Source organism: Peribacillus sp. TH14 (genome assembly GCF_016651145.1).
In the GTDB taxonomy this organism is placed as follows: domain Bacteria; phylum Bacillota; class Bacilli; order Bacillales; family DSM-1321; genus Peribacillus; species Peribacillus butanolivorans.
This window is the reverse complement of sequence record NZ_JAEKEK010000001.1, coordinates 1441006-1556348: the sequence shown is the minus strand read 5'-3', so window position 1 is coordinate 1556348 and position 115343 is coordinate 1441006. Positions and strand designations below refer to the sequence as shown.

The window sequence follows — 115343 nt, the reverse complement described above, 5'->3', positions numbered from 1 at the left end:
GAGATAATTCCAAGGTTCGCGTTATATCCACTGTTAATAATGAGTCCTGCTTCGGCTTTCTTCCAATTGACAAGAGCTTGTTCTACTTGCTCGTAAAGAGGATGATTGCCAATAATTAAACGTGAAGCCGTTGCTCCTGCACCATATGTATGTACTGCATCTACCATAGCCTTTTTCAGCCGCTCATCCCCTGCATATCCTAAATAGTTATTAGAAGCTAGATTCAGCATCCTGCACCCGTTGATCATAAGCCATGGCTGCTCGGCGAATTCCGTTGAAACGAGTTCACGTTTTTGCGATATCTCTTCTAAATAAGCCAGTTCTTTCTTAATTTTTTCTTCCCAACAAGGTAATTGTTTTTCACTGTGCATAGCCATTCTCCTTTTTATATGTTAACTAAAAATAATATAGGTTAACATATAAAACATTCTAATCATGACTCAATGAAACTGTCAAGCTTTGAAAAGGAACATGATAATAAATTGATTATCCATTAATCTAGGAGAAATCAAGGGGCGAAAAAAGACACTTATCATAAGCATGCTGTTGGTTATTTGAACCAATTCGAGGAGCGTGAAACTAACATAATAATAGGTTAATGAGAAGGAGACAGTGGCTTTGTTAAGCTAATGTATAAAAGAGCTTAGTGAAAATTAGTGCCTTTGTATGTATTAATCTTGTTCATTGAAGATAATCTAACTTCCAACGTAGTCTTTTTGTTAAACCTTCAAATCTTTGAAGGATTAAATGGAATTCCATGTTACTATAGAGCAGTGAAATTAACCTATTTCTTTTCACATTAACCATTACATAAAGGAAGGTAATTAAATATGAAAAAGATTTCTTTAGATGTTTTCTTTATATTAATAGGAGCTTTTATTTTCGCTTTGGCAATAAATCTTTTCGTTATTCCCAATGAACTTGGTGAGGGAGGAGTCACGGGGATAACCATCATTTTGTTTTATCTTTTTGAATGGTCACCAGGGCTGTTAAGTTTGATTATTAACGCTTTCCTGCTCATTGTCGGTTATAAATATTTGTCGAAAATAACAACGGTTTATACAATCATAGCCGTTGCATTTAATTCACTTTTCCTCCATTTAACCGAAAGTTGGAGTATATCTTCAGATGAATTGGTCGTCAATGCGATATTTGGCGGTGTTTTTGCCGGTGCAGGTATTGGCATAATCATTCGAGTTGGAGGCACGACTGCCGGTACAACGATCTTAGCCCGAATTACGAATAAGTATTTGGGATGGAGCTTAAGCTATGGACTTCTGTTTTTCGATTTAATCGTTGCGTTCTCATCTTATTTTATTATTGGTGCAGAAGGTCTAATGCTTACTATCCTTATGCTTTATATTGGAACAAAAACGATGGAATTCATCATTGAGGGATTGAACCCAAAAAAAGCGATTACCATCATTTCAAAAGAAGCGGACCAGATTGCAAAACAAGTAACCGTTTTGATGGATAGAGGGGTGACTGTTTTTAGTGGTCATGGATACTATACAAAAGAATCCAAAGAAATCCTATATATTGTTATTAGTAAGCAAGAGGTACTCAAATTAAAGAGAATTGTACAGTCTACTGATAGAAGTGCTTTTATAGCCATACATGATGTTCGTGATGTATTTGGGGAAGGATTCTTAGATATTTCGAAGTCTTAAAACCATATTGAGGAGCCAATGAGGTTCCTTTTAATGGGGAATCCTATATAGTATTTTTGAAACATTTGATATTTGGAACTAAAGAAATAATTGCAAAGAGCCTAAATAGGCTTTTTTTATTTTTCCAAAAAGAGAAAAATCTGTAAAATAAGAATAATTTGTTATATTATGTAAGTAAGAATCCAAACACCCTGAGGAGTGCAGCCATTAAATATGGAGGTGTGTCCAATATGATCCTTTTAAAAGTGGATGACAGAAAGTTTGGGAAAAGCAATATCAAGTACAGCATAGTTGATAAGGAAACGAATGAACTGATTATTAGTGGTGTGTTTGAAGAATTTGGACAAGCAAGTGATAAATATTATGAACTAAAGGATGAGTATGGTTCATCCAATGTGAAGATGATATTGAAGTGAATAGAGGGGAGCCTTTGGGTTTCCCTATTTAAAACTTATTTAGAATAAATGTCCATTACGATAATTTTTATAATCAAATAAAGGAATAATCTTAGGTTTGTGAATCATATAATTAAGTAGACAAGGCTTATATCCTACTTGTTGTTTACAAAAAAATACAAATTAATTGTAAAGTATGGAATTTAGTGGTAATATAAAGCGCATAAATGAAAACGTTTACAGTATTCCTGTAAGGAGGTGATGTATAAAAGGTTGGATAGAATAATAATATAGTAGATTTAGAAGTGTATATTTTTTTATCATTTTATGCAAACGTTTTCTTGAATTTGCATAAGATCTTATGAAAAAGGGAGAGTTGGTAGGCATGAAACTTCAAAAATGGTACGGGGGAATCTTTTCTGTTTTATTAATTTTTAGTGTGATTTTGGCTGGATGCTCTTCTTCTACAGGTGGAGACAGTGACTCTAAAGACAAAGATAAAGTGACGCTGGATATCTTTCAATTCAAAGTAGAGTTTAAGCAGCAATTTGAGAATTTGGCAAAACAATATGAAAAAGAAAATCCAAATGTAAAAATCAAGATATCAACAGTGGGTGGTGGAAATGATTATAAATCAGCCATTACTGCAAAGTTTGCTTCAGGTGAGGAGCCAGCAGTTTTTAACATTGGCGGACCAATAGATGTTGAACAATATAAAGATAGATTATTAGATTTAAAGGATACAAAGGCTGCAGCTGCTGCGCTTGATGGCACATTGGATGGCGTGGAAGAGGCCGGGCACGTTCTAGGGCTTCCATTTAACCAAGAAGGATACGGCTTGATTTATAACAAACGAATTTTTGAAGAAGCCGGAGTTAAACCTGAAGAAATTACTAGTTATTCAGCATTAGAGGCTGCGGTTAAAAAACTGGATTCACAGAAAGATAAATTGAAAATCGAGGCGGTTTTCGCTTATCCGGTTAAAGAGAAGTGGGTAACAGGAAACCACTTATCAAATGTCTTTTTAGCACCTGAATTTGATGGGAATGTATTAACTGCGAGCAAGTCACCAACCGTTAAATTTACGGATGGAGACAAGTTTAAGCAACTGGTCGATATTCAAAATAAATATTCCGTTCAGCCGACGGCAAGTCTAGATTATTCACAACAAGTGGAAGAGTTGTTCTCGCTTGAAAAGGTTGCAATCATTCAGCAAGGAAACTGGGTGTATAACACAGTGTACGATATGGATCCTGAGTTAGCCGAAAACGGTATTGGTATTATCCCGATTCCGAATGGGGATACAGCTGCGGGGATGCCAGTTGGGGTTCCAAACTATTGGGCAGTGAACAAAAAATCAGATGAAAAAGTTCAGGAAGAAGCGAAGAAATTCCTCGACTGGATGTATACATCTGATGAAGGAAAAAAAGCTGTTTTGGAGGATTTTAAATTCATTCCAGCTTATGAAGGGTATGACGTAGAAAAAATTGCCGATCCACTTTCAAAAGAAATTTATAAATATTCACAAGATGGAAAGACGACTGGCTGGGTTTTTAATGGATATCCAGTTGGTTGGAATGATGACCTAGGTGCAAGTGTCCAAAAATACGTAACCGGTAAACTAACATGGGATGAACTTGTGCAACAAAATATTGAAAATTGGGAGAAAATTCACAGTAAATAAGTATTCCGTAAATGGGAAACAACCAATCGCCGTCGAAAGCTGTGTCGATTGGTTGTTCCTTGTTACAAGAAAGTTGTTAGAGGGAAAGTTCGGTTACTAGATATTCTTCGATTTTCGATTCGAAATTAAAACTCATTTTCTACTAATATATCTTTCATAAGGAGGTCGGTTTCATTGAGAAATCGGGATGCCGCATATTGGCTGTTTTTGACACCTGTTCTGGCTGCACTCATTTTGGTGGTGATTGTGCCACTCATTTACGGATTTTATTATTCATTTACGAATTGGAACGGTCTTGGAACTCCGGACTTTATAGGGCTTAAAAATTATATAGACCTGTTTACGGATAGAGGGTTTCTGGATACATTTTGGTTCACCATTAAATTTTCAGTAGCAGCTATTGTGGTAATTAATATTATCGGCTTGAGTTTAGCGCTTATCGTGACGTCGAAAATTAAATCAAGCAACCTACTTCGGACAGTTTTCTTTATGCCAAATTTGATCGGTGGCTTGATTCTCGGTTTTATTTGGCAGTTTATTTTTATTAAAGTATTCGGCGCAATTGGTGATTTGACAGGGATTGAAGCTTTTAATGGCTGGTTGTCAACGACAGAAACCGGTTTTTGGGGATTAATCATTTTAACGTCTTGGCAAATGGCTGGTTATATCATGATCATTTATATTGCTTATTTACAAGCGGTTCCTGAAGAACTGATCGAGGCGGCTAAAATTGATGGGGCCAACAGCTTTCAACGTTTTCACCATATTACTTTTCCGCTTGTAGCACCGGCTTTTACTGTTAGTTTGTTCTTAACGCTTTCCCACTCCTTTAAAATTTATGATCAAAACCTTTCTTTGACTAATGGAGCGCCTTATAACTCAACTGAAATGGTTGCGATGAACATTGTTAAATCCGCTTTTACCGAAAATGATATGGCATATGCGCAGGCAAAGGCCGTTATCTTCTTCGTAATTGTGGCAGCAGTTTCTCTAACACAAGTGTATATCAATAAGAAAAGGGAGGTTGAGCTGTAATGAGAAAAAAATGGAAGCTATGGCTGGTTGGATTCATCGGTTTCATCTTGGCATTATTGTGGCTCGCTCCGTTTTATTTAATGATTGTCAATGCTTTTAAAATGAAACGTGATATTTTTGCCGACACGCTGGGGTTGCCTAAAACTTGGACATTCGAAAACTTTACTCAAGCTTTCGAACAATTGGATTTCCTTCGGACTTTATTTAATTCTTTATTGATATCGGGTGTCAGCGTAGTAATAATTATTATCTTTTCAGCAATGGCGGCTTATGCGCTTTCACGAAACAAAAGTAAAGTCAGTTCTTTGCTCTTCTTCGTGTTTGTGGCAGCCATGTTGATTCCATTTCAATCTGTGATGATACCGCTTGTTGCCCAATTCGGACAGCTTGGGATGTTGAACAAGGCTGGGTTGATTTTCATGTATTTAGGCTTTGGCAGCAGTCTCTCGATATTCTTGTATCACGGTACTTTAAAAGGGATTCCTACCTCGCTTGACGAAGCTGCGAAAATAGATGGAGCGAACAGGTTTCAAGTATTTTGGTATATCATTTTTCCTTTATTAAAACCTATGTCGATTACAGTTGGAATCTTAAATGTTATTTGGATTTGGAACGACTACCTGTTGCCATCCCTTGTTATTGGAGGCGCTGGCTCGGAGACAATCCCGCTTAAATTATTCTTCTTTTTCGGACAGTATACGAAACAATGGCATCTAGCCTTGGCTGGGCTTACTTTATCCATTATTCCAGTCATTATCGCGTATTTTTTTGCTCAGAGGCAAATTATCAAAGGAATTGCGGATGGAGCCGTTAAATAAGTATTTAAATATAGGGAATATTAAGCCATGTGCGGTGAACGGGAAGTGGTGTTGAATATGTCTGTTACGATAAAGGACGTTGCCAAAAAAGCGAATGTCGCTCCATCAACGGTATCGCGTGTTATCCATAACAGCCCAGCAATCAGTGAAAAGACAAAGCGTAAGGTACGTAAGGTATTAAAGGAAATGGGCTATCATATGAATGAAAATGCCCGGAATTTGGTCACGAAATCCACCAAGGCCATTGGAATCGTCATGAAAAATTCAGCCAGAGAATCGCTTTACAATCCTTTTTTTCCAGAGGTTATCCGTGGAATCGGGGATTTTTGCAATAAAGAGGGATACAGTCTTTCTCTAACGACCGGTGAAACCGAGGATGCTATTTTTGAAGACGTCGTGAAAATGGTTCAGGGTAGACGAGTGGACGGTATGATTGTTTTGTATTCGAAAAAGGATGATAAAGTGGTGCCCTATTTATTAAAGCAGGGCTTTCCATTTGTTTTGATTGGGAAACCAAGTACGAACATGAGCGGAATCACCTTCATTGATAACGATAATGTTCAAGCAGCCAGGGAATTATCGGAGTTTGTAATCAATCTTGGTCATCAGAGAATCGCTTTTTTAGGGGGGAGCCCTGAGTTTGAAGTGATTCAAGCCCGTTTAAGAGGGTTTCAACAAGCTATGGAACAGGCCGAATTAAATGTGCCAAAGGAATATATCAAGCTGATCCCTTTAAATCGAGCAGATGGAATAAAGGCAATCAAGGAATTACTAAATCTACCGGAAGCTCCAACCGCTTTTATGGTAATGGATCTTTTATTGGGAGTACTTTTACTAGGGGTGTTGGCGGAAAAGAATTTAAAAGTACCTGAGCAAGTTAGCGTCGTCTGTTTTAATCATTCAGAGTTTATTGAATTTTTAAGTACGCCACTTACAACAGTCGATATTCATACGTATCAATTAGGCTTTGAAGCGGCAAAATGTGTGTTTGATTTAATTGCAAATCCCGAAATGATGGAAAAAAGTATCAGGATTCCAACTAAAATCATAAAGCGAGAGTCGCATTTTGTTGTTAAAAAGGAAAATAAATGAAAAGTGTAGAAATGTTTTTCCAATTAAAGCTTGATTTTTGCTAACATAAATTTACAATAAAGATTATCACTAACAATTTTTTGAAATTCATACTTTTCGAAATGCCAAGTATGTTCTTATAATCGACTGAGTTTTTATTATTTCAAACGCAAACGTTTGCGTTCGAAATTAAGAGGTAGTAGTTAAACATATAGAGCAAGTTGCCGACAAATTAATGTGGAGGAGATTGTTCATGAGAGTTCTAGTATGGAATGAGTATCGCCATGAAAAAGAAAAACCTGATGTTGCTGAAATTTATCCGGATGGAATCCATGGTGCGATTGCTGGCTTTTTACAAAGCGAACAGGTCGAGGTGAAGACGGCTACACTCGAGGAAGAAGAGCATGGTTTAACTGAAGAGATACTGATGAAAACCGATGTACTTCTCTGGTGGGGACATGTCGCACATGAAGAAGTTCATGATGAAATTGTCACACGGGTTCATAAGCGGGTACTCGAGGGAATGGGTCTTATCGTCCTCCATTCTGGACATTTCTCAAAAATCTTTAAACAATTAATGGGCACGACTTGCGATTTGAAATGGCGGGTAGCGGATGAAAAGGAGCGGCTTTGGGTTGTTGATTCAAGTCACCCAATCGTTGAGGGAATCGGAGAATATATAGAACTTGAAAAGGAAGAGATGTACGGGGAACATTTTGATATCCCTACGCCGGACCAACTATTATTTATCAGCTGGTTTGAAGGTGGGGAGGTATTCAGAAGCGGTTGTACGTATCAGCGTGGTAAAGGTAAGATTTTTTATTTCCGGCCAGGTCATGAAACATATCCGACATACCATAATCCGCAAATACAACGGGTGATTAAGAATGCAGTTGAGTGGGTCAAGCCGGAAGTTAACAATAAATCGGTATATGGAAAAGCCGAACCGTTGGAAACTATCTCAATAAAGAGATGAAGTGAAGGAGAGAGTAGAATGGGCAGAGTGAAAGTAGGCGTCATTGGATGCGGCAGTATTGCAAAAAACAGGCATTTTCCAGAATACGAAGCGATCCAGGAAACAGAGATAATTGCCGTTTGTGATATTGTGCAAGACCGGGCGAATACAGCAGCACAAAGGTATAAGGCACAAGCATATACTGATTATATAGAACTTTTGAAGAATGAGGAGATTGAGGCTATCAGTGTATGTACCCCTAATTACTTGCACGCCCGAATCACAATTGCTGCCTTGGAAGCAGGTAAGCATGTTCTTTGTGAAAAACCAATGGCAACTTCTTTAAATGACGCAGAAAAAATGAATGAAGCAGCTTCAAAAAGCGGCAAAATATTAATGATTGGTCATAATCAGCGTTTTGTCCCCTCTCATCAAAAAGCGAAACAGCTTATTGATAGTGGTGAGATAGGGAGGGTCTACAGCTTCCGAACGGCTTTTGGACATTCCGGACCAGAGAATTGGGCCGTGGACGGACGGAACAGTTGGTTTTTTAAAAAAGATCAGGCAGTTATCGGTGCTATGGGCGATTTAGGCGTTCATAAAGCTGATTTATTGCGTTATATCCTGGGAGAGGAATTTGTTGAAGTAGGAGCATTTGTAGAAACGACTGCCAAGAAAAATACAGATGTTGATGACAGTGCTGCCTGTATTCTGCGAACGGAGAGCGGAATTATTGGTACTCTCACAGCCAGCTGGTCGTATGCGAAAGAAGACAATGCGACGGTCATTTATGCGGAAAAAGCCGTATTACGTCTTGAAGACGATCCTAAATACTCACTGATTATTCATCATGATAATGGTAAGACGGAAACCATTGAATTAGGTAGCATCCAGACAAATGACTCTGAAGGACAGCATGATTCTGAAGTAATCAGCCACTTTGTAAAATGTGTGGTAAACAATGAGGTGCCTCTCGTCTCAGGAGTTGAAGGATTAAAATCATTAAAAGTCATTCTTGGCGCGATGGAATCGAATGCATCCAGAAAAATCATCCGCTTATAAAGGGGTTAATAGTCATCATGTACAAATTAAAAATGGGAATAATCGGTGCTGGTGGAATTGCTCAACAAAGGCATATCCCAGCTTTTCAAAAATTTCAAGACAAGGTAGTTTTATACGCAATTCAGGATATAGATGAACTGAAGGCGAGAGATGTGGCACGTGAATATCATATCGAAAAGGTCTTTACCAATTATGAAGAAATGTTCGCGGAAGTGGATGCAGTTACGATTGCCACGCCAAACAAGTTTCATGCGGAAATTTCTATCGCCGCGCTGCAAGCGGGTGTACATGTGTTGTGCGAAAAGCCTATGGCGATTACAACCGAGGAATGTAAAGCAATAACCGAGGCTGCAAACTTATCGGGGAAGGTACTATCTATCGCTTACCATTACCGCTTTATGAAGGAAGCTCAGGCTGCGAAGAAAATGATCCAGGCCGGTGAAATTGGTGAGCCGTATGTAGCGCGTGTACAGGCAATCCGACGTCGGAAAGTTCCTGGGTGGGGAGTTTTTACGAGTAAGGAATTGCAGGGTGGAGGAAGCGTTATTGATTACGGCTGCCATTTACTTGATTTGGCCTTATGGCTGATGGATGACCCGGAGCCGATTGAAATTGTAGGTTCGACATATAATTATGTCAGTAAGGGTGTCGATCAGGTCAATCTATGGGGCAATTTCGATGCCTCTGTATTTGAAGTAGATGATCATGCTACCGCGTATATCAAATTTGCCAACGGTGCATCTTTATTATTCGAAACATCATGGGCCGCGAATATCCGTGAAGAAGCAACAGTCTTGAGTTTATCCGGAACGCAGGGCGGACTGGATGTGTTCCCCTTAATTTTGAATCAGGCAAAGCACGGCATGCTATTAAATAGTGAGGCGGTATGGATGCCTGGAGAGGATACACCCGATCTCCAACAGGCAGAGAATTTTATTGATAGCTGCCTCGGAATTGCCGAACCATTGGTAAAACCATCGGAAGCCATGAAAGTTTCGAAGATAATTGAAGCCATTTATCAAAGCTCAGCAAGTGGAAAGGTTATGAGTATCAATTAATGAAAAGGTGGGGTGGGGCTAGTGAAGTTAGGGATTTTTACAGTGCTATTCGCACAAAAATCATTCGAGGATATGCTTGATTATGTGGCAGCCTCCGGTTTAAAATCAGTTGAAATCGGTACAGGCGGGTATCCAGGTAATGTCCACTGTCCGTTAGATGAACTGTTGGAAAGTGAAGAAAAGCGCAAAAAATACTTGGAAGCTGTTCAAACAAGAGGCCTAACTATCAGTGCATTCAGCTGCCATGGCAATCCCATCTCTCCAGATAAATCATTTGCCAAAGAAAGTGATGAAACGCTTATAAAAACAATCAAGCTTGCGTCCTTATTGAATGTCCCAATCGTCAATACATTTTCCGGTACGGCGGGTGACCACGAAGGAGCTAAATATCCAAACTGGCCTGTTGCGCCATGGCCGAATGAGTATACAGATGTTTTGAAATGGCAATGGGAAGAAAAGTTGATTCCTTATTGGAAAAAAACTGCAGCAATTGCTGATGAACACAATATTAAAATCGGACTCGAACTGCACGGAGGCTTTCTCGTTCACACACCTTACACTTTGCTAAAACTACGGAAAGCTACATCGGACGCAATCGGCGCTAACCTTGACCCAAGCCATCTTTGGTGGCAGGGGATCGAACCGGTGGGAGCCATCAAAATCCTTGGGAAAGCGGGAGCAATCTACCACTTCCATGCAAAAGACACATACTTGGATCAGGATAACATCAATATGTATGGCCTTACCGATATGCAGCCATATGGAAACATCCAAACCCGTGCCTGGAACTTTCGCTCAGTGGGCTGCGGCCACAGTCTTCAAGAGTGGTCCGACATCATGAGTGCACTTCGCACATATGGCTATGACTATGTCGTTAGCATTGAACATGAAGACCCGTTAATGTCAGTTGAAGAAGGTTTTCAACGTGCAGTAACCAATTTGAAAACTGTCCTCATCAACGAAAGCCCAACTGATTTATGGTGGGTGTAATTTATAGCCGATAACGAGCAGCCTATCGCAGGTTGCTTTTTATTTTGGAATTTACGAGTAAATAATCGAAACTCACGAGTAAAATAGTCAATTTCACGAGTAAAAGGGCAAAATTCGCGAGTAAAGTTAAGTCTATGTTGAAAAGTCTAGGACAGATTGAATTAAAAAAGAATGCCCCCGAACTCAGGGGCATCCTTTTGAGTCATCTCTGCCTAGGCGTATAATCCAACTCGGTAAACAGTTCCCTCAATTCATCCTTCGTTAGGTCGCGCCATTGTCCGAGGGCTAACCCATCCAAATGGATATTCATGATCCGAATTCGATGTAAATCGCGGACCTCATAGCCTAGCGCTGAGCACATACGGCGGATTTGTCTGTTCAATCCTTGCATTAATGTAATGTTAAACGTATATTTGTTCAACTGTTTGATCTTGCAAGGGAGTGTCTTCGTACCTAAAATCTCCACGCCGGATGCCATATCTTGTATGAAAGAAGAGGTAAGCGGCTTATCCACAGTTACGATGTATTCCTTTTCATGCTTATTCTCTGCACGCAGAATTTCATTCACGATATCACCATCATTTGTAAGCAGGATGAGGCCGCTTGAGTCTTTGTCAAGACGTCCAATATGAAAAACCCTTAGTGGATGATTAACAAAATCAACAATATTTCCTTTAATGTGTTTTTCTGTCGTACTCGTAATGCCTATTGGCTTATTCAGCGCAATATAGACATTTTGCTGTTCTACCTTTATGGGGTTACCATCAACCCGAACATCATCGCCTGGTTCAGCCTGACTGCCAAGCTCAGCAACAGATCCGTTAATCGTTACGCGGCCTTCGGCTATCCATTTATCCGCGCCTCGTCTCGAAGTAATCCCGGACTCACTAATATATTTATTGATCCTCAACTAAAGCACACCTTTACATTCAGATTTTCTTCTTTAAAGGATAACGTAAATCATGATAGATAGACAAGAGGGAAAGGCAAGAAAGCGTTCATGGATGCAAATTACCGAATGACTTTTACATGGACTTCGCGACAGCTTGAAGGTCCTTTTTCTTTTTACTCGTCAAGTAGACGCCAGTGAAGACAAGTAGCCCCCCAAGGATTTGGACGCTAGTAATCGTTTGTCCTAAAATCAGGCTTAGAATGGCGGTAAAGACGGCAATCAGATTAAGATAAATTCCAGCCTGGCTGGCATTGATATGACGAAGCGAAATATTCCAGAAAATAAAGGAACCTACGGATGGGAAGATTCCAATATATAAAAGACCTGTGATTGCTGGGCCACTTAAATCAAAGTTCAGTCCAGAGCCAATGGCAAATGGAGCAACGAGAATCAAACCGAGAAATACAGAAACGGCTGTGGCTGAAATAATCGGAATGCTTTTCAGCTTTTTCCCGATTATTGAATAGAAGGTCCAAACGAGAATAGCCAGAATCATCAATAGGTCGCCTTTATTATAAGTGAGATGGAAAATTTCCAGGAGATGTCCTTTTGTTAAGACTAATAATACGCCGAATAATGAAATGATAAGGCCTAGTACATGATGGATTGAAATTTTCTCCTTTAACAGCAATGCAGAAAAAAGAACGATTAATGCAGGATTAATTGAATTGACAAGAGCAGCATTCATGGATGTTGTATAGGTCAGAGCCCAATAAAGGAAAAAATTATAACTGATGATGCCGAGTAAACCCATTGATAAAAGTACTTTCCAGGCTTTCCATACACTCTTCCAATTTGGTTTTTCAATCCAATGGGCTAGTGGGAATAATAAGAAAACGGCAATTAGCCAGCGGGTAAATGTTAGTTGGATTGGGGAAAGTTCAGTCACAACGTATTTGCCAAATATATAATTGCCGGCCCAAAACAGATTGGCCAAGATGAGAAATAAGAGAATATAGGATTTTTTCATAAGGTAGCCTCTTTTCTAATTGAAGGAATATTCACTAAATATATCAAAGTAGAAAAATGTAAGCAATCTACAAAAGGAAGCAATTTAATAGATCCTATGGATCAGCCATTTTAGCAGGATAATTGAGGACGGATCTAAAGGGCTCATTATATAGAAGAAAAGAACACTTCCATAACCGAAAATCACAAAGCTACATTGGTGTTACTGCGACGAATATCGTCCAATATTTTCGTGAAATTAGAAATCCTCTAACAGCAGTTATGGGGTTTGATACCCTTGAAAAGGGAGAATACCGCCCTGATACATCTCGATGTAATCGATCATGAAATTCAGGATTATACAAAAGCTCGTCTTGAATATGTTGGTTTTAATCAAGGATTCAGAAGGAAAAGGCTCTGGATTCTTTTTTTTGTGCAAAAATTACTATTCGCATAATTTTAGGGTTAATTAGCAAGATTATTCATAAAGTTGGCATGATTCTTCAAGAAATTCGCTTAATTTATTGATTTGATAGCATATTTTGTAAGCAGTCTATGTACATCTAGCATTCGAAATGGGAAGGTGGCCGCCTATATTACTCATTTCTATGGAGAAAAGCATTCTTTCAGCGTCGAACAAGACTCCCGTATGATTTTTCCTGTTGCCTTAATAAAGTGTATCCATCGATTTTCAATTTAAAGACAGTGTAGCTCATGGTGAGTTACAGGTTGATGCTCTCTATTTAAATAAATTATTATGTAATTTCCCAATAACTTTAAAATATTCTTATATTGGAGGAATTGGGGGGGGGGATTTAAAAAATATTTACAATTAGTGAGTCTATGGTACTATGAAGATAAATAATTTATATATCTTTAAGCACTTTGAATATATAAAGTCATGTTTATTGAAGGTGAATAAAAAGGAAATAAGGTTATCAGCTATGTCCTCTTTAAACGCTGAAAAAGAAGAGGGTAGTATTTTATTGTTTGATAATGCCAAAAAGATCCAAATTATGACCAACCAATAAAACAGATAAGATGGAAGGGGTAATAAAATTATATTACCTCTTTTTTGATGAATAGGCCGAAGTGAAAGCTTTTGATGAAATAAATATTAAATTGGGGTTTTTGGACTTATATATATGGGACACTTCTTCTATTTGGTACCGATTTTTCGACAATCTCATTATACGGAAGAACGAGGTGGTTTCATCTTTTATTAAATCCAATGGTTCTTACGTATAATCCTACAGCCAACTTATTGCGCACTAATTGTGTGGGTACGAAGTTGATTAAGTAAATTTAAATTATTAAGGGGTTTTTATGAACAAAGCTGTTGTCTTTAGAAATGTTACGAAGCGTTATAAAATGTATAAAAATAATTCTGAAAAGTTTTTGGATTTGATTTTGCCCAAAGGGTATGGGGAAGATTTTTTTGCTGTACAGAACATTAATTTTGTGGCAGAAAAGGGCGATGTGATTGGTATTATTGGTGTAAATGGAGCCGGGAAGTCGACTTTATCCAATTTAATTACGGGTGTTGTTCCTCCTAGTGAGGGAAGTGTCGAAATTAAAGGGGAAGCGTCTTTGATTGCCATTGCATCGGGGTTAAATAATCAATTGACAGGTCGGAATAATATTGAGCTGAAATGTTTAATGTTAGGGTTCAACAAAAAGGAAATAGAGGAATTGATGCCTGAGATTATTGAATTTGCGGAGCTTGGGAAGTTTATTGATCAGCCGGTGAAGAAATACTCAAGTGGTATGAAATCGAGGTTAGGGTTTGCCATTTCTGTAAATATCGATCCTGATGTTTTGGTCATTGATGAAGCTCTTTCTGTTGGGGATCAGACTTTTGCCGAAAAGTGCTTGAATAAAATTAATAGTTTTCAAGAAAGAGGGAAGACGATCTTTTTTATCAGTCATTCAATTGGTCAGGTGAAAAAATTCTGTAAAAAGGCGATATGGATGGAGGCAGGAGAGATAAAGGCGTATGGGCCAATCGAAGAAGTAGCTCCCGCTTATGAGAAGTTTTTAAAAGATTACAAAGAATTGTCTCCTGAAGCACAAAAGAACTTTAAGCAAATGATTATGGAAAAGAGAAGCAAGCTTAATACAGCTATCGATGACAATGACGGGATGATTACGAGAACAGATGTTTATAAGAAACAAATGAAAAGAAAAGCGCAGGGAAAAAGAAAAAGACTTATAGCCAGTGCCTTTTTAGCGATAGGAATAATAGCGGCGGCTCTTCTTTTTTCACAATCGGAGAGACTTTTGGCCATTATCCAGAAAGAACAAAATGGTCAGGACCTTAAAATTGCAGAAAAGCCGGATAAACATGTAGGTTCTAGTACGGATGCACCAATCCCAGAAGAAAAGGACATTCGATATGTGAATGTTAATGCAGGATTTGTTAGAGATAATCCGGATTTGTTGAAAAGTGAAAAAATAAGTATGATAATTTTTGGAGATTATTATATTATCGAAGAAATTCAAAAAGATCCAGTGGAAGATTTTAATTGGTTGAAAATTATGAAGAACGAGCAGGCTGTTTGGGTAAGTGAACAGATTCTGTCAAAGGATGTTAATACGATTGAAGAAGAGCAGTTATTTGAGAATATTAGTGATATGTTTCAAGTAGATAACCTTGAACAATTATTATCGTTCATTGGGCAAAGTAAAGAGGAAAGTAACGCCACTGAATTAAATGAAATTGTGAAGTTTGCCTATACCGATGATGAACACATAAAAGGGATAAGTATAGATACTAATCACCAAAGTAGGTCTATTGAAGAAATGATTGAATTGTTTGGTACTCCAAGTATACAGCTTGTGCACAAGGCGATTCTATATCATGGTGAAAAATATGATGCTATTTTCTATTTTAATGATAGGGGATTGCTGCGGGAAATATTGATTAAATAGGGGGTTCAGCCAAACAGATTATCTGTAAAGTGGAGGTGATGCATATGCTGGAAAAAGGACAACTTCAATAAGTGGGGAAGCCTGTCCAAAGCGAGATTTAATGCATACATAAATTATTAGGAGTAGTAATTCATAAATGAAAAGTTTATTGAGGTTCTATGTTTCTAACCATATTTGTTAGAAACATAGAACCTTTTTTATTATTTTTTTCCTTTGTCTTTTAAATCCTATTTAAGCGAAAATCGCGCTGATTTCGGCAATTTCATCCATGGTTAATTCCACTTCTAATGCTTTTAAGTTGCGTGTGACCTGTTCTGGTTTTTTCGCTCCAGGAATTAGGACATCTATCGAGTGCCGAGTTAAATACCAAGCTAGTACCACATCAGCAACATCGGCATTTCTTCTGTTTGCTATCTCTCGGACTTCTTCTACTTTTTGCAGGTTGCTAACAAAGGCTTGTCCTTGGAAAAGTGGACTTTTTGCACGGTCATCCTCAAATGTCGAATCTTGAGAATATTTGCCACCGAGCAGACCGGAAGCAAGCGGGAAATAAGGTATAAAGGAAATATGATTTTCAGCTGTATAGGGCAGTAAATCTTGCTCTGCTTCCCGTCTGAATAGGTTGTACTCGGATTGCAGGACATCGATATAGCCGTCTTTATTCGCTTCCTTTAATTGCTCAAAGGAAAAATTTGAGACGCCGATTGCCTTGATTTTACCTGCATCTTTCAATTCCTTTAAGGCACCGACCGCTTCATCCTTTGGTGTATCTTCATCAGGGAAATGAATGTAAAACAAGTCGATATAATCGGTTTGGAGTCTTTTTAAACTAGATTCTACTGCGTTTTTCAGAAAAGCAGGAGAGTTATCTAATACGACTTTCCCATCGACAAATTTATGCGCCCCTTTTGTAGCAAGGACTACATCCTCGCGTTTGCGGGTCTTTTTAAGAATTTCACCGATAATTTCTTCTGAACGCTCTGGACCGTAAATGAAAGCTGTATCCCAAAAGTTAATTCCCTCATCAAGAGCTGTTATTAAGACATCTTTTCCTGTATCCTCGCTTAGATTAGGAAAAAGGTTATGTCCGCCAATGGCATTCGTGCCAAGACCAATCGGATTCACATATAGATCTGTTTTACCAATTCGCGTTTGCTTCGACATATTACTAATCATCTCCTTTAGCATTATCATAACAAAAAGTGGCAGGTAAATACCAAAATAAAGAAATGTGAGCAGAGTGGGAACTGTTAAAAACACTATCGTGCAAAAAAGCAGATGATTTGTACAAAATCATCTGCTTTCCTATTATAAGGTTGCGCTTTCCAATTCCTCAGATTGGGCTGCTTGTCCGATCTGACTGAGTAGAAGGCCACTGGCAATTCCGACAAGAGCTGGGATGATCCATTCCATTCCGTATGAAGAAAGAGGAAGGGCATCACTAAACGTTTGTACGGGCCCTATTGGTAAGCCGAATGCGTTTAATCCATCTATTAGAGCAAAAACGCCGGTGAAGATCATTGCACTCCGATATACTTTTTTCGGGTTTTTAAAATGACGGCTGAAGAACGTTAAAACTATCAGGACAATTGTTAATGGGTAAGCCATCACAAGGAATGGTACCGATACTTTTAAAATTTGATTCAGACCCATGTTTGAAAGAATGAAGCCGACAAGTGTTACAATCAGAATTAAGGTTTTGTAGTTGGCCTTGGGAATAAGATTTGAAAAATACTGTCCGCAGGCAGTTGTCAAACCGACGACGGTCGTGAAACAAGCTAAGGTGAAAATAACGCCTAATAGAATCTTACCGCCTGTTCCAAGTAAAAGGGTGGATGCGACAGTCAGGATCTCTGTTCCGTTTTCAAATGAACCATCTGCTGCCATACGCGCTCCCATTACACCTAAGGAGATATAAACTAAAGAAAGCAATAAGCCGGCGATGAGGCCTGCTTTTAATGTATATCTCGTCAATTGTTTCCGATCTGAAATCCCTCTTTGCTGTATCGAAGTCAGGATAACTATCCCGAAAGCAAGGGCAGCTAAAGCATCCATCGTGTTATAGCCTTCGATAAAACCTTTTGAAAATGCTCCTGTTGCATACGCATCAGTTGGAGCTTGGAATGGAGCATCAAGCTTTACAAATCCAACGACACAGAGAATGACCATGGCCAAAAGCAGGGTAGGTGTAATCCAGCGTCCCATAAAAGTTTCCATTTTTTCAGGATTCAAAGAAATGACATAAACAATGGTAAAGAATACGGCCGTGAATAAGAATAGAAATAGGGATTGATTCATCGAGTCGCCAAGGTACGGTTTGAATCCCATTTCGTAGGCAACGTTCGCATTCCGTGGAATCGCAAGAAACGGTCCGATGCTCAAATAGATGACGACCATGAACAGTGTACTGAATATAGGATGCACACGCGCTCCGATTGTTTGCGCCCCACCTTTAACAAGTGAAACGGCGAGGAGTACTAAAATTGGAAGGCCGACACCGGTGGCGACAAAACCTGCAATGGCGGGCCAGAAGGAAGTCCCGGAAGAAGCTCCTAAAAATGGAGGGAAAATAAGGTTTCCAGCTCCGAAAAACATCGAGAAAAGCATAAGGCCGATAAATAATGTGTCTGTTTTTTTCATGATGATTTCTCCTTTTTTAAAAATGATAGTACCCGCCGACTGGCCCAAAAAGGCTATTAAAAGTGTTATTTTGCAAATAAAAAACTCGCCCCTAATAATCAGGGACGAGTTTGTGCTCGCGTTACCACCCATATTCCGCGCTTCATAGAAGCTACGGCACTCAGTCAACGTACGAATTCATACGTGATCCATTGTAACGGCGGAAAGCCCGTCAAAGCCTACTTCATTTTCAGCTTTGCATCTCAGAGATGATTTTCGGATAGGCCTTGGACATCGACTTCCACCATACGTCGACTCTCTGTAGAACAGGGTTCTTATCTTACTCTTTCTCTTCATAGATTTTATAATATAAAGATAATTTAGCAAATTCTAAGTATTAAGTCAACATAATTTGACAGTACAAATCATTCAATTTTTATTATTCAAGAGCAGGAGATTAGTCCCCTATAATCGATCCTTCCTTTATTTGGAGATACTATTTGTGAAAAGAATCGGATATAACTCCCTATTATCTTTCTAACCGCATCTATATTATAATAGAAGACAGAACACTAAAGGAGACAACATTATGTCTGAAAATAAAAAGTTAAGCCTGGCGGATGCAGTCAAACAAAAATTGGCACAAAAGCAAGCGGGCTCAAGTCAAGATAAACTGGAAACCGGCGTTGTGAAAAAAACGAAACAGCTAAAAAGCCAGTTAACTAAAAAGCCAAATAATCAACGTAAGCGTACAGGGGTATAATCCCAATTTGTCAAAGGACAATTACTGTTCGGTGCTTATCAGAGAGCAGTTACCTTTCATGAATAAAGGTACTGCTTTTTTTATATGAACTTTCAAATAGAAATTTATTATTATTAGGGAGAAGATTGTACTTTCGCTTTTAGGAAGTATTCAAGTGAAAAATATTTTTGTTTTCACCACTTATAGGTAGTTTACGGGCGGGATTTCTGGTAATTTAATGGTATAAGAATTGTTCCCTCCTACCTTTTCGGATATTGGTAAAACTAAATAAAACATATTTTTACAAAAGTGGAAATCACTTCTCAAGTCTTATATTAAATTCATTACAATTCTATTTGTTTCTGTTTTAAAATTGTAAGAGTCATGAAATGTTGTTACCATATTGTTTTGTTAAAATAATATTTTAAAGGTTTATAAATAATTTTCTTAACTAAAGGAACCTATAAATCTCTTTTCATAGACAAAGTCTTGAGAAAAGTTATTATTCGATTTTCATAAAGACTCCATATCGATGATTATCCTTTAATTGAAAATATGAAATATATCGGGGGAATAAAGATGGATGAACGACTGATTGGAAAAAAATACTATGAAACAATGATTGAGGATACACGCAAGCACCCAATTCAAACATTAGGTGAAATGTTTCTCGTGGAACAAAAAAAGGAAAGAGCGGATTTGACTGCAGTTCGGTTTGCTCAAGGAGAAGTATACTTCCAGCATCATGACTATGAAGCAGCCATTTTTAAGTGGGAAAACATAGAAGGTGAACTTGGTTCATGGGCGAAAAAGAATATTGCTGATGCTTATTTTGAACTAGAGATGTATTCGACCGCTGAGGATATATATAAATCCGTCAGTACGGATGAAGCGGTATTGAAAACGGAAGTCCTTCTACAGCTGTTCTCTCTTTACATAGTAGAATCAAGAAATGATTTGGCATCTAAAGTTGTTAAGGAAGCAGTCGATTTTCAACCTGATTACCCAAATGTCACCGCAATTGCACGCTCCTTTTTTGAAGAACAAAAGGATTGGAACAGTGCTGTAGTTTTAGCCGCGAATGAAAGTATCCGTACGGAATCAATGATTTGGTTTGATGTGCTGAAAACGTATATCCAGCAAGGTGTTGCTCAATCGATGGCTCCGGATTATTTCTCAAATGTTCTCGAGGCGTTATACAACCTTGATCAGGATCGCTTTGAAAAAATGACGGTTGCACTTTGGAAAAATTATAAATATACAGATTCCTACTTTGAATGGCTTAGAGTCATTAATAATTTGATAGATGGCATCGAATTACATCCAGGTGATGTATGGGATGAGCTTTCTGTCTATTACCGGGATGCTTATGCCGGTTTGCTTGAAGGAACACACTTAATCAAAGATTTGAGTCCTGTTGTGCCGAGATTGTTGGAAAATTGGTTGAAAATCGCGGATGGAGAGCTTTCGTTATTTGCAGCGGCTTCCGTTCTGTCATGGAATGAAATTTTCCCTGATACAATTAATGCACTGGTTGTTCAGGATGCAGAAAGTCTGTTAGCAAAATCGCCTAAATTGGGAGGCGGATTGGAAGCGGGCGAAAAACTGTTCAATTCCATTATTCAGTGGGCTGAAGAGAATAACTTAACAGTTGGCAATAAACTGAAATGGATGGTAGACGGACTTAAGGATACCGAAAATTTCAATCTTCTTCTTGTCGGAAGCACAGGCAATGGCAAAACATCCTTTATTCAGTCGCTTGCTGGAGAGAGTATTGCTGCCGAGGACCATTCGTCCCTTGTCAGTGTCAAAGATGGAGATAATCTGGAAATCTATGAAATTACAGATACAGATCACAAAGTCGTTGGTGAGTTAACTGAATTGGATGAAACACGCCGTCAGCGCGGAACCATTGTCGACGTGACCCTTATTAGTGACTACCTAAAAAATAATCGCCTGCGTTTACTTGATACACCAGGGTTCAATGGGGAAAAAAGTGTAGACTCTGATTTCCAAGGGTATTTACAGGGCAGCGATGGATTGATGTTTGTTCTCGATGCACGAGCGCCTTTCACCGGTAGTGAACGAGATTTGTTATTGGAAATTCAAATGATGGCACCGAAACTTCCGATTCATTTCTTACTAAATAAGATGGATACGATTTACAGTGACCAAGTGGCAGTCCGGATGGAAGATGAAACATGGGATAAAGTGAATGCGTATTTCCCGAACGCAAAAGTATTTGCGTTCTCCAAACTTTATGACAGCAAACAGCAGTTACAGGACCTTTCATCCTTCCTTGATTCGAATTATCAAGCTGATAATTGGAAGGAAAGAAGATCTGAGAAGATTCTTGCATTCATTCGCAAAACGTTATCTTACCTGCTAGAAAAACGGGCAGCTAATGAGCGGAAATGCGAGCACTCAATTTCTTGGAATGAGCAGATGGAAGTCAAATTGAATGGAGCCGTCAATCAACTGGCAGATTTGGAAAAAGAAAAAAGTGAAAATATCATAAGGTCGTATCGTTCAATTAAAGAAGAAGTGAAAAAACAGCTTTCTTCAAGAATCCCTGAATTACTAAGAGAATGTTCTAAATCATTAACGGAAAGTAGCGATTTCAGCCAAGTTCATATACAGTTGAACGATGAAATGAATGAGCAGATTCAGGCATATATTTCAGACAAGATTATGCCGCAATATTACCGTTCTCTTCAAGACTGGATTGCTACATCTCAGTTGGAATTTACACAAATTCAACAGTTTATGGATGAGATGAGCACAGGGTTCAATGAATTGTACAAAGAAGAGCGAATTACACTTGCGGGAGACTTTAGAGTTTTGGATGATTGGCGCCGTGATGCGGATCGGATGACAAGCAGTATCCGCATTGAAGACGTTAATATTTTACTACGCCGGACCCCATCGCAATTGCTGCTTAAAGGGGCAGGGAAGTTGTTTGGAGCGATTCCGCAAAATAAAGCTAATATGTACAACCGGTATAAGAAGTACCTAGAAAGTGAAGACTACCAGGATGTTGCAGAGATGATCAGTGACCGTTTCCTTACACAATTCGGATTGTTTGAAAAATCTTTGGATAGAGATATCTCACTTTTCTATCGCAGTTCATTTGCCTTACTTCAAAAAACGATAGAACAAACACAGACTGAAATCAAAGATCATCAGGCAGCACTGGAGCATATGAGAGAAAATCCGGAAGTATACCGTGACCCGATTACTCTATTTGAAGTGAAACTACGTCAGTTAGAAAGACTTGAAAAGATCGAGAAAAAGCGTCTGGCTAAGCTACAAAGAAAATAAGTGTAATAAGAAACATTTTAAATATTCAAAAATCTATTGACTTTACGACTATATCCCTATAAAGTGGTAATTACGAAAAACGTAACACATTATATTCTCTTATCAAGAGTGGCGGAGGGACTGGCCCTAAGATGCCCAGCAACCGTTCCATTAGGAATTGGTGCTAAATCCTGCAAAACAGAAATGTTTTGACAGATAAGAGAGGGACAAGTCTGCAAATCAGCTGATTAAACCTCTCTATTCTAGAGAGGTTTTTATTTTGGGATTTACACCAACCTAATTGATAAGATTAATGAGTGAAAAGAAGGGGGAACTAAAATGAGGAAGTCAATTTTTAAAAGGGTTTTCGTTTCGGTCATAGCTTCGGCTTTGCTTTTAACGGGCTGCTCTTCAGGACAAAGTTCAACAGAATCAAAGAAGGATGAAAAAGTATCTTTTAAAAATGTTCCAGAACGATTTGCAAAAGGGGAAGGTGCCAAAATCAAAGTCATTCGTAAGATTGGCGGAGATGATCATACGGCTCAATATTTAGCTGGAGCGAAGGAAGAAGGAGAAGCATTAGGTTTTCAAGTGGATACGTATACAGCAAATGGCGATACGGCTAAATTCCATGATGCAATCGCCCAGGCTTTACAAGAAGATTATGACGGCTATATTATCTCCCATGGTGATGATGCAGCAACAGTGAATGACGTTCAAAAGTTGGTTGATGCAGGAAAGAGCGTTGTTACATTCGACTCTATTAGCGACTTATCTAAAATTGACGGTGTGACCTTAACTTCACAGGATGATGAAGCATTGGCAACTCTGGCTTTTGATAAATTGATAGAAGAACAAAAAGGTGAAGCAGCGATCGCATACCTTTGGGTAGATGGTTTCCCACCAATGGTGAGAAGAAATGCGGTGTATCAGGGAAAATTAAAAGAAAATCCTGGGATTAAAGAAGTCGAAAGATTCGGAGTAGCATCTGCAGATACTTCGGTTCAGACACAAAATGCGGTAGCCGCAATGTTGAATAAATATCCCAAAGGCAAACTAGATGCGATTTTCGCAACATGGGATGCATTCGCAATTGGAGCGGCTCGTGCGATTAAAGAAGCTGGCCGCGATGAAGTGAAGATATACGGAATCGACGTATCTAATGCTGATCTTCAAGAGATTCAAGCGAAAGGCAGCTCTTGGTCTTACACGGCAGCTGTCGATCCGAAATTGATTGGTGCAGTGAATATGAGGATTTTGGCAAAAAAATTAGCGGGTGAAGAAACACCGCAAACATATGACTTAGAAGCTTCACTTATTTCACAAGAGCAGATTCAAGCTTCAAAAGAAGCGGTCAACATGGCCAACTTGTCCGGTATTGTCGAAGGATGGGGAGTATCAACGGAATTTGAAGAAGAATGGATGAAAGTATTGAAAGATCATTATAAAAAGTAAAAAACAGAGTCATTAGACACTCTCTTTCTAGTGAAGAGAGTGTCTGTTTAATAGGGGGAATGGGCATGAGCACACAACTAGAAATGAAAAAGATATCGATTGGATTTCCGGGAGTAAAGGCGCTTAGTGAAGTTGATTTTTCAGTACAATCAGGGACAGCCCATGCAGTGGTCGGCGCAAACGGAGCAGGGAAATCTACGCTAATGAAGGTCTTATCGGGCGCTCATGCCCATTATACAGGTGAAATTTTTCTGGATGGAAAGAAGCAGGATATCCGTTCACCGAAGGCTGCACAGGAACAAGGTATTCAAATTGTTTATCAGGAAGTAGATACGGCACTCATTCCTTATTTAACTGTTGGGGAAAATGTAATGTTGAATGATACGGTGCAAAACATGGGCAAAAAACAGATGGTCCATTGGAAAGAGTTGCATAGAAAAGCCACTTATATCCTGGCAGAGATGAAAATTGGTGTCTCTTCGAAAAAGCTGGTGAGAGATCTTACCTTGGCTGAAAAACAGATGGTTCTGATTGCAAGAGCAGTCTCGACGGAATGCAAATTCCTGATCCTCGACGAACCAACTGCTCCGTTAAGTTATACGGAGACGTCAGAACTATTTCGAATTGTAAATGAATTAAAGCAAAGAGGCGTTGGCATCATTTTTATTTCCCATCGTCTTCCAGAGATTTTTGAAATTTGTGAAGAAATTACGATTATGAGGAATGGGAAAAGTGTTGCATGTCGAGAAGTAGCGGATATTACCCAAAACGAAGTGGTCGAGGGAATGCTTGGGAAAACAATGGATGAACAGTTCCCTGTTGTAAATGCTGCGATTGGTGAAGTTGTTCTGGAAGTGAAGGGACTGTCAGATGCCGAAAAAGTTAAAAATGTTAGCCTTCATCTAAAAGCAGGAGAGATTGTTGGTTTGGCAGGATTGGTTGGAGCAGGGAAAACAGAGCTGTGTAAAACCCTATTCGGTCATACTGCTATCACAACAGGGGAAGTCGTGATGAATGGTAGAAAGCTTTCATTGAAAACACCGTATCATGCAGTAAAAAGTGGTCTAGCACTTGTACCGGAAGAACGCAGGAAAGAAGGCATTCTTGTTCAGGAATCAGTTGCAACGAACTTGACTGCAGCAAGTGTCGGAAAATTCAGCAAGATATTCAGCTTTGTAGATCGTAAGGCGGAAAAGAAAAAAGCGAAGGAAATTATTACGAGTCTTGGTATTAAAACCCCTTCAGAGGAAGCTAAGGTTGAAAACTTGTCAGGTGGTAATCAACAAAAGGTCGCTATCGGAAAGTGGCTGATTGCTGATGCAGATGTATACATATTTGATGAACCTACAAAAGGCGTCGATGTAGGGGCCAAGAAGGACATATTCGAATTGATTGCCCAACTTGCCAGAAATGGGAAGGCAATTATATATGCATCATCTGAGTTGTCTGAAATCATCGGTATTACTAATCGAACTTATGTGTTATATGGTGGAAAGACAGTCATCGAATTAGAGACAAGCAAAACCAATGAAGAAGAACTACTATTCTACTCAACAGGAGGCAAATAGGATGAGTACACCGATTCCTGTTCTCACACAGACAACAAAAGCGAAGAAAAAAGTAGACTTATTCGACTTTTTCTATAAATACGGCACAATCTTGACGATTATCATTTTGGTTGGGATATTTGCCGTTTCAAATCCATCTTTCATTCAAGCTAATAATCTAATTAACATTCTGCGTTCTATTTCAATCGTGACCATTATTGCGATTGGAATTACGATATCCTTAACTGTGGATGGTTTTGACCTATCCGTTGGTTCTGTAGCATCATTGGCTAATGCGATCGTCATTTCGATGTTTGTTTGGTTTTCGCAGGATACCCTGATTGCCATATTAGCTGCAATCGGTGCGTCGCTTGTAGTAGGAGCATTAAATTCATTCATGATTGTAAAATTGAGAATTCCTGACATGCTTATGACATTAGCGACCATGTTCATCATCCAAGGGATTGCTCTTACCTATACAAAAGGAGCAACGGTTTCACAAAATATGGTCATGCCTGATGGAACGTTCGCTGAAGGACTGATCAGCCCATTTTTCGCTAAGATTGGACAGGTCCCTTGGATTATTCTGATCATGGCAGTCATTGTGATAGCTACCCATATCTTTTTGACTTATACCAAGCACGGTCGTTATATGTACATTATTGGGGGAAATAAGGAAGCTGCCAGACTTTCTGGAATTTCGGTAAATAAATACAAAGTACTGGCCTATCTCCTTTCGGCTCTCTTTGCCGCAATCGGGGGAATTGTCCTTGCTTCCCGTGTCATGACATCCGAAATCAATTCCGGGTCTCCTTACTTAATGGATGCTGTTGCAGCAGCATTTATTGGTTCATCCGTTCTAGGAGCAGGGAAACCGAATGCCTTCGGAACCTTCATCGGTGCAGTCCTGATTGGAATCCTTCAAAACGGACTGATTATGATGTCTGTCCCATACTACGCGATGGACATCGTTAAAGGAACCGTACTTGCCCTAGCGCTAGCGGTTACCTATTATAAGCAAAAACACTAGACTTATGTGTGAATGACACCTTATTTTTCATCGTAAAGTAATCCGCAAAACGTTAAATATACCAGAATCGTTACCTATTGAATGCAACAGTTCTGGTATATTTTTATTTTGGATTATGCATTTCCAAAACTAATACCATCATAATTTTCTTCCTGTAAAACTCCAAACACTCTGATCGTGATGTACCCCATGTGTTAAATCACTTTCTTTCGAAGATGCTTTTTTCATCCTCGTTCTTTTAAAAAATAGAAACTTGATATTTCAGGTTCTGTTTAATTATTCTCCTATTTAAAGTTTTGGATTTCCTCGTTGCCTTTGAATTTGTTATCTGCCAATATGCCGATTTCTTCAATATGCTTTCGGGCTGTTTCATCGCCTAATTTATATATGATGGCGTACAGCTTTTTCATAGCTTCATCGTATTTATCATTTGCCCGGTCATGATGATAGAGAAGATAAGGTACATGAGAACGAGCGTATGACTCCAAGTCATCTGTTCGATGTTCCTCTAGGCATTGCTTTAATTCTGCTAGTTCTTCATCTGTAGCGTGTATAGTAAAGCTTGGATTTTCCTCAAGTTTTTTTCCTAGTACATCGCCGCTGACCAAATCCACATGATAGGTCTGTTTTTCCTGCATCATTTTTTCATCACCCTTTCAAGCGTTTATCTATGATGTACCACTATTTGTAAAAATATAATCATAAAAGTGAACATTCTCCATAATAAATCGATAGAGATAAAGATGTCAGATATTTCTTGTAAAATCGGGTAAGATAGATTTATAGAATAATATGGAAGTGTATGTGTATTCAGTAAAAGTGAGGAGTGACTTTTTGAAGAGATTACTCATATTTATTTTAATGATGGCATTAATTGTTTCAGGCTGTACAACCAGGAATTACGATTCCAACATGGAGCTAGGAAAAAGTCAGGTGGAAGAGGAAAATTATTTAGAGGCCCATGAGGCATTTGAATTAGCGTATAAAGAAGACCAAACAGGGGAGACGAAAGAGTTAATGGAACTTTGCGTCCTTTTGGCAGATGGAATGAAGAAATACGAGGAACAAGATTTTGAGGCGGCTCAAGTGTTTTTTGAAGAAGCTGCTGCATATAAGGCAAATTATGAGAAAGGTAAACTCATGGTACAAAAGGCAATTGGAATGTCCTCAGAAACTGGAGAAGCCAGTGCTGAGCCAGTTGAAGACACTGAGGCAGAGCAATCGAGGGATGAGTCTGAAAACCCAGTTACCGAGTCAGAAGAAGAGGATGAGCCAGTGGAGGCCCCCGCCACATCGAAGCTAGCTGATAAAGGAAATCACGAGAGTAACAAGGATTTAGATAAGACATTGACGAAAGCTCAGGCGGAAAATCTGGTGAAAGACTACGCTGACATGGAAAACTATCCTCAGCTTCAAATTCAATATGATCGTGAAGATGAAAAGGGAGATTACATATTCCAAGTGTTTGAAATGGCCAATGACAGTAAGGGAAGTGGGCATAAGGCTACTTGGGGTTGGTATGGCGTGAATAAGAAGACAAAAGAAGTCTATGAGCTTATGTAAGAAATAGAATGGATGAAAAAGGTGCCTTGTTATTTGAGGCATCTTTTTTCGTAATGGGGGGTAAGAAATCTCAGAGCTATTAACCAGTCAATATTGTTCTTTTTTCGGTCATATCTAAATTAATTTTATCTTTTTTGTAAAAAGTTTGCCGTATTCTTTATTTCTTAAGAATTTTTTAATAATTACTGTTTATGATGGAGCCAAGTAAAGGACTTTCATAGGAGGGATAAAGGATGGAGAATTATAATGGGGATGAGCAAGTTCGGGTGAAAGCTGAACCGAAAAAGGGAAAGTCGCTTTGGTTAACTAGTCTTGTTTCTGGAACTGTTGCTTCTATAGTTACATCTTCTGTGTTTGTATTTGGCGGAGATTTTATAGATGCAGAGAAAAATACAGTGACCGAATCATCACAAACTGCAGGGGCAGAACAAACCGAGAGCGTGGAAAAGAATAAGAGTATAAATACAGAAAAGTTATCGACAAGCACAGATTCAAATGAAAGAGCAGATATGGTTGAATCAGCTTCAAAATCGATTGTAGGTGTCGTAAATTTACAAGAGATGCAAAATCAGAACCCATTCCAGCAGCAAAGCACGGAGAGCGAAACTGTTGAGAGCGGCACGGGGTCAGGAGTTATTTATAAAAAAGATAATGGTAAGGCCTATATCATCACGAATAATCATGTTATTGAAGGAGCTAAGGAAGTAGAAATTTCATTGTATGATGGACAAAAGGCAACTGCAACAGTTGTTGGTGCAGATGCTTTAACAGACCTAGCGGTTTTGACGATTGATGCCTCGGTAGCACCAGAGGGAATTAATTTTGGGGATTCAGATAGAATGCGTCCAGGTGAAGAAGTTTTGGCCATTGGTAACCCTCTCGGACTTGATTTCTCACGTTCGGTTACGCAAGGAATTGTAAGTGCAACTGGGCGTTCTATATCAGTCGATACATCTGACGGAGAGTGGGAACTTGATGTCCTTCAAACAGATGCGGCAATTAATCCTGGCAACAGTGGAGGTGCATTAATCAATACTGCTGGTGAAGTAATAGGCATAAACAGTTTGAAAATTTCTGAAAGCGGTGTGGAAGGCTTAGGTTTCGCTATACCAAGTAATGACGTAATACCGATTGTAACGGAACTGATTGAAAATGGAAAAATCACGCGGCCATATTTAGGGGTCAGCTTGGCGAACACAGAAGAACTTCCACAGTATTATCTTCAAAATGTCCCTGAGGCTGCAAAGTCAGGAGTAATGGTAACGGGTATAGAAACTGGATCGGCTGCTGCAAATGGTGGACTTAAGCAACAGGATATCATTGTAGAGATTGATGGAACGAAAATTAGTACCTCTGCTGAATTAAGGAAACATCTATACACAGATAAGAAAATTGGCGACAAAGTAAAAGTTAAAGTGTATCGAGGTAATGAAGAGAAAACCTTAACGATTACGTTACAAAATTCATAAAAAAAGAGAAATGACTCCTGAGCAATTGGCAGGAGTCATTTTTATAGCTAATGAGTCGATAAAATATTTGGGTAAATAATAAAAAATAAATGATAGTATAAAAATGGATATTATCGGAAAAATAGGTAGTGTATTTTAACTATTTGGTTTATTTTCCATATAGTCTTGAATACCTAAAAGTGAGTTGTAATCACTTTAATTTGTCAAGGTTTTCATTGTGAATATATTGAAAATTATAAAAAGTTTGACAAATTTGTGAAATGTCATAAAATAGAAAGAAAGGGGATGAAATAATGGAAGCTAATCAGAAGATGTTAGATGCAGTGAAGTGGGTATCAGGCACAGGTTGTGTAATCGGAATTATTATTTTTGCTTTAAGTTTATTTGTAAGCGATTACAATAAGGATTATATTTTAACTGCTGTTGGAATGGCCATTACATTAAGCGCAGCTGCCATTTTCCTAGTTGGTATATTTTTTGTCCTGACAGAAGAAATGGTGATGAACACACATAAGGGTGAAAGAGTTGTACCGGAAACAACTAAAATCATAAAAATAAATTCAAAAGTTAAAACAAAAAGAAGTACCGAATTCAGTAACTAAAGCAATTAATAGAGGGTAATAAACGTTTGTATAGATGGCCTTCTTATCATCAGATTCACAAACATGCATGAACATAACTAGTTGTTCGCTACTTGCAGGAATGAAGCTTCTATAAGGACTATCATTCCTGTTCTGAAAGAAAGGTCATATATATCAACACCAAGAGCCACGGCTGTAAGAACCATGGAGAATATGAACCCCATTACATGTCCACGTGGAAATAACTGTTTCATACTCAAATTTCCTTTCAGGTAGATGAAGCTACATCCGGAATGCTAGTGAAGAATCAGCTGTCGGTACGATAGTGAAGTTGTATTCTGGAACTGGGAACAGAGAGTAGACCACTCTAGAGAACGCGTATTCAAAGAATCGCTTGAAATATTTCTTGGGCATGGCAGTAGGTTGTACACGATTTAAGCGTAACCAACTAGTAAACAAGTGCTCCAACAATGAAAGCATATTCAATGATCCAAATCCAGTTGATTTAGAATATGTGTACATACAACATAGCTTGGCCATCCACACCAAACTCACTACATTCCTGAATGAAAAGTTCTAACTCTACATTCTGAACTCTGAACTATACCACGAAAAATGGACACTTTAAAAAGGTCCATTTTTCGTGGTTTTCTATGTGCATATAATAAAAGAAACAAAAGGGATGCAGTTGTCAAAATTGGATATTTAAGTAGTGAGTTTCCTTTATTCGTAGGTGGAGGAATTCCAGAAAAGTGAATGGACTAATGCGCTTGAAGTAACATGTGGGGAAACGGCCTGCCCCCTGGTCACTTTATAAATTTTGAGGTGTGAAAGGATATCCTTTTTCATGCCCCATTCATAATTACAAAACACAAATAGCCTGCTCCCGCAAAAATAGGAGGACAGGACTAAACAGCAGTTTAGGAAAAGTAATACTGACAGGGCAATAAGTATTGCGAGAAGACGGAACCTGATTACCAATCATATATTATTATTGTTCTTAAATAAGATTAACCCGATTATAGAGTACAAGCCCCCATTTTCCTTTCCCCTATTTTAACCAAGCCTATTAGAATGGCTAAATGTGCCACAGCAAATGTCCTAGAAAGGCATTCAAGTAGGCATCATAAAGGATCAAAATGTTCATTTCACACTCTTTGTTTCCTTATATATATATATATATAAGGGCAAGTGTTGTACGACAAGTGTAATGAAGCAGGGAACACAACATCATATACAATGCCGTTACCGAGTCCATGGTCGAGTGAGAAAAATTCGTTTTTAATCCTGGATACCATCAACATCCAATAACGATTCCATTGATAGCTATCTTCTTAACAGGAGAGGTAATAAAATTCTGAATATTCGGTAATTTAAATCAGGTCTTGAGTAATGTACGAGGAAGAATATAATGTGAAAATTCATTATATTAAAGTAACATTATATGGAAAATAAACCGGGGATACTTGCAAATCCTCACTAACTAAGCGAATTCTCCGTAAGTAAGATATTAAACATTTATTATATTTCATTTCATAAAGATTTTCGAACATTTCAGTTCAGTTACCATCTTCTTACTGCTCTTTCATGAACTTTATGTGACAGATGTCACTTTGTATTGTCTTTTTATACACTTGGGATTAATATTGGTATGTCGGGGTTTGTGAACATGGTAACACTTTGTCCGAATAATTACCAATAGGAATTTTATTATGTAAGAAAGGGGTAGTACTATGAAAATAAAATGGGCTTTATTAACTATACTTTTTACTATTGCCACTGTGCTAACCGGTTGCGATAACCCATTAATGGTCTTGGACCCTAAAGGGCCAGTAGCTGCAACACAAGCAGATGTTATTATGATTTCGATATGGACAATGGCCTTTGTCGTTCTTGTCGTTATTGTACTGTATATCTTCATGATAATGAAATATCGTGCTTCCAAACAGCGTGATGATTATGAACCACCTCATATTGAAGGAAGTAAGGTTCTTGAAATAATTTGGGTTGCGATCCCAATTTTAATCGTCGCTTTCCTATCAGTTGTTACTGTTAAAACAACAAATGAAGTTGAGGCAACACCTAAAGGATACCAAGAGCAAGAACCGTTAGTTATTTATGCTTCATCTTCTAACTGGAAGTGGCATTTTAGTTATCCGGAAGAAGATATCGAAACAGTTAACTATCTGTTTTTACCGACTAACCGACCAATTGAATTTAAACTTTATTCATTCGGACCAATCTCTAGTTTCTGGATTCCACAACTTGGAGGACAAAAATACGCGATGTCGGACATGGTTAACACGTTGCACTTAGCAGCTGATGTACCAGGAGAGTATATGGGTCGAAATTCAAACTTCAGTGGTTCAGGTTTTGCTCAGCAAACGTTCAACGTTAATGTACTGTCTGCAAAAGAATACGATAAGTGGGTAGATGAAATTAAAGCTACTGCTAAACCGCTTACTGAGGAAAAATTCAATAAATTATTAGAACCTGGTCATGTGGGACAATCCACTTACACTGGAACTCACTTAGAGTTTTCTCCAGCTCCTGAAGGGGAACATGCTGGTCATGACCACGGATCTTCTGATACTGAAGAAAATGATTCCAAAGATTCACACGAGGAACATTCAGAACACAGCAACATGAATCATGATCACTAAGAATTAATTTCGTTCGATAAAACAACTAGGTTTACAAGATAAGGAATATTTTCCTGAAAGGAGTCACAAAAGTATGGATTACTTTGATCGATTTGCCGTACCTCATCCAAGTCCTGCAATTTATGCATCCATGGTTGCCATTGGCTTAACCATGATTGCGGTTGTTGCCGGAATTACCTATTTTAAAAAATGGGGTTACTTATGGCGTGAGTGGTTAACAACGGTTGACCATAAACGTATTGGTATCATGTACATCTTGTCAGCACTACTTATGCTTTTCCGTGGTGGCGCCGATGCTATCATGATGCGTGCTCAAACGGCTGTGCCTGATAACGGTTTGTTGGATGGACAGCATTATAATGAAATATTTACAACACACGGGGTCGTCATGATTCTGTTCATGGCTATGCCATTTATCATTGGGTTAATGAACATTGTTACACCATTACAAATTGGAGCGCGTGACGTAGCATTCCCACGTCTAAACGCAGTAAGCTTCTGGTTATTCTTCATGGGGGCAATGCTATTTAACATCTCTTTCGTAGTCGGTGGTTCTCCTGATGCAGGTTGGACATCTTACTTCCCGCTGGCAAGTAACGATTTCAGTGAATCAGTAGGTTCGAACTATTACGCGATTGCAATTCAAATAGCTGGTATCGGTACATTACTGACTGGTATCAACTTTATCGTAACCATCTTGAAAATGAGAGCACCTGGTATGAACTTAATGAAAATGCCAATGTTCACATGGTCTATCTTGATCACAAACTTCATTATCGTTTTCGCTTTCCCTGTATTGACAGTGGCACTTGCGTTGATGACAATGGATCGTCTATTCGGAACTCAATTCTTTACGATGGCCAATGGCGGTAGCGATATGCTTTGGGCAAACTTGTTCTGGGTTTGGGGACATCCTGAAGTTTATATAGTTATTCTTCCGGCATTCGGTATTTACAGTGAAATCATTTCAACTTTTGCACGTCGTAACCTGTACGGATATAATTCGATGGTTATCTCTATGGTAGCTATTTCTACTCTATCTTTCGTTGTATGGGCTCACCATTTCTATACAATGGGTCACGGTGCAATGGTTAATGGTATCTTCTCGATTACCACGATGGCAATTGCCGTTCCGACCGGTGTTAAGATTTTCAACTGGTTGTTCACGCTTTGGAAAGGTAAAATCGTTTTTACTGTTCCAATGTTATACTCTCTAGCTTTCATTCCGATTTTCACGCTCGGTGGGGTAACAGGGGTTATGCTTGCCATGGCAAGTGCTGACTACCAATACCATAATACAATGTTCTTAGTAGCTCACTTCCACTACGTTTTAATCCCTGGTACTGTATTTGCCGTACTTGCTGGTTTCACGTACTGGTGGCCAAAAATGTTTGGTTTCATGTTGAGCGAAAAAATTGGGAAATGGTCGTTCTGGTTCATTACAATCAGCTTTAATGTAACATTCTTCCCGATGTTCATCACTGGTTTGGATGGGCAAGCACGTCGTATGTATACGTACTCTGAATCAACAGGCTATGGTCCATTGAATATGCTCTCTTTCGTTGGAGCGATTGGCTTAGCAATAGGGTTCGCGCTTATTGTGTACAACATCTATTGGAGTACTCGTTATGCATCAAGAAATATTTCAAACGATCCATGGGATGCACGTTCTCTAGAGTGGGCTACTCATACACCAATACCAGAATATAACTTTGCAATTGTGCCTACAGTTGATTCTACAGAAGCATTCTGGGATTCTAAGAAAAAGGGCTTTAAATTATTTGGCGGTAAAGTAGAAAAGATTCATATGCCAAATAACAGTGGCGTGCCGTTTATCATGAGCTGTATCTTCTTCGTTTGGGGCTTTGCAATGGTATTCAGCATGTGGATCATTGCAATCATCGCAACACTTGGTATCTTTGCTTGTATGGCTCACCGTTCATTCGAAAAAGATCACGGACGTTATATCTCCGTTGAAGAGATTGAAGAAACTGAAAATAAATTGCGAGGTGCTAAGTAATGAAAATAGATAACTCGCTGCCACTAGAATATAGCACGGAAGAAAATCGCTTAAAGATTTTTGGGTTCTGGATTTTCCTAGGAGCAGAAATAGCTCTTTTCGCTACACTGTTCGCCACTTATTTTGTATTAGTTAACGGTACTGGAAATGGTCCAACAGGGGAACACCTTTTTAAAGTACCAACCCTAATGCTTCAAACAATTTTTCTTTTAACTAGTAGTTTTACCATTGGACTTGGAATCAATGCAATGAGACTTGGTAGTAAGAAAGCGATGCTTAGTTTCTTCGTTATTACTCTAATTCTTGGTTTAGGCTTTTTGGGAGTCGAAATCTATGAATTCGTGGAGTATGTACATGAAGGAGCAACGATTCAAACAAGTGCTTTCTTATCTAGTTTGTTTACGTTACTAGGTACGCATGGAGCTCACGTTACACTTGGTTTATTCTGGGGAACATTCATCATTCTGCAGGTTAAAAAACGCGGTCTGATTCCAGAAACAGCAAACAAAGCTTTCATCTTTTCTCTTTACTGGCATTTCTTAGACGTTGTCTGGATTTTCATCTTCAGTTTCGTCTACCTGAAAGGAATGATGTAATATGAAACAATTATTCCCACGGGGCCAAGTTATGGGATTTGCCTTTTCACTAATCCTGACTTTGGTTGCACTATCAGTTATAGTGTTTGATCTCTCACTTAAAATGGCAATGATCATCCTACTTGTTACAGCCTTCATGCAAGCAGCACTTCAATTGGTAATGTTCATGCATGCAGGAGAGTCTGAGGATAAAGCATCGATTTACACAAACGTTTATTACGGATTGTTTGTTGCATTGGTTACAATTTTCGGTACAATGCTAACAATGATTTGGGGATATCAATAATCCATTCCTACAAAACTGGGCGTCTTGATGACGCCCAGTTTTTTTGTATTTAATTATAGTAAGTTTTGGAATTTATATATCATTATATTCACTTCATCATAGAAATTTGTATTGTTATGAAGGATGAAGATGAACCAAATAAGTTTAGTATAACCATTTCAGAATGTTTTATTTACAGGGAATGGTAGAAAATATGGGTAAGAAGATAGGAGCTAGATTCGTTATACACAAGAATTCCTTGAAAATTCGAGGAATCTTCAAAAAAAAACATCTTTTTTCATAATAATTTAAATAATAAATGTTGAGTTTTTACCCTGATCATTGCTCATTATTTCTAGGACGAGATAGCGGCCCCTTTATTGGGTCTTTTACTGTTTGATCGGATTATCGACGGGCTTACCTTAGATTCATTTGGAGGAGAGGGTAATGGTAATGCCTTTAATGATTCTTCCGGGTTTTGAAGAGAATAATAATCATCCTTTTATATAAAAAAGAAAGCAACAAGCCGTTAAAATAATTTAGTGGCTTCTATAATTTCCTTAATTTCTACTATACTGTGTACGTTTTAGACTGGTTAAGCATTAATCTACGTCTTCGTATCTTTAGTGCCCTTCTTCAAGAACCCGTTTGTTTAAGTACAACGTTTCACAATAAGTGAAACGTTAATAGAACGGTCACATCTTCAAAGAAATACTGTCCGCCCCCTTTGATATAATAAGGGATATAATAATTAATTTAGAACTTAGCGGAGATGATGAAATATGACATTGCCTGTTTTGATTTTAACAATTCTCATAAGCTTGGTTAAGCTATTAGTTACCTGTCTTCCAACCGATGCAGTGAATTGGATTATAAGCAAATTTAAACTGCATTCAGAACTTAGTGACGCGAATTGCATCGTAACCTTTGACGGAAAACGCTTGGAAGGTGAAGATAAAATTCAAGTTATTAATTATTTTAATGAAGCTAAATTTTTGAAAAAAATCATATATTTCCAGGGAACGAGCAATTGTTTTTACATCCAGAAAACAGTGGGACCCCATTAGTCATTGATACTAAAAGAGGCAAAAAGGATGTTAGGTTACTTGTGTACATTTACAACGACCACGTGGATGTAGTCAAACAGTACAAGAAGAAGTTAGTTGCGTATAGTTTGCTTTCCGATAGCCTGCAAGAACGTTCTATGCCAGTAATAAGGGATTTTGTTTAAAAGGAACATAAAAAAAGACGGTCTTTAAAAAGACTGTCTTTTTTCTAAAATTATTTATTGTGTAATCCATTTTTTTATTCGATGGTAAAAGTTATAGTTAATAAAGCCCTGTTCATTTAGGGACCTTTCTTTCCTTCTTTATTGAAAATACTAAATTACTAGTTATTCAGATTGAGTGTAAAAGCGTTCACAAACTGACGTCTTTATATTAGTATCATATGGAAAAAATAATTAAAAGTGGGGGGATTGAAATCGAGGGGTTCTTCGAATAGAAAAAATTCAAAAAAATGCATTAGGATAATAAAACAATAGAAGTACATAAATAAAACAGTATTGAAAAGGGTTAATTTGTTTATTAGTATAAGTGCATGTAAAAAGTAATTTAGGTAAATTACATCTGAAAAGGTAATAAAAAAAGCAGGTTTCTAAAACGAAGCCTGCTTTTTTATGCTTTCCATTGTTTTTCCACTTGATGAAGGGCTTGTTGTAAAATTTCTTCTTGATTAGTACCTGGTTTAGTAAGGACGTTAGTTTGATAAGATTTTCCTTGGAAATCAACTGTTACTGTAACTTTTACCATTATGCATCTTTCCTTTCTTAATTCAGTATTAAATGGGAGTATTGTACGTACTTCTTTTATTCCCAAAGATGAATATTTTTCAAACATTTCGAAAGCAACGAATGTGAAGATTTAATATTCATAATTATCTGATATTTAAAAAGAAATGTCAACACTTTTTGGGGCCAGACCCCATTTCCCGAGATTTTGTATGTGCATAAAGATTGTTGTATCAGTGTTAAAGGCTTGTTGTGTAGGGGTCAGACCCTATTTCCCAAATAAAAACAACCTGGCTAGTTTGCATAACAGCCAGGTTGTTTTAGAAAATTTATTATTCAAATTTTGGTTAAGATAATTCCGATTAAGGCTGCAAATACGCCGGCAATTTGATAGGATTTTAGTTTTTCTTTGAATAAATAACATCCAGCAAATACGACCACTAAACAGTTTAGGCTGACGACAGGGAAAATGATGCTTGCGATGCCGGTATTCAACGCAAAGAAATAACATCCATAGGCTATGATGCTTAAAAAACCTACTAAGGAACCAATTTTAACTTCTTGTAGCTTGATTTTTTCATTCTTAAAGGCCAAAGCCGAAAGAAGATAAAGAGTTCCGCCCCCATACATTGATACTAGAATATCAAGGGAGTTTAAATGAAGACGTGTTGATGTCGTCATTAAGATGCCGAGCACACCAAAAGATAAAATGGAAAATAAAGTGTGCATAATCCAAGGTAAATATTGATGATTACCTTTAGCATTAGGTGTATACTGAATGACTAAGGTAGCGAGAAGCATGCAGGCTATTCCACTCCACTGCAAGGAAGAAATATGTTCGTGAAAAATTAATGCTGCACAGAGAATGGGGAATATTGCATTCGCTGCAATTAGTGGAGATGTCAAACTTGCCGGACCTTTTTCAAAGGCGCTTGCCATCTGGATATTTCCATTAGCGTTCAGTACACCAATTGCTGCACCCAGCATGATAGAAAGCAAGTTCAGGTTCAAACCATCCACAAGTACTCCATAAATTATGGACAAAATAAAAGCTACAAAATAAAAGAAAAATTGGATATGTACCTTTGAGTAACCCTTTCCGCTACTCCATTTAAAAATGCTGTTATTGATTCCGAAACACAAACTGGTGATGAGTGCTGCAAAGATCCACATTGCTTTAATCTCTTCCTTCATGTAGGATAAACTTCTTCTACATTTTAAGCTGAATACATGTAGGAATCAAACTAAATTAAAAAAGTATGATTGACAGATTAGATATTTTTTTCTATATTTACTATGACAATTTTAAAATATTTCCCGAAAAACGGGAGAGGTTCATAGCATCACCCTCTTAAAAAAACTATGGCTTTGATATTTTTCGCGAATCAACCATATCTTTGAGGAGATATGGTTTTTGTTATATAGAGGCCCACTTTATGAATCTCCCTGTGAAACGTGGAAGAGGAGGACTTTTTATGTCTGGAAGAAAAGAAGAAGAATTAAAAAAAGATATCACATTACTTGGGAATCAAGGCACAAAATATACATTCGACTATGCGCCTGAAATTTTGGAGTCGTTCGATAACAAGCATCCGAACCGGGATTACTTTGTCAAGTTCAATTGTCCGGAGTTTACTAGCCTATGTCCAATTACTGGCCAGCCGGACTTTGCAACCATTTACATTAGCTATATTCCTAGTGTGAAGATGGTCGAAAGCAAGTCTTTGAAGCTTTATTTGTTCAGCTTCCGCAACCATGGTGATTTCCACGAAGATTGCATGAACATCATCATGAACGATTTAATCGAGTTGATGGATCCGAAATATATTGAAGTCTGGGGCAAGTTCACACCTAGGGGCGGAATTTCTATTGATCCATACACAAACTACGGGAAACCAGGGACGAAGTTTGAGGAAATGGCGAATTTCCGCTTGATGAATCACGACTTGTATCCGGAAACTGTAGATAATCGCTAAACATTAGAGGAGCCTCTTATGCGGTTGGAGCCCCTCTGGTCATTTTTCAAAAATGACTGTTACGAAGCCTATTGTCTGGCAGACGCAATGTACCTATCACCGAATGCAGAAGAAGAGGATCTTCATTCTGTAATCAAAGATCATTAAGAATGGTGCTCTTAGGCAGTTATCGCCAGTTACTAGGTTAGGGAAAAGTACAGAAAAACACAGCTACACAGGATGAATCCTATCGAGGGATTCACTGATTCTAAGATATTTAATTTAACCCGTCAAAACAGAATCTAGGTATTTTGTTTTGACGTTTTTTTTGTAAATGAACCGTATAAAATGTGAAAAGTGCTACAAAGAAGAGTGATTATTATACGTTTTTCTGCATCCTCATTCAATAATTTTATCGACTTTGTCTTTATTGAAAACACAAATGTCCTTGTGCAAAGGAATTATCTCTTGATTGTTTTGTCAAAACACGTAATAATAGGGAGAGTTGATTTTGACAGAATATTTTTAAAAATAGGGGATGTCGGGATGAAAGTTGCGAAGTTTGGCGGGAGTTCACTTGCGTCAGGTGAACAGTTAAAAAAAGTATTCGAAATTGTGGTTTCTGATCCAGAGAGGAAGATTGTTGTTGTTTCGGCTCCAGGGAAACGCAATTCCGATGATATAAAGGTGACGGATTTATTGATTGAAGTTGCCGAACAGCAACTGCGCGGTGAGAATGGCCAGCTCTTGATAGAAGATGTGGTCACTCGGTATGCGAGTATTGCTAAAGAATTAGATATTTCAGAGGATGTCATTAAAGAGATTCGTGAAGATTTGCACACGTTGTTACGTGCAGATCAAAATAATCCGAAGCGTTATATGGATGCTTTAAAGGCAAGCGGTGAAGATAATAATGCGAAGCTGGTTGCGGCTTATTTTCAAAGCCGTGGGGTAGAGGCGCAGTATATGGATCCGAAGAAAGCTGGCTTGATTGTAAAGGATGAAGATGGATACACTAAAGTGCTGCCCGAATCATATGAGCGGTTATATGCTCTACGTGATGAGCCGGGAATTGTAGTATTCCCAGGGTTCTTCGGTTACACGTTAGATGGCGATGTTTTAACGTTCTCAAGGAGTGGTTCGGATATTACGGGTTCGATTCTTGCCAATGGGGTTAAGGCCGAATTGTATGAGAATTTTACAGATGTGGATGCCGTTTTCGCTGTGAATCCAAACGTGGTTTCCAATCCAAAGGGGATCCGAGAGTTAACGTATCGCGAAATGCGTGAGCTTTCTTATGCTGGTTTCTCGGTGTTCCATGACGAGGCTTTAATTCCTGCATTTCGTGCCGGAATTCCTGTTCATATCCAAAACACGAATAACCCAGCGGCTCAGGGGACGCGTATTGTGAGCACACGCGATAATACGAATGGCCCGGTTATTGGGATTGCGAGTGACAAAGGGTTTTGCAGTATTTACATTAGTAAATACTTGATGAACCGTGAAGTCGGATTTGGACGCAAACTGCTTCATATCCTTGAAGATTACGGGGTTTCATATGAGCATATTCCATCCGGTATTGATGATGTGACGCTTATACTAAGGCAGGATCAAATGACAGAGGAAGCTGAGAAGAAGATCGTTTCGCGCATTAAGCAGGAGCTTCATGCTGATGAAGTGATTGTGGAACATAACCTTGCGTTAATTATGGTTGTCGGGGAAGGAATGCGTCATAATGTGGGTACAACGGCAAGAGCATCAAAAGCGCTGGCTGAAGCTAAGGTCAACATCGAAATGATCAACCAAGGCTCTTCTGAGGTGAGCATGATGTTCGGTGTAAAAGGTCATAGTGAAGAGACGGCAATTCAGGCTTTATATCACGAGTTTTTTTGAGAATGAGATTTTAGAAACCTCCTTGAAAAGGAGGTTTTTTACTGTAAATCAAAAATCTCGCCAGGTAAAAGACGCGCTGAGAGTTCAGCGCGTCTACTTTAATTCAATACCCATTTATCCTTCAAAAATAAAATCCTAGATACAGCAAAGAATAAAGCAATTGAGACAATGAGGCTACTGGCTGTAAGGAAGATGTTTTGATAATCAATCACGCCATAAATCAATTCTTTAAAGAGAGCAAAAATATTGAAAATTGGAATCAAGAAGTGTTTGGTTGTTAATTCATGTAAGCCTGTTCCGCCTAAGAATAGTGCAGGCATAATGACGAGCATTGTTATCGGTGATATATAGTTTTGGGATTCCTTGACGGTCTTGGATATAATGCTAGCTGACATTTGCAAAGCCCCCATGAACATTGAAAATAATACCGTAATCAATAGGGCAGTAGGGAGGATCATCCATAGGTCGTTACCGAAATCAAATCCTTTTCTAAGTTCTTCCGTTAGAAAAATGAGCTCCAAGGTGACTACTAGAATAGAGACAATTCCTGCAAGCGCCCCGATGGATGAAATTGTAAGCCATTTGGCTACAAGGATTTTCCCACGGCTGACGGGAGTCATTAGCAGGGCTTCCATCGTTTTGCGGTCTTTTTCTCCTGCAAATAAGTCAGAGGCAAGCGGGTAGGCCCCAGTGCTGATGGCCATCGTGATAATCATCGGTAAAAAGATTGAAAGAATGCTCAGTGACGCCCCGTTATCGGTATCAAGGCCCACTTCCTTGATGTTGACTTGCAGCGGACTAATCAGACTAGAGTCAGTATTGATGTTTTGCAGCCGTTCTTGAATGATTTGCTTTTCAAAAAGTGTTAAAGCTGACTCGACCTGTGAAAGGGCGAAAGAACTATCTTGGCTATACGTGTCACCGGAGAGGCTGAACGTGACTTGTTCGCCCTTTTTAATTTGTTCCATGAAACCGTCGCTTACTTGCAGGGCTGCAGCGGCTTTGCCTTCTTCGATGGCTTTGGTCGGGTTATCGAATGATTTGACTTCGATTTGTGGAAAATCACTAAGCAAGGCTTTGCCGTCTTTGCTGAATGACGGATCGACTGCCAGGGTATAGGTTTCATTCTCATCTGTGGTCATCAAACTTTCGTAAAATAGTGTTAACCCAGTCAACAAGAGAATAGGTAGGAATACACTCAAAATCAATGTGCGACGATCTCTTAAAGCTTCCTTCATTTCTTTCACATACATATTAAGAAACATGAGATTGGTTCCCCCTTACAAGTTTGGACATGAAAATATAATTCAGGTCACGACTATTTTCTTCTATATAAAGAGACTCAAGCTTTCCTTTATAAATCAGTTCCCCTTTATGCATCATTGCTACGGAGTCACAGAGTAAAGTAACCTCTTCCATGATATGGCTTGAGAAGATAATCGTTTTACCCTGCTGTTTCAGTTGAAGAACAAGCTGGCGAAATACATTAGATGAAGTGATATCAAGTCCTGTCGTCGGCTCATCGAAAAGTATGATGTCAGGATCATGAATTAGCGTACGTGATATGGCGACCTTTTGACGCATACCTTTGGAGAATCCTCCAACTTTTCGGTCGAGATAATCTTTCATCCCGAACATGACAGCGAGCTCTTCAATCCGTACTTTTGTTTCGTGCTTGCTTAATCCGTAAAGTGTGGCGAAGTAAGCGAGGTTTTCACGTGTGGTTAAGCGGTCATATAAACCGGTTTCACCACCGAACAAGACGCCGATTCTTTTCTTAATTTCATTCGGGTTATCCAAAGTATCAAATCCGGCAACTTTGATATATCCATCTGTTGGAGTCAAAAGTGTGGCAATAGAACGCAGCAAGGTTGTCTTTCCTGCCCCGTTTTCTCCAAGCAATCCGACAATCTGGCCTCTTCTCACATCAAGGGAAACATGTTTAAGAGCGGTTATAAATATTTTTTTATCTTGGAACGTTTTTGTGATTTCATGAATTTCGATCATTTCGGTACCTCCTACAATCTCTTTGGTTGTTTTAATCATACAAATAAACTAAATGAGAAACTGTAGTTTTGTCGCGAAAATGCCGTTTATTGTCGCGAAAAGGTCATTTTTCCAAATCTAAATGGTAAAATAAAGATAATTTTAGATGAGGAGAGTTGAAAATGAAGGTAGGACTTGTGGATGACCGGAGAATTGATTTGGACAAGCTGAATGGTATTGTGATCCAGATACCGGGTATCGAGCTTGTCTTTTCTACTGATTCCGCGGAATATGCTTATGAGCAGATTAAGCAGGAAACGATTGACTTACTTATAGCGGATATCGAAATGCCCAATTTGTCAGGATATGAATTGGCAGACATCATTCATTCTCATGCACTGAATATTGCTGTCATTTTTGTGACTGGTACCAGTGGGTATGCTGTCCATGCGTTTGAGCTAAATGTACATGACTATATCATGAAGCCTTACTCGAAGGATAGGCTCGTCAAATCAATCGATCGTTTTCTGGAAAAATCAAAAACAGCTGAAGTGGCGGGAAGGCTTTTTTTAAAACTGAAAAATGATATTCATATTTTACAAAAAAAGGATATCGTTTTCATCGAACGCTCTGGACGTTCGACCACAATACATACGAAAAACGGTCCGATTAAAACCTATCAGACTTTGAATGAACTGGAAGGTGAGTTGCGGGAAAGAGATTTTATCCGATCTCATCGTTCATTCATCATTAACATTCATTTTGTGAAAAATTTTTCTTTGTATGCAAAAAATTCTTACCTCGTGAACTTCGAGGGGATCGAGGAGCAGGCGATGATCACGAAGGAAAGAGTGGACTTTTTGCAAGCTCAATACTTTTAAGGTGTGAAGACTATGAATGCATTACCGATAATTGTGGCTCTATTAGGGGCATGGAATGTTTATGGATTAACAGAATTACTTTCTTTGCCTTTCCCGCTATACATATCAGCGATATTCATCTGCTTTCTTGCTTTTTTCCTTTACCGAAAGTATTCTCACCTCTATAAGCAAATTTCACTGGGAAACTATGTGACTGCTATTCTATCAGGCACGCAGCTGATTGTTGCGATACTTTATGCATGGATAGAACCTTCAATCGCGTATCTGGGTCTTTTCCTTTTGTTCATAGGGATAGAAATGATTAGGGTCAATATGGGGAGACGTTTCCTCCGGCTTAAAAATCAGCAGAAGCAAATGGAAGAAGAACGGATGCAGGTTAATGAAACCTTCCGGGTGGTACGCAGTCAGCGTCATGATTTTCTGAAGCACGTGTCTGCACTTCAGTTTATGATCGAACGTGACGAGGTGGCAACCGCAAAAGAGTACATAAATGAATTAGTAGATGTGTTTGAAGAAACGAATCTATCAATTAAAGGTGAAAAAGGGGTCGTTGCCGGGATTCTTCATCAAATGTACCGGAGGGCAAAGGAAAATCAAGTACAAATTGTGTATCATCTCGATGTCCCGCTTTCGTCTTTACCTATAAAGGATCAGGAACTAGTCTCATTGATTGGGAACGTGCTTACTAATGCGATTGAAGCAGCTGAATCATGGCAGGAGGAAAAAGGGGAGATAGCACAAATCACGCTTCATTTTTATAAACGGAGCGGTATGTACCTTTTATCATGTAGCAACAGCAGTCTGCCCATACCTAATCCCATTCTGGATGCACTGTTTGAAAAATACGGTCAAACCACGAAATTGGGGCCGCATGAAGGGATGGGAACGAAAATCATCGCTGATATCGTGAAAAAACATCAAGGCTATTTGGATTTCACCTATAAAAGTGAAGAATTCTCCCTGAAAATTAAAGTTCCCGCGATTATGTAATAGTTTTTTTGTGGCAAATGATTATTTTCTACAGGAAGGGAGAGGAAGTTTATCAATATTAAAGGGTTGAATCACTTTTTATTTTCAGTTTCTGATTTAGATAAATCTACTGAATTTTACGAAGCTGTATTTGGAGCGAAGTTGCTAGTTAAGGGAAATTCCACGGCCTACCTCGATTTGAATGGTATGTGGATCGCTCTTAATTTAGAAAAGGATATATCAAGAAATGAAATAAAAGATTCATATACACATGTGGCGTTTTCAATTGATGAAAAAGACTTTGATGAAATCTATGAGAAGCTGGAAAGCAAAGAGGTGAATATCCTTACAGGCAGGGAGAGAAATGAGAGAGATAAAAGGTCTATTTATTTTACTGATTTAGATGGGCATAAGTTCGAATTCCATACGGGAACACTACAGGAAAGGCTGGATTATTATAAACAGGAAAAGTCTCATATGAAGTTTTATTTATAAAACGTAATCGACATCTATAATAAAGAAAAGGAAAGCCTCCAAATTGAAGATTGGAGGCTTTCCTTTTTAGTTAGTTCATAACTGTTAGGAGTTGTTCAATCGATTTCCGTGGACGTGGGGTGGGAATCATATCGGGGTAGCCAACGTGCAGACTACCGACGATTTTTTCACCAGGATTTACGCCTAAAGCTTCACGGAACTCTGTGCTGTGAATCATGCCGTATGTTTCCCAAATCATTCCGATTCCTTGTTCCCAGGCAAGCAGGCTGAAGTTCTGAATCAGGGCACTTGTAGCTGCATAATCTTCTTCGCGAGTCATCGGATTTGGGTTTTCGTCCATTACAACCGCGACAAACATTGGAACATCTTTTAGTTTATTATATCCGCGCTGTCCAGCTTCTTTTTTCTTTTCTGGATCCTTTTCCTTGCCTGCCATAAAAGCTCGGGTTGCTTCAGCCAGTTTTAAACGGCTATCCCCCTGCACGACGATGAAGCGCCACGGCTGGGTCATTTTGTGATTAGGTGCCCATGTCGATGTTTCCAATAAGGATAGAATGGTATCAAGGGGAACAGGAATGTCCTTAAATCGTTTAATACTGCGCCGTTCTTTAATGATTTGTTCAAGTTTCATGCTCATCCTGCTCCTTTTATCTATATATGAACGTTTATTAGTTTTCAAAAAAAATAATCCCCGGCTGCCTAATATGCTTTCAACGTGAATAAAATGACTTGAATAAAGAGGGGGCAATATTCTAGTGACTTGCATTCGCTACTAAGCATATAATTTTTACTAGGCACAGAGAAGCCGGGGCGACATTGTATCTATGTACAATATCAAAAGGGTACGATAATAGATTATCGTATTTACTTATCAAATTTCAGAGATCGATAATGAAATTGAAAATCATTATCAATTAGAATTTTCTCTTATTTCCTGTTATTTGTCAAGAGTATTTCTAAAAAAAAATTCAAGTTATTTACCAATCCTATTAATTATTTCAAAATCTTTTATAAATTCTGTATAAAAATGTATAATGAAAAGATAAAAATGCTTTCTACATATGAAGAATTGAAGGGTGTCATAGATGAAAAAACTGTTCTCATTTCTAAAGCCATACCGACTCTTAATTACTCTCGCTTTATTTTTAATGATTGTTGAGCTCGGTGTTGAACTGTTACAACCGCTATTTATTGCAAAAATAATTGATGATGGTATTTTACAGAAAGATCTATCAGTAGTGATTAAGTGGGGAAGCATTATGGTGGGACTTTCTATTTTTTCATTTCTTGGAGGAATCGTTAATTCGTTTACAGCATCTCATGTGAGTCAGAGTTTTGGCCATGATGTCAGGAAAAGCCTTTTTGGAAAAATTCAGGCGTTTTCTTTTGCTAATTTGAATAACATTCCGACCTCATCTTTGATTACAAGGATGACGAATGACGTGACTCAGCTTCAAAATACGGTTTTCATGGGTCTGCGTATCATGGCAAGAGCTCCATTAATTGTACTTGGTGGCGCGATCATGGCGATTACGGTCAATTTGAAACTGTCTCTTGTGTTAGTCATTTCGATTCCCATTCTTGTGTTCTTTTTAGGGTGGGTTATGAAACGAGCGGCTAAACTATTTAAACTCGTCCAGAAAAAGCTCGATAATGTTAATAGCGTCATGCGGGAAAATCTGATAGGCATGCGCTTAATTAAAGCTTTTCTTCGTAAGGAGCATGAAATCAAACGATTTGACGAGGCGAATGACGAGTTGAAAAGAAAGACTGTAACTTCCCTTCGTTTAATTGAAACAACGATGCCGGTGCTGATGCTGGTTATGAATTTGGCCATCCTGGTCATTCTTTGGCTTGGAAGCGAATTTATTGCAACTGGAGATATACAGGTCGGGGAAGTGGTGGCGATTGTTAACTATGCAACGAGGATTGCAGCATCACTTTCAGTTTTTTCGTGGCTGATCATGGTCATTTCACGAGCAAAGGCTTCAGCTGAACGCGTGACTGAAATATTTGAAACCCCCATAGATCTAGATGAAGGTAAGATGGAAAGTCAGAGTGGGGCCGTTAAAGCAGGAAGCATCGAGTTTCAGGATGTATCATTCCGTTATCCTGGAAGTGGTACACCGGTATTGAAAAATTTGAGTTTCACTGTTGAAGCGGGAGAATCGCTTGCTATTATCGGAGCGACAGGCTCAGGGAAAACCTCCTTATTTCAGCTAATTCCAAGATTGTACGAAGTTGAAAGCGGATCCATTTTTATAGACAGCCAAGATGTGAAAAATATACCCTTGGATTCCCTTAGAAAAAGGATTGGCTATGTACCGCAAGAAGCCTTGCTTTTTTCAGGATCCATAAAGAATAACATTGCTTGGGGGAAAGAAAACGCCACGATGGAAGAGCTTATGACAGCAGCCGAGCATGCTCAGGTTCACGAGACCGTGATGAAACTGCCAAAACAATATGAAACGCAGTTAGGGCAAAAAGGAGTGAATCTGTCAGGTGGGCAAAAACAGCGGTTATCGATTGCAAGGGCATTGGTGCGTAGACCGAAGATTCTTCTGCTGGATGACAGTACAAGTGCCCTGGATTTAAAAACAGAAAGTAAACTGCTTAATGCTTTAAAGTCCTATACATGCACGACACTTATCATTACACAAAAAATTAGTACAGCCATGGAGGCAGATAAAATTTTATTGCTTGAAAATGGTGAAATGCTTGCGGAAGGAAAACATGAAGAGTTGATTAAAACAAGTACTCTTTATCGAAAAATCGTTCACTCACAGTTTGGGGAGGAGGGGATTTCACTTGAGTCGAAAAATATCTCCCGCTAATGCAAAGTCAAAACCATCCAACTCATGGAATACGATAAAACGAATAATCCCCTATTTAGCAACGAATAAAGGTCTGCTATTCTATGTCCTGCTTATGGTACTAATAAGCTCGGTATTGGGATTACTCGGACCCTTTCTTGTTGGGATGGCCATAGACGATTATATTGTCACCAAGGATAGCGGAGGGCTAATAAACCTGTTGTTCGGGCTTCTTGCGGTCTATATTTTCTATTCACTTTCGATGTGGTTGCAGAATTATTGGATGATCGGGATTGCGCAGGATACGGTGTATGTGATGCGCAATCAATTGTTTAAAAAGCTTCATCAGTTGTCGATCCCCTTTTTTGACCGCCGTCAGCATGGGGAATTGATGAGTCGGGTAACGAATGATATTGAAAATGTCAGTTCTACTTTGAATAGTTCTGTGATTCAGGTTTTTTCAAGTATACTGACATTGGTAGGAACAATCGGAGTGATGCTGTATTTGAGCCCATTGCTAACGCTTCTTACTCTCTTTATCGTTCCGCTTATGTTCTTCGGGTTGAGATGGATCACAAACCGGACAGGAAAGCTTTTTAAAGAACAGCAGAAAAATCTTGGGGAACTGAACGGGTTTATCGAGGAGACAATTTCCGGACAGCGGATCGTGAAGGCTTTTTCACAGGAAGATAAAGTTATCAGCGATTTTATTACCCGGAGTGAAAACTTAAAGAAAGCTGGGTTTTTATCGCAATCTTATTCAGGGCTGATTCCAAAGCTAATGAATTTACTGAACAACTTAAGCTTTACGGTAATTGCTGCTGTCGGTGGATTTTTGGCACTGAGTGGCGTTGGTACGGTTTCCATCGGGGTCATTGTCATTTTCACCGAGTACTCAAGGCAATTCACCCGGCCATTAAATGACCTGGCTAACCAATTTAATACGCTGCTTTCGGCTGTTGCTGGTGCTGAGCGTGTATTTGCCATTCTTGATGAAAAAGAAGAGGAAATGGATGAGAAACAGGCCGGTAAACTTCGGAATGTCTGTGGTGAGGTGGACTTTGAAGGAGTTTCCTTTTCATATGATGAAGAGGATCAAACAATACATGATGTCAGCTTTCATGCTGAAAAAGGAGAAACCATCGCCCTTGTGGGGCCAACGGGGGCAGGTAAAACGACAATCATTAATCTGCTTGCCCGTTTTTATGAACCAAACAGTGGTCGGATCTTGATCGACGGCCAGGATATCCGGCAGGTAACGAGAGCCAGCCTCCGTAAGCATATGGGATTTGTTTTACAGGATTCTTTTTTATTTCAGGGGACCATTCTTGAAAATATCCGCTACGGACGATTAGAGGCGGGGGATGAAGAAGTTGTGGATGCAGCCAAGCTTGCAAATGCCCATTCCTTTATCATGAAGCTTCCAGATCAATATGATACCATTTTGAATCAGGATGGTAGTGGAATCAGTCAGGGGCAGCGCCAGCTTCTATCGATTGCAAGAGCGATTTTAGCAGATCCCGTTCTATTAATCTTAGATGAAGCGACAAGCAGTATAGATACGATTACCGAACTGAAAATCCAGGAAGCGTTACACCGATTGATGGAGGGAAGAACGAGTTTTGTCATTGCTCATCGATTGAATACGATTCAGCAAAGTGATCAAATTCTGGTACTGGATGAAGGAAGAATCATTGAAAAAGGTTCTCATAATGAGCTTTTGCAGCAGCGAGGATTTTATTCCGAACTTTATCGAAGCTCATTAAAGGAAAGTCAGACCGGATGAAAAAAATGTGTGCCGCTGGGCGCACATTTTTGCGTTGGTACTGTAAAGTCAAAACCCTATCCCTAGGAATTGCATTCGATTTCATTTAATGATGCAATTGCTTCGTCTAAAAAAGCAAGGAGCTCTGCCTTTACCGGGTACAAGCCTGCGGAAGAAGAGTCAGTCTCCGATTTACGCACATCCCAGAATTTCTCCTCTAGTTCTTTGTTTCCCTCGAAAATCAACTCAGACAAATGTAAGTCTTCAGCAATCAGCCTTCCTTCCTCTGAATCAGCAGGAATGCCTTTGTTCATAGTTAATTCAATGTGTTTGATGAGGTTAATCCATTGCTTCGTTTGGATACATGGATTAGTTAACGGAATAGCTGTGGTATTGGCGGCCCGTGAAAGTGCCTACAAATCAGGAAGAAAGACGGTATATTCCATAAAAGTGGTTATAAATCCATTACAAATTGACTAATTGACTATTGCTAAGTAACCATTTAATGACATATAATTCTGAATATATACAAAATTCTTTAAATTCGTTTGGTTAAGGGGGAAGTATGTAAGCATATTGCCATATGAAATGAAGACTTTTTATAGTAATTAATAATTTTAATAGATAGGAGATGAAAAAATGAAAGCGCTTAAGTCAGTCATTCTTTGGGGGATTATATCGGCGGTTGGTGCAGTAAGTTTTGGTTTCGTTGCTTTAAACCGAGGAGAAAGTATTAATGCTATGTGGATAGTCACTGCAGCTCTCTGTGTATATTCGGTTGCGTATCGCTTTTATAGTAAATTTATCGCACAGAAAGTGTTTGAGCTAGATGACAATCGTCAGACTCCATCAGAAGCAAATAATGATGGAAAAGACTACGTCCCTACAAATAAATGGGTGTTGTTTGGTCACCATTTTGCAGCAATTGCTGGAGCTGGTCCGCTTGTAGGACCGATCCTTGCTGCACAGATGGGATATTTGCCGGGAACACTTTGGCTTGTAGTTGGAGTTGTTTTAGCCGGAGCGGTACAAGATTTTATTATACTCTTCGGTTCGATGCGCCGTAACGGCAAATCGCTTGGTGAGATGATTAAAGAGGAAATTGGACCTATTACAGGTTTGATTGCAATGGTGGGGATTCTTGGTATCATGATTATATTATTAGCGGTACTTGCCCTTGTAGTCGTAAAAGCCTTGATTGGCAGTCCTTGGGGGATGTTTACGATCGCTTCAACCATCCCGATTGCAGTCCTTATGGGCGTCTACATGAGATATATCCGGCCTGGTCGGGTTGGTGAAGGTTCAATTATTGGTATTATCTTATTGATGCTTGCTTTATATTTCGGTCGATTTGTATCCGAAAGCGCGACATTGGCGCCAATGTTTACGTTCAGTGGTGAAACAATCGCTATCATGTTGATCGTATACGGATTTGTTGCTTCTGTTCTGCCAGTATGGATGCTATTGGCACCACGTGATTATTTAAGTACATTCTTGAAAATCGGAACGATCATCGGGCTTGCGCTTGGTATCTTTATCGTCATGCCAAGCCTTGAAATGCCTGCTGTCACTCAGTTTATTGATGGAACAGGACCTGTTTTCTCAGGGAATCTATTCCCGTTCTTGTTCATCACGATTGCTTGTGGAGCAGTGTCGGGATTCCATGCCCTTGTTTCTTCCGGTACAACACCTAAAATGATTGAACGTGAATCTCATTCGCGTCCAATAGGATACGGAGCTATGCTGACTGAATCCTTTGTTGCCATCATGGCGATGATAGCAGCCTGTGTACTGACACCAGGGATTTACTTTGCGATTAATAGCCCAGGTGCGGTTGTTGGAACGGAGCCAGCTCAGGTAGCAGCGACGATTTCCGATTGGGGATTCATTTTGACACCAGAGATGATTACTGGTCTGGCAGATGATGTCGGAGAAGAAACGATCTTATCCCGTACTGGAGGAGCACCGACCTTTGCAATTGGAATGGCTCATATCTTCTCGCAGGTGGTTGGTGGAGCTTCACTGATGGCGTTCTGGTATCATTTCGCGATCCTGTTTGAGGCATTGTTCATCTTAACGACCATTGATGCTGGAACAAGGGTAGGGCGTTTTATGATTCAAGATATTCTCGGAACCTTTTATAAGCCATTTGCACAGACGAGTAAATGGCTGCCAAACATCATTGCGACGGCCATTTGTGTTCTTGGTTGGGGTTATTTCCTTTATCAAGGAGTTATTGATCCTCTTGGTGGAATAAATACACTTTGGCCGTTGTTTGGTATTGCAAATCAGATGCTTGCAGCCATTGCATTGCTGCTTGGTACAACTGTCCTTTTCAAAATGGGCAAAAAAGCATACACATGGGTTACGCTTGTACCGACTGTATTCTTATTGATTGTAACCATGACGGCAGGTTGGCAAAAGCTATTCCATGAAAACCCGGCGATTGGCTTTTTGGCGCATAAGGACAAATTTAAAGCCGCCTATGATAAAGGGGAGGTTCTTGCCCCGGCAGCTAACTTAGCCGAAATGAAACGAGTTATCATCAATGATTATGTGGATGCAGCCCTTTGTGCCATCTTCATGATTGTTGTCATCACTGTCCTGATTTCAGCCATAAGATTATGGATCAAGGTCTTGAAAAATCAAAAAATAGATTTACATGAATCACCTTATGTATCAAGGTCATAAGGGAGGGAAGACAATGTTGAAAAGATTAACAAAGATTCTTAGCTTCAGAAAGCAGTTTGTAAGTTTGCTTGTCGGCGTACCTAGTTATGAAACTTATGTAGACCATATGAAGGTCCACCATCCCAAAGATCCAGTAAAAACTAGGAAAGAATTTTTCTGTGAAGCGCAGGATGAACGGTATAATGCTAAAGGTGGTAAAGTGTCTCGTTGTTGTTAACTAATTATTTTTTTGAAGGGCCCTCGATTTGAGGGCCCTTTTTGGTTCGTTTTTTAGCGTGGGAAATAAGTAGGGATGGATTATAAGAACATTAGACTAAAAAAATCTCTTTTGAAATGGTATTAAGGCAAAATTCTTTAGATTTACGGTTATTTATTCATACTAATGTTATAAAATCTAACGCTATTTTGATAAAATATAAAAATAAAGTTGAATTATTAGAAAATTAAGTATATGATAAAAAAAATAACATAATGATGTTAAATAACATAACATATATAAAAAAGGGGGAAACAAAATGCAAATGGCAGATTCGGTTTTTATGTTTTTGGCAACAATGATGGTTTGGCTAATGACACCAGGGATTGCCTTATTTTATGGTGGGATGGTAAAAAGTAAAAACGTCCTGAATACGGCAATGCATAGTTATATGCCACTGGCCGTCATTTCTATTCTTTGGGTACTAGTTGGATATTCATTATCATTTTCACCAGGAAATGCACTCCTTGGCGGTCTGGATTGGGTTGGTTTAAAAGATGTAGGCTTCGAACCAGGTCCATACAGCGAAACAATTCCTCATAGTTTATTCATGTTATTCCAAATGACTTTTGCTGTATTAACCGTTTCAATCATTGCAGGAGGTATTGCAGAGCGGATGAAGTTTTCAGCATTCTTAATTTTTACAATTCTTTGGTCTCTATTCGTATACGCTCCTGTTGCTCACTGGGTATGGGGAGGCGGCTGGTTAGCTGAACTCGGTACTCTTGATTTTGCTGGTGGTAACGTTGTTCATATTTCTTCCGGGGTTGCAGGTCTGGTTTTAGCAATCATGTTAGGAAAAAGGAAAGAATCAGGTAACAGTGCACCACATAATCTTCCATTAACATTCCTTGGCGGATCATTAATATGGTTCGGTTGGTACGGCTTCAATGTCGGAAGCGCACTGACAATTAATGCGGTAGCAATGAATGTATTCGTGAATACAGCTGTTGCAGCAGCTGCAGGTATCCTCGGTTGGTTAATTGTTGAGTATATGGCGAATAAAAAAGCAACATTGCTAGGTGCAGTATCTGGAGCGATTTCTGGGTTAGTTGCCATTACACCAGCGTGTGGGTTCGTAACACCAGTATCTTCCATCATTATCGGTGTCGTTGGTGGAGCAGTATGCTTCTGGGGTGTATTCTTCCTGAAAAATAAACTAGGATACGACGATGCCTTAGATGCTTTCGGTTTACATGGCATCGGTGGAACTTGGGGTGGAATCGCGACAGGATTATTTGCTACTACTTCCGTAAACGAAAGTGGAGCTAATGGTTTATTCTACGGAGATTTCAACTTGCTTTGGAAGCAGATTATAGCCATCGTTGCAACGTATATATTCGTGGCCGTGGTCACTTATATCATTGCAAAAGTAATAAATCTTTTCGTTCCATTGCGTGTAAGTGAAGAAGATGAGTCAATGGGGCTTGATCTTACACTTCACGGCGAAAAAGCCTATCACGAATCAATTTAAATGGAGGTTGATCATATGTCTGAGGTTTTAACGAAAATTGAAATCGTTACACGTCCTATTAAGTTTGAACAATTCAAAACAGAGCTTGCAAAAATAGGGGTAAGCGGAATAACTGTATCGGAAGTAAAAGGAACAGGACTTCAGAAAAGTTATGTGGAAACGTATCGCGGTCGAAATCGGGAAATGTCGTTACATGATCGGATGAAAATCGAGATTGTTGTTTGTGAAGTTCCAGTTCAGGATGTTGTGGATGTGGCAAGGAAATTTTTGAGCACAGGGAAACCTGGTGACGGCAAAATCTTCATTTATGAATTAGCGAATGTCGTGAATATCCGAACAGGAAAAGAAGGACATGATGCTTTAAAAAACGAGAACTAGAAGGATTAATTAATCTAACATTATGTGCCGAATTCAGCAGATTAGAGAAAGGAGCTAAATATGGGGAGACTGGTCCGAATTGTTAATGCAAAAAAACAAAAGATTGTTAATACACTCATATCAGAGAATGTATATCAACCTGCTGACCGACCCTTTTTATTAGAATTACCATTGAAAAATTTAGAAGAAATTTTATCACTTCGAATAAAATCCTCGTTTCAAAATCAGAGTTATAAAAAATAACATTTTGCGACCTGTTTCTTCTATATAAAGGAGAACGGCTTTTTTATGCTTTTACTGCATTTCATCGGCAATTGATTTTAAAAGTTTATAGCTTGGAAGTGATTTTTATTATATAAGGGAACTTTTTTTATCTCCCATAGAAATCGATGAGTATTCCTACTATAATGAATATGGACAAAAATTTTAATCCAATTTATTTGCTTTTTTTGACGTTTTTAGCTTAGTTAATTCAATTTTTCTTTATTTTGCGAAAAAAAACTTCAAAAAAATTGTAAGTCTTCCATAAATAATGAAGTAGGTTCGAGAATGCCCTGTTTATAGTGAGGGGAATTTATAAATATGTTCTTTTATGAGGTGAGGGGAAATGGATCAATTTACGGTCGAGTCCGTTTTAAATATCATCAGGGAATTTGTTCCGCAGGATGCTTCAATCTCTGTGGCTGACTCAGAAAAATACATTTATTACCAACCGAGCAAGCAGGTTGACTTAGGAATTAAACCAGGAGATTTAATAAGTGAAAAAACAGCTACTTATAAAGCGTTGAGTGTCCGAAAAAAAATTGGTGTACAAGTTGAAAGTAATGTATTTGGCGTACCTTATTATGGTTTGAGCGTACCAATAATGGACGAGGGTAATCCGTTAGGGGCAGTAACAGCCATTTTGCCGTCAAAGCAGTTAATATTACCGACTTCATTTTTAACAATCAAAACAGATGACCACTGGATACCACTTCCATATGACGAAATTATGTATTTAGAGGCGCAAAATAGGAAAACTAAAATTCAGTCCGAACGCGTGAATGGATTTCATAAAATGAACTTAAGTGAATTGGAGTTTATTTTACCGAATGATTTGTTCATTAGGGTTCATCGTTCGTACATCGTCAATATTAATTATATTCAGGAGATTCTTCCTGATTTTCACTCTACATTTTTACTGGTAATGAAGGATCAGTCTAAAATCCAAGTTAGTCAAACATATGCAAGTCAATTCAGAAGAGCTCTAGGATTTTAATGTTTCTCCTTGATGTGATAAAAATGCTGGTTTGTGCTCTATTTAAGGCTTTTCATTCGAAAACGAATGTGACAATTACACGGGCTTGATAAAATTAAGTGTAAGAAAAGCGAAAAATGGGGGTCTTTTGTATGAACGAAAGCGTTTTCAAAAAAATTCGCAACGAACAATTTAAGGGGAAAGTTGTTACAGCGGAAGAAGCAGCTTCTTGGATTAAAGATGGGATGAAACTTGGTATGAGTGGATTCACTCGTGCTGGTGATGCTAAAGTTATCCCGATGGCTCTAGTTGAAAGAGCTAAAACTGAAAAATTTAAAGTTGACGTTTATACTGGTGCTTCATTAGGGCCAGAAGTCGACCAACATATGGCGGAAGCCGGTATCATTAACAAACGCTTACCGTTCCAAGCGGATAAAGGTATTCGTAATAAAATCAATGCTGATGAAGTCACTTATGTGGATCAGCATTTATCTCATACAGCTGAACAAGTTCGTCAAGGCATTGTCGGACCTATCGATTTTGCAATCATCGAAGCATTGGCTATTACAGAAGAAGGATTAATCATCCCAACAACTTCTGTAGGTAACTCAGCCATCTTCGTTCAAGAAGCTAAAAATGTAATTATTGAATTAAACGTGTCTCATCCAGAAGGATTAGAAGGCATGCATGATATTTATACACCCGCTAAACAAGGTGAGCGCCAACCAATTCCAATGACTAGCGCAAGCGATCGTCTTGGATCAATTGGTATTCCGGTTGACCCTGAAAAAGTTAGAGGGATTGTGGTTTCTACAGATCTTGATGCACCTTCTACAATCGTGCCACCAGACGAAGAAACAGCAACAATTGCCAATCACCTTATTAACTTCCTTCGTGAAGAAATCAAGGCTGGCCGTTTAACTGAAAATCTTGCTCCGCTCCAATCTGGTGTAGGTTCAGTAGCAAACGCAGTATTCGCTGGTTTCCTTGATTCTGAATTTAAAGATTTAGAAGTGTATTCTGAAGTTTTACAAGATGCAGTATTCGATTTAATTGATGCTGGAAAAGTAAAATTTGCTTCAGGCTGCTCGATTACATTAGCTGAAGAAAAAGGAAAACAAGTTTACGGTGAGCTTGATAAATACCGTGATAAACTCGTTCTTCGTCCACAAGAAATATCTAACCATCCTGAAATCATCCGTCGTCTTGGTTTGATTTCAATCAATACTGCGTTAGAGTGCGATATTTACGGTAACGTAAATTCTACGCATGTTTCTGGTACAAGAATGATGAATGGTATCGGTGGATCAGGAGACTTTGCTCGTAACTCACGCCTAGGTATTTTTGTAACGAAATCATATGCTAAAGGCGGCAAAATTTCTAGTATCGTTCCTTTCGTTTCTCACGTGGACCACACTGAGCACGATGTGGATGTACTAGTGACAGAGCAAGGTATTGCTGATTTACGTGGTCTAGCACCAAAAGAACGCGTAGAATTAATCATCGAAAACTGTGCACACCCGGATTACCGTCCGCAACTTCGTGCATACTTTACTGAAGCAGTTGCTCAAACTGGTGGACATCAAACTCCACATATTCTTGAAAAAGCATTCTCTTGGCATACAAACCTTGCTAAAAACGGTACAATGCTTGAAGCTGCTCTTCAAGATCAAAAATAAGATATATGACCACCCCGCTATTATAGCGGGGTTTTTTTAGGGGTTCAGCACATAGCGCTGAGCCTCTTTTTATATGTATTTACTGTAGCATGTCATTGGATAGTGATTCTAAGAGTCATTCCTTTCTTCACTAAAGCATGGTTTCTATTATTGATGTTGAGATGCCTGCTCTGACCCTACAGCAAAAATTGCTGATCGAATTCAAATGACCCGTTTTCATTGTATATTTTCTTTTTGTATTATTTGCAATATATTAACTGGTTTTTAGATTTTAATAAATAATAAATCATGCTTAAGTATCCAAAAGAGTGGGAATTGTATCATAAGGTTTTTTTAGATTATTTTTGTATATAATTATACGTTCAGGTTATAGAAGTATGGTAAACTGCTAACAATGAAAGATTATCATACATAGAATTTTACATTATATATGTCGTTTCCTTAGAAATAGGGAGTTATATAGAATGGTTATATTGGAGGAGATAATTTGTTCAAGACAAAACTGCATTTTTGGACGTTAGAGTTATTATTATTGTCTTTACTTTTTTATGTTGGTACAAAGATTTCTTTTCTTTTTGAGCCAATTGTGATTTTTACCTCAACTTTGTTCTTTCCAATCTTGATTTCAGGTTTCCTCTTCTTTTTGTTCAACCCAACTGTTGACTTTTTAGTTAAACGGAGATTGCCGAGGGGATTGGCGATTTTATTGCTTTACGTATTTTTCCTTGGATTGATTAGTTTGTTGGTCGGCCTAGTGGGCCCATCGCTTTCTAGACAGGTCACAGATTTAGTCAATAACCTCCCGGATTATTTCAATCAAGTAAGAAAGTTCATTGAAGATTCAGCTGAGTCAAAATGGTTTTTGTGGACTGTGGAACAAGATTATGTCCCTTTGCAAGAAGTAGGAGATTCGCTTCAAAAATATTTGACGAATTTACCGAGTAATATAACGAATAGTTTGTCTTCGGTTTTCAGTGTAGTGACGAATATTACGTTAGTAGTCGTGACGGTTCCTTTCATCCTATTTTATATGCTGAAAGATGGGGATAAGCTTCCAAGTTCCATCATGAAATTCGTACCCGTTCGTTACAGAAAACCAGCTTTAACGGTACTTAAGGAAACGGGAGAGACGCTTACTACTTATATTCAAGGACAGATGCTAGTTTGCATGTTTGTCGGGATTGGAACGTTTATTGGATATTTAATCATTGGTTTGCCTTATGCGTTCTTATTTGCGCTGATTGGTGCGGTAACCAATATCATTCCATATGTAGGTCCGTTTATCGGAGCGGCTCCTGCGGTCATTGTGGCGTTGATTCATTCACCGACAGAAGCGTTATTGGTCATTCTTGTTGTAACGATTATTCAGCAGCTGGATGGTAATGTCATTTCACCGTTAGTCATCGGGAAAAAATTGAACACTCATCCGCTTACGATAATCATCCTTTTACTCGTTGCTGGAAACATTTCAGGTATCATCGGAATGATTTTGGCAGTTCCGACATATTCCGTTGTAAAAACGATTGTGTTGAATATCGTAAAGTTCATCAGGATCCGGAAAGAGGAAAAGCTTGAAGAAGATATATTAGAATGAAAAACGGGACCAACTCAAAAGAGTTGGTCCCGTTTTTCTTTTTTAAGAAAGGTTCCCCAATAATCAAGGGTACTTGAACATATTACAAACCTAAAGAAATATATTTTACTTCTAAGAACTCTTCAATTCCCTGGTGTCCGCCTTCGCGGCCGAGCCCACTTTGCTTGAAGCCACCAAATGGAGCCTGTGGAACGGAGGGAAGTCCGTCGTTTAAGCCGACAATTCCGAATTCTAGTGCTTCAGTAGCTTTGATGCCTTTGGTGATATTTTCGGTAAACACGTATGCAGCTAACCCGAAAATGGAGTCATTTGCACGCCTAATAGCTTCTTCATCCGTCTTAAAGGAGGCGATTGGAGCTAATGGACCGAATGTTTCTTCCTTCATACAGAGCATGCTGTCATCGATGTTGGAAAGAATTGTTGGCTCTAGGAAAAGCCCGCCGATTGATTTTCCACCAGCTTCGAGTTTAGCTCCGCTACTGATTGCTTCATCGATTTGTTTTTGAACCTTATCCACCGCATCTTGGTCAATAAGTGGACCAATGTCGACGCCTTCTTCTAGCCCATTGCCTACTTTAAGTTCGTTGACTTTAGCCACAAGTTTTTCGATAAAGGTTTCTTGAATGGATTCGTGAACATAAATACGGTTTGAACAGACACATGTTTGTCCAGCATTACGGAATTTAGAACTGATAATGCCATCGACTGCTTTATTAATATCAGCATCTTCAAAGACGATGGCAGGCGCGTGTCCGCCAAGTTCAAGTGAGACTTTTTTTACTGTATCGGCGGAGCCCCTCATTAAGGTTTTACCGACTTCTGTTGAACCGGTGAATGTCAATTTACGGACACGTGTATCTTTAAGCCAGGTTTCACCGATTTCTGATGATTTCCCTGTCACGACATTGATGACGCCTTTTGGAATACCAGCCTCTTCTGCTAATTCTGCCATTTTTAAAGCTGTAATAGGAGTCAGGTTGGCCGGCTTAATGACGACCGTACAGCCGACAGCAAGGGCAGGTGCCACTTTTCTTGTAATCATCGCTGCTGGGAAGTTCCATGGTGTAATGACGGCTACCACTCCGACTGGCTGTTTAGTCACGAAAAGTCGCTTATTAGACACGGAAGCAGGAATTGTTTCACCGTACACTCGTTTTCCTTCTTCGGCAAACCAAGATAAAAATCCATTAGCATAGGTCATTTCCCCAAGAGCCTCTTTTAAGGGTTTACCTTGTTCCTCTGTCATGATTCTAGCTAATTCTTCTTTATTATCTTCGATTAATCGATGCCATTTCCAAATTAAATCGGCACGTTCATAGACTGAGAGAGCTGCCCAACCTGTAAAGGCCTCATAAGCAGCATCGGCAGCCTTGGCCGCTTCAGCTGCACCACCTTTAGGTACGGTGGCAACGACTTCATCCGTTGCCGGGTTTTTCACTTCAATTTTATCCAGTCCAAAATCTGACCACTCACCGTTAATAAATAATCCGTAATCCTTCATGATAAAACCTCCTATTTTGGTTAAATCCATCAAACTACTTAAAAATCTTTTACCTTTATACCAATACCTGTTATATAAAATTATAAACACTTTTTGGAGTTTCTGAAATTTATTTGATTGGCTATTTTTTTGAGCCATTGTAATAAAGTGAAGAAAGGGGAAAAGACATGGGAAATCAGGATGAAAATCGGGAAGGTTTTTATAATAATAGATTATCAAAAAAAAGAGGTGCAAGTTGCACACCTCTTTTTTTATAGCTTATTTTATTTTTCCGAGGAGACGGCTACTTCACCGACATTGTCGGAGAGAGCTTGATTTGGATTGAATTCGCCTTCTGATTTAGAGATGACTACAGTCGCAACACTGTTACCGATAAGATTAGTGATGGCACGTGCTTCGGACATGAAGCGGTCAACCCCTAATAGGAGAGCCATACCTTCAACTGGAATCATCGGGAATGCGGCTAATGTTGCAGCAAGTGTAATGAAACCAGATCCTGTAACACCTGCAGCCCCTTTAGATGTTAACATCAAGATTCCTAGAAGGGTTATTTCCTGCCAGATGCTTAAATCGATACCATATGCTTGAGCGATGAAAATCGCTGCCATGGATAAGTAAATGGATGTGCCATCAAGGTTAAAAGAATAACCAGTTGGGACGACCAAACCGACTACGGATTTTGAACAACCGTATTTTTCTAGTTTTTTCATTACGCTTGGAAGAGCAGATTCCGATGAAGATGTTCCTAATACTAATAAGATCTCTTCTTTTAAATAGGCAATGAATTTGAAAATATTAAAACCGTAGATTTTTGCGATTGAACCAAGGATAAGAATAATGAATAGGGCCATCGTGATGTATACGCTACCCATTAATTGTCCAAGAGAACTTAGAGAACTAAGACCGAACTTACCGATTGTGTAAGCCATTGCCCCAAATGCTGCCAATGGAGATACTTTCATAATCATACCAACGATGCCGAAGAAAATATCAGCAATATGCTGAAGGAAGGAGACGACAGGTTGTACTTTTGGTCCCATCGCAGCCATTGATAATCCGAATAATACAGCAAAGAATAAAATAGGGAGCAAGTCGCCACCAGCCATCGCAGCAACTGCATTATCTGGAATGATGTTAGAAATGAAGGCAACTGCGCCATGTTCCGTTTCGGAAGCGGCTGTTGTATATTGTGATACATCTCCGCCTTCGACTGAATCAATGTTGAAACCTTTACCAGGTCCTAACAGATTAACTACGATAATTCCGATAGCAAGGGCGAAGGTGGTAACGATTTCAAAATATAGCAGGGCCTTTCCGCCGATACGGCCAACCTTCTTCATATCGCCCATGCCGCCAATTCCGATTACGACCGTTAAGAAGATGATTGGTGCAATGACCATTTTAATCATTTTAATAAATAAATCAGCTAATATCTTCAGTTGTTCACCGAAAGTAGGGAAGAAGAAACCGACTGTAATACCTAGAATAATACCGATGATGACCTGAACGGTTAGATTTTTTAATATTTTCAAGGTGCATTCTCCTTTGTTATATGATAGCGCTTTCTTAACTTAACTTTAGTGTAACAGAAGGAAGAGTCAGAATATTCTTTTGGTGATATTGTTCTTTTTGGTCTTTTTGGTCTTGGGGATAGTTTAGTAGCTGAAGGGAAAGAAGGAATTTGAAGTAATATTGAATTCATTAAGGATCTACTTTGAAAAGCCGCAAAAAAAGTACCGGTGTAGTAGCACCGGTACTTGAGAAAATCAATTTTCAAACGGTTTTATGAGTCCATAAAGGGTTTCAATAACGGGAAGTTTTAAATTGACCTTTTCAGCTAGACGCAGTGCACCACCTTGTAAATGCTCTACTTCAAGGGTTTGGCTTTTTCGAAGGTCTTGATGCATGGAAGAGGTTGATTCGTCCGATAAACCTGCCATGTTTTCTAGTGCCTGAGCAACATTCTGTTCTGTTATTCCGACGTTATAAGCATTTGCAAGTTTCTTCATTTCAATAAGGACATGTTCTAGTAACCTATTAGTTTCAGGGAATCTCCGTATTGTGCCAATAGGGAGGTTGGAAGCGGTTGTTACACCGGAGAAAGCGGTAATGAACATATATTTAATCCACATCCTGATTAAAATGTTTTCTGTTCTGCTTGCCCCCATGATAGCTGAACTGACTGCCTGTTCAAATTCGTCGCAAATCTTTGTTTGTGAGGGATGAAGCGGGCCAAAGATTAAATCGTGATTCTTATTGGAGTGAATTACATGGCCCTTTTCGTTTAGGGTAGCGATAATGAAGGCGCTTCCCCCTATGACGGCTGCTTCACTTAGTTCGTCTTGCAAAATGGAGATATGTTCTATTCCATTCAAAAGCGGAAGGATCTTCGCGCCTTTTTCAACAAGAAGCTTCAAGTCAGGGATGGTCCCCTGCAAGTGCTGGCCTTTTACGGCAAGAATCACTAGATCAACTTGTTCTATTTTCTTTACATCTTCTATGATATGTAGCTCGTTAAAATCATAGTTTCCATGAGGACTAGTTATTTTTAGGCCATTTTCTTTCAATTGTTGGGCACGTTTTTTTCGGACAAGGTATTGAACATGCTGTCCGGCCTGTTGTAACCTTCCACCAAAGTAGGAACCTAATGCACCAGCCCCAATAATGACAATATTCAAAGTGCGCACCTCTCTTTTAATTAGGATGTCCTAATCATAACATCGACTGAATTTTCAGTAAATGTTATGTGGAATAATAAGGTTGTATTCTTAAACTATGTATTTACGAACACAGCCAAAAGATACAAAAGCGGTGTAGTTTAAAAATCGGAGGCTGATGAAAAAAAGAAAGCGGTTCCATTTTTTTCTTGACTAACTTGTATATACAAGTTAGTCTATCAATAACAAACATGTATATACAATTTTAGGGAAGAGACGAACAATAAATGTTAAGGGGAGGGATTGTTATGGCAAAGGAATATAGTCAGATAGTGGAAGGAATCGTCAAAGGAGTAGGAGGAAAAGAGAATATCCAGTCTGCAACGCATTGTGTTACAAGGCTTCGGTTTGCATTGAAAGATGAAACGAAAGTGGATAAGGAGGAACTCGATAAAATCGATGTGGTGAAGGGTGCCTTTTCCGCTAATGGTCAATTTCAGGTCGTGATCGGGCAGGGGACGGTAAACAAGGTATATGCGGAAATGGTCGAAGCCACCGGAATTGGGATTGCTACGAAGGAAGAAACGAAATCAGTTGCTGAAAGTAATTTAAATCCACTTCAAAGGGCGGTTAAGGCGTTAGCTGATATCTTTATCCCAATCCTTCCTGCAATCGTGACGGCTGGTTTATTATTGGGAATCAATAATATCCTGACTGGGACAGGTATCTTTTTTGAAAAAAAATCCCTTGTCCAAGTCTATACCCAGTGGAGTGATTTTGCCGATATCATTAACCTAATAGCCAACACGGCCTTCACATTCCTGCCGGCACTTGTCGGTTGGTCAGCCGTGAAGCGATTTGGTGGTAATCCATTGCTTGGAATTATTCTAGGATTGATGCTGGTTCATCCAAGCTTATTAAATGCTTGGGATTATCCAAAAGCAAAGGCAGCTGGCGATATTGGTATGTGGAATTTATTTGGCCTTCAGATTGAAAAAGTAGGCTACCAGGGTCAGGTGCTCCCTATTTTAGTAGCTTCCTATGTACTGGCGAAAATTGAAGTGTTTTTAAATAAACGGGTTGCCGATTCCTTTCAATTGCTGGTAGTCGCACCGATATCATTACTAATCACTGGTTTTCTAGCCTTCATCGTCATCGGACCAGTGACTTTTACGATTGGAAACTGGATCACTTCCTTATTCGTTGGAATATTCGACATGGCGCCTGTTATAGGAGGGCTGCTATATGGTGCATTATATGCTCCGCTGGTTATTACCGGCATGCATCATACCTTCCTAGCGGTTGACTTTCAGCTCATCGGTTCGATTGGAAGTACCTTCCTGTGGCCGATTCTTGCACTTTCGAATATTGCCCAAGGTGCATCGGCACTTGCCATGATGTTTCTGGCGAAAAATGATGAAAAACTGCGAGGACTGTCGCTGACGTCATCAATCTCAGCGTTTCTTGGTGTAACTGAACCAGCTATGTTTGGGGTAAATCTGCGTTATCGTTTTCCGTTTTATTCAGCAATGATCGGTTCGGCACTTGGGGCTGTCTATATTATGCTAAATGCTGTCACATCACCCTCTATCGGTGTTGGCGGAATACCAGCAATATTCTCGATTTTTCCAAATAAATGGATTCCGTTTAGCATCGGCATGGTCATAGCAATTATCATCCCCTTTTTTCTTACTTTTTTCCTGGGGAAATCAAAAAAATATACTCTAAATAGTAAAGAGAATACAAGAATTGAAGACCATAGCGTCTAAGTTTAATAAAAGAAAGGACGTGACATGATGAAGGAATGGTGGAGAAAAGCGACTGTTTATCAAATCTATCCGAAGAGCTTTAATGATACGACCGGAAATGGCATCGGTGATATTAAGGGAATTATTGAAAAGCTTGCCTATTTAAACGAGCTCGGAGTGGATGTTATCTGGCTTACACCGATTTACAAATCACCTCAAAAAGATAATGGCTATGATATTAGTGATTATTATTCAATTGATGAAGAATATGGATCGATGAGGGATTTTGAAGACCTGGTAGCTGCAGCTCATGAACACGGAATTAGAATCATCATGGATCTTGTCGTAAATCACACCTCGACTGAGCATGAATGGTTTAAACGAGCATTAGAAAGTGATGATTCTCGATTCCGCGATTTTTATATTTGGAGAGATCCGATAGACGGTCATGAACCGAACAATTGGCTTTCTAAGTTTGGCGGATCAGCCTGGAAGCTGGATGAAAAATCCGGTAAGTATTATTTGCACCTTTTTGATGAAACTCAGGCTGATTTAAATTGGGAAAACCCTCAGGTTAGGCAGGAAATTTATAAACTGATGCATTATTGGTTTGAAAAAGGGATTGATGGCTTTCGGCTTGATGTAATCAATCTCATTTCTAAGAATCAGCAATTCCCCAATGACGACGGTACACTTGCACCTGGAGACGGCAGAAAATTTTATACGGATGGGCCGCGCGTACATGAATTTTTGCATGAGATGAACCAAAGTGTACTTTCCAATTATGACAGCATGACGGTCGGGGAGATGTCTTCGACGACGATTGAGGATTGTATCTCTTATTCTTCTCCTGAGCGGAATGAACTGAGTATGACATTTAACTTCCATCACTTAAAAGTGGATTACCCAAACGGAGAAAAATGGGCGGTTGGCGAATTTGATTTTCTATCTCTTAAGCAGATTCTTTCAAAGTGGCAGATGGAGATGCATCAGGGTGGGGGGTGGAACGCACTATTTTGGTCCAATCATGATCAACCCCGAATTGTCTCACGCTATGGAGATGATGCGTTATATCATCAAGAATCGGCGAAAATGTTGGCAACAACGATTCATATGATGCAGGGGACACCATTCATTTATCAAGGCGAAGAGTTTGGGATGACAAATCCGAATTTTGACAGAATCGAGCAGTACCGGGATGTAGAAACATTGAATTATTTTCGAATTATGAAGAAGCAGGGGATGTCAGAGCAGGAGATTTATTGTATATTACAGCATAAGTCACGAGACAACTCGAGAACGCCCGTACAGTGGAATGAATTGAAGGAGGCGGGTTTTACGAAAGGGACCCCATGGATTCCAGTGGCAGAAAACTATCGGGATGTTAATGCAGCACAAGCATTGAATGATCAGGATTCAATTTTCTATCATTACCAGAAACTAATCCAGCTTCGCAAAGAATATGAAATAATAACGAGCGGTGATTATAAAATAATTCAGTCAGAACATCCTGAGTTATTTATCTATGTCCGTAGCTACCAAGACGAACAGCTTCTTGTGGTTAATAATTTTTATGCAAAAGATACAAAATTAATTCTGCCTGCGGAACTTCTGAATAATGAATCTGAGACTATACTCATCGGAAATTATTCTCAGTCATTGCCTCTATGTCACAAAATGGAAATTCGACCTTATGAATCCGTCGTTTATCATTTGAAAAAGAAATGGTAAAATACTTTGGGTGATAATTAATGAAAAATAAATTTATGAAGATATATGAAAATATTTCAAAACAAATACTTGATGGACGTCTAATCGCGGGGGATATGCTGCCGTCTGAAAATGAATTGGCTGAAAGTCATTCTGCGTCAAGGGAAACGATTAGGAAGGCGCTGAAGATGCTGTCGGAAGATGGGTACATTCACAAAGTCCAGGGTAAAGGATCAATTGTTCTGGAAATGAAGCGACTTGACTTCCCCGTTTCCGGACTTGTTAGCTTCAAGGAGTTAACCCAAAAAATGGGCGGGAGGGCGAAAACATATGTTGAAACCTTCGAGAAGATTAATCCGAGCCCTGCCTTGCAGGAAGTATTAAAGCAAACAGAAGATGAACTAGTATGGAAAGTCATCCGTGTTCGTGAAATTGATGGAGAACGAATTATCCTTGATAAAGATTTCCTTGCAGAGAAGTATGTCCCTCTTCTGACCATAGACATTTGTCGGAAATCCATTTATGAATATTTGGAAGAAGATTTGGGTCTTTCAATTGGCTTTGCCAAAAAAGAAATCACGATTGAGGAGCCAACAAAGGAAGATCGGAAACTACTCGACCTTGAAGGTTTTCACAGCATAGTCGTTGTCAAAAGTCACGTTTACCTTGATAATGCTAGTTTATTTCAATTCACCGAATCTCGTCATCGGCCTGATAAATTTCGATTCGTCGATTTCGCAAGAAGAAAATGAGAACATTACAAGAAGGTGCCTCATACGTAGGCGCCTTTTTTGGTCTCCTTAGGCATTACCAATATTATTCAGCAAATATAAAGAAACCTATAGTTTAGTAGTTAGTAGAGCATGAAAAAACAAAAAAACAGCCTGAAATCTATCAGGCTGTTTTTTTGTTAATTATAGATTTTTACTTTAACGGTTTTTCTGCCCCAATTGATAGCTTTTGAGTGAGAAGAGTAGAAGACGTCAATTTTATTCCCTTTGATTGCGCCGCCTTTATCTGCCGCAATGGCATCCCCGTATCCTTCTACATGAACTTTTGTTCCTAGTGGAATGACCTTAGGGTCGACTGAGATCGCTTTTGCGTTAGGGTTTTTCTTTAAGTTAAGACCCGATGCTGTAATACCGCTGCAACCTTTGCAGTTCGCAGTGTAAGCTGTAGCCTTCACGGTGATCGTTTTATATTTCTTGGATGATGACGTTTTAGCTTTAGGTTTAGCAGAGGTCGAAGTCTTCTTGACCTTTAAAACTTGTTTTGGATGGATGTTATCTTTTTTTAGGTTGTTCCAACTTTTGAGTTGATTGACTGTTATATTATGTTTATTGGCGATACTCCATAGTGAGTCGCCGCTTTTAACTTTGTATGTAGTAGTAGCAGCCGATGAAACTCCGGAAAAACTAAATACCAGGAAGAAAGCAGTGAAAATTGGAAGTAGTATTTTTTTCAAATGAATAGTCTCCTTTGTTTTAAATCGTAGACTTAGAATAACAGTTATATATGACAATAATGTTTCGCTGGAATAGTAATTGTGTTACAAAAGCGTTTCTACTGATAAACAATTGTAATATAAACCAGGTAAAAAGAACTAATTATTTAAATGTTCCAATATTATGTATTTTGTCAATATAATAGGTTTTTTGTTTAATACCCTTGATTTAATGGCATAATTTGTTTAAAAGAATAATATATGGTTGTGTTTTGTTTAGGTTTAAAGGCCTGTATTTTTTGTAAAAAAGCAACACATAAAGAGTTGAATTTTTCTATTTTTTTAGTGGATAGCGTTATCAATTCTTATTCACTTGTGAAATGAAGTTCGTAGTTCTTGAGGTTTTCTATTATTTGCGGGATTTTCAATGATTTCACTATCATCTCTTCATCTAGTAAAAAGAAGATTATTATTGTAATAATAGACGCATGAAAAAGCCGACAGCTATATGGAATGTCGGCTTGTAACTTGTAATAAATTAAGATAAAACGAATTCAGAAGCAAAATCGACGAGCATTTGTTGATAAACAGCAACAGATTCGAGACTTACACATTCCCTGTCGCCATGCCAGTTCTCACCTTTTGGGCCAAACTCAATAGCCGGGATATCATATGCCGCAAAAAAGACAGTATCAGCGGAGCCATGCTGCCCAAAAATGATAGCTTCCTGATTGGTGTTCTTTTCAATAATTGGACGAAGAAGAGTGATGAATGGGTCATTCTCTTCGGTTTTTACAGGCTTGCTGTACATGATCAGATGGATATTATTTCCTGTCACGCTTTCAATCTGTGCAATAATCTCTTCCATGGTTTGGGTAGGGAGATAACGGATATCAAGACTGAGTAAGCAGGCATCCGGTACCTTATTATAGACATCTCCACCTTTTATTTTAGCCAAATTAAGTGAGGGGGATGTGTAAAGTGGAGAATTTTCCCGAGTGAAGGGAAGTTCTTTAATTTTTTGATAGAGATCATACGCCTTTTCAATAGCATTCACTCCTTCCCATGGCCGGCTTCCATGTGCGGATTTACCTGAAACTTCAATATCCAGACGAAGGGCTCCCTTGGCCTGCAGGCCGATCCCTAACTGCGTCGGCTCTGCACAGATTACAAAGTCCCCTCTATAACCATGCTTCGCTAAATATCCAGAGCAGTTCAAACCGCCAATTTCTTCATCTGATACGATTTGGAGCTGGATTTTTAGACCTAAGTCTCTATCTTTTAGTTCTGAAAATGCACACATCATGCCTGCAATCCCCGCTTTCATATCAGCTGCCCCACGTCCATATAATTTCCCTTCATGAATCTCAGGGAAAAATTGATCCGGCGTCCCGCTGACAACATCGACATGGCCATTCCAAATCACGGTTTTTTCTCCACTGCCAATTTCGCTTACAAGCATTTTGTACCCGTTATTTACTATTACATTCACGGTAAGTCCTTGCTTGTTAAGCCATTCCGCACAGTATTCAACTGCTTCGTTGGCTCCTTCTTTTGATGAACTGTCAATAGATACTAAATCTTTAAGTAACTCGATGAGCAAATAGAAAACCTCCTAAAAATATGCATACTATAATTATATATACCCTTATTAAGAAAGGGTTAAATCAAAAATATTTTCCTATTAAAAAACGTTTATTCTTTTCATTTCTCAGGGTATGTAAAGGGGGAGCGACAATTTACATTCTTTAAGGAGGATGATAGATATGGATAAACGTATAATTGGTGTATATGAAACTGGAGAAGAGGCCATTAAGGCAGTTGAGGCTTTGCAAGATCAAGGATATAATCGTGAAGATATTTCAGTCGTAGCGAAAGATAAAGAAGAATTAAGGACAGTGAATGAAGAAACGGGTACAAAAGTTGAAGAAGGACTTGCTGCTGGTGCAGCGACCGGAGGCATCTTGGGCGGTGCAGCTGGTTTATTAGCAGGAGTAGGGGCGTTAGCGATTCCTGGAATTGGACCTGTATTAGCGGCTGGACCACTCGCTGCTACATTGGCTGGTGCAGCCGTGGGAGCTGGTACAGGCGGCCTGGCCGGCACATTAATTGGTCTAGGTATACCTGAAGAAGAGGCAAATCGATATGAAACAGATGTGAAGAATGGCAAGCTACTTGTGTTAGTTGATGCAGATGCGAGAAAAGCCCATTCTTCCTACTCAGGTATTACAGAAACGGATGAAACGCTTACTAAAAGTAGACCGCTTTAATAGATTTGGATAAAAAGGGACGGATCCTTAGGGTCCGTCCCTTTTTTGTTAGAATGTGAATTTTTTTATTTCGTTGTGCATTTCCTGGGATAGGGTATCTAATTCATTAGCAAGGGCATTTAATTGCTCCATTGAGGCATTCGTTTCTTCGACAGAAGCAGTTACTTCTTCAGTACCGGCAGCCGTTTCCTGACTGATTGAGTTTAAATGCTCTGCATTACTAGACATCTGTGAGACCTGAGCAACCATCTCGTTCATCATCATTTTAATTTCGTCAAAATTGCTGAATGTGTTCGCAATTATCTTTGCTATGTGACTAAAGGCGTTTTCTGTATCGGTTACAAAAGTATCCTGGTGATGGATTTTTTGATTGACTTGGTCAATTAAATTAACCGTATTCGTTGTATCAGTTTGCATGGCATGAATGATTTTCGAGATTTCCTTAAGAGATTGCTCCGTTTGCTCGGCCAATTTCTTAACTTCATCAGCAACCACTGCAAAACCCTTTCCATGCTCACCAGCTCTTGCTGCCTCTATAGCTGCATTCAAAGCGAGTAAATTAGTTTGCCCCGCAATTCCGCTAATGGTCTTTACAATATCGCTAATATCACGGGAACGTACATCCAATGATTTAACCGCCTCGCTCATATTATTGGAAATCAGGGTCGTTTCATTGAATTGCTGTTTTAGGTTTTGGACTTGAACGATTCCATCTTCCGAAGCCTTGAACATATTATCGGATTCCATGGACATTTTGCTCGTACGTGTCTCAAGGTCATGGATTTTATCAGCCAAAAGCTTTACAGCATTTTCATTATTCTGACCGATTTCAATTTGGTCTATGGCCCCCGCCGCAATTTGCTCCATCGTCAAAGCTACTTCGTTTGCCGAAGCAGAATTCTCATCTACACTGGCGACGAGCGTCATAGAGGAGTCAGCTACTTTATGGGAGAGGTTATTAACTTTTTCCAGCATGTGACTCATATTCCGGGTCATTATGTTTGTGTATTCTGTAAGCTGCCCAATCTCATCTTTCCTCCAAATGGAATTAGTGGAAGTGAAATCACCATCAGTCATTTTTCGAATGGATTCTTGCAGCCTATTTATAGGTTTTGTTAAAGATCGAGTGATGAAGATTGCAGAAACGGCAGTGATGGTAAAGACGATTATCAGTGTGATGATATTGTCGATTATCATCGAATTGGCACGTAATTTCACATCATTTTCATCTATTACACCTGCAATTTTCCATCCCGTTTTAGGGTTGGATACATAACTGATGATTCGGCTTTGTCCTTCATATTCCTCAATCATTGTTCCAGATTCGCTATTCATTTTTTTGAAAATATTTTCTTCTGAAATATCCTGTTGGATTTTCTTTTTATCTGGATGCGTAACGAATGATCCTTTCTTATCTAATAAAACGGTATAACCAGTTTCACCCAATTCCGTTTGATTAACCATCGTGATTAAAGTATCAATCGAAATGTCGACACCGAGCACACCAATCAATTTATCTCCATCATAAACGGCTTTGGCTGAGGTAATGACAAGTGTGTTCGTTGCTTTATCGGTATATGGTTCCGTCCAAATAATTTTATTTTTTTCTTTCAATGCAGCTTGATACCAATCTCTTTGTCTTGGATCAAAGTTAACTGGTAAAACAGTTTTAGGGAATATTAAGGTTTTTCCTTCCTTCTCGGTGGCTATGTACAATCCATTTATTTCCTCATTGCTGGAATGTGTCGTAGAAAACTCAGCCATTATAGATTCAGGGTCCTTATTAAAAGAATTCATGATGGGATACTTGCTTATTCTATCTAAATGATCTTCCGTTTTTTGAAAGAAAATCTCGAAAGAATTATTTATTGATTTTACTTGCTCTTTCGTCGATACCGTTAGTTCCTGGGTCCTCAAATCAACACTATTATTATAGCTATTATAAGAAATGACCAATCCACTAATCATGATCAAAGCTAAAAAAGGAATTAAAATTTGTTTTTTTAGAGAATTAAAATACCATTCTGTTAGTCTTTTCATGTGGGAGATGCTCCTTAAGAACTTCAAATTTTTAAAATGGTTTCAATAGATATTTCGGCATGTTTTTACTTTTTTGAAGCTTTTAGTTGGAATATTCTTGTAACTATTAATAATGTTGTTAGGTATCTTTATCAGAGCAGATTACAGATGGAAGAGAGGGGGGAATATAGATGAAATAAAAAAAGAGCTGACTGTCATAGTCAACTCTTCCGTTTTTTAACCTTATTCGACTTGAATATTTTGCGTTCGGCAAGTATACCATGTGTAAAACTCGTCAGCATATTCAACTGATACGTCTTGAAGCTTTGTATGATGCACTGGTTTGGAGCGGTTAACAGTTTCAATTGAGGCAAGCCCGAAGAGTTTTTGTAATTTCGAGCGTTCTACTTCAATTTGAATGACTTTGCTTCTTTTTGTAATAAACAGTGACGTTTCTAAGCTTCCTGATTTGAACTGAATAATCTCGTTATTTAACAAATAACGACTATTTTTGTAATCTAATATTCGCAATGTGTAAATAAGGACGAGTAAAATCACTGATACATACCATATGGCCGGTTTAAAATAATAGATTGCCACGGTCGTAATGATCCAGAAAAAGCTGGGCCGCAACATTCGTACTTTGAACGCTTGTTTCGATAAGCGTTCCATCGAACGTTCCACTTTGTAAGTAGGTAAAATCTCTTCTATCATCGCATACGCACGGTCAACCGATAAAAACGGATAGAGAGTATTTGTTTCTAGTTCTTTATCGCCTGTACTTCCTGCGCTTATCAGTTTTACTTCCGCTAAACCAAGCATTCTTTTAATGAGTGATTGGGTGATCTCGACTGCTTGTACTTTTTCTTTCTGAATCGAAAAAGCAGATTCGTCAAGTACACCTTTCTTAATATACACGCGTTCATGGTCTGATGATATTTCATACTTCCCATATTTAACGAACGTGGAAATAATTCCGAATGCAACGGCTATACAAATAATGCCGATGAGAGCTATGGTTACAATCCACCATGTATCTAATAACGTTGCAAGCAACCCTTCGGCATTTTCCATATTGAAAAAATCATCGAGTGTATTATAAATAGTAGCGACAATCGGAATAAGCGCCAGGAAGCTGAGTGATGTAAAGGAGGCTTTCAGCACATCCTGTTTGGTAGGTGTAAAATGAATCGTCTTTTCAGAAACCGATTCAACAATTTCCAGGATATCCTCTTCAGTACCAGCGACTTCGATAACAGAAAGTTCTTGTATTAACGATAATTCCTGTTCAAGTCGTTGGGCCTCTTTTTGAGAAATAACCTCAAATGGTACAGAACCTTGATCATCAGTCATCCCGGTTTCAAATGTTAATGAAGTTAAGTTGAAAAGTTTGTGGAATAGAGTTGTACGTCGCTGTACGTTTTGTACTTTAAGAAACGGAACTGTTCGAAACGACTTGGAGATAAGCCCTGATGTAATATGAACGGTTCCTTCTTTAATTTGGTATTTATATGTATACCATTGAAGGATAACTGAAATAACTCGCCATACCAAGTAAACTAGAAACCCGATTTGGAGCACCTTCATATATGTCTTTTCAGTACCGAAGTTTAGTACATAAAGCATGATAATAAAAAACAAGTTCCCTTTCATTACTTTCCCTAATTCGAAAGGGATTTTGAACGGGTGTAACCGTTTTGCATGTTCTTCCATTGTTAATCCACTTCCTTAATTTTTGCGAAATGGGCAATTTTATCTCGTAGTTCATACGCTTCTTTCTCTGAAATGGCAGGTATGTCATGGGAAGCACCCATTGTCCCGATACTTATCGAATAAAGATTATATTTCCGCAAAAGTGGACCTTGGTTCAACTTGACTGATTGTACTTTCGTCATCGGAATGAGTTCGTGAGTTTCCTTCCATGCTCCTTGTTTTGTTTGAATGAATTCTTCGCTCACGTCGTAACGCCAATACTTTTGCAAAAGGATTGGTTCAATAAAGATGGACCATATTGCATGAAAAAATAGTAATACGATAAGGCCGGTTATAGTCCATCCAATCCATTCTTTCCAAGCAAAATAATTATCGACATACAATAGAATGCTAAGGACGGCGAGGATTACAAGATTGGTAATGGTTTCAGTCATCCGCCAAACTTTAACGGATTCTTTGGAAATTTTCTTCGTGGGCGGTTGAATCATTGAATACATATGTTCACTCCTTACTGTGTCTTAATACTAATACGAATAAACTTTCAGAAAAGTTCCCTAAATATCATCTAAAGGGATGAAAAAGAGCCCTATTAGGTATGGGGGCCGTTTATTGATAAAAGTCTAGATTTGTTAGCTGAAACACCGCTTGAATAATTGAGGATTTCTTGTGTATGTATTAGGGGAAACTTTCAAGTGAATCTTCACTATTTATCTGACCATAAAATGGACAAGATAGTAGGGATGAGTTTTTTTCAGAGTAGGAGTGGTATGTTTGTCATATAAAAGGAAGTTGAGTTTTATATTCTTCCTGTTTTTGATTTGCTTTTTTAATGGAGAATCGATGCAGGCGTCGAATGAAGAGGGAATTCTAGGTCAGCAAATTCAGCGGATTTTGAATGAGTCTCCAGCATTGGCAGGTGCCTTAGTGGGAATTTCCATTCGTTCAGCAGAAACGGGAGAATTGATTTATGAACGCGGTTCGCAAACGAGACTGCGGCCTGCCTCGAATCTAAAGCTTTTGACTGCTGCGGCAGCACTTGAAACATTAGGTGATGATTATGTTTTTCAAACAGAACTGTACATAAAAGGATTGCAGGTCGACCATGTTTTGCAGGGGGATGTGTATCTGAAAGGAAAAGGAGATCCTACTTTATTAGAAAAGGACTTTGATGAGTTGGCAGCTTCACTGAAGCAAAATCAAATCCAAATCGTCCATGGAAATCTCATTGGGGATGACACCTGGTATGATGATGTTCGTTATTCCAAGGACTTAGTTTGGAGTGATGAGTACGAATACTACGGAGCTGCTGTTTCAGCATTAACCGCTTCCCCGAATGAAGACTATGATACCGGGACAATTCTCGTGGAGGTATCTCCAGGTAAGAAAGCTGGTAAAAAGGCAACAGTGAAGATGAAACCGGAAACGGAGTATGTGGAAATCATAAACAAAACAAAAACCGTAGCAGCGGATGGAAAGAAGAAAATCGATGTCGAAAGGTTTCATGGCAAAAATGTTATAACGGTAACTGGGACCATTCCGGAACATGCTGGGCAGATGAAAGAGTGGTTTTCGGTGACAGATCCTACAGAGTATGCACTAAACCTATTTGAAAAATCAATGAAGAAACAAGGAATCAAAGTGGTCGGTGAAAAGAAGCAAGGTAAAACGCCAGTAGATGCAAGGATGATTGCCACTCATGAATCAATGCCGCTTTCACAACTTCTTATTCCTTTCATGAAGTTGAGCAATAACAGCCATGCCGAGGTTTTGGTAAAAGAAATGGGTAAAGCGGCAAATGGAGATGGAAGCTGGGAAGATGGATTGAAAGTGGCAAAAAACCAGTTGACGTTATTGGGCCTCGATATGCATACGATTAAGATGCGTGATGGATCCGGCATTTCCCAAGTCAATATGATCCCTGCAAATGAAATCACGAGTTTGCTATATGCCGTTCAGGAAAAAACATGGTTTCCTGCATACTTAAATGCATTGCCAGTTGCAGGGGTTGAAGAACGAATGGTTGGCGGAACGCTAAGAAAGAGGATGAAAAAGACTAATGCAACTGGGAACGTTCGCGCAAAAACAGGGACAATTTCAGGGACGAGCTCCTTATCTGGTTATGTGACGACCAAAAGAGGGGAAAAAATCATCTTTTCCATTCTCTTGAATAACTTTGTAGAAGAAAAAGGCATCACGGCCATACAGGATAAGATAGCCGTGATGCTGGCAGATCAGGAAAACTTGTTAGAAAGTGGTCTTTAGTATCCCTTAGAAATGTAAGTTTGTAGTTCTAGAAAATCAGCGATGAGTATATCTGCATCTTTCAATTCATTTTCAGCGGCAAATCCGAATTGACAGCCTACAGCCACTAAGCCATTTTCCTTTGCTGCTTCGATGTCGGATTTTCGGTCACCAATCAGGATGGCTTTCTCGATTTGATAGTCTTTCAATAGCATTCGCACTAAGTCGGTCTTCGAGCCTTTCGAAGACCTTTCCACACTGTATATGTCCGTAACATATTCATTTAGCCCAAAATATGAACAGATTTCTTCCAAGTATTTTTCAAGACCGTTGCTAGCAATGAAAATGGAAATTCCAAGCTGTTTGATCGTTGACAAGGTCTCCAAAACGTGAGGAAAAAGCTGACCTTTTCCTTCTTTGATTTCTTGATTCAAACATTCTAAAAAAAGTTGGTCCGCCTGACGGCGAATATGCTCGGGATGCTTTGGCAATAAGGTTTCCCAAACGACAGTTAATGGGACGCCCATAATCCTTTGGTACGTGGCAAGCGGGGTATCTCCTGTCCAGCTCCCTTCTGATCGAAGGATTTCAAACGTTCGTTCAAGTGAAGGACCTAATATCTTATTTGTTTGAAACAAGGTGCCGTCCATATCGAAAATGGCGGCAAATTGGATTTTATTCAATAGTTGCACCTTCTTCTTAGATTTTTTATCCTCTCAAGGAAGGAATATAAGGGAGGGAGGATAGAAATATGTAGTATAGGAGGAATGTTTTATGAACTTTCCAACACTTCAAGGACCTTATACGATTCAGAGTCTTATAGCTAACATTCATACGTTATCCAAAAAACAATCTCCATATTTAATCGCCATAGATGGTCGCGGAGGATCCGGAAAAAGTACGCTCGCGGCCCGTATTCAATCAGAATGTCCGGGTAGCACGGTTGTTCATATGGATGATTTTTATTTGCCGTCATCACAGAGAATCCAACTGCCTCCCTCCAAAAAGCAAATTGGTGCGGACTATGATTGGCAACGGGTTTTTGGTCAGGTTCTCCAACCGCTTAACTGGAGGGGTGAAGCGAAATATCAACGGTATGATTGGGAAACGGACGCAATGGGCGAATGGCATACTATTCCTGCTGAAGGCCTTGTTATTATTGAAGGAACGTATTCCACTCGTAAGGAACTAGCTGAACTTTATGATTTCACAATCTGGGTAGAATGTCCCCGAAATCAGCGTTTGGAACGGGGACTTGAGCGTGATGGTGAAGAAGCGCGTCCGATGTGGGAGGATAACTGGATGGTGTATGAAGATCTCTATGTTGACACACATAGGCCGCAAGAAAGAGTGAATCTTGTGGTGGACGGAACCAGATGAATTCAGACTCTTTGTCCTGCCTTTCACTAATGCCCCATTGCAATTGGGGCAGATGTAATTTGTTTTTCAGTACGCTCATCGCAAAAGGTATATTCATGGACTCAAGAATATAGGCGAGTGCCTGTGCTGTTCTCCATTGTACATGTTTCACAGGTACTTCTCATCTCCAATCATCATAGACTATGAATAAGGCTCTATGTCTGCATAATTTCAGTGAATTTCATTATGCAGATTTGCCAAGGAAATCTGGTAATCAATTCTGCGCTATAGCACATTCCATCAGGGCCTATCCGCTCAAATGTAGTGGTCGCATCTTATCCTAAGATAGGAATGAATCCGAGGTTACCGGACATCCGGGTGGTGGTCTCTACGCAATGATTGGTCGTTAATCCAGTAATGACAACCTGGGGACAAGCCTCTTCTCTTAAAATCTTCTCAAGATTGGTAGCGATAAACGCACTATTCACATATTTTGTGAGAATCCATTCAGTTGACTTTGATTGACTGAACGCTTTAAACCGGCTTGTTTCATTCTCGGGATAAAAGAGGGAATCCTTTGATTCAGATAAGTACAGTATATAAATTACCTGCCGATTAGACTCCCGCCATGCTTGAATGGACCGGGTAATATTAAATTCTGCCTGAGGATTATTGTGCCTGCCTTAATTAGGATCATCGAATGCCTTTTGGATATCGACAACGATAAGAAGGACATTCTTTTTCAGCTTTATTCCCATCATTCCTTTTCTGTGTCGAAGTTACTTTTAATTGTAATGGTTTACCTGTAACATTTATATTGAATTTTTAGATAAATTTCTGAGAAGCCGGAAACATTGGGGGAGAACTATGTTTACTAATGACGAACAAGCAGCCGTATATAAAGCTATTTATAACCGAAGGGATATCAGGAGTTTTTTACCCGATCCCATTTCAAAGGAAATACTGCAAAGAATTTTGGATGCGGCACACCATGCCCCATCTGTAGGATTTATGCAACCTTGGAGTTTTATTGTTGTTTCATCTCAGGAAATCAAAAACCGCTTGGCCTGGGCAGCCGATAAAGAGAGAAGAGCGCTCGCAATTCATTATGAAGGCGGAAAAGAAAATAAATTTCTTAGTTTGAAAGTTGAAGGGTTAAAAGAAGCACCATATACCATCTGTGTAACCTGTGATCCGACACGGGGAGGTTCCCATGTGTTGGGGAGGAACTCGATTCCAGAAACCGATATTCTATCCACTGCCTGTGCGATTCAGAATATGTGGCTAGCTGCCTGTGCCGAGGGATTAGCAATGGGGTGGGTCAGCTTTTACAAGAAAAATGATATCCGTGATATTTTGGATATACCGCCGCACGTCGAGCCTATCGCACTAATGTCGGTTGGCTATACTGATCAATACCCGGATAAACCTATTCTTGAATTAGCTAACTGGGAAAAGAGACGGTCTAAGGATGATCTTATTTTTGAAGATAAGTGGGGTAAAAAATAAAACTCTTTGTACCTTCATTCATGCTAGTGAGGAGAAAATTTGGTGATGCAGCTTTATACTTTTAATAATAAAAACAGGAAAAACAGTGAACAAATTTGACTCCAATCTTATCCTCTCTCGAATTACAATCCACTACGCATATTGAGTGTAGGCATGTGGAGAGGTTTGGTGTGATAGGGTATCATCGGGCTCGTTCTTCAGTTGCTTTTGATTGTATCGGTCAGGGTAAAGTCAGAGGAGAAGACGATAAATGGGAAGTCGTTCAAACTAGTGATGCCGTTTCCCAATGTTAAAGTTTAACTATAAAGAGAAAAAAACTAGCTGTACTTTTACACAGCTAGTTTTTTTGTTTCAAAATCTCCGGCGTTTAGAAGATCCAGGTATACCGAGGTCTTCACGGTATTTTGCGATGGTCCGACGGGATATTTTGGTCCCTTCATTTTCAAATATTTGACAAATCTTTTGGTCAGAAAAAGGCTTTATTTTATCTTCATCGGCGATCAAGACTTTTATTTTTTCTTTGATGGTAATAGTGGATTCGGTTTCTTGGCTGTTCACTCGGTTTAAGCCTCTAGTAAAGAAGTTCCTTAATTTGAAGAGGCCTTGCGGCGTTTGGATATATTTATTGCTCGTGGCCCTGCTGATTGTTGATTCATGAAGCTGGAGTTTTTCGGATATATCTTTCAGTGTCATAGGTTTTAATCCAGCAATCCCTTTCAAGAAAAAATCCTGTTGTTCCTCTACAATTGTTGCTGTCACTTTGTAAAGGGTCATTTGCCTTTGTTCAAGACCTTTAATCAGTAATTGAGCATCATTTAAGTGATTTTTGACGTAATCTTTAGCTGGATCGCCCGGCTTAGTCGCTAATATATTCGTATAGTAATGATTGATTGATAGTTTAGGTGCGAAACTATCGTTAACCGTAATCAGATAGCCATCCTTTTCTTTTTCTACGAATACGTCCGGAACGATGTAATGAGTCATATCGTTAGAAAAATGACTGACGGGACGGGGATTTAACGTGCGGATAAAATCTGATGCCTCTTGGACTTCCTGAATAGTTACTTTGTAAAGGTTGGCTATTTTCTTGTAGCGCTTTTCAGCTAAATCTGTTAAGTGCTTATCTATAATAGTGTACGCCAATTCATTATAATGCTCATGCTCACGCAGCTGAATGAGTAAACAATCAGTCAAATCTCTGGCACCCACTCCGATAGGGTCAAGGGATTGCAGAACTTGAATCATGTCTTCAATTTCTTCTATAGACACGGAAAAAAGAGAGGCTGCCCAAACTGCATCCACTTCAAGAAATCCATATTCGCTTAAGTTTCCAATTAAAAATGCGAGGATCTTTCTTTCAAGAGGTTTCAAGAATTTCAGCATACTCACTTGTTCTAGTAAATGATTTTCTAGTGTTTCTGTTTTTACTGAATAATTATTGATCGGGTTATAATCACTGTCTCCATTGAATCCTTTACTTATAGCCGAAGATCCTTCTGCCTGAGTGTTTATTTTATTTGTACGTATAGCGGATTCAGAGAGAGAGGCGAGAGGGTCTTTAAATGTTTCGGTTATTTCGAGAACAGGATTTTCGTTAGCCTGTTGGTGTAAAAAATCTATAAGTTCATGTGCAGAATATTGTAGAATATTGATCGATTGCTGTAATTCAGGGGTCAAAGCTAACTTCAAAGTTTGCTTTTGATACAGTTCAAAGCCTACCTGCATTTATATCAACTTCTTTCATTTTAGATTAACCGAGGGCTCAAAAGGGAAATGCAAATGTTATTACCATGATAATAATACAAATTTTTAGAAAATTCAATAATTTATGTCAGGTTATGTAACATCATTAAGAAATTAAATACAAAAAACGACAATATTAGTAAAAAAGTATTAATTTTTGTTGATAAATGGAAATTTAAATATGTTTGATTTGAATATGAATCGATTGATTTATATTCGAATCAATATGCGCTATTTTTGATTTATTTATGAATCATTTTCTCTTTGAATACTATTATATAAAGCTCATATACTTTGGCATGCATCTTGCTATATAAATACGTATAGCAAATGATAAAAAAATCTATTAAGTGAGAAGGGTGTTTTTTAGATGATTAAAGAGAAGACGGGGATTCAGGAATTAATCGATTTGGATAAAAAGCATTTTATTCATCCGACTACAGCAATTGCACAACAGCAGGCGGATGGTCCAAGTTTCATTTTTACAGAAGGTAAAGGAATATATCTTACGGACATCACGGGTAGAACTGTCATTGATGGCATGGCCTCACTTTGGAATGTGAATATTGGGCATGGACAAGAAGAGTTGGCTGAAGTGGCGAAAGAACAGATGGCAAAGTTGGCGTTTACTTCAAGTTTTGCTACCTTCAGCAATGAGCCGGCTATTCGTTTAGCGGCTAAAATTGCTTCTATTGCGCCTGGGGATTTGAATGCAGTTTTCTTCACTTCAGGTGGATCGGAATCAAATGATACGGCAATTAAACTTGCTCGTCACTACTGGATTTTAAAAGGCCAGCCTAATCGTCAAAAGATTATTTCCCGCTCGAAATCTTATCATGGGGTGGCTATGGGAGCGACAAGTGCAACTGGCTTGAAACCATTCCGTGACTTCACGAATTCCATTGCTCCGGATTTTTGTTATGTAGATGGTTCTTCCATTGAAGAGTTGCGTAAGGTCATTGAACAAGAAGGGCCAGAAACGATTGCTGCATTTATCGCGGAACCGATTCAAGGAGCTGGCGGCGTGAATCTACCTCCTGAAGGCTATTTTAAGGAAGTAAGAGAGATTTGTAATGAATACGGCATTTTAATGGTAACAGATGAAGTCATTACAGGCTTCGGAAGAACAGGTACGTATTTTGGAATTGAGCACTTCGGTGTTGTGCCAGACATGATGTGCTTTGCAAAAGGTGTGTCGAGCGGATATGCCCAGTTAGGTGGCGTGGTCCTTAATGATAAGATGCATCAGGATTTTATAGCCCTGTCTAAAGGCACGCTTTTACATGGATACACATACAGTGGGCACCCAATGGCTTGTGCTGTCGCCTTGAAAAATATTGAAATTATTGAACGCGAAAACTTAATAGAAAACTCGAAACAGCGTGGCGTAGAATTGCTTGAGGGCTTTAAAAAGCTACAAAGCAAACACCCGATTATTGGGGATGTTAGAGCACTTGGTCTTATTGGAGGCATTTCTATTGTCAAAGATAAACAAACCGGGGAAGGCTTTGAAACACAGCTAGCACCAAGACTTGTGGCTGAAGCTGCGAAGAATGGTTTAATTTGCCGGTCTGTTACGTTTGATCAAGATACACTCGTGTTTGCACCACCTTTAATCATAACTAAATCAGAAGTCGAAAGAATAATTGAAATCCTGGATGAAACATTTACAGCTGTCGAAAAAGAAATTTTATAAGAGGTGATAAGGATGGTAATGACGGAAACTCTGAAAAAGAAACTATTTATTAATGGAAAATGGCAAGAAGCCCAAAAGTTCACGACACTAAAGTCTCCCTATAGCGGGGAGGTTTTAGCGGAGATTCCGGCTGCTACCCCTGAAGAGGTTGAGTTGGCGATAGACTCAGCTTATCAAGCTAGAAAAGCAATGGCTGCTCTGCCAAGTCATAAACGGGCTGCCATTCTTGAAAAGCTTGCAACTCTTTTGGAAAGCCGTAAAGATGAGGCAGCTGAAATTATTGCTAAAGAGGCAGCGAAGCCGATTAAAACAGCGATAGGAGAAGTCTCTCGGACGATTGCCACATATAAATTTGCAGCAGAAGAAGCAAAGAGGATTCATGGAGAAACATTAACGATGGATGCGACAGCTGACGGGGAAGGTAGAATTGGTTACACCGTACGCGAGCCAATTGGCGTAGTGGGTGCAATTACTCCTTTTAATTTCCCGATGAACCTGGTAGCTCATAAAGTCGGACCAGCCATTGCTGCTGGAAACCCGATTGTCTTGAAACCTGCGAGCCAAACGCCACTATCATCGCTATTGTTAGCTGAGCTATTAGCAGAAACAGATCTTCCTGATGGAGCGTTTAATCTGATTACGGGAAGCGGTTCGGTAATTGGTGATAAATTAGTGACTGATTCACGGGTGAAGAGCATTTCATTCACCGGAAGCCCTGCTGTAGGAATCGGTATCCGTAACAAGGCGGGCTTGAAGAAAGTGAGTCTTGAACTTGGTTCCAATGCAGCGGTTATTGTGGATAAAGGGATTGATATTGATAAGATTATCCCACGCTGTGTAACGGCAGCATTTGCTTTTCAAGGGCAAGTCTGTATTTCCTTACAACGAGCATATGTTCATGAAGAGGTGTATGACGAGTTTGTAGAAAAATTCTCTGAGGCAACGAAGGGACTAATACTCGGCGATTCTTTGGACCCGGCAGTGGATGTCTCAGCGTTAATAAGCGCTGGTGATGTAGAACGCAGTCTGGACTGGATCAGTGAAGCAAAACAGTACGGTGCCGTTGTTGCAGCAGGAGGTAAATCTGAAGGGAATATCCTGCATCCTACTGTCTTACTGGAAGTGGATGCGAAGCTTAAGGTATCCTGTCAGGAAGTCTTTGCTCCTATTGTTTTGATCAATAAGGTGTCGTCGGTTGAAGAAGCAATTGATTTGGTCAATGATTCCGAATTTGGCTTGCAGGCAGGGGTTTATACAGACAATATCAATTTGGCCCTTACTGCAGCTGAAAAACTGGAAGTCGGTGGCGTTATCATAAATGATATCCCAACATATCGCGTCGACAACATGCCATATGGCGGAGTCAAAAAAAGCGGGATGGGCCGTGAAGGGTTAAAGTATGCGATTGAAGAAATGACGGAAATGAAGCTGGTCATTTTTAATCGGAATTAATAATGAAAAAGTATGGAGATGAGCAAATGCTCATCTCTTTATTTTTGAGAAAATATATTTCTTCTACATATATTTTTTATGATTCTTTTAATAGAAATAAAGAGGTTGTGGCGAAAGTAGAGAAGATTGACTGAAGTTATTATGCAAAAATGAATAGATAATTCACGATTGAATTTATATGGGACAGGGAAGAGAAAGAAAATGCGATTTACCTAATATTCCAAACTGGCATGAATCTTGCTTATATCTTGTATATAGGTAGATAACTTAAAACCGAGGAGGAATTAAAATGCAGGAAACTTTACAAAATAACACACAAAAAGAAGGAACGGAAGCACTAGACTTAAAGATGTTTATCAATGGGGAATGGGTGAGTTCGACTTCGGGTGAAAAAAGGGATGTATTGAATCCGGCTACGGGAGAAGTTATTGCTACAGCTGCAGAAGGAACACAGAAGGATGTAGATGCAGCGGTTGAGGCAGCTAAATATGCTTTCTATGAAGGAGGCTGGTGGGGAACTCCGGCAGTGGAGAGAGCCAGACTTTTATTCAAAATTGCCGATAAATTAGAAGAAAAAGCTGAAGAACTAGCTGCTTTGGAAACGTTGGATAATGGAAAACCATTGCGCGAAGCTCGTTTTGATATAGATGATGCAGCAGCCTGTTTTAGATATTATGCAGGGTTAGCTACTAAACCGACAGGACAGACGTATGAGGTGCCTGACGGTCAGCAAGCAATGGTCGTCCGGGAACCAATCGGTGTTTGCGGGCAAATCATTCCTTGGAACTTCCCTTTGTTGATGTCAGCCTGGAAATTGGCTCCGGCGCTAGCTGCAGGAAATTCCGTCGTTTTCAAACCATCAGAAGTAACACCAGTAACGGCTGTTAAACTATTCGAAATCTTGGAAGAGGTCGGAGTACCCAAAGGTGTCGCAAACCTAGTATTAGGGGCAGGACCAGTTGTCGGACAGGCCATTGCTGAACATGAGGAAATCGATAAAGTGGCCTTTACAGGCGGAACAGCAACAGGCCGTAAAATCATGGAAGCATCGTTAGGGAATTTGAAAAAAGTGACTTTGGAGCTTGGTGGGAAATCCCCTAATATCGTATTTGCAGACTCTGACTTTGAGACTGCTGTTGATTACGCTTTATTCGGGATATTCTGTAACCAAGGACAAGTATGTTCAGCGGGCTCTCGATTACTTTTGGAAGAGTCCATTTATGATCAATTTATTGCAAGTCTTACCGCGAAAGCGAAACAAATTAAAGTGGGGTCAGGTTCTGATGAAAAAACTCATATGGGACCAGTCGTTTCTGAAGCCCATATGAACAAAATTTTATCGTATATCGAAATTGGAAAAGAAGAAGGAGCCAAATTAATCGTTGGTGGGAACCGGATTAAAGGAGAGGGCTTGGAAAATGGGTACTTTGTTGAACCAACGATTTTTGTTGATACAACACCTGAAATGCGTATCGTGCAGGAAGAAATTTTTGGACCAGTACTTGTTGTTCAAAAGTTCAAGGACGAGGCAGAAGCTCTTCGACTGGCCAATGACACGAAATATGGTTTAGCTGGAGCGGTGTTTACGAATGATATCGCTAAGGCGTACCGTGTAATCAAAAAAGTACGTGCTGGTATCACGTGGATAAATTCTTATCACCCAACATATAACGAAGCTCCTTGGGGTGGCTTCAAACAAAGCGGAAATGGCCGTGAGCTAGGTACTTTCGGATACGAGGCTTACACAGAAGTGAAGCAAATTAATAACAACTTGGATATTCAACCAACAGGATGGTTTGATGAAGAGTAAAAATAGCTAGATGAAAAGGCTGTTCCTTAAGGAACAGCCTTTTTGTGGAAATGAAATTCTAGAAACGTAAATATAACTCCAGAATCGTAGATAAACTCCAGAAATCGAACATATTTTAAAAAATGCACTCAAAATAAAATGAATAATAGACACTTTTCAGTAATGAGTATAAATCATGATAATCAATCAAATCCGATACGACTATAATTTCACAGTTTTAAAAGATCAACCCGGCCTGAAAAGAAAACGGCGCCATTTCCCATATCTGCCACCCTGTCTGGAGTAAGGGCATTGATATGTTGCTTTGTTTCAGGTGTGTTCTGCCATAAGCCTTGGCTGACAAGAACACCGGCTAACACATTTTCCCCGGGAGCAGCAGTTAGCACACATTCACCGCGCTCGTTCCAGATACGGACCATATCTCCTGTATCTATTCCTAATTTTAGGGCATCTGCCGTATTCATGTGTAGTTTCGGTTCTTTTTCCATAGAGATATGTTTTTCGTTATTGGAAAAAGTTGAATTCAAGAAATTGTGATTAGGTGCTGGTATGAATAAAAATGGCAGGTCACTGTCTTTGACGATTGGCATATACGTTGGTAGCGGTTCGTATCCATGCTTCTTCATCTGTTCAGAATAGAGTTCGATTTTGCCGCTCGGTGTCTGCAGTTTACCCGGGAACAGCGGACTCATCTTGGCTTTGACAAATTGACTTTCTGAAAGGGATTCATAAGTGATTCCTTCTAAATACGGGTTATCTGGAAAATTGAGTGCCTGGCGTATCATATCATCCTCTGAATCTCTAAAAGCTGGTTCTTCAAAGCCCATACCCCGGGCTAACAGTTTGAATAATTCGACATTTGATTTCGACTCTCCATACTTTTCCACTACAGGTTTTTGTATTTGGACGTAATTATGCCAGTATGAATTATAAAAATCCTCCGTTTCATAAGATGAAGCAGCAGGCAGGACGATGTCAGCATACATTGCCGTTTCGGTTAAGAATAAATCATGGACCACAGTAAATAGATTTTCTCTCATCAGACCTTCCTGCACTTTATTCGCATTCGGAGCGACAAGGGCTGGATTGGAACTGTATATAAATAAGGAAAGAATCGGGTTTTCTTTTTCTAAAAGGGCTTGACCGATTTGGTTCATATTAATGATACGTGTTGTTTTATCATTCAAAAGGTCAGGACGTCTTAGGGCGTTTGTATTAAAAGCCAGGTATCCTGAATTCCCCTTTATCGCGCCACCGCCCTTCGAAAGCCATTGACCGGTAAGTGCAGGAAGGCAGGCGATGGTCCGTACGGCCATGCCGCCATTATCATGGTGCTGCAGACCGTTGCCTATTCGAATGAATGAAGGAGTCGTGCTACCGTACATTCGTGCTAACTCATATAGATCATCAATCGGAACACCAGTAATCGCTGAGACGGTGGCAGGGTCATATTGGCGGACATGCTCGCACAATTCAGCTGAGCCCACAGTGTATTCATCTAAGAAAGGTTGGTCGACTAGATTTTCAGCATATAAAATATGCATTAAACCGAGAGCGAGAGCACTATCTGTTCCGGGCAGAATAGGAATGAACCAATCGGCCCACTTTCCAGTTTGGTTTTTATGTACGTCAATGACCACAACTTTTGCCCCGTTTTTTCGGGCCTGCTGGGCAATTGTTACTTGGTGCATATTTGTGCTCACAGCGTTAATGCCCCACAGGATAAAAAGCTTTGTTTGAATCGTTTCTTCCGGGTCGATGCCGAACGAACCACCCATCGTATAGTTATATCCAACAGAACCGGCCGCGTTACAAATGGAACGTTCAAGTCTGCTTGCCCCGAGCTTATGAAAGAACCGACGATCCATTCCTTCTGCACTGAGGTTTCCCATGTTTCCATAAAAGCTGTAAGGAAGGATGCTTTCTGGGCCATGCTGTTCAATTAAGTTTTTCCATGTTGAAGTGATTGTGTCAATGGCTTCCTCCCAGCTGATTGGAACAAAATTCCCTTCTCCTTTTGAGCCGATCCGCTTTAATGGCTGCTGAAGACGTTTGGGGTCATATATGCGAGCTGTCATGTTTCGGACTTTGTTACAAATATTTCCTTTAGTAACAGGATGGTTAGGGTCTCCTTGCACCTTAATGATTTTCCCATCTTTTTTGTGCAAAAGTAAGCCGCATTGATCAGGACAATCAAGAGAGCAAACTGAGGGAAAGACTCCATCTGGTTGATTGATATAGGGTTGCATGGCGTTATTCCTCCTTATTATCTAATCTTATATCTTGCATCGATAATCTATTTATATCTTAATTATTATTGAATGTGAAATAGTAGATAGTTGCAAGAACTTCTTAACATATGATTTTTTTTCTGATAAGCTTACAAGATAAAAATGAACCTTTTTTATCACAAAATGAATAAGTAATAGGAGGATATATTTTTGGATTATGGAGTAATAATATCTATTGGAATATATATGGCAGGTATGCTATTAATTGGTTATTTAGCTTATCGAAGAACTGCCAACTTAACCGATTATATGCTTGGAGGCCGCAACTTGGGCCCGGCTGTAACCGCATTAAGTGCAGGGGCTTCCGATATGAGCGGATGGCTGTTAATGGGTCTTCCTGGTGCGATGTACATAAGCGGCTTAAGTGCCGGGTGGATTGTTGTCGGCCTGTGTGCAGGGTCTTATTTAAATTGGTTATTTGTAGCGCCACGACTTCGGACATATACGGAAGTGGCCGACAATTCGATTACGATACCGGACTTTTTGGGAAATCGGTTTAAAGATAGTTCTCGAATATTAAAAGTGGTATCAGCCTTAGTCATCTTAATCTTTTTCACCTTTTACACCTCTTCAGGTATGGTAGCAGGTGGGGAGCTTTTCCGAACTGCTTTTAATATGGATTACCGCTGGGGCATCTGGCTGACAGCGAGTGTTGTTATTCTTTATACATTATTTGGCGGTTTCCTTGCGGTTAGCTGGACGGATTTTGTACAAGGTACGATCATGTTCATTGCCTTAATTTTAGTCCCTGTTGTCACGATTGTAAATATTGGCGGCTGGGATCCTACTATTAATGAAATAAAATCGATTAATCCGAATTTATTACATGCTTTTGAAGGAACTTCAACTATTGGTATTATATCGTTGCTAGCATGGGGTCTTGGTTATTTTGGTCAGCCTCATATCATCGTACGATTCATGGCGATTTCATCTGTGAAAGAATTGAAAAGCGCACGACGAATCGGTATGGGCTGGATGATTTTCGCTATCGTAGGAGCGATGTTTACGGGCTTGGTCGGAATCGCTTATTTTAATCTGACAAGCGGACCTCTAGGGGAAAAAAATGCCGAGTCTGTCTTCATCATTCTGGCTAAAGAACTATTTCCTTCTTTAATTACAGGCTTCTTATTAGCAGCGATTTTAGCCGCGGTCATGAGTACGATTGCATCTCAACTGTTAGTATCGGCAAGTGCGCTGACTGATGATTTCTATAAGCAGTTTATTCGCCCGAATGCATCGGATAAGGAATTAGTGCTGGTTGGACGATTTGGTGTATTAGCGATATCTGCTATTGCCCTTATTTTAGCTTTCAACCCTAGTGGTACGATTCTTAAATTGGTCGGTTATGCCTGGGCTGGGTTTGGAGCAGCATTTGGACCGGTCATTCTGTTAAGTCTTTACTGGAAACGGATGACGAAATGGGGCGCGCTAGCAGGAATGATTGTGGGTACCGCAACCGTGATCGTGTGGGAAATGATTGATAAATTTGCTGAAGTCTATGAAATCATCCCTGGATTTATTGCTGGTACAATAGCAGTCGTGTTTTTTAGCCTGTTATCAGCCAAACCTTCTAAAGAGATAGAAGAGGATTTCAATCAAGCTGTAAAAAATCTCTCTTGATTATTGACGCTGCTCAATCAAATGGGCGGCGTTTTTTATATGATAAATAACCAAAATATATGGTACAATATCCGTAAAGTCCTTATGTGTAAAACATGAGGACTTTTTTTGAGTGGTTTGGGTATAATAAACCAAAAACAACTACAAAGGATATAAAATGAACCAGTCTCATAAAATTGCAATTAAAGTAGCTATTATATATATAATCATTGGGGTCTTATGGATTATCATTACAGATTCCTTCTCGATGACCCAGGCAAAAGAAGATGTCCAGACATATGCGATGTTTCAGCATTCCAAAGGGTGGATGTTCATTTTCATTACCGGGATTTTTTTATATATTATAATCCGATATTGGACTGGGAAAATGTTGCGCTCCCAACAGGAATTTAATCTTAAGGATGAGCAATATCAGTCGCTGTTCAAGCATAATCCGGATTGTGTCCTTGAATTGAACCTCGAAGGAAATGTCGTTTCAATTAACCCGGAGGCTGAAAAGCTGTTAGGTCACCAAAGTGACAACTTGAAGGGTAAGAATGCCAATCATCTCATCAACTGGAATGAAAGTGAAAAAGTATCTGTTTTCTTTACACAATCCCTTCAAGGAGAGGCTGTTAAATTCGAAACGACCATCCAGAATATGAGTGATGAAAAGCGGATAATTCGTGTAACTTTTTTGCCAATTATTGTTCAAACGGAAATGCTTGGAGTATATGCAATCGTCAGGGATATTACCGAATTGCGGCGAGAAGAGGAATTGATGATCATGTCTGAAAAGTTATCTGTAATCGGACATCTGGCTGCTGCCGTCGCACATGAGATAAGGAATCCGCTAACATCGCTAAAAGGGTTCGTGCAGTTAATGGATATGACGAAAGAAGTCAACCCGATGCATTCTGATATCATGTTAAAGGAAATTGATCGAATTAATATTATTTCGAGTGAGCTGCTGGTTCTCGGGAAAAAACAGGACGTTGCTTTATGTAAAATTGATCTTGGTGACTGTTTACAACAAGTATATACGTTAATGAAAGCAGAGACGAATTTGAATAATATTGAGATGGGGTATCAGGTAAAAAAAGCCGAGCCGGTTTATATTATGGCTGATTCCATCGAACTTAAACAGATGGTCATTAATATTGTCAAGAATAGCATTGAAGCGGTTAGTGATAATGGGAATATAGACATATCCTTGGATGTCATTGATGATCATGCTGTAATCAGTGTGAGTGATAATGGAGTAGGTATGGTGCCTGAACGCTTGAAACGAATCGGTGAACCTTTTTATTCGACGAAGGAAAGGGGCACAGGAATCGGACTTGCAATCTGCCAGAAGATTATTCACCGCCTCGACGGAGAGATGCATTTTGAAAGTGAGAAAAATAAGGGAACCACGGTTACAATTCGGATTCCGTTGGCTACTACGCTTTAACAAATGGTACTATAGAGTATATGAAAAGTTTTTTTATTAAAGGAGAACGATATGAGCGAATTACCAGCATTAGTGAACGATAGAAAGCCATTTATCCAGGAGGCCTGGAAAAAATCTGGCTTCGGCCAACTTACTCCGATTCAAACGAAAGCGATTCCTGTAATTGTACAAGGAAAAGACATCATGGCTGAATCACCCACGGGAACAGGAAAGACACTTGCTTATTTACTGCCATTGCTTGAAAAAATAGATCCTGATAAAAAATCTCCCCAAGCTTTAATTTTGGCGTCATCACGTGAATTGGTCATGCAGATTAATGAAGAAATTCGGATTTGGTCAGAAGGAAGCGGTATTTCAGGTGCAGCATTCATCGGTGGAGCTAATGTAAAACGTCAGTTGGACAAACTGAAGAAGCATCCACAGGTCATTGCTGGAACACCAGGACGGATTTATGAATTGATTGCCCAAAAGAAATTGAAGATGCACGAAGTAAAAACAATTGTCCTCGATGAAGGTGACCAATTAATTATTCCCGAGCATATGGGAACGATTAATAATATTATCAAAACTACGCTTAAAGACCGCCAAATCATGGTGTTTTCTGCAACTCTACCAGAGGAAACGGAAAAAGTGGCTCGTGGATTCATGAACGAACCAGAAATGATCAAGGTCGATAAGCATGAAAAAATGGAGTCAAAAGTAGACCATCTTTACTTTGTTGTTGAGAGACGGGAAAAGTCCAAGATTCTTGAGAAAATCACGAGGCTGAAAGATGTGAAAGCTCTTGCCTTTTTAAACGATATCGCAGAGCTGAGCGTCTTACATGAAAAGTTGAGTTATAAAGGCGTTGAAATGGGTGTCCTTCACGGTGAATCTAATAAAGTAGACCGTGAGAAAGCGCTGCGCAAGCTTCGTTCAGGTAAATCTCCGATGTTGATGGCAACAGATGTGGCGGCTCGCGGACTTGATATTAAAGGACTGACAGCCGTCGTTCATATTGATATGGCTGAAAACATTGACCAATATATTCATCGATCCGGGAGAACAGGGCGTGCGGGTGCAAATGGCACGGTTATCTCAATTGTAACGGAAAGAGAAGAGCGAGAATTGAAAAAAATGGCACGTGAACTTGAGATTCCGTTAACGAAAGTAACATTCTATGGTGGAAACATCGTAGTCGAAGAATAATTTTTGAATGTAGAGATGGCCATTTAGGCTGTCTCTACTTTTTTTATCAAGACTAGGCAGATGTATTAATACATACCCTCTAAACCAATCATTAACGTCATGAATAAAATATAACAAAGAACAGCTCCCAAAATCGTTTGGTTATGAATACTTTTACCTGCTTTTAGATTTTTCAAAAGTGAAACCATATTACGAAAACACATAACGCTTATTGATGGGATAACGAACAAGTGTATAAACAATAGAGTATCATCTCCACTCATTTTCTTGTTCCCTCCTACAGTTAGAGTATATTTTGAAGAACACTCTACATGGACTTTTCTATTGTCGCAACTTGATGGGATGTCCAGTTAACCAGAAAGATCCCTACGAAGATGAGTGAACCACCTAACGCAACGTACCAGTGGATCGGTTCATCTAGCAAGATGAAACCAGATAAGACGCCAAAAAAGGGAGCTAGAAATAGAAAGGCACTCGTTTTGGCGGAATCTCCTTTTTGTAGTAGGAAAAACCAAATTGAAAATTGTACGATAGAAGCCATAATGGCTAGCCATAATAAAATGAGCATGGATGCCGTTGTGATTATGAAAAAGGGCTGTTCAAAAAGATAAGAGCCAATTAGCAGCAGTAACCCTCCGCAAAGCATTTGATAGGCTGACATGACCCAAGTGTCGATTGCGTGTCCCCAGTTTTTCATCAACAGGGTGGCGAGGGACCAGGAAATGGCTGACATCAATCCGAGAAGGGTTCCTGTTTTTTAAATCAAGATGTGCCCCCATTGTGATAAAGACACCGATAAATCCTAGGAAAACCCCTGCCCATTGCTGTGGGGCGTATCTTGTTTTACAAAAGAGCGTTCCAAAAATGATAACTAATAAAGGATTCATAAACGTCAAAATCGAAAGTTCCCCTGCTGAAATGGTCATAAGGCCTACAAAGATGCAGCCCATGACACCAGCTGTCTGGAATAAACCGATGATAGCCAATTTAGCACAGTCTATGGTCTTGCTTGGATGAGGTCGTTTGATGAGTTTAACAATTATGGCCATGATCAAACCTGCAAGTATAAATCTTATGGCTGCAAGCAACATGGGAGAAGTATAAGCTAATCCTATTTTTCCGATAGCGAATGACGAACCCATTAAAGCAGTCGTTAAAATGACAAGTAAACCAAAAATGACTTTGTTCATCGTTTCCCCTCCAAAAATCCTTATCTATGAATAGTAAAAATTAGTATTGAATGATTGTGAAATTATAGCATTTTGCTGAAGATAGGAGTTTAATAATGAGTGGAAAACACAAATGAAAACGCTTCCTTTATATGGGGTATTGACATATGATAGAAATAGACATTGGTGAGGAGGAGACGGTATGGCAGAGAAATATAAGCATATTGAAACGGCAGTAATTCATGAAGGATATGACTCGAAGGAGCATTTAGGAAGCTTAACAACACCACTGTTTCAAACCTCAACATTTACCTTCGAAACGGCCGAGCAAGGAGAAAGACGTTTTGCCGGTTTAGAAGATGGATATATTTATTCGCGTCTTGGAAATCCAACGGTACAGGTGCTTGAAGACAAGATTGCGGCATTGGAGGGCGGGGAAGCAGGGCTTGCTTTCAGCTCAGGGATGGCTGCGGTATCGGCTGTGCTTTTTGCATTAACTAAAACAGATGACCACATCTTGTGTTCACAAGGATTATATGGTTGTACGTTTGGCCTCCTTCAGTTGATGAAAAGTAAATATCGTATTAATCATGATTTTTGTGATATGGATACAGAGGAACAGTTAAGGAAGATGATCCGCCCAGAAACAGCCTGCATCTATGTGGAAACCCCTATTAATCCGACAATGAAAATGATTGATTTACAAATGGTCATGAAAGTCGCGAAAGAATGCAATGTACCGGTTGTAGTCGATAATACTTTTTCGACACCTTATTTACAGAAGCCTCTTGACTATGGCTGTGATGTCGTACTTCATAGTGCGACGAAGTATCTTTGTGGACATGGAGACGTCGTTGCAGGTCTTATAGTTGGAAAGAAAGAGTTTATCAATCAGGTAGCGGTAACGACTCAGAAAGATATCGGAGGAATTATTTCGCCGTTTGATGCGTGGCTACTACTGCGGGGGTTAAAGACTTTACCAGTTAGGATGGACCGGCACTCTGCCAATGCGTGGGAAATCTTTCGGGAGCTGAAACAGCACCCCCAGGTGAAGAATGTATATTATCCAGGGGATACTAGTTCTCCGGCCCATTATATAATGGAAAAACAGATGAAACATGGTGGAGGCCTTATCTCCTTTGAATTGCGAGGTACGAAGCAGGATGCCCAGAAATTCCTGAATAACTTGAGACTTATCAAAATAGCTGTCAGCCTAGGAGATGCCGAAACATTGATTCAGCATCCAGCTACCATGACTCACTCGGCAGTTCCTGAAGAATCCAGACATCAAATGGGTATCAGCGACCAGCTTATCCGCCTCTCAGTAGGCCTAGAAGCTTGGCAGGACATCTGGCACGATCTTCAGCAAGCCTTTTAGATGGAGTCAGACCCTATTTCCTGGTTTTTTTTGATGAAAATGGTGAAGGATAAGATAAGGATTAGAACAGCCAGGATGTAGGATAAAGTGGTGATTGTCGGGTAGAGTGTGCTGTTCCGTACACCAATGCCGATGAACGCCCAGACGAAGACAAGCGGATAGCACCAATCCCGGTTTTTAACTGCGAAGACAAAGGCCAGGATTGTTGCTGCAATCATCATGACAAACGTCCAGGTTACATTAGATATCTCAAATCCTTTCCAGCTAATATAGGTGAGATAGTAAGAAATGTCAGCGATGGCTGTGAAGCTTACCCAACCTAAATAAATGGAAATAGGGAATAGGTAGAAAGAGGCATGCTCCACTTTTTTAATGTTTGTATAAATGACAATCAAGTTAATCAAAAGCTCAATAATAATGAACACTAATTTTACTTATTTAACCATTTTGAGCACATAGGAGGTCTTGAAGAAAAATATGTACATTCTTCCTTATACATAGTAAGTTCTTGTTACTAATGGTTCATTTAAGGTTAGAAATTTTACATCTTTACTTTAAGGTGATAAAATATTCAGAGATTCATAATAATTTAGTCCTTCGGGGTCGGGTGAAAATCCCAACCGGCGGTGATGAAGAAATTCTAAGCCCGCGAGCCTGATAAAGGCAGGATTTGGTGAGATTCCAAAGCCGACAGTATAGTCTGGATGGGAGAAGGACGTGTGGAACCCAAGTGTATACGTGCGCCTAATTTTTCAAAAATGAAAATTTTAGGCTTTTTAGGTATACAATTTTTCACTCATTTCTCCTGCTAACTCCTTAGGTCAATCTAAGGGGTTTTTTATATTCTATAAAAGGGGGAAAAACATGTTTACGGGAATCATTGAGGATATCGGTACCGTCCATTCCTTGAAAAAAGGAAAAAGCAGCATGGAGTTGGCGATTCGTTCTGAGAAAATCCTCGAAGATGTTCATCTGGGGGACAGTATTTCTGTCAACGGAGTTTGCTTAACCGTAACGTCCTTCACGCAAAGTCTGTTTACTGTCGACGTGATGCCAGAGACGGTCAAAGCTTCTTCAATCCGGACGTTAAAACTAGGATCACCTGTGAATCTGGAACGTGCCATGAGTGCACAGGGCAGGTTTGGCGGTCATTTTGTTTCAGGCCATATTGATGGTACGGGAACGATAATAAAAAAAGAGCGAAAAGAAAATGCTGTGTATTATGTGATCAATTTGGAAGAAGGACTTAGTAAATTTTGCATCCCAAAAGGGTCAGTTGCCATTGATGGTACGAGCTTGACAATTTTCGGGATAGAGGGAAACCTGCTTACTGTATCTCTGATTCCCCTGACTCATCAAGACACAATATTGGGGCGGAAAGCAGCTGGCGATATCGTTAACATCGAAAATGACATGATAGGGAAATATATTATACATCAAATAAAAAAAAGTGATTCAAAACCAGGACTGAATTTAGAGTTTTTGGCAGAACACGGATTTTAATTAAAGGGCGGTGTAAAAGATGTTCCATACAATAGAAGAAGCGATCGAAGACTTAAAAGCTGGTAAAGTAGTAATCGTATCCGATGATGAAGACCGTGAAAATGAAGGTGACTTTGTTGTATTGGCAGAAAAGGCAACGCCTGAAGCGATTAATTTTATGGCGACCCATGGACGCGGTTTGATTTGTACAACCATTACCGAAGAACTGGCGGCAAAATTGAATTTGCATCCTATGGTCGGTGAAAATACCGATCATCATGGAACTGCTTTTACAGTTAGTGTCGATCATAAAAGTACTTCTACAGGAATAAGTGCATTTGAAAGATCCTTGACCATTCTGGAGCTTCTTAAAGAAGATTCAGTTGCTGGGGACTTCCAACGGCCTGGTCACACTTTTCCGATTGTCGCTAAAGAAGGTGGCGTGTTAATACGGGCAGGGCATACGGAGGCATCCGTAGATTTGGCAAAGTTATGCGGGGCTGCTCCTGCAGGCGTTATTTGTGAAATCATGAATGAAGACGGGTCAATGGCACGAGTAACTGATCTAGAAGTTATCGCCGAAAAATTCGATCTTAAATTCATTACGATTGCCGAGCTAACTCGTTATCTCCAACAAAGAAAAATATATGAGAAACAGGGACTTGAATTAAATATTCCGAATGCTTGAAGGATATAAGTGGTTGAAAAATAAAAATAAGAAAAAATTGACATTTGTTTTTAAATTAGGAGGATATGGACATGGGGAAAATTATTGAAGCACAATTAATCGGATCAGGGTTGAAAGTAGGCATCGTGGTAGGAAGATTTAATGAGTTTATTACAAGCAAGCTTTTAGGAGGTGCATTGGATGGCCTTAAGCGTCATGGTGTTGATGAGAATGATGTTGACATAGCGTGGGTACCAGGGGCTTTTGAACTTCCGCTAATTGCGAAAAAACTAGTGAACACAGGCAAATATGATGCAGTTATCGGCCTTGGAACAGTAATTAGGGGGGCCACTTCTCATTATGATTATGTGTGTAATGAAGCAGCTAAAGGCATGGCAGCAGTTTCTCTGGACACAGGCGTACCTGTTATCTTCGGTTTGTTGACTACTGAAAATATCGAGCAGGCTATTGAACGTGCAGGAACAAAATCAGGTAACAAAGGCTATGAAGCAGCCGTTAGTGCTATTGAAATGGCGAACCTTGGAAAATTGATTGAACAGTAAATGGTACACATTAAAAAAGCCGCAGAGAAGAAAATTCTTTTCTGCGGCTTTTTAATGTAGCGAATGTAAAATTACCTGTCAGATTTGGCTAGCTTTTTCAACCCATTAAGCAGTTCCTCAAAGTTCGAGAAATTTCTTGCTATTTTATTGATGAGAGTATCCTGATCTTTGAAGCTTGCCGCCACTTCTTCAATGAAGAAGCGTGTTCACCTGCTCTAGCAGCTTCAATTGAGGCATTCAGAGAAAATAAATTCGTTTGTTTTATATGTCTTCAATCTTTACTAAAACCGCTTGAATGTCTTTATTTTGCTGATCCATTCATCCATTAGTACTCCTTCTGTTTAGCCTTTTCACCAAGGGTATGATGTTCTTAGCAAGGGTGACCATTTCCTTGCCTCTATACTAGTCCTCGTTCCACTTTCCGTAGTAAAGGACTTCATTTTCTCGACAGTGGCGTGCTGGATTCACTTAGAATACATGAAAATATCTCGATTCCAAAGTAATATCTTACCTTTATAAATCGGTATAAATACTGGGAAATAAAGAATTTTATAGGTATGATATGAAAATATTTTATTACAAAAGCTGTTCGTAAATGAAGCATGTTAAAATATGCGGATGTGATTATGCTACAATTGTAAAGATTGCAATTGAAATTCATATCTTAGGGAAAAGTAATTATATTAGTATTTAGGAGGGGTTTGTGTGTACCATCTCTTTACACATAATGATTTAGATGGAGTCGGATGCGGTATTGTAGCGAAGCTGGCATTCGGGGAAGAAGTAGTGGTTAGTTATAATTCAATCGGGAGACTTAATCAGAATGTAGCAGCATTTCTTGAGCAGGCCAAAATTGAGGATACGTTGCTGGTTACTGATCTTTCAGTTGATGAAGATAATGAAAAAGCGATTTCACAGTTTGTTGAAGATGGAGGCAAAGCGCTTCTGATTGATCATCATAAATCAGCGCTGCATTTGAACGAACATGAATGGGCATCTGTAACAGTCGAGCAGGAAGACGGTAAACAAACAGCAGCGACTTCATTATTCTATCAGTATGCAGTTGAAAAAAAATTGTTGGAACCTTCGCGGATTGTTGCTGAATTTGTTGAATTAGTTCGTCAATACGATACTTGGGAATGGGAAGTAAACAAAAATTTAACGGCAAAACGGTTAAATGATTTGTTCTTTATGATTCCGATTGAGGAATTTGAGATGAAAATCGCCCATAAATTATCAACGGCTGAAAGCTTTACTTTTGACGAAGTTGAGCAAACGCTTTTGGATGTTGAGGAAAGCCGGGTTGATCGGTACATAAACAGGAAAAAAAGAGAAGTCTATCAGGCTACGGTTGGTCCCCATACAGCAGGTGTGGTCCATGCTGAGTCCTATCATTCGGAATTGGGAAACGAACTGTCCAAAGAGTTTTCCCATCTGGATTATATTGCAATTCTAATGGTCGGAAGTAAAAGAATCAGCTTTCGGACAATCCATGATGACATAGACGTTTCTGAGGTTGCAGGTAAATACGATGGGGGCGGTCATCAAAAAGCCGCAGGTTGCACAATGTCCGAAAAGGCATACAGTCAATACGTAGAAAAGACCTTCTTTGCCGAGCCTATTAAACGCGATGCTCATAAAAACCAATTGAATATCAAGGAATCCCCAGAGGGTTGCCTGTATTCAACGAGAGAAAAACAAGATATTTTCATCTATGAAGATGAAGAAGAAGAATGGATTGTGGAGATCAACGGAAAACAACAGAAAAAAACATTTGATACATTTGGGGAAGCGGATAAATATATAAAGCGGAAATACGCTGCGTGGCTGGCCCATGATGAAAGATACGAAGAGTTTGTCAATAGAGGGTGAATAGGAAAACGGCTGTCCGAATGTGGGCAGTCGCTTTTTGTTGTGTCTCTAAGACGGAAACCTGACACTTTGTGTAGAATCATCCATAAATCGAAGGAAACGAAGATAAATGGAGACTTTCCGTAGATTAAACTGAAATTTCGTAGATAAAAAGAAAGATTCGTTGATAAAAGTTGTTGATCCTACTCATTTACGTAGGATTGGACTGAACTTTCATAAAAATCAGGCTCAAAAGGGATGCCTTTTGAGCCTGTTTAAGCTATTTCACCTTTTAAGTGGGACAGGATGTACGATGGTACGGGATTGTTTTTTTGGTATAGAATTTTGGCGATGAAGAATTGCGTTGATTTCGCCACCGATTACAAAGATCAGACCACTCAAATACAACCATAACATTAAGATGATAACGCCCCCTAAACTGCCGTAAGTGGACGAATAGTTAGCAAAGTTGCTGACATAGAATGAGAATCCAAGTGATATTCCGAGCCACAGTACGGTTGCGGTCACGGCCCCAGGGATAACGTGTTTAATTGGAAAACTCTTATTCGGTGCAAAGCGATATAAAAAGGTCAATACTAGTGAGATAACGACAACTGCAATGATCCACCGTAATAAGCTGAATAGACTTTGCATTTCTTCAGGAAGCGAGATGACTTGTTGTAATAAATCGATGATCACTTTCCCAAAAACGGGCAGACCTAACATAACGATAAAAGCTACAACCAAGCCTAAGGTTAAGATAATAGAAATAAAGCGGGCTTTAATGAAGTTCCTTGTTTCTTTCACATCATAAGCGATGTTCATTGAATGAATAAACGCATTCATACCGTTTGAGGCTGACCATATGGTGCCTAGGAAACCGAAAGTAAGTAAGCCGCCGTTCCGCTCACTTAATATGTTGATAATATTTTCCTCGATGACTTCCACCGTTTCCGTTGGCATGAATGTTTTTATAGTATCCATGGCTGTCTGAATGTCGATATTCAAATAAGGTAAAATCGAAAGTAGTAAAATGAGCAAAGGGAATAGTGCGAGTAAATAATAATAGGCCTGTTCTGCTGCCAACCCTGTTACACGATCTTCTTTTATTTCTTTGATAAGCTGCTTGCTGAATTTTATCGACTTATTCATCCGGGCATCACTCCTGAATAGTTACTAAGGTTATCTGCTTCTTTTCCCACAGTTCAGGTAAGTTAATCCTCCTATCTAAAGAAAAGAAAAGAAAATGGAAGGTACTTTTTTAAAAAAGGTCTTGATAACCCTTCAGGTTGTCTTTCATTGTATATCTGTTGGTTTTCTTATACTTGTAAGAACAATATAACCCGCAATTATTCCTGTAATTGAATTAAATGTGGTTGATCCATCTGCTCCGAAGTATCCTCCCCAAACCAATGTGGAGAAAGGTAATTCGAATTCAATTATTTCAGTGAAATACAAAATTGGAATAATGGACATGTAAATGAACGGTAATCCAAGGATGAGTAACCTTAGCCAATTCATTTTCCAGTGACCTTTTGTTAAAAAGTTTTTCACGATACTAGGTATCGCGAATATGCCCCCGATGAAAATTGGAAAGAAAGATTGAAACAAAAAATATCCCTTAATCTCATATGTTTCGCGACTAATTAATTCTAGATGATGTTGGTACTTTAAACCATATAATAATACACTTAATAATAGAATTAAGTAGGATAAATAACTAATTGTTCTTTACCCAGAATGGCTCATAAAATGTTTCCCCCCCCGTCTTTTTACTATTATACGGGAAAATAAGGAAAAAGTTTCGGCGGTTAACATTTGCAGAGCTTTAAAGAAGAAGTGTAAAGAAAGGCCGAACATTTTGTCCGACCTTCCTCTATTACACTTCTTCTTTTTGTTGTTCCTTTTGGACCTTTGGCGGCGTCCATTTGAAGATTTTATTGAGGATATTATAGATATGTTTGGATTCTTTTGTAAGGATCGGTCCAAGAATCGCTAAGGTCAAAACATATAGTGCCGCAAACGGGGTTAGTATTGGCATTAAACCACCTGCAATACCTAGATTGGCGAGAATAATGGAGAATTCACCACGTGAAACAATAGTTAAACCGATATTGGCTGAGGCTTTGTGAGATAAACCAGATTTTCGTCCGGCTATCATACCAGCGACAAAGTTACCGATTATAGTGATGATAACGGCTCCAAGGACCATCCAGACAGCTCCACCAAGGGTAGTTGGATCAATGCTCAAGCCAAAGCTGAAGAAGAATATGGCGCCAAAGAAGTCTCTAAAGGGAATGACAAGTTTTTCTATCCTGTCGCTGTGTTCCGTTTCAGAAAAGACTAGACCAAGCAGTAATGCACCGATGGCCTCTGCAACGTGAATTGTTTCTGAGAAACCTGCGACAAAGAATAGCAAGGCAAACACAACAATAATAAATATCTCATCAGAGGATATATTAAATAATTTGTTGAGTAAACCAGAGGCTTTCCGAGCTATTACGAAAAATATCAGCATATATCCGATGGCGATGAAGGTAGAAAGTAGCGTTCCCCAAATGGAACCAGAATCGCTTAATACCAATCCAGATACGACTGATAAATAAACAGCAAGGAAGATATCTTCAAACATGATGATACCAAGAATGAGCTCTGTTTCGTTATTACCTGTTCTTTTAAGATCGACAAGGACTTTTGCTACAATGGCACTTGATGAAAAGCTGATAATCCCTGTTAATATTAGAACTTCTCTTAAAGGTAGTCCGAGTAGGAAACCATATAGTAAGGCCATTCCAGCGTTGATTAAAATGTAATACGTTCCGCCTGTTACTATATTTTTCCCTGACTTCATTAGCTTTTTAACGGAAAACTCAAGACCTAAGTAAAATAAAAGGAACAATATCCCGATTCTTCCGAGGAACGCTATGATTTCATCACTTTCGATGAAGCGCAGATCAATCAATCCGAAGTTTGGAGCATGGGGGCCAACGAGCATGCCAATGATAATTAATAATGGAACATTTGATATTTTAAATTTACCTGCAACGAGAGCAGCTAATGCTACTAGAAGCAGGGCAGTTCCTACTTCAAAGACTAAATGGTCCATATGTGCTTAGTCACTCCTTTCGTCGGTCAAAAGTTCTCTTGTCAGGTTACGGATATCTTTTCTTTCACCAGATATTACTAGCGTATCGCCTGTTTCGATGATAGAGTCTGGACCAGGATTGTTTAGTTGTTTTTTTCCTTTTTTCGAATGGGCAATAACGGTTACGTTGTAATTGCTCCGAATATCAATCGAACCTATTGTTTGATTGATTGCTCTTGAACCTGGTTCCACCTTGAACCATTCAATAACCAAGTCGCCTAATGACATCTCAATCGTTTCAAGCGCTTGTGGTTTGTAAACCATACCGCCTATGATGGAAGCCATTTGTCGCGATTCCTGATCGTTAAGGGTGATGCTCGATATAACTTCTTCATGTTCATTATCAAAATGGTACAATTCCCGACGACCATCATCGTGAATGACAATCACTAATTTTTCATCATTTCTCGTTATGATTTCAAATTTTTGGCCAATACCAGGAAGTTCGCTTTCTCTAATTTTCACTGGAATTCCTCCTTAAGATAGTTGGTTAGAGTTTTAGAAGATAGAAATATGTTTATAAATTAACATCAATAATCGTTTTGAATTTCTTCTCCTTAGAAATGCCAATGTATTTTAGTGTCTCTGATGGACTTGAATGATGGTAATGCTTTTGTATCAAAGAAAGAGACACTCCTTGTTTATAGGCATGATAGCCAAATGTTTTGCGCATCGAACTCGCTCCGAATTTACCTGTCAGACCTGCACCTTCCACAGCATCATGAATGATTCGGTGAGCCTGTTGGCGCGTAATCGGCTTTTTTGTTTTAGGGGATAGAAATAAAAATTGACCTTCGATAACCTTCGAGCCTTTTAGGTATTCTTGTAAGGCGGTACGAACTTTCAAGTTCAAATAAATTTGAGTGACTTCTTCATTCTCCATTCGTTGCTCATAAAACTCTTTGATTTTTCCTGTTTCATCGAGAACGTTGGAAACAGTGATTTCCAGCATTTCATTTATCTTCATACCCGTATTGATTCCGAGTACAAATAATAAATAATCCCGACTGGAGTGAGCTCGTAAATACGTTTTTATTTTGCTGATTTGATTGATATCCTTAAAGGCTTCCACATATTCCATAGATCTTCTCCTCTTACCAATGTAACATAATTATATTATATCAAAAATTATGTTACATTGCATGTATTAAGTCCTATAAGAAAGATTCCCCCAAAAAAAGCAACTCATATGGAAATAAAAAAGTGGTGTCCAAAAGTAAACCTTCTTTTACTTATTCTCTACCTAAACAAGAAAAAATATATCAGTTTAGTGTGTTATATCTTACTAAAATGAGGGGATGTAAGGCATTTCTAAAAAAAATGTAGTTTGGCAGCATAAAACATAAAAAAAGAGGGAATCCCTAAGTTGGAATTCCCTCTCTTTTTTAATAGACTGCTTTTTGTAATTTATGAATGACCTCAAGTGAAAGGCCAGTTCCTATGGCAACTGATTCAAGCGGGTTATCAGCAAGTTGGACTGGTACTACAATTTCATTCGTTAGCCAATCTTGTATTCCATTAAGGAGTGCACCTCCACCAGATAAGATGACACCTTGATCAACAATATCACCACTTAATTCAGGAGGACAGTCTTCCAAAGTGGCTCTGATTGCTTCTAAAATATGAAGAAGCGATTCCTGGATTGCTTCCTGGACGTCAGTGGATGATATCGTAATCGGTTTTGGAAGACCAGTTACAAGGTCGCGACCTCTGACTTCCATGGTCACAACGGAATGTTCAACGAGGGCGTAGCCGATTTCCATTTTTATTTGTTCAGCTGTCCGTTCCCCGATTAACACATTATGTTTTTTTCTTACGAATTGGGAGATATCTTCATCCAATTGATCTCCGCCAATTCTGATGGAATTACAAGAAACTACGCCGCCGTAAGAAATAATTGCCACCTCAGTTGTACCACCGCCGATATCAACGATGACATTAGCAACTGGCTCTTCTACAGGCAGACCTGCCCCGATTGCTGCTGCTACTGGTTCCTCAATAAGGTGGACCTGCTTGGCTCCACAGCTTTTGACTGCATCCTGAATGGCTCTTCTTTCCACAGATGTTGAGCCTGATGGTGTACAGACTACTACACTTGGCTTTCGAATTGATAAGCCTAAAGCCTTGCTTGCTTTTTTCATGATTTCCCGTAGCATTTGTGCGGTTACATCAAAATCCGCAATGACCCCGTCCTTTAGTGGCCGGATCGCAACGATATTTCCAGGTGTTTTTCCAATCATGTTTTTTGCATCCACACCGACTGCTAATACTTTATTAGTCTCTATATCAATGGCCACAACAGATGGCTCATTAAATACGATTCCTTTATTTTTACTGTAAACTAGCGTATTTGCAGTTCCTAAGTCAATGCCTATTTCTGTATTTGATAACATTTAGTCACCCCTCCATAAGAGTTTGACCCCTATATAATCATTCTACCTTGAACTGTGAGTTTGTGGGGGTGGGAAATCTAGTAAATAGTGGAATTGCTGCGCTGTTCTTTTTCATAAATGGAAAACATGATGAAATATAAAACGGCGCTTGCGATTGCCAGCGCACTAAGAATGCCAAATGTCCAATTGTAACCAATCCATCCTGTCATGGGAATGGCCAATGGTGCTAACATTCTACCAATTGTGAAACGCAAGCTTGCTGCAGCAAAATATTGCCCCCGCATATGTGCCGGAGCGAGCTTGGATACAAATCCCTGCTGAATGCCCTCTGTCAAAAGCTCAGCTAATGAAAACAAAGCAATTGCGATAAATAACCCCCAAATCCATTGTGTCGATCCAAATAAAATTATCGAGAAGCAGTAGGTAATTGAAGAGGCAATGAATACGTTTCTTTCTTTATAGACGGACGTCCACTTTGTGACAGAAATGGTTAAGAGCGCAACGAATAATCCATTTTCTGCAAGCAAGAGTCCAAAAGTCTGCTCTGCTTTTAAGTTGAACGAAAATACAGATTGCAGGTCGACCATTTCTATAATATATACGGGAAACAATAAATCAAGCTGCATGAATGTCTGATAGATCAATACACCAGCGATGATAAAGAGCAGAAAGACCTTATCGCGGATAATCACCTGATAGTCCCGTATCTGGTTCAGTAAAAAAGAAAAGCCATTTTGCTCTTTTTCGGGGGTTTTTGTTAGAAAAGCTGTTTCGGTTACCCATCTTTGCAGAATGAAACCAAGAAGGATATTAATGATGGCGGCAATCCCTAACAGCTCGAATCGGTGTTTAGCATAAAAAATGCCTCCTAAAATTGGACCTATGACCACTGCAATGTTGATGGAGGTATAAAAAACAGCAAAAACTTTGCTGCGATCTTTTTCTGGAATCACGTCGGCGACCATCGCCTGGCTCGCTGGATTATAAAAGGCGCTGAATATACTTACCGCGGTGAAACTAACAAATCCTATAATCGGAGAATCAAGCCAAGGAGAGCTGGACCAAGCAAAGAAGATGTAGGCGAAGCCCTGCCCGAATGTTGAAATAACCATCATGCGTTTTCTCCCAAATCGATCTGCACAATAACCGCCAAATAAATTGGCCAAAACGGCAAAAAACCCCAGGCGAAAACAAGAGAGGGTAGTAGACTTGAAACAGGTTATTTTATGTTAAGATGAAAGATGAAATTATGGTAGATAAAGAAGGGTAATAATATGAAAACATATTTAGTTGAGAGTAAGATTTTTAGAGTTATTTTCACCGCTTTTCTAGCTTTCATAGGTGGGTTCGTGTTTAATCGTCTTGGAATATATTTACCGTGGATGCTCGGACCATTATTTGTGGTGATGATTGCTAAAATCAAATTAGGAAAGTACATGTTATGGTCTAAACCCTTTAGAAGCACTGGATTGGTTATTCTTGGTTTACAACTAGGAAGTTCATTCACGAAACAATCGTTAAATGAAATGATTGAATATTTGCCCATCATGCTTTTTACGACGGTTGCTATCATTTTATTTACGGTATTAACTGGTTGGTTTGTTGGAAAGCGAATGAATTTATCTTTGAGTACGTCCATGCTTGGCAGTTTTCCTGGTGGTCTGTCTCAGATGGTGGTCCTAAGTGAGGAAATGAAGGATAGTGATGAAACAATTGTTGGCTTCATGCAGACGCTTCGAGTCATCCTTGTTATATCCATTGTTCCCTGGCTTGTGACTCACGTTATGACAGTTGATTCGGTTGCGGTAGTAAGTGTTTCGGATCGGCCCTTTTTCATGTTTGATTATGATTGGAAATTAGCCATTCTGATGATTGTAACCTTTCTATTATTCATTTTCATCACCAAAAGGGTAAACTTCCCGCTGCCATTTTTACTTGGGCCTCTCATGGCGGCAGCCCTATTTAATTTGGCAGGACCTGGGGCACCGCAAATTCCTGATTTTTGGTTGAACTTTTCACAATTGCTGATTGGCACGCATTTAGGGTATACATTGAAGGTCGACAATCCTCGACTTTTCAGAAAGATGTTCGGAGCAGTATTCGTTAGTAATGTCCTGTTAATTGGATTTTGTTATTATCTTTCGATTCAGTTTGCTCCCATCCTATCTATACCGGCTAACGAATTGTTTTTAAGTATGGCACCAGGCGGTGTGGCAGAAATGGCAGTAACAGCTATGTCTGTTCATGTGGATTTATCTGTGGTCACTAGTTTCCACTTATTCAGAATTTTATTCATTTTATTTTTACTCTCACCCATCATCAAATGGCTGGATGGTAGAAATATATGGTACCAGAAAAAAGAACGAGGCTGACATGCTTCGTCTTTTTTTTGTCTAAATATTTTTCATTTTAATAGATTAATAAGAAAAGGGTGAATGAGATAGAGCGGAGGGCACATTGGAACAATAGAGAAGATATCGTAAAATTCCTTTTTAAACAAGGTTTTTATGGAAAAAATTAATATATAAAAACAGGGCGGCTTGAAATTCCCTTTTGACGGAAACTTTGTCTGAACTGAAATATGCTATGGAATCTGTCCTTAATAAGGAGTAAAGCAGGTAGATTTTGTGATAATAGAATGAAATTTTAAATTCTATCCAATGGAATAGTAAAATAATACTCATTTTTTTCAAACTTCATCCGATATAAAGGGCAGATAAGACTTTTAATGAATGGGTGAGTATTATGGATATAACATCGGTTTTGGGAGTAGTTCTAGGGATTGTGGCTATTTTAGTGGGAATGGTATTGAAAGGCGTAAGCATTACAGCGCTGATTAACCCGGCAGCTATCTTGATCATTATTGTAGGGACAATAGCTTCTGTTGTAACGGCTTTCCCTTTTTCAGAATTAAAAAGATTGCCAAAAATATTAAAAGTTTTATTCTTAGAACAACAATTAACAAAGCCTGAAGAACTAATTAAAACCTTTTCTGAATGGGCGGTCATTGCCAGAAAAGAAGGCTTATTGGCTTTAGAAATTATTTCGGATCAAGTCGACAATACCTTTTTGAAAAATGGGTTGAATCTTGCGGTCGAGGGTCAGAGTGCTGATTATATTCGTGATATTTTAGCAGAAGAAATAGACGCAATGGAAGAACGTCATCTAAGCGGGGCTGCAATTTTTAGTCAGGCTGGCACATATGCACCGACACTTGGAGTATTGGGTGCGGTAATCGGGCTGATCGCTGCATTAGGTAACATGGCTGATACCGAGGCATTAGGACATGCCATTTCTGCAGCGTTCGTAGCAACCTTGATGGGAATTTACACAGGGTATGTGTTATGGCATCCATTTGCGAATAAGCTTAAGCGGAAATCGCAACAAGAAGTCCGGATAAAAGAAATGATGATAGAAGGAATTTTATCGATCATCGAAGGGGAAGCGCCAAGAACGATAGAACAAAAACTAACATCCTATTTGCCTGCTGAAGATCGTAAAAAGTGGTTAGAAGGCGATGTGAGAGAAGATGGCTAGGCGGAAAAAAAAACAGCGGCATGAAGAGCATATTGATGAGTCATGGTTAGTACCTTATGCCGATATCTTAACTTTGCTTCTTGCACTTTTTATCGTCCTTTTCGCTTCGAGTTCGGTTGATGGAGTTCGATTCCAACAATTATCTAATGTGTTTAATCAAGTGTTTACGAGCGGGACGGGATTTATGGATTTCCCCAGCGATTCTCCCAGCAATAAACCAACATCACCGGAACAAAGTACAGGGGCAGAAGAACTTAAGAGGTTAGGTAAAAGCGAAAAGAAACAGCTTACAGAGGTTCAGGAACGTGTAAATGCATATATTAAAAAGAACGGTTTAACAGATAAATTGGGTACGAACCTCACGGATGAAGGCATGCTGATATCAATTAGGGATAATGTGCTGTTCGAATCAGGCGTGGCAGAGGTTAGAAGTGAAGATCGAAAAATGGCTAAGGAAATTTCAAATCTTCTAGTTATGGACTTACCCAGAAACATTATAATAAGCGGACATACCGATAATATACCGATTCAGACTTACAGGTATGATTCGAACTGGGATTTAAGCGTTATGCGTGCGGTTAATTTCATGAAACTTCTCCTCGGAAATAAAGACTTGGATCCCGAAATGTTCAGCGCAAAAGGTCATGGGGAATTTAAGCCAGTTGCTTCTAATAAAACAAAAAATGGAAGAGCGAAAAACCGGCGTGTTGAAATACTGATTGTTCCGCGGACGGCAATAAATGAGTGAAAACCTGTCTGGTATGGACGGGTTTTTCTTTTTTAAAGGAGTATGTATGGAAAGAGAATATACAAATGTTATGGAAGAGATTGTTGTGACTTGGGTGCAGATTTTAATGGCTGGAATGGAATATCAAACGTTTTGCTCGTGCAACAAATGTAAGAATGACATTATCACATTATCTTTGAATGCCCTGCCCAATTATTATGTAACAACGGAAGAAGGGCGGAAGCGGATATTTGAAAACTTGAATACAGATGAAAACCGAAAGTGGATTAACAAAAGACTTATTAGTGCCATACATGTGGTAGGTAAATTCCCCAAACATAATCAGAATAGAACATGACAGGAGCTCAGAGTCTTGGATCAAAAATCATCTATAAATTTAATAACCTTATACGAGAGTTATTGGTATATATATGGAGGACATTATTATTTTTTATCATTTCCCACCAGAAGACTCCCTCTTAAAGCGTGTGAAGGGCGAGAGCACAACGGTAAGGGGGAGATGAATGGCGGTTGGCATAAGCCAAAGTAATCTTTTTGCAAACATACGTTCGATGGTTAATAATAACTATAAGGGGGTGAAACCAATGGTCGTAAACAAAGCTTATAAATTTCGAATCTATCCAACTAAAGAACAACTAGTTCTAATCAATAAAACGATCGGCTGCTCCCGTTTTGTCTATAACTTCTTTTTAGGCAAACAAAAGGAGAAAGATGCCTACTGGTATATTTGTGAAGAAATGAAGCAGAACGGCCAATTACCCTCTAATGAACGGAAAGGTTCTTTTCTGAATAAATACGAAACAATCAAAGAACTTCCAGCTTTAAAGAAAGAGTACTCTTTCCTGAAAGAAGTAGACAGTATTGCCTTACAGAAATCGGTGGAAAATTTAGCAGATTCCTATAGTCGATATTATAAAAAGCAAAACAAGTCACCACGCTTCAAATCGAAAAAGAATCCTATCCAGTCCTATACGACTAAACATACGAATGGGAATATTGGAATTGTTGGAAACAAAATCAAATTGCCAAAACTCGGTCTAGTTCGTTTTGCTAAAAGCCGCGAAGTCGAAGGGCGAATCATCAATGCCACAATTAGGCGGAACCCTTCGGGTAAATATTTCATTTCCGTTTTAGCCGAAACCCATGTACAAGTACTTCCTAAAACGAATCGTTCGTGCGGTGTAGATGTTGGTTTGAAGAACTTTGCTATTCTTTCAGATGGTACGGTCTATCAAAACCCAAAATTCTTCCGGACGGTCGAAAAGAAATTGTCCCAAGCACAACGGATTCTTTCAAGGCGACAAGAAATAGCCTTGAATCAAAATAAACCATTGGCTGAAGCCAAAAACTATCAAAAACAAAAACGAAAAGTGGCTATCCTACACGAAAAAATTTCAAATGCCCGAATGGATTACTTACATAAAGTTTCTACCGAAATCATCAAAAACCACGATGTTATTGGAATGGAAGACTTGCAAGTGTCGAATATGATGAAAAATCAAAAACTAGCTAAAGCTATTAGTGAAGTATCTTGGTACCAATTCAAAAAAATGTTGGAATACAAAGCAAAACGGTATGGTAAACAAATCGTGACCGTATCTAAAACGTTTGCTTCTAGCCAATTGTGTTCTAGCTGCGGTTACCAAAATAAAGACGTTAAACATCTGAATCTTCGTGAATGGGATTGTCCTTTTTGTTCTACTCGCCACGATCGAGATATTAACGCAGGACTCAATCTAATGAATGAAGCCTTAAGGCTTCTAACCGTAGGAACTACGGGAGTAGCCTAATTAAAAATTGGCCGATAGGCTAATGTTCTTAGGAATCCCCCACTTCAATCGGACCGTAAGGTCGATAAGTGGTGGGTAGTTCAAGTGTTTATTTATTCTACATGAGGGAACATAAATGGAGTAAGTTCATTCGATCTAAAAATGGAGGAGATGAATTTTTTATGAGTAAAAAAATCGCATGTGTAGTAACGAATATGTTTGAAGACTCGGAGTACAGTGAACCGGCAAAAGCATTTGAGGAAGCCGGCCATACGGTAACTACGATTGAAATGGAACAAGGGAAAACTGTTAAAGGCAAACAAGGTGAAGTCGAAGTCACAATAGATGAAAGCATCGATTCAGTAAAACCAGAGGAGTTTGATGCTTTGTTCATTCCTGGAGGTTTTTCCCCAGACCAGCTACGTGCAGATGCACGCTTCGTAACGTTCGCAAAATCGTTCATGGATGAAAAAAAACCTGTATTTGCAATCTGTCATGGACCACAGTTGCTGATTACTGCCAAAACACTTGAAGGACGTCATGCAACAGGGTATAAATCTATTAAGGTAGATATGGAGTATGCAGGTGCTACATATTTAGACAAAGAAGTCGTTGTTTGCGGCGATCAACTTGTCACCAGCAGGACACCAGAAGATATCCCAGCCTTTAATCGAGAGTCACTTAGATTATTGAAATAAAAAAATCCCGACGCCGTCGGGATTTCAGACTGTAGACAAACTCGATGAAAATCGATTTTGTCTACAGTTTTTTTGAGGGGTTGTAAAAATTCGACGTTGATTTCCACTCCAGGCACTCGCTTTCCGCGGGCGGTCAGGGAGCCTCCTCGGCGCCTTTGCGCCTGTGGGGTCTCCCTTGGACACGCATTTCCCGCAGGAGTCTCGCACCTTCCGTTCCAATCAACTTTGTTTTAACAATTAGATATAACCACTTTTGCCTACAGTCCTTTTTGTTTTAATATAGAAGTATTAAAACTTGAGGTGATGACGATGCTTTCGAAACATAATTCTATTCAGCGAGATCAACTTGAAATGATTACTTTGGATCAACTGGTGCCAGCGAACCATTTGGTTCGTAAAATTGAGGGGGCCATTGACTTCACTTTCATTTATGACTTGGTGAAAGAGATGTATTCAGAGATAGGGCGCCCAAGTATTGATCCAGTTATATTAGTTAAATTGACATTCATTCAATATACCTTCGGTATTCGTTCGATGCGTAAAACGATTGAAGAAGTTGAAACGAATATGGCTTACCGTTGGTTTTTAGGTTACGGTTTCCATGATAAAGTACCTCACTTCTCAACGTTCGGGAAAAATTATGAGCGTCGCTTTAAAGATACAGACCTGTTTGAACGGATTTTTTATCGTATCTTAATGACAGCTTCAGAAAGAAAGTTAATAAGTGCAGAGCACGTATTCGTTGATTCAACACATGTGAAAGCCAGTGCGAATAAGCGAAAATTCGAAAAGAAAATCGTTCGTAAGGAAACACGAGCATATCAAGGACGCCTTCAAGAAGAAATAAATCAAGATCGTGAAAACAATGGAAAGAAGCCTTTTCCACCGGATAAATTTGATAAAGAAGAAACCAAAGAAATTAAAGAAAGTACAACTGACCCTGAGAGTGGCTACTATGTAAAAGATGAACGAACAAAACAGTTTGCCTATTCATTTCATGCGGCTGCGGACCGCAACGGTTTTGTGCTGGGGACGATTGTAACACCGGGAAATACGCATGATAGTCATATCTTAGAGCCTCTTGTTGAACAAGTGATTGAGAAAGTTGGAAAACCTGAAGCTGTTGCCGCAGATGCAGCCTTACAAAACACCAGCCATTACAAGCTACCTTTTTGGGAAAGAAATCACACCAGCTTTACCCTATACACGTCCACGAACAAAAGAAGGGTTCTTTCGCAAGCATGACTATGTTTACGATGAACATTTTGATTGTTATCTCTGCCCATCGGGCGAGATTTTAAAGTACTCAACAACAAATAAAGAGGGCTATCGCGAGTACAAATCACCCAAACACACTTGTGCGACATGCTCATTTTTATCACAGTGTACAGTAAGCAAAGACCATCAAAAAGTGGTGACACGCCATATCTGGCAAAATTATATGGAAGAAGCAGATCATCTGCGTCATCACAAGGATGTAAAACCTATATATGCGAAACGTAAAGAAACAATAGAGCGTGTATTCGCAGATGCAAAAGAAAAGCATGGTATGCGTTGGACTACTTTAAGGGGACTTAAAAAATTGTCGATGCAGGCGATGCTTACTTTCGCTGCCATGAATTTAAAGAAGATAGCCAATTGGACATGGCAAGGTCCAAGAATGGCTTAATAAAGTGGGCTCGTAGAGGCCCAATCTCTTAATCTTGAGCAAAATTCAAAGGGAATTTCAAAAGGGGTCCGGAATTAAAACATTCCGAACCCCTTTTGTCTACAAACTGAAATCCCGACGCCGTCGGGATTTTTTCTTTAATATGGTTTTAAGGATTCATATACTTCCATCTTTGCAGTAAAATAAAAGGAGAGACGAAAAAAAAGGAAGTGTAACGATTGATCGTATTAAAATCTGCACGTGAGATTCAAGCGATGCATGACTCAGGTAAAATTTTGGCAGCTTGTCATAGGGAAATTGCAAAATTAATTGTACCCGGTGTGACAACATGGGAAATTGAAGAATTTGTTGAAGGGTTTTTAAAGAAACATGGGGCGAAGCCAGAACAAAAGGGTTACAAAGGGTATGAATATGCGACATGCGCAAGCATCAATGAAGAAATCTGTCATGGTTTTCCTCGAAAGACACCTTTGAAAAATGGCGATATCGTAACAATTGATATGGTTGTTAATTATAACGGCGCGCTTTCAGACTCTGCCTGGACGTACCCGGTCGGTAAGGTTTCAAAGGAAACGGAACACTTACTGCATGTGACAAAGGAATCTTTATATAAGGCGATTGAAGTATCTGTAGAAGGCAATCGTATTGGCGACATTGGTCATGCTATTCAATCATATGTAGAAGCGGAAGGCTTCTCTGTCGTCCGTGATTTTATCGGCCACGGGATTGGAAATGTTATTCATGAAGAGCCTCAAGTTCCGCATTATGGATTGCCAAATAAAGGGCCGCGCCTAAAAGAGGGCATGGTATTCACAATTGAACCGATGGTGAACGTAGGTACATATAAAGCCAGCAGGGATGCGAATGGTTGGACCGCCTCTACTGCAGACGGGAAATACTCGGCTCAATATGAGCATACGATTGCCATCACAAAGAACGGACCACTTATTTTAACGGAACAATAATGATTTGGTTATCTTATCTCCTAAAAAGCGAAAAAAACAGCATCGAAAATTGATGCTGTTTTTTTCATTTCATTTAATTGGTCGTTCCAATGAATATAAATCTTCTTCGATGTTCCCAATTCGGTCCTCAATTACTGTTTTAGCATCTTTAATGCCCTCGTTATATATAAAGGGAGCGATGTTGTCGAGAATGAATTGTAAGTGGTTTTCAGCAGCAATTTCGCCAATTTTTTCACCATTCTCCTGGTAGACATACTCTTGAATGCGTTCAATCATCGCGCGTCGCTTTTCTAAGGGAAATTGAATAAACATAAAAAAACTCCTTCATATCTGTTCTAGAAACCATGAAATGAAATGATCCGAATTTAAAGGGAAGACGGGTACTGAAGCATTGCTCATTGATTGCTCCAAACAGTCAGGCCAAGCAATAATTGCTTTGATATTATTAAGCTGTTTTAGTAATAGAAGGTCATTTTCCTCTTTGATTAGAATTACCTTAGGAAAGTCTTCCTGTTTGTATCCTTCGATCAAAATCACGTCGGGATGAAAAAGAGCCAGCAATTGAATCAGCTCTGCTATAGAGGTTCCATTTCTAAAGTTGCCAAGTAATTCAATCGTCCCGTCTCCTTCAA

General features: G+C 39.2%; 100 protein-coding genes, 5 pseudogenes, 3 riboswitches and 1 other annotated feature (2 of these 109 only partly in view). Of the genes and pseudogenes, 68 read left to right on the top strand and 37 right to left on the bottom strand.

Going from position 1 to position 115343, the window contains the following annotated elements:
* On the bottom strand, positions 1-371 hold the beginning of the coding sequence (bioF, locus tag JFU50_RS07595) for an 8-amino-7-oxononanoate synthase (RefSeq protein WP_201222312.1). It extends 829 nt beyond the left edge of the window; only the first 371 of its 1200 coding nucleotides appear in the window; the start codon lies at positions 369-371; the stop codon falls past the left edge of the window.
* A gap of 459 nt (positions 372-830) precedes the next feature.
* On the opposite strand from bioF, the gene JFU50_RS07590 reads away from it, so the two are divergent.
* The 10 genes from JFU50_RS07590 to JFU50_RS07545 all read left to right on the top strand — a co-directional run bounded on the left by JFU50_RS07590 (position 831) and on the right by JFU50_RS07545 (position 10738).
* On the top strand, positions 831-1670 hold the full coding sequence (locus JFU50_RS07590; RefSeq protein WP_053344275.1) for a YitT family protein: 840 nt from the start codon (positions 831-833) through the stop codon (positions 1668-1670).
* Between the two features lie 230 nt (positions 1671-1900).
* Positions 1901-2086 (top strand): hypothetical protein, encoded by a 186-nt coding sequence (locus JFU50_RS07585; protein WP_201183156.1) that lies wholly within the window; start codon positions 1901-1903, stop codon positions 2084-2086.
* Positions 2087-2450: 364 nt separating this feature from the next.
* On the top strand, positions 2451-3749 hold the full coding sequence (locus JFU50_RS07580; RefSeq protein ID WP_201225037.1) for an ABC transporter substrate-binding protein: 1299 nt from the start codon (positions 2451-2453) through the stop codon (positions 3747-3749).
* A 174-nt stretch (positions 3750-3923) separates the two neighbouring features.
* The gene (locus JFU50_RS07575) at positions 3924-4784 is read left to right on the top strand and encodes a carbohydrate ABC transporter permease (protein WP_201222310.1); all 861 of its coding nucleotides are present in this window, start codon (positions 3924-3926) and stop codon (positions 4782-4784) included.
* On the top strand, positions 4784-5602 hold the full coding sequence (locus JFU50_RS07570) for a carbohydrate ABC transporter permease (RefSeq protein ID WP_053344279.1): 819 nt from the start codon (positions 4784-4786) through the stop codon (positions 5600-5602). Before JFU50_RS07575 ends, JFU50_RS07570 begins: the two co-directional genes overlap by 1 nt.
* Positions 5603-5659: 57 nt before the next feature.
* Positions 5660-6694, top strand: a complete 1035-nt coding sequence (locus JFU50_RS07565) for a LacI family DNA-binding transcriptional regulator (RefSeq protein WP_053344280.1) — start codon at positions 5660-5662, stop codon at positions 6692-6694.
* 232 nt (positions 6695-6926) lie between these two features.
* Positions 6927-7649 carry a ThuA domain-containing protein gene (locus JFU50_RS07560; RefSeq protein ID WP_056522646.1) on the top strand — a complete coding sequence of 241 codons (723 nt, stop codon included), beginning with the start codon at positions 6927-6929 and terminating at the stop codon, positions 7647-7649.
* Positions 7650-7667: 18 nt separating this feature from the next.
* Positions 7668-8690, top strand: coding sequence for a Gfo/Idh/MocA family protein (locus tag JFU50_RS07555; RefSeq protein WP_201222308.1), 1023 nt, complete (start codon positions 7668-7670; stop codon positions 8688-8690).
* 17 nt (positions 8691-8707) lie between these two features.
* Complete coding sequence (locus JFU50_RS07550) at positions 8708-9748, top strand: Gfo/Idh/MocA family protein (RefSeq protein ID WP_053344283.1); 1041 nt, start codon at positions 8708-8710, stop codon at positions 9746-9748.
* 21 nt (positions 9749-9769) lie between these two features.
* Positions 9770-10738, top strand: coding sequence for a TIM barrel protein (locus JFU50_RS07545; protein ID WP_201222306.1), 969 nt, complete (start codon positions 9770-9772; stop codon positions 10736-10738).
* Between the two features lie 202 nt (positions 10739-10940).
* On the opposite strand, the gene rluF is transcribed toward JFU50_RS07545, so the two are convergent.
* Together rluF and JFU50_RS07535 are read right to left on the bottom strand one after the other, a co-directional pair.
* The gene (gene rluF, locus JFU50_RS07540) at positions 10941-11648 is read right to left on the bottom strand and encodes a 23S rRNA pseudouridine(2604) synthase RluF (protein WP_056522637.1); all 708 of its coding nucleotides are present in this window, start codon (positions 11646-11648) and stop codon (positions 10941-10943) included.
* A 115-nt stretch (positions 11649-11763) separates the two neighbouring features.
* Complete coding sequence (locus JFU50_RS07535) at positions 11764-12660, bottom strand: DMT family transporter (RefSeq protein WP_201222305.1); 897 nt, start codon at positions 12658-12660, stop codon at positions 11764-11766.
* Positions 12661-13964: 1304 nt separating this feature from the next.
* On the opposite strand from JFU50_RS07535, the gene tagH reads away from it, so the two are divergent.
* Positions 13965-15569, top strand: a complete 1605-nt coding sequence (gene tagH / locus JFU50_RS07525; protein WP_201222303.1) for a teichoic acids export ABC transporter ATP-binding subunit TagH — start codon at positions 13965-13967, stop codon at positions 15567-15569.
* Between the two features lie 231 nt (positions 15570-15800).
* On the opposite strand, the gene JFU50_RS07520 is transcribed toward tagH, so the two are convergent.
* Positions 15801-16733: an aldo/keto reductase gene (locus JFU50_RS07520; protein WP_201222302.1), complete on the bottom strand. Its 933-nt coding sequence runs from the start codon at positions 16731-16733 to the stop codon at positions 15801-15803.
* A gap of 144 nt (positions 16734-16877) precedes the next feature.
* Positions 16878-18209: a branched-chain amino acid transport system II carrier protein gene (gene brnQ, locus JFU50_RS07515; RefSeq protein ID WP_201222301.1), complete on the bottom strand. Its 1332-nt coding sequence runs from the start codon at positions 18207-18209 to the stop codon at positions 16878-16880.
* Positions 18210-18306: 97 nt separating this feature from the next.
* Positions 18307-18554 (bottom strand) — a binding site (T-box leader).
* Positions 18555-18777: 223 nt separating this feature from the next.
* Between brnQ and JFU50_RS07510 the strand changes: the two genes are divergently transcribed.
* From JFU50_RS07510 to JFU50_RS07490, 5 genes are all read left to right on the top strand, one after another.
* On the top strand, positions 18778-18951 hold the full coding sequence (locus tag JFU50_RS07510) for a hypothetical protein (RefSeq protein WP_162878730.1): 174 nt from the start codon (positions 18778-18780) through the stop codon (positions 18949-18951).
* A 558-nt stretch (positions 18952-19509) separates the two neighbouring features.
* Positions 19510-22251 carry a GTPase domain-containing protein gene (locus JFU50_RS07505; RefSeq protein ID WP_242485340.1) on the top strand — a complete coding sequence of 914 codons (2742 nt, stop codon included), beginning with the start codon at positions 19510-19512 and terminating at the stop codon, positions 22249-22251.
* Positions 22252-22347: 96 nt separating this feature from the next.
* Positions 22348-22453: riboswitch (SAM riboswitch) on the top strand.
* A 116-nt stretch (positions 22454-22569) separates the two neighbouring features.
* The gene (locus JFU50_RS07500; RefSeq protein ID WP_201222300.1) at positions 22570-23685 is read left to right on the top strand and encodes a sugar ABC transporter substrate-binding protein; all 1116 of its coding nucleotides are present in this window, start codon (positions 22570-22572) and stop codon (positions 23683-23685) included.
* A 65-nt stretch (positions 23686-23750) separates the two neighbouring features.
* A complete protein-coding gene (locus JFU50_RS07495; RefSeq protein ID WP_201222298.1) occupies positions 23751-25253 on the top strand; it encodes a sugar ABC transporter ATP-binding protein in 1503 nt (500 codons plus the stop codon).
* A gap of 1 nt (position 25254) precedes the next feature.
* Positions 25255-26262: an ABC transporter permease gene (locus tag JFU50_RS07490; protein ID WP_056522618.1), complete on the top strand. Its 1008-nt coding sequence runs from the start codon at positions 25255-25257 to the stop codon at positions 26260-26262.
* A gap of 284 nt (positions 26263-26546) precedes the next feature.
* Here the strand turns inward: JFU50_RS07490 and JFU50_RS07485 are convergent, their stop codons facing one another.
* Positions 26547-26903, bottom strand: coding sequence for a hydrolase (locus tag JFU50_RS07485; protein WP_201222296.1), 357 nt, complete (start codon positions 26901-26903; stop codon positions 26547-26549).
* A 193-nt stretch (positions 26904-27096) separates the two neighbouring features.
* Between JFU50_RS07485 and JFU50_RS07480 the strand changes: the two genes are divergently transcribed.
* The 3 genes from JFU50_RS07480 (at position 27097) to JFU50_RS07470 (ending at position 29896) form a co-directional block, all read left to right on the top strand.
* Positions 27097-27825 (top strand): hypothetical protein, encoded by a 729-nt coding sequence (locus JFU50_RS07480; RefSeq protein ID WP_201222294.1) that lies wholly within the window; start codon positions 27097-27099, stop codon positions 27823-27825.
* Positions 27826-28058: 233 nt separating this feature from the next.
* A complete protein-coding gene (locus tag JFU50_RS07475) occupies positions 28059-29294 on the top strand; it encodes a S1C family serine protease (protein WP_201183133.1) in 1236 nt (411 codons plus the stop codon).
* A 293-nt stretch (positions 29295-29587) separates the two neighbouring features.
* On the top strand, positions 29588-29896 hold the full coding sequence (locus JFU50_RS07470; protein ID WP_201183132.1) for a hypothetical protein: 309 nt from the start codon (positions 29588-29590) through the stop codon (positions 29894-29896).
* Here JFU50_RS07470 and qoxD (JFU50_RS07465) read toward each other — a convergent pair.
* Positions 29855-30129 (bottom strand): annotated as a pseudogene (gene qoxD / locus JFU50_RS07465) (cytochrome aa3 quinol oxidase subunit IV). The gene JFU50_RS07470 and the pseudogene qoxD (JFU50_RS07465) overlap by 42 nt on opposite strands.
* A 28-nt stretch (positions 30130-30157) precedes the next feature.
* Positions 30158-30430, bottom strand: a complete 273-nt coding sequence (locus tag JFU50_RS07460; protein ID WP_207198787.1) for a hypothetical protein — start codon at positions 30428-30430, stop codon at positions 30158-30160.
* A gap of 1178 nt (positions 30431-31608) precedes the next feature.
* Between JFU50_RS07460 and qoxA the strand changes: the two genes are divergently transcribed.
* From qoxA to JFU50_RS07435, 5 genes and pseudogenes are all read left to right on the top strand, one after another.
* On the top strand, positions 31609-32538 hold the full coding sequence (gene qoxA, locus JFU50_RS07455; RefSeq protein ID WP_201183130.1) for a cytochrome aa3 quinol oxidase subunit II: 930 nt from the start codon (positions 31609-31611) through the stop codon (positions 32536-32538).
* Positions 32539-32611: 73 nt separating this feature from the next.
* Positions 32612-34558, top strand: coding sequence for a cytochrome aa3 quinol oxidase subunit I (gene qoxB, locus JFU50_RS07450; protein ID WP_201183129.1), 1947 nt, complete (start codon positions 32612-32614; stop codon positions 34556-34558).
* Positions 34558-35154 (top strand): cytochrome aa3 quinol oxidase subunit III, encoded by a 597-nt coding sequence (qoxC, locus tag JFU50_RS07445; protein WP_053344300.1) that lies wholly within the window; start codon positions 34558-34560, stop codon positions 35152-35154. Before qoxB ends, qoxC begins: the two co-directional genes overlap by 1 nt.
* A gap of 1 nt (position 35155) precedes the next feature.
* On the top strand, positions 35156-35440 hold the full coding sequence (qoxD, locus tag JFU50_RS07440; protein ID WP_053344301.1) for a cytochrome aa3 quinol oxidase subunit IV: 285 nt from the start codon (positions 35156-35158) through the stop codon (positions 35438-35440).
* 761 nt (positions 35441-36201) lie between these two features.
* Positions 36202-36650 (top strand): annotated as a pseudogene (locus JFU50_RS07435) (YfmQ family protein).
* A 445-nt stretch (positions 36651-37095) separates the two neighbouring features.
* On the opposite strand, the gene JFU50_RS30680 reads toward JFU50_RS07435, so the two are convergent.
* Together JFU50_RS30680 and JFU50_RS07425 are read right to left on the bottom strand one after the other, a co-directional pair.
* On the bottom strand, positions 37096-37317 hold the full coding sequence (locus tag JFU50_RS30680) for a BA3454 family stress response protein (protein WP_242489034.1): 222 nt from the start codon (positions 37315-37317) through the stop codon (positions 37096-37098).
* Positions 37318-37544: 227 nt separating this feature from the next.
* Positions 37545-38402, bottom strand: coding sequence for a DMT family transporter (locus JFU50_RS07425; protein WP_242485339.1), 858 nt, complete (start codon positions 38400-38402; stop codon positions 37545-37547).
* Between the two features lie 130 nt (positions 38403-38532).
* Positions 38533-38578: riboswitch (PreQ1 riboswitch) on the top strand.
* A 105-nt stretch (positions 38579-38683) separates the two neighbouring features.
* On the opposite strand from JFU50_RS07425, the gene queF reads away from it, so the two are divergent.
* The 3 genes from queF (at position 38684) to JFU50_RS07415 (ending at position 41056) form a co-directional block, all read left to right on the top strand.
* Positions 38684-39184, top strand: coding sequence for a preQ(1) synthase (gene queF, locus JFU50_RS07420; RefSeq protein ID WP_053344304.1), 501 nt, complete (start codon positions 38684-38686; stop codon positions 39182-39184).
* 18 nt (positions 39185-39202) lie between these two features.
* Positions 39203-39331, top strand: a complete 129-nt coding sequence (locus JFU50_RS31405; protein WP_274608345.1) for a hypothetical protein — start codon at positions 39203-39205, stop codon at positions 39329-39331.
* A 378-nt stretch (positions 39332-39709) separates the two neighbouring features.
* Positions 39710-41056 (top strand): aspartate kinase, encoded by a 1347-nt coding sequence (locus JFU50_RS07415; protein WP_201222290.1) that lies wholly within the window; start codon positions 39710-39712, stop codon positions 41054-41056.
* 98 nt (positions 41057-41154) lie between these two features.
* Here JFU50_RS07415 and JFU50_RS07410 read toward each other — a convergent pair whose 3' ends face one another.
* Both JFU50_RS07410 and JFU50_RS07405 read right to left on the bottom strand, forming a co-directional pair.
* Entirely contained in the window at positions 41155-42321 is a 1167-nt protein-coding gene (locus JFU50_RS07410) for an ABC transporter permease (RefSeq protein WP_201183127.1), read from the bottom strand.
* Positions 42311-43063: an ATP-binding cassette domain-containing protein gene (locus JFU50_RS07405; protein ID WP_201183126.1), complete on the bottom strand. Its 753-nt coding sequence runs from the start codon at positions 43061-43063 to the stop codon at positions 42311-42313. The genes JFU50_RS07410 and JFU50_RS07405 overlap by 11 nt, the downstream gene beginning before the upstream one ends.
* A 161-nt stretch (positions 43064-43224) precedes the next feature.
* Here JFU50_RS07405 and JFU50_RS07400 point away from each other — a divergent pair, with 161 nt between their 5' ends.
* Genes JFU50_RS07400 through fosB form a run of 3 tightly spaced genes read left to right on the top strand, consistent with a single transcriptional unit; the run spans position 43225 to position 45387 of the window.
* Complete coding sequence (locus JFU50_RS07400; protein WP_201183125.1) at positions 43225-43923, top strand: LytR/AlgR family response regulator transcription factor; 699 nt, start codon at positions 43225-43227, stop codon at positions 43921-43923.
* A 12-nt stretch (positions 43924-43935) separates the two neighbouring features.
* Positions 43936-44913 (top strand): sensor histidine kinase, encoded by a 978-nt coding sequence (locus JFU50_RS07395; RefSeq protein ID WP_201222289.1) that lies wholly within the window; start codon positions 43936-43938, stop codon positions 44911-44913.
* 51 nt (positions 44914-44964) lie between these two features.
* Positions 44965-45387, top strand: a complete 423-nt coding sequence (fosB, locus tag JFU50_RS07390) for a metallothiol transferase FosB (protein WP_201225034.1) — start codon at positions 44965-44967, stop codon at positions 45385-45387.
* Positions 45388-45457: 70 nt separating this feature from the next.
* Here the strand turns inward: fosB and JFU50_RS07385 are convergent, their stop codons facing one another.
* Positions 45458-46018, bottom strand: coding sequence for a nitroreductase family protein (locus JFU50_RS07385; protein WP_201222287.1), 561 nt, complete (start codon positions 46016-46018; stop codon positions 45458-45460).
* Between the two features lie 454 nt (positions 46019-46472).
* Between JFU50_RS07385 and JFU50_RS07380 the strand changes: the two genes are divergently transcribed.
* Together JFU50_RS07380 and JFU50_RS07375 are read left to right on the top strand one after the other, a co-directional pair.
* A complete protein-coding gene (locus JFU50_RS07380; protein ID WP_201183123.1) occupies positions 46473-48221 on the top strand; it encodes an ABC transporter ATP-binding protein in 1749 nt (582 codons plus the stop codon).
* Positions 48196-49986: an ABC transporter ATP-binding protein gene (locus JFU50_RS07375; RefSeq protein WP_201222285.1), complete on the top strand. Its 1791-nt coding sequence runs from the start codon at positions 48196-48198 to the stop codon at positions 49984-49986. The genes JFU50_RS07380 and JFU50_RS07375 overlap by 26 nt, the downstream gene beginning before the upstream one ends.
* 62 nt (positions 49987-50048) lie before the next feature.
* On the opposite strand, the gene JFU50_RS07370 is transcribed toward JFU50_RS07375, so the two are convergent.
* Complete coding sequence (locus tag JFU50_RS07370; RefSeq protein WP_201183121.1) at positions 50049-50279, bottom strand: hypothetical protein; 231 nt, start codon at positions 50277-50279, stop codon at positions 50049-50051.
* 19 nt (positions 50280-50298) lie between these two features.
* On the opposite strand from JFU50_RS07370, the gene JFU50_RS07365 reads away from it, so the two are divergent.
* From JFU50_RS07365 to JFU50_RS07330, 8 genes are all read left to right on the top strand, one after another.
* The gene (locus JFU50_RS07365) at positions 50299-50445 is read left to right on the top strand and encodes a hypothetical protein (protein ID WP_201183120.1); all 147 of its coding nucleotides are present in this window, start codon (positions 50299-50301) and stop codon (positions 50443-50445) included.
* A gap of 159 nt (positions 50446-50604) precedes the next feature.
* A complete protein-coding gene (locus tag JFU50_RS07360; RefSeq protein WP_201183118.1) occupies positions 50605-52656 on the top strand; it encodes a carbon starvation CstA family protein in 2052 nt (683 codons plus the stop codon).
* 13 nt (positions 52657-52669) lie between these two features.
* Complete coding sequence (locus JFU50_RS07355; RefSeq protein ID WP_053344312.1) at positions 52670-52873, top strand: YbdD/YjiX family protein; 204 nt, start codon at positions 52670-52672, stop codon at positions 52871-52873.
* A gap of 298 nt (positions 52874-53171) precedes the next feature.
* The gene (locus JFU50_RS07350) at positions 53172-54386 is read left to right on the top strand and encodes an ammonium transporter (protein ID WP_201222283.1); all 1215 of its coding nucleotides are present in this window, start codon (positions 53172-53174) and stop codon (positions 54384-54386) included.
* A 15-nt stretch (positions 54387-54401) separates the two neighbouring features.
* On the top strand, positions 54402-54764 hold the full coding sequence (locus tag JFU50_RS07345; RefSeq protein ID WP_201183112.1) for a P-II family nitrogen regulator: 363 nt from the start codon (positions 54402-54404) through the stop codon (positions 54762-54764).
* A gap of 607 nt (positions 54765-55371) precedes the next feature.
* The gene (locus JFU50_RS07340; RefSeq protein ID WP_098176956.1) at positions 55372-56022 is read left to right on the top strand and encodes a LytTR family DNA-binding domain-containing protein; all 651 of its coding nucleotides are present in this window, start codon (positions 55372-55374) and stop codon (positions 56020-56022) included.
* Between the two features lie 131 nt (positions 56023-56153).
* Entirely contained in the window at positions 56154-57680 is a 1527-nt protein-coding gene (locus JFU50_RS07335) for an acetyl-CoA hydrolase/transferase family protein (protein WP_053344317.1), read from the top strand.
* A 487-nt stretch (positions 57681-58167) separates the two neighbouring features.
* Positions 58168-59274 carry an AI-2E family transporter gene (locus JFU50_RS07330; RefSeq protein ID WP_201183108.1) on the top strand — a complete coding sequence of 369 codons (1107 nt, stop codon included), beginning with the start codon at positions 58168-58170 and terminating at the stop codon, positions 59272-59274.
* A gap of 82 nt (positions 59275-59356) precedes the next feature.
* Here the strand turns inward: JFU50_RS07330 and JFU50_RS07325 are convergent, their stop codons facing one another.
* The 3 genes from JFU50_RS07325 to JFU50_RS07315 all read right to left on the bottom strand — a co-directional run bounded on the left by JFU50_RS07325 (position 59357) and on the right by JFU50_RS07315 (position 63453).
* Positions 59357-60775: an NAD-dependent succinate-semialdehyde dehydrogenase gene (locus JFU50_RS07325; RefSeq protein ID WP_053344319.1), complete on the bottom strand. Its 1419-nt coding sequence runs from the start codon at positions 60773-60775 to the stop codon at positions 59357-59359.
* Positions 60776-61038: 263 nt separating this feature from the next.
* Entirely contained in the window at positions 61039-62307 is a 1269-nt protein-coding gene (locus tag JFU50_RS07320) for a dicarboxylate/amino acid:cation symporter (protein ID WP_057218203.1), read from the bottom strand.
* 234 nt (positions 62308-62541) lie between these two features.
* Entirely contained in the window at positions 62542-63453 is a 912-nt protein-coding gene (locus JFU50_RS07315; protein ID WP_201222281.1) for a ketopantoate reductase family protein, read from the bottom strand.
* Between the two features lie 287 nt (positions 63454-63740).
* Here JFU50_RS07315 and treP point away from each other — a divergent pair, with 287 nt between their 5' ends.
* Genes treP through treR form a run of 3 tightly spaced genes read left to right on the top strand, consistent with a single transcriptional unit; the run spans position 63741 to position 67642 of the window.
* Positions 63741-65201, top strand: a complete 1461-nt coding sequence (gene treP / locus JFU50_RS07310; protein WP_201222279.1) for a PTS system trehalose-specific EIIBC component — start codon at positions 63741-63743, stop codon at positions 65199-65201.
* Between the two features lie 24 nt (positions 65202-65225).
* Entirely contained in the window at positions 65226-66911 is a 1686-nt protein-coding gene (gene treC / locus JFU50_RS07305) for an alpha,alpha-phosphotrehalase (RefSeq protein WP_201222277.1), read from the top strand.
* Positions 66912-66931: 20 nt separating this feature from the next.
* Positions 66932-67642: a trehalose operon repressor gene (gene treR, locus JFU50_RS07300; RefSeq protein ID WP_201222275.1), complete on the top strand. Its 711-nt coding sequence runs from the start codon at positions 66932-66934 to the stop codon at positions 67640-67642.
* Positions 67643-67800: 158 nt separating this feature from the next.
* On the opposite strand, the gene JFU50_RS07295 is transcribed toward treR, so the two are convergent.
* Both JFU50_RS07295 and JFU50_RS07290 read right to left on the bottom strand, forming a co-directional pair.
* Positions 67801-68355 carry a 3D domain-containing protein gene (locus tag JFU50_RS07295; RefSeq protein WP_201183090.1) on the bottom strand — a complete coding sequence of 185 codons (555 nt, stop codon included), beginning with the start codon at positions 68353-68355 and terminating at the stop codon, positions 67801-67803.
* Positions 68356-68872: 517 nt separating this feature from the next.
* Complete coding sequence (locus tag JFU50_RS07290) at positions 68873-69937, bottom strand: M20 family metallopeptidase (RefSeq protein WP_201222273.1); 1065 nt, start codon at positions 69935-69937, stop codon at positions 68873-68875.
* A 163-nt stretch (positions 69938-70100) separates the two neighbouring features.
* Between JFU50_RS07290 and JFU50_RS07285 the strand changes: the two genes are divergently transcribed.
* Positions 70101-70604: a general stress protein gene (locus JFU50_RS07285; RefSeq protein ID WP_201222271.1), complete on the top strand. Its 504-nt coding sequence runs from the start codon at positions 70101-70103 to the stop codon at positions 70602-70604.
* Positions 70605-70652: 48 nt separating this feature from the next.
* Here JFU50_RS07285 and JFU50_RS07280 read toward each other — a convergent pair whose 3' ends face one another.
* The 3 genes from JFU50_RS07280 to JFU50_RS07270 all read right to left on the bottom strand — a co-directional run bounded on the left by JFU50_RS07280 (position 70653) and on the right by JFU50_RS07270 (position 74833).
* Entirely contained in the window at positions 70653-72644 is a 1992-nt protein-coding gene (locus JFU50_RS07280) for a methyl-accepting chemotaxis protein (RefSeq protein WP_201222269.1), read from the bottom strand.
* A gap of 222 nt (positions 72645-72866) precedes the next feature.
* Positions 72867-74336, bottom strand: a complete 1470-nt coding sequence (locus JFU50_RS07275; protein WP_201183084.1) for a PH domain-containing protein — start codon at positions 74334-74336, stop codon at positions 72867-72869.
* Positions 74337-74338: 2 nt separating this feature from the next.
* Positions 74339-74833 carry a PH domain-containing protein gene (locus JFU50_RS07270; protein ID WP_201183075.1) on the bottom strand — a complete coding sequence of 165 codons (495 nt, stop codon included), beginning with the start codon at positions 74831-74833 and terminating at the stop codon, positions 74339-74341.
* A gap of 343 nt (positions 74834-75176) precedes the next feature.
* On the opposite strand from JFU50_RS07270, the gene dacB reads away from it, so the two are divergent.
* Positions 75177-76598 (top strand): D-alanyl-D-alanine carboxypeptidase/D-alanyl-D-alanine endopeptidase, encoded by a 1422-nt coding sequence (gene dacB, locus JFU50_RS07265; protein WP_201183520.1) that lies wholly within the window; start codon positions 75177-75179, stop codon positions 76596-76598.
* Here the strand turns inward: dacB and JFU50_RS07260 are convergent.
* A complete protein-coding gene (locus JFU50_RS07260) occupies positions 76595-77251 on the bottom strand; it encodes an HAD hydrolase-like protein (protein ID WP_201183518.1) in 657 nt (218 codons plus the stop codon). The two genes, dacB and JFU50_RS07260, sit on opposite strands and share 4 nt — an antisense overlap.
* Positions 77252-77351: 100 nt before the next feature.
* Between JFU50_RS07260 and JFU50_RS07255 the strand changes: the two genes are divergently transcribed.
* Complete coding sequence (locus JFU50_RS07255) at positions 77352-77957, top strand: uridine kinase family protein (protein WP_201183068.1); 606 nt, start codon at positions 77352-77354, stop codon at positions 77955-77957.
* 314 nt (positions 77958-78271) lie between these two features.
* Here JFU50_RS07255 and JFU50_RS07250 read toward each other — a convergent pair whose 3' ends face one another.
* Entirely contained in the window at positions 78272-78532 is a 261-nt protein-coding gene (locus JFU50_RS07250) for an isochorismatase family protein (RefSeq protein ID WP_242486167.1), read from the bottom strand.
* A 271-nt stretch (positions 78533-78803) separates the two neighbouring features.
* Between JFU50_RS07250 and bluB the strand changes: the two genes are divergently transcribed.
* Both bluB and JFU50_RS31400 read left to right on the top strand, forming a co-directional pair.
* Entirely contained in the window at positions 78804-79445 is a 642-nt protein-coding gene (gene bluB, locus JFU50_RS07245; protein WP_053344332.1) for a 5,6-dimethylbenzimidazole synthase, read from the top strand.
* Between the two features lie 170 nt (positions 79446-79615).
* Positions 79616-79738, top strand: a complete 123-nt coding sequence (locus JFU50_RS31400; RefSeq protein WP_274608129.1) for a hypothetical protein — start codon at positions 79616-79618, stop codon at positions 79736-79738.
* Between the two features lie 58 nt (positions 79739-79796).
* On the opposite strand, the gene rpoN is transcribed toward JFU50_RS31400, so the two are convergent.
* Entirely contained in the window at positions 79797-81170 is a 1374-nt protein-coding gene (rpoN, locus tag JFU50_RS07240) for an RNA polymerase factor sigma-54 (RefSeq protein WP_201222267.1), read from the bottom strand.
* A gap of 388 nt (positions 81171-81558) precedes the next feature.
* Between rpoN and JFU50_RS07235 the strand changes: the two genes are divergently transcribed.
* The 4 genes from JFU50_RS07235 (at position 81559) to JFU50_RS07225 (ending at position 86146) form a co-directional block, all read left to right on the top strand.
* On the top strand, positions 81559-82884 hold the full coding sequence (locus JFU50_RS07235) for an aminotransferase family protein (protein WP_201183064.1): 1326 nt from the start codon (positions 81559-81561) through the stop codon (positions 82882-82884).
* A gap of 18 nt (positions 82885-82902) precedes the next feature.
* Positions 82903-84336: an aldehyde dehydrogenase family protein gene (locus tag JFU50_RS07230; protein ID WP_056522808.1), complete on the top strand. Its 1434-nt coding sequence runs from the start codon at positions 82903-82905 to the stop codon at positions 84334-84336.
* Positions 84337-84338: 2 nt separating this feature from the next.
* Positions 84339-84470: a hypothetical protein gene (locus JFU50_RS31395; protein WP_274608344.1), complete on the top strand. Its 132-nt coding sequence runs from the start codon at positions 84339-84341 to the stop codon at positions 84468-84470.
* A 155-nt stretch (positions 84471-84625) separates the two neighbouring features.
* On the top strand, positions 84626-86146 hold the full coding sequence (locus tag JFU50_RS07225) for an aldehyde dehydrogenase family protein (protein WP_056522546.1): 1521 nt from the start codon (positions 84626-84628) through the stop codon (positions 86144-86146).
* Positions 86147-86355: 209 nt separating this feature from the next.
* Here JFU50_RS07225 and JFU50_RS07220 read toward each other — a convergent pair whose 3' ends face one another.
* On the bottom strand, positions 86356-88395 hold the full coding sequence (locus JFU50_RS07220) for a molybdopterin oxidoreductase family protein (protein ID WP_201222265.1): 2040 nt from the start codon (positions 88393-88395) through the stop codon (positions 86356-86358).
* A 192-nt stretch (positions 88396-88587) separates the two neighbouring features.
* Between JFU50_RS07220 and putP the strand changes: the two genes are divergently transcribed.
* From putP to JFU50_RS07205, 3 genes are all read left to right on the top strand, one after another.
* Positions 88588-90057: a sodium/proline symporter PutP gene (gene putP, locus JFU50_RS07215; protein ID WP_201183060.1), complete on the top strand. Its 1470-nt coding sequence runs from the start codon at positions 88588-88590 to the stop codon at positions 90055-90057.
* Positions 90058-90214: 157 nt separating this feature from the next.
* Positions 90215-91489 carry an ATP-binding protein gene (locus JFU50_RS07210; protein WP_201183058.1) on the top strand — a complete coding sequence of 425 codons (1275 nt, stop codon included), beginning with the start codon at positions 90215-90217 and terminating at the stop codon, positions 91487-91489.
* A gap of 51 nt (positions 91490-91540) precedes the next feature.
* Positions 91541-92677 (top strand): DEAD/DEAH box helicase, encoded by a 1137-nt coding sequence (locus tag JFU50_RS07205; protein ID WP_201183056.1) that lies wholly within the window; start codon positions 91541-91543, stop codon positions 92675-92677.
* A 65-nt stretch (positions 92678-92742) separates the two neighbouring features.
* On the opposite strand, the gene JFU50_RS07200 is transcribed toward JFU50_RS07205, so the two are convergent.
* Both JFU50_RS07200 and JFU50_RS07195 read right to left on the bottom strand, forming a co-directional pair.
* Positions 92743-92940 (bottom strand): hypothetical protein, encoded by a 198-nt coding sequence (locus tag JFU50_RS07200; protein ID WP_201183054.1) that lies wholly within the window; start codon positions 92938-92940, stop codon positions 92743-92745.
* Positions 92941-92984: 44 nt separating this feature from the next.
* A pseudogene (locus tag JFU50_RS07195) lies at positions 92985-93867 on the bottom strand (DMT family transporter).
* 181 nt (positions 93868-94048) lie between these two features.
* On the opposite strand from JFU50_RS07195, the gene megL reads away from it, so the two are divergent.
* Positions 94049-95224 (top strand): methionine gamma-lyase, encoded by a 1176-nt coding sequence (megL, locus tag JFU50_RS07190; RefSeq protein WP_201183050.1) that lies wholly within the window; start codon positions 94049-94051, stop codon positions 95222-95224.
* Here the strand turns inward: megL and JFU50_RS07185 are convergent.
* A complete protein-coding gene (locus JFU50_RS07185) occupies positions 95221-95628 on the bottom strand; it encodes a hypothetical protein (RefSeq protein ID WP_207198785.1) in 408 nt (135 codons plus the stop codon). The two genes, megL and JFU50_RS07185, sit on opposite strands and share 4 nt — an antisense overlap.
* A gap of 185 nt (positions 95629-95813) precedes the next feature.
* Positions 95814-95944, top strand: a riboswitch (FMN riboswitch).
* A 144-nt stretch (positions 95945-96088) separates the two neighbouring features.
* On the opposite strand from JFU50_RS07185, the gene ribE reads away from it, so the two are divergent.
* From ribE to JFU50_RS07165, 4 genes and pseudogenes are all read left to right on the top strand, one after another.
* The gene (gene ribE, locus JFU50_RS07180) at positions 96089-96727 is read left to right on the top strand and encodes a riboflavin synthase (RefSeq protein WP_201183046.1); all 639 of its coding nucleotides are present in this window, start codon (positions 96089-96091) and stop codon (positions 96725-96727) included.
* A 19-nt stretch (positions 96728-96746) separates the two neighbouring features.
* Positions 96747-97385 (top strand): annotated as a pseudogene (ribB, locus tag JFU50_RS07175) (3,4-dihydroxy-2-butanone-4-phosphate synthase); the annotation flags it as partial.
* 80 nt (positions 97386-97465) lie between these two features.
* A complete protein-coding gene (ribH, locus tag JFU50_RS07170; RefSeq protein WP_056522523.1) occupies positions 97466-97936 on the top strand; it encodes a 6,7-dimethyl-8-ribityllumazine synthase in 471 nt (156 codons plus the stop codon).
* Positions 97937-98641: 705 nt separating this feature from the next.
* Positions 98642-99808 (top strand): DHH family phosphoesterase, encoded by a 1167-nt coding sequence (locus JFU50_RS07165; RefSeq protein ID WP_201183042.1) that lies wholly within the window; start codon positions 98642-98644, stop codon positions 99806-99808.
* Positions 99809-100072: 264 nt separating this feature from the next.
* Here the strand turns inward: JFU50_RS07165 and JFU50_RS07160 are convergent, their stop codons facing one another.
* The 6 genes from JFU50_RS07160 to JFU50_RS07130 all read right to left on the bottom strand — a co-directional run bounded on the left by JFU50_RS07160 (position 100073) and on the right by JFU50_RS07130 (position 106509).
* Positions 100073-100939: a YihY/virulence factor BrkB family protein gene (locus JFU50_RS07160; RefSeq protein ID WP_190270389.1), complete on the bottom strand. Its 867-nt coding sequence runs from the start codon at positions 100937-100939 to the stop codon at positions 100073-100075.
* Between the two features lie 727 nt (positions 100940-101666).
* Complete coding sequence (locus JFU50_RS07150) at positions 101667-102893, bottom strand: cation:proton antiporter (protein WP_056522512.1); 1227 nt, start codon at positions 102891-102893, stop codon at positions 101667-101669.
* 6 nt (positions 102894-102899) lie between these two features.
* A complete protein-coding gene (locus JFU50_RS07145; RefSeq protein ID WP_053344355.1) occupies positions 102900-103397 on the bottom strand; it encodes a cation:proton antiporter regulatory subunit in 498 nt (165 codons plus the stop codon).
* A gap of 52 nt (positions 103398-103449) precedes the next feature.
* On the bottom strand, positions 103450-104013 hold the full coding sequence (locus JFU50_RS07140) for a tyrosine-type recombinase/integrase (RefSeq protein ID WP_053344356.1): 564 nt from the start codon (positions 104011-104013) through the stop codon (positions 103450-103452).
* Between the two features lie 304 nt (positions 104014-104317).
* Positions 104318-105325, bottom strand: coding sequence for a rod-share determining protein MreBH (gene mreBH, locus JFU50_RS07135; RefSeq protein WP_201222260.1), 1008 nt, complete (start codon positions 105323-105325; stop codon positions 104318-104320).
* Positions 105326-105402: 77 nt separating this feature from the next.
* On the bottom strand, positions 105403-106509 hold the full coding sequence (locus tag JFU50_RS07130) for an MDR family MFS transporter (RefSeq protein ID WP_207198860.1): 1107 nt from the start codon (positions 106507-106509) through the stop codon (positions 105403-105405).
* 90 nt (positions 106510-106599) lie between these two features.
* Here JFU50_RS07130 and JFU50_RS07125 point away from each other — a divergent pair, with 90 nt between their 5' ends.
* The 8 genes and pseudogenes from JFU50_RS07125 (at position 106600) to map (ending at position 114711) form a co-directional block, all read left to right on the top strand.
* Positions 106600-107697, top strand: coding sequence for an AbrB family transcriptional regulator (locus JFU50_RS07125; protein ID WP_201183036.1), 1098 nt, complete (start codon positions 106600-106602; stop codon positions 107695-107697).
* Between the two features lie 373 nt (positions 107698-108070).
* On the top strand, positions 108071-108862 hold the full coding sequence (gene motA / locus JFU50_RS07120; protein ID WP_057218176.1) for a flagellar motor stator protein MotA: 792 nt from the start codon (positions 108071-108073) through the stop codon (positions 108860-108862).
* Positions 108855-109610, top strand: coding sequence for a flagellar motor protein MotB (gene motB, locus JFU50_RS07115; RefSeq protein ID WP_201183033.1), 756 nt, complete (start codon positions 108855-108857; stop codon positions 109608-109610). The genes motA and motB overlap by 8 nt, the downstream gene beginning before the upstream one ends.
* Positions 109603-109947, top strand: a complete 345-nt coding sequence (locus tag JFU50_RS07110; RefSeq protein WP_242486811.1) for a late competence development ComFB family protein — start codon at positions 109603-109605, stop codon at positions 109945-109947. Before motB ends, JFU50_RS07110 begins: the two co-directional genes overlap by 8 nt.
* 247 nt (positions 109948-110194) lie before the next feature.
* Positions 110195-111400, top strand: coding sequence for an IS200/IS605 family element RNA-guided endonuclease TnpB (tnpB, locus tag JFU50_RS07105; RefSeq protein WP_201222258.1), 1206 nt, complete (start codon positions 110195-110197; stop codon positions 111398-111400).
* 161 nt (positions 111401-111561) lie between these two features.
* The gene (locus JFU50_RS07100) at positions 111562-112077 is read left to right on the top strand and encodes a type 1 glutamine amidotransferase domain-containing protein (RefSeq protein ID WP_201183030.1); all 516 of its coding nucleotides are present in this window, start codon (positions 111562-111564) and stop codon (positions 112075-112077) included.
* A gap of 309 nt (positions 112078-112386) precedes the next feature.
* Positions 112387-113746 (top strand): annotated as a pseudogene (locus JFU50_RS07095) (IS1182 family transposase).
* Between the two features lie 218 nt (positions 113747-113964).
* Complete coding sequence (gene map / locus JFU50_RS07090; protein WP_201183028.1) at positions 113965-114711, top strand: type I methionyl aminopeptidase; 747 nt, start codon at positions 113965-113967, stop codon at positions 114709-114711.
* A 69-nt stretch (positions 114712-114780) separates the two neighbouring features.
* Here map and JFU50_RS07085 read toward each other — a convergent pair whose 3' ends face one another.
* Both JFU50_RS07085 and mobB read right to left on the bottom strand, forming a co-directional pair.
* Positions 114781-115023, bottom strand: a complete 243-nt coding sequence (locus JFU50_RS07085) for a DUF2164 domain-containing protein (protein ID WP_201183026.1) — start codon at positions 115021-115023, stop codon at positions 114781-114783.
* Positions 115024-115035: 12 nt separating this feature from the next.
* On the bottom strand, positions 115036-115343 hold the 3' portion of the coding sequence (mobB, locus tag JFU50_RS07080) for a molybdopterin-guanine dinucleotide biosynthesis protein B (RefSeq protein ID WP_201183024.1). Its footprint extends 208 nt past the window's final position; only the last 308 of its 516 coding nucleotides appear in the window; the start codon falls outside the window, past its right edge; its stop codon occupies positions 115036-115038.

What these genes read in the sequence shown, in the direction of transcription:
- JFU50_RS07590 (WP_053344275.1), top strand. Translation starts at nt 831, where the DNA reads ATGAAAAAGATTTCTTTAGATGTTTTCTTTATATTAATAGGAGCTTTT.
- JFU50_RS07585 (WP_201183156.1), top strand. Translation starts at nt 1,901, where the DNA reads ATGATCCTTTTAAAAGTGGATGACAGAAAGTTTGGGAAAAGCAATATC.
- JFU50_RS07580 (WP_201225037.1), top strand. Translation starts at nt 2,451, where the DNA reads ATGAAACTTCAAAAATGGTACGGGGGAATCTTTTCTGTTTTATTAATT.
- JFU50_RS07570 (WP_053344279.1), top strand. Translation starts at nt 4,784, where the DNA reads ATGAGAAAAAAATGGAAGCTATGGCTGGTTGGATTCATCGGTTTCATC.
- JFU50_RS07565 (WP_053344280.1), top strand. Translation starts at nt 5,660, where the DNA reads ATGTCTGTTACGATAAAGGACGTTGCCAAAAAAGCGAATGTCGCTCCA.
- JFU50_RS07560 (WP_056522646.1), top strand. Translation starts at nt 6,927, where the DNA reads ATGAGAGTTCTAGTATGGAATGAGTATCGCCATGAAAAAGAAAAACCT.
- JFU50_RS07555 (WP_201222308.1), top strand. Translation starts at nt 7,668, where the DNA reads ATGGGCAGAGTGAAAGTAGGCGTCATTGGATGCGGCAGTATTGCAAAA.
- JFU50_RS07550 (WP_053344283.1), top strand. Translation starts at nt 8,708, where the DNA reads ATGTACAAATTAAAAATGGGAATAATCGGTGCTGGTGGAATTGCTCAA.
- JFU50_RS07535 (WP_201222305.1), bottom strand. Translation starts at nt 12,660, where the DNA reads ATGAAAAAATCCTATATTCTCTTATTTCTCATCTTGGCCAATCTGTTT.
- tagH (WP_201222303.1), top strand. Translation starts at nt 13,965, where the DNA reads ATGAACAAAGCTGTTGTCTTTAGAAATGTTACGAAGCGTTATAAAATG.
- JFU50_RS07520 (WP_201222302.1), bottom strand. Translation starts at nt 16,733, where the DNA reads ATGTCGAAGCAAACGCGAATTGGTAAAACAGATCTATATGTGAATCCG.
- brnQ (WP_201222301.1), bottom strand. Translation starts at nt 18,209, where the DNA reads ATGAAAAAAACAGACACATTATTTATCGGCCTTATGCTTTTCTCGATG.
- JFU50_RS07510 (WP_162878730.1), top strand. Translation starts at nt 18,778, where the DNA reads ATGTCTGAAAATAAAAAGTTAAGCCTGGCGGATGCAGTCAAACAAAAA.
- JFU50_RS07505 (WP_242485340.1), top strand. Translation starts at nt 19,510, where the DNA reads ATGGATGAACGACTGATTGGAAAAAAATACTATGAAACAATGATTGAG.
- JFU50_RS07500 (WP_201222300.1), top strand. Translation starts at nt 22,570, where the DNA reads ATGAGGAAGTCAATTTTTAAAAGGGTTTTCGTTTCGGTCATAGCTTCG.
- JFU50_RS07495 (WP_201222298.1), top strand. Translation starts at nt 23,751, where the DNA reads ATGAGCACACAACTAGAAATGAAAAAGATATCGATTGGATTTCCGGGA.
- JFU50_RS07490 (WP_056522618.1), top strand. Translation starts at nt 25,255, where the DNA reads ATGAGTACACCGATTCCTGTTCTCACACAGACAACAAAAGCGAAGAAA.
- JFU50_RS07485 (WP_201222296.1), bottom strand. Translation starts at nt 26,903, where the DNA reads ATGATGCAGGAAAAACAGACCTATCATGTGGATTTGGTCAGCGGCGAT.
- JFU50_RS07475 (WP_201183133.1), top strand. Translation starts at nt 28,059, where the DNA reads ATGGAGAATTATAATGGGGATGAGCAAGTTCGGGTGAAAGCTGAACCG.
- JFU50_RS07470 (WP_201183132.1), top strand. Translation starts at nt 29,588, where the DNA reads ATGGAAGCTAATCAGAAGATGTTAGATGCAGTGAAGTGGGTATCAGGC.
- qoxA (WP_201183130.1), top strand. Translation starts at nt 31,609, where the DNA reads ATGAAAATAAAATGGGCTTTATTAACTATACTTTTTACTATTGCCACT.
- qoxB (WP_201183129.1), top strand. Translation starts at nt 32,612, where the DNA reads ATGGATTACTTTGATCGATTTGCCGTACCTCATCCAAGTCCTGCAATT.
- qoxC (WP_053344300.1), top strand. Translation starts at nt 34,558, where the DNA reads ATGAAAATAGATAACTCGCTGCCACTAGAATATAGCACGGAAGAAAAT.
- qoxD (WP_053344301.1), top strand. Translation starts at nt 35,156, where the DNA reads ATGAAACAATTATTCCCACGGGGCCAAGTTATGGGATTTGCCTTTTCA.
- JFU50_RS30680 (WP_242489034.1), bottom strand. Translation starts at nt 37,317, where the DNA reads ATGTTTGAAAAATATTCATCTTTGGGAATAAAAGAAGTACGTACAATA.
- JFU50_RS07425 (WP_242485339.1), bottom strand. Translation starts at nt 38,402, where the DNA reads ATGAAGGAAGAGATTAAAGCAATGTGGATCTTTGCAGCACTCATCACC.
- queF (WP_053344304.1), top strand. Translation starts at nt 38,684, where the DNA reads ATGTCTGGAAGAAAAGAAGAAGAATTAAAAAAAGATATCACATTACTT.
- JFU50_RS31405 (WP_274608345.1), top strand. Translation starts at nt 39,203, where the DNA reads ATGCGGTTGGAGCCCCTCTGGTCATTTTTCAAAAATGACTGTTACGAA.
- JFU50_RS07415 (WP_201222290.1), top strand. Translation starts at nt 39,710, where the DNA reads ATGAAAGTTGCGAAGTTTGGCGGGAGTTCACTTGCGTCAGGTGAACAG.
- JFU50_RS07410 (WP_201183127.1), bottom strand. Translation starts at nt 42,321, where the DNA reads ATGTTTCTTAATATGTATGTGAAAGAAATGAAGGAAGCTTTAAGAGAT.
- JFU50_RS07405 (WP_201183126.1), bottom strand. Translation starts at nt 43,063, where the DNA reads ATGATCGAAATTCATGAAATCACAAAAACGTTCCAAGATAAAAAAATA.
- JFU50_RS07400 (WP_201183125.1), top strand. Translation starts at nt 43,225, where the DNA reads ATGAAGGTAGGACTTGTGGATGACCGGAGAATTGATTTGGACAAGCTG.
- JFU50_RS07395 (WP_201222289.1), top strand. Translation starts at nt 43,936, where the DNA reads ATGAATGCATTACCGATAATTGTGGCTCTATTAGGGGCATGGAATGTT.
- JFU50_RS07385 (WP_201222287.1), bottom strand. Translation starts at nt 46,018, where the DNA reads ATGAAACTTGAACAAATCATTAAAGAACGGCGCAGTATTAAACGATTT.
- JFU50_RS07380 (WP_201183123.1), top strand. Translation starts at nt 46,473, where the DNA reads ATGAAAAAACTGTTCTCATTTCTAAAGCCATACCGACTCTTAATTACT.
- JFU50_RS07370 (WP_201183121.1), bottom strand. Translation starts at nt 50,279, where the DNA reads ATGAACAAAGGCATTCCTGCTGATTCAGAGGAAGGAAGGCTGATTGCT.
- JFU50_RS07365 (WP_201183120.1), top strand. Translation starts at nt 50,299, where the DNA reads ATGAGGTTAATCCATTGCTTCGTTTGGATACATGGATTAGTTAACGGA.
- JFU50_RS07360 (WP_201183118.1), top strand. Translation starts at nt 50,605, where the DNA reads ATGAAAGCGCTTAAGTCAGTCATTCTTTGGGGGATTATATCGGCGGTT.
- JFU50_RS07355 (WP_053344312.1), top strand. Translation starts at nt 52,670, where the DNA reads ATGTTGAAAAGATTAACAAAGATTCTTAGCTTCAGAAAGCAGTTTGTA.
- JFU50_RS07350 (WP_201222283.1), top strand. Translation starts at nt 53,172, where the DNA reads ATGCAAATGGCAGATTCGGTTTTTATGTTTTTGGCAACAATGATGGTT.
- JFU50_RS07345 (WP_201183112.1), top strand. Translation starts at nt 54,402, where the DNA reads ATGTCTGAGGTTTTAACGAAAATTGAAATCGTTACACGTCCTATTAAG.
- JFU50_RS07340 (WP_098176956.1), top strand. Translation starts at nt 55,372, where the DNA reads ATGGATCAATTTACGGTCGAGTCCGTTTTAAATATCATCAGGGAATTT.
- JFU50_RS07335 (WP_053344317.1), top strand. Translation starts at nt 56,154, where the DNA reads ATGAACGAAAGCGTTTTCAAAAAAATTCGCAACGAACAATTTAAGGGG.
- JFU50_RS07325 (WP_053344319.1), bottom strand. Translation starts at nt 60,775, where the DNA reads ATGAAGGATTACGGATTATTTATTAACGGTGAGTGGTCAGATTTTGGA.
- treP (WP_201222279.1), top strand. Translation starts at nt 63,741, where the DNA reads ATGGCAAAGGAATATAGTCAGATAGTGGAAGGAATCGTCAAAGGAGTA.
- treC (WP_201222277.1), top strand. Translation starts at nt 65,226, where the DNA reads ATGATGAAGGAATGGTGGAGAAAAGCGACTGTTTATCAAATCTATCCG.
- treR (WP_201222275.1), top strand. Translation starts at nt 66,932, where the DNA reads ATGAAAAATAAATTTATGAAGATATATGAAAATATTTCAAAACAAATA.
- JFU50_RS07285 (WP_201222271.1), top strand. Translation starts at nt 70,101, where the DNA reads ATGGATAAACGTATAATTGGTGTATATGAAACTGGAGAAGAGGCCATT.
- JFU50_RS07280 (WP_201222269.1), bottom strand. Translation starts at nt 72,644, where the DNA reads ATGAAAAGACTAACAGAATGGTATTTTAATTCTCTAAAAAAACAAATT.
- JFU50_RS07275 (WP_201183084.1), bottom strand. Translation starts at nt 74,336, where the DNA reads ATGGAAGAACATGCAAAACGGTTACACCCGTTCAAAATCCCTTTCGAA.
- JFU50_RS07270 (WP_201183075.1), bottom strand. Translation starts at nt 74,833, where the DNA reads ATGTATTCAATGATTCAACCGCCCACGAAGAAAATTTCCAAAGAATCC.
- dacB (WP_201183520.1), top strand. Translation starts at nt 75,177, where the DNA reads ATGCAGGCGTCGAATGAAGAGGGAATTCTAGGTCAGCAAATTCAGCGG.
- JFU50_RS07255 (WP_201183068.1), top strand. Translation starts at nt 77,352, where the DNA reads ATGAACTTTCCAACACTTCAAGGACCTTATACGATTCAGAGTCTTATA.
- bluB (WP_053344332.1), top strand. Translation starts at nt 78,804, where the DNA reads ATGTTTACTAATGACGAACAAGCAGCCGTATATAAAGCTATTTATAAC.
- rpoN (WP_201222267.1), bottom strand. Translation starts at nt 81,170, where the DNA reads ATGCAGGTAGGCTTTGAACTGTATCAAAAGCAAACTTTGAAGTTAGCT.
- JFU50_RS07235 (WP_201183064.1), top strand. Translation starts at nt 81,559, where the DNA reads ATGATTAAAGAGAAGACGGGGATTCAGGAATTAATCGATTTGGATAAA.
- JFU50_RS07230 (WP_056522808.1), top strand. Translation starts at nt 82,903, where the DNA reads ATGACGGAAACTCTGAAAAAGAAACTATTTATTAATGGAAAATGGCAA.
- JFU50_RS31395 (WP_274608344.1), top strand. Translation starts at nt 84,339, where the DNA reads ATGAAAAAGTATGGAGATGAGCAAATGCTCATCTCTTTATTTTTGAGA.
- JFU50_RS07225 (WP_056522546.1), top strand. Translation starts at nt 84,626, where the DNA reads ATGCAGGAAACTTTACAAAATAACACACAAAAAGAAGGAACGGAAGCA.
- JFU50_RS07220 (WP_201222265.1), bottom strand. Translation starts at nt 88,395, where the DNA reads ATGCAACCCTATATCAATCAACCAGATGGAGTCTTTCCCTCAGTTTGC.
- JFU50_RS07210 (WP_201183058.1), top strand. Translation starts at nt 90,215, where the DNA reads ATGAACCAGTCTCATAAAATTGCAATTAAAGTAGCTATTATATATATA.
- JFU50_RS07205 (WP_201183056.1), top strand. Translation starts at nt 91,541, where the DNA reads ATGAGCGAATTACCAGCATTAGTGAACGATAGAAAGCCATTTATCCAG.
- JFU50_RS07200 (WP_201183054.1), bottom strand. Translation starts at nt 92,940, where the DNA reads ATGAGTGGAGATGATACTCTATTGTTTATACACTTGTTCGTTATCCCA.
- megL (WP_201183050.1), top strand. Translation starts at nt 94,049, where the DNA reads ATGGCAGAGAAATATAAGCATATTGAAACGGCAGTAATTCATGAAGGA.
- ribE (WP_201183046.1), top strand. Translation starts at nt 96,089, where the DNA reads ATGTTTACGGGAATCATTGAGGATATCGGTACCGTCCATTCCTTGAAA.
- ribH (WP_056522523.1), top strand. Translation starts at nt 97,466, where the DNA reads ATGGGGAAAATTATTGAAGCACAATTAATCGGATCAGGGTTGAAAGTA.
- JFU50_RS07160 (WP_190270389.1), bottom strand. Translation starts at nt 100,939, where the DNA reads ATGAATAAGTCGATAAAATTCAGCAAGCAGCTTATCAAAGAAATAAAA.
- JFU50_RS07150 (WP_056522512.1), bottom strand. Translation starts at nt 102,893, where the DNA reads ATGGACCATTTAGTCTTTGAAGTAGGAACTGCCCTGCTTCTAGTAGCA.
- JFU50_RS07140 (WP_053344356.1), bottom strand. Translation starts at nt 104,013, where the DNA reads ATGGAATATGTGGAAGCCTTTAAGGATATCAATCAAATCAGCAAAATA.
- mreBH (WP_201222260.1), bottom strand. Translation starts at nt 105,325, where the DNA reads ATGTTATCAAATACAGAAATAGGCATTGACTTAGGAACTGCAAATACG.
- JFU50_RS07125 (WP_201183036.1), top strand. Translation starts at nt 106,600, where the DNA reads ATGAAAACATATTTAGTTGAGAGTAAGATTTTTAGAGTTATTTTCACC.
- motA (WP_057218176.1), top strand. Translation starts at nt 108,071, where the DNA reads ATGGATATAACATCGGTTTTGGGAGTAGTTCTAGGGATTGTGGCTATT.
- motB (WP_201183033.1), top strand. Translation starts at nt 108,855, where the DNA reads ATGGCTAGGCGGAAAAAAAAACAGCGGCATGAAGAGCATATTGATGAG.
- JFU50_RS07110 (WP_242486811.1), top strand. Translation starts at nt 109,603, where the DNA reads ATGAGTGAAAACCTGTCTGGTATGGACGGGTTTTTCTTTTTTAAAGGA.
- tnpB (WP_201222258.1), top strand. Translation starts at nt 110,195, where the DNA reads ATGGTCGTAAACAAAGCTTATAAATTTCGAATCTATCCAACTAAAGAA.
- JFU50_RS07100 (WP_201183030.1), top strand. Translation starts at nt 111,562, where the DNA reads ATGAGTAAAAAAATCGCATGTGTAGTAACGAATATGTTTGAAGACTCG.
- JFU50_RS07085 (WP_201183026.1), bottom strand. Translation starts at nt 115,023, where the DNA reads ATGTTTATTCAATTTCCCTTAGAAAAGCGACGCGCGATGATTGAACGC.